The sequence below is a fragment of the Acinetobacter sp. Li1LvA2 genome, from assembly GCF_056156705.1.
In genome coordinates, this window is the sequence record NZ_JBSICF010000001.1 from 346,030 (window position 1) to 461,372 (window position 115,343).

Below are 115,343 nucleotides of genomic sequence, written 5' to 3' on the forward strand. Positions count from 1 at the left end.
TGCTTTGCAAAAAAATGCGCAAGGCTATGTCGACCCAAGTTTATGGGATCGTGGGATTAATGCAGCTTTTTTATCTTATAACGGCAGTGCCTACAAAACATTTACTCAGTCTAATGATCAAAGCGAAACGTCAAATGCTTTTATGGGCGTGACTGCTGGATTAAATTTAGGTGGTTGGCAATTACGTCATAATGGTCAATGGCAATGGCAAGATACCCCTGCCGAAAATCAATCTAAATCAAGTTACGAAGAAACAAGTACTTACTTACAGCGAGCATTCCCTAAATACCGTGGTGTTTTAACACTTGGGGATAGTTTTACAAACGGCGAAGTATTTGACTCATATGGTTATCGTGGTATCGATTTCTCAAGTGATGATCGAATGCTACCAAATAGTATGCTTGGTTATGCTCCGCGTATTCGTGGTAATGCTAAAACCAATGCAAAAATTGAAGTTCGTCAACAAGGTCAACTTATTTATCAAACAACGGTAGCACCAGGTAACTTTGAAATTAATGACCTTTACCCTACTGGTTTTGGTGGCGAGATTGAAGTTACTGTTATTGAAGCAAATGGTGAAATACAAAAGTTTGCTGTGCCTTACGCATCTGTTGTACAGATGCTACGCCCTGGTATGAATCGTTATTCATTAACTGTAGGTCAGTTCCGCGATCAGGATATTGATCTCGATCCTTGGGTAGTTCAAGGTAAATACCAGCAAGGTATTAACAACTACCTAACAGGTTATACGGGCATACAGGCTACAGAAAATTATGCCGCTGTATTGTTGGGTGCTGCTTTTGCTACGCCAATTGGTGCGATTGCACTTGATGTTACACATTCTGAAGCTGAGTTTGAAAAACAGTCTTCACAATCGGGGCAAAGTTTCCGTTTAAGTTATAGCAAGCTAATTACTCCGACCAACACAAACTTAACATTAGCAGCTTATCGTTATTCAACAGAAAACTTCTACAAATTACGTGATGCTCTACTTATTCGTGATTTTGAAGAAAAAGGTATTAATACCTACTCTGCTGGTCGTCAACGTAGTGAATTCCAAATTACCTTAAACCAAGGGTTACCTGAAGGTTGGGGTAACTTCTATGTAGTGGGTTCGTGGGTTGACTATTGGAACCGTAGCGAAAGTACTAAACAATATCAGCTTGGTTATAGTAATAATTTCCATGGCTTAACTTATGGTTTATCTGCAATTAACCGTAAAGTTGAATATGGCTCAACAAATCAAACACACGATACTGAATATTTAATGACATTATCGTTCCCGATTGATTTCAAAAAGAATTCAGTTAACGTCAACGTTACTGCTTCTGAAGACAGTCGTACTGTTGGTGCAAGTGGAATGGTTGGAGATCGCTTTAGTTATGGCGCTTCAATGTCACATCAGGACTATGCGAATCCATCATTTAACGTAAATGGTCGTTATCGTACTAACTATACAACTGTTGGTGGTTCTTATAGTGTGGCTGACTCTTATCAACAAGCTATGGTTAGCTTAACTGGTAGTGTAGTTGCACATTCAGAAGGTATTTTATTTGGACCTGAACAAGGCCAAACGATGGTACTTGTACATGCACCAGAAGCTGCCGGAGCAAAAGTTAATAATGCTGTTGGTTTAAGCGTCAATAAAGCTGGTTATGCGGTAGTTCCTTATGTTACTCCGTACCGTCTTAATGACATTACCCTCGACCCACAAGAAATGTCGAGCGAAGTAGAACTTGAAGAAACAAGTCAACGTATTGCACCTTTTGCTGGCGCAATTGCTAAAGTAGATTTTGCGACTAAAACTGGTTATGCAGTTTACATTAATAGTAAAACTGTAGATGGCAACAGCTTACCGTTTGCAGCTCAAGTCTTTAACCAAAAAGATGAAGCTGTCGGTATTGTTGCACAAGGTAGTATGATTTACTTACGTACTCCACTTGCTCAAGATCGTCTCTATGTGAAATGGGGTGACGAAAGCCATGAACGTTGTTCAGTTGAGTACAATATTAGTAATCAGTTGCAAAATAAGCAACAAAGCATGGTAATGACTGAGGCTGTCTGCAAATGAAAAAAATATTAATAACAGGTTTCTTATTTACGGCTGGTCTTGGTGTATATGGTGAAGCTAATGCTTACTGTACTTTAGCCAGTAACAAAAAAGGAGGCTCATTTAGCACGGTTGACATTTCCATGGCCGTAGGTCGCGTTGTGATCCGACCAAGTGATCCTGTTGGAATGGTTTTGAGAAAAGCAACTTTTCCAATTACCGACAATGGTTCAATAGCAACATGTACCTCTTATAGCGATACTATTACTGCTGCACTTACCCAAGGCTATGCATTAAGTCCACTAGGGAATAATATCTATTCAACGAATATTCCTGGAATTGGTATTCGGTTATACCGTGAAGCAGAAAATGCAACTAACTTTTCTGGTTATTACCCGTATACCCGTAGTTTAACACCAGGAACAACTTATAATCTTGCTTCGGGATATTTTGTTGTCGAAATTGTGAAAACTGCTACACAGACTGGTTCGGGTGCATTAGTGCCTGGTTTATATAGTCGATATTATGTAAGTGGTTATATAAACCGCCCTTTTTTAACCAGTACAGTTAACGGTGATGCAATTACCATCGCTTCTTCTTCATGTGAAATTCAAGGTAATATTAATAAAGTTGTACAGTTGCCTACAGTTACAAAGGCTGGTTTCAAAGGTGTTGGCTCAACTCAAGGCGAACAAACCTTCGATATGAACATCTTATGTAATGGTGGTATCAACCCAACGGGTTACGAAGAGAAAAACCTCATTAGTTTAACTTACGACTTTACACAAGACGGCACAAACAATCAGGTTTTAACAAATACAGCTGCTGCATCTGAAAAAGCCAATGGTGTGGGTGTACAGTTATTGTGGAACTATCAAAATAAAAATCAGGTCATCAAAAAAGGCGATAAGCTCGCTTTAGGTACATTGTCCTCTAACCAGACACTTCAATATAACATACCGATGACTGCTCGCTACTATCAAACAGCCGCAAATGTGACGGCTGGTAAAGTACGTGCAATGGCTACTGTAACTATTGAATATGATTAATCATATTCAATAGTTTATAAACCTAATAATTTCAAATGCTTAAATATTAATAATAAATTTTGTTTTATCACTACTTTCTAAGAATTTTATACTTAACTTAATAGGAATATTTATGAAAAAAATAGGCATAATTGCTGTTAGTGCAGTGACATTATGTTGGGCAATGTATGAAGTATCTTCTGACAATGCAAATACAGCACTGGGTAAAGAAACTAGTCAAAAAATAGCATCTAAAAGCAGTTCATCAACTACAAAGAATGAAAAATTAGCACCTCAAATGCTTTTGGCTCAAACTACCTACCTTAATTCCTCTGCTCCAGTCTGCCAATATAATTTTGATGCGACTCAAGAAGATTACGATCTTTGGAACAATGAACATACTGACTATTGGCCAATTAAAATATTCCCATTAATAATTGGCCAAAAATTTAGTCTTAAAGTAGAGCCTATGCCAGAAAATGAGTATGGTACTGTAGAGTATGTAGCTAGAAGTAAAGCTAGTCTTAATTCTACTAATGACATTAGTGATTTAATAATACCTCACACAGGTATTATTGCATTTGAAATAGAGCTTAAGATCCCAACCTCAGCTCTTGGGAGCTCATCACTTGGTAATTCTGCTTATTACTCCTCTGGCATTGGTTTTAATGGTATAACAAATAATGGCTATACAGTCAGATCTAATTTTAGGTTTGATATGGGTACTTATGATCCAGATTTTGGTGAGAATCCTGCTAGATTAAGCTATTCTGTAGCTTACCGACTTAGTGATGAGACTGGCCCTGACAGTCGATATTCTAAAGGTCAAAACATGACAAATAATGCAAATGGATATCAAAGATTAGGTATTTATATTAATCAAAACACTAAGCAAGTTGGCTTTATTATAAATGGTGTTGATCAAGGATATAAATCTACTTTGCCTGCCCCACTTGAGAATATACGCTTTTTTGTTTCAAGTGATATATCAATATATGCTGAACAATTATTTGGACAAGAGTTGTCGAACGAACTCATTACTGACCGTAATGCGCTACACTTTAACTACCCTCAGGGTACAACAGACATGTGCGGTAATGCCATTTAACATATAAAATCACAAGTTGTAAAAAAGGGCTGAATCACAGCCCTTTTTTATTTCATTTAGAAATGAATAACTGTACGGATTGATTTACCTTCGTGCATTAAATCAAAAGCGGTATTAATGTCTTGTAAAGGCATGGTGTGCGTTACAAAAGGCTCAAGTTGAATTTCACCTTTCATAGCATCTTCGACCATTTTAGGAAGTTGTGAACGGCCTTTTACCCCACCAAACGCAGTACCTAACCACTTACGGCCTGTAACTAGCTGGAATGGACGAGTCGAAATTTCTTGGCCTGCACCAGCAACACCAATAATGACTGATTGTCCCCAACCACGATGTGCACATTCTAAAGCCGAGCGCATAACATTGACGTTACCAATACATTCAAATGAATGATCTACGCCCCATCCTGTCATTTCTACAATAACTTGTTGAATTGGTTTATCGTAATCTTTAGGATTTAAGAAATCTGTAGCACCAAACTGCTTAGCAAGTTCAAACTTATCTGGGTTTGTATCTACGACAATAATGCGTCCTGCTTTCGCTTGACGCGCACCTTGTACAACAGCTAAACCAATACCGCCTAAACCAAATACGGCAACCGAATCACCTTCTTGTACTTTAGCTGTGTTATGCACGGCGCCAATACCGGTCGTTACACCACATCCAAGTAAACAAACTTGTTCGTGATTCGCTTCAGGATTGATTTTTGCTAAAGATACTTCTGCAACTACTGTATATTCACTAAAGGTTGAACAACCCATGTAATGGTAAATCGGCTCACCATTATAAGAAAAACGTGTGGTTCCATCTGGCATGACACCTTTACCTTGAGTAGCACGTACTGCAACACACAAGTTGGTTTTTCCAGATTTACAGAATAAGCATTCTTTACATTCAGCTGTATAAAGTGGAATCACGTGATCACCTGGTTGAACGCTTGTTACGCCCTCACCCACTTCAACTACAATACCTGCTCCTTCATGACCTAAGATAGCAGGAAAAACACCTTCTGGGTCATCGCCAGATAATGTAAAAGCATCAGTATGACATACCCCTGTATGGGTAATTTTTATTAAAACTTCACCCGCTTGAGGTGGTGCAACATCAACTTCAACAATCTCTAAAGGTTTTCCTGGGGCAAAGGCGACAGCTGCACGAGATTTCATCTTTGGGTTTCCTTTAAATCATTCGGTATTTATAGTCGAGCAAAATAGATTATGTAACAGTAATACAAGAGTTTAATTTTGCTTAAATTAAAATTGGCTTTCATGACAATCCATCACAGCATAGCCAGTCAAGTACGTCTAAGCAAGCCCATGTTTCAAAAAGAAGAAAACCTCTTACTTAAAGAGGTTTCATATCAAATTACTTATCTTATAAATGGTTTATGTTTACTTAGAGGTAAATATCTGGTGGATATGGTGTGTTATCGCTAATTGGCGAATACAAAGTATTTTCAACAAAGAAGCCATTGGGTGCCTGAGTAGTATCGATCGTAATTGAATCAAACATAACTTGTGGATATGCCCAGATAAATTGCTTCATTAAACCTAAAGAAACATTGTTTTTCATGTCACCAAAAATTCGTTGCCAAATAGGTGTTCGATAAGGTTTGGTCTTATCAAATCCATAAATATAAGCAATAGATGCATCAGGAACGAATCCGGAGAGATAGATGACTTTATTTGCCGGATAGCCCAGCCCTTGTATAGGTATTTGGGAAACTGCTTGATGTGCCAAGTCTAAGCGAGCTTCCAATAGCCAGTCATAAGCTTCTGTCATCATGTAATCAAAATTAGGATATGAATAATGTTGGCTTGGATAGTTAATATAAGTGGCTAAAGTCTGAATCGGAGATTGAATAGAAGGAAAGAAAATAAGTGGGCTAACTTTAGCAGTGGAGTATTTCGCTTTGATAACGGTGCGAATGTCTTGGCAGGTTTGACCTAATTTATTTCTGAGCCATGTTTTAAACTCATCATATGGCGTTCCTGTCTTATTCATTGCTTCATAAATTGTACCCAAATCTGGTGCATATAAACCTGTATCTGCATTAAAGGCTAGTTTTGTTGGATAGTCATATACACAAGGTAGATTTGTGTCAGTGTTATACCACCACCAAGGTTCACCAATCTGCATGTTTACATCACATCCCCCTACTACCATTGCATCTGCAAATTCAATAAAGACTTTACGTAGATATGCCAAAGCATTCTGATGACTTAAACTAAAAAAATAGCTCGGTGGTTGGTAGCCTGTTTTACCCAAATTACTGTTCCAGTCACGCTGTGCCCAATATTCATTGGCTCCCAAGGAATACATTTCAAAGCTTACCCCAAAGATGGGTTGCAGACTGGCACTATGTAAAGCTTGAGCATATTTCTCATGCCATTTACGCGTACATGAGTTAACGACTGCTTCACCTGTTACCAACGTATCTGGTATTTGCCATTTATTAATATCACTTTTCCATGTCATTTCAGGATAATGTGACATTCCACAATAGTGGTTAACCAAACCGTTATATCCCAAAGTCACCATATTGTTGACTAAGCGCTGAGGGTTTAAATCATAGTGGTCGTCATAGCTCGTACAGATACCATAATTGTGCTGAGGGACAACCACACGACTCAAATTTAACTTCGCATTTGTACCAGTTACGACTGAATTGGTCAGACGAATGTAGCCATCTTCAGGCTGGCTTAAAGGTAGGGCTGATTGGCTATTATAATGACTAGTGAAACCTGAAAATGAAATCCGTTGAATGTTCGTTACCGGGAAGCTATCTGTAGCAGAAAAGCCAGCTTTTACTGTATCCCAGTTAATATGAATATGTGCCGTTCGCGATGATGGATTATTTGCGTAATTAAATAAGACAACATAGGCAACTTTATCTACACCATTTTCATTATAGTACACCGTTAAAGTGGGCGTTAAAGTTGAATTGTTAAGCACTGGCATCGTGGCAGATAACTCAATATCGAAGTCCCAAACCACCCCTGCATAGCTATATTTGGTTTGATACGCTAAAAATTTATGATCTTTAGTGTCAGAAGAATCCCACGTAATTCCTACTAGATCATTTGCCATTCGCGCTCTAAAAGATGCTTCAAAACCATTTCCATAATTCGTAATAGCAAAAGACATTGTTTGTGGGCCGTCTATTCTCCAATAGATAGGACTAAACCGATCAATAAGTGTATTTTGAGTGATTGGATGTGGTGATGAATTAGAATTATTTTGTACATTTTGTGAGTTAGTTATCATGTCTACATTCTCTTAATGTATTAAGAGGTTTTATCTTAAATAATAATTTTTATTTTATTGTTCAGATAAGTAACAATGACGTTTAAATTATTTACAGTTAATATTTTTAATAAAGCTCAAAATATAGTTAAACAATTAAACTTAATATTATCCTAAAATATTTTTGCACTGAGGAGATAATCAATGTCAAATTTAATGCAGCCTATACATTTTAGGGTGTTGTTTGTATTTACTCCTCTTGTTTTTGCACTAACAGGTTGTAGTGACGCTTTATATTCTCAAAAAACCACATCAGTAAAGACTTCTTCGGAAAATATTACATATCCAAAGATCGATCCATTTTTAGGAGAAAAGTTACAGCCTAATGAGGAAGTGCTAGCTCAGAACATAGCTCAAGTCATTGAAAAGTCAATTCGTGAACAATACACGGCGGGAAATGCTTTACGTGATGCACATCCTAAAGCGCATGGGTGTGTTCGAGCCGAGTTTCATGTCTCAAAAAATATACCTACTCAATTGGCTAAAGGGATATTTATTCCAGATCAAACTTATCAAGCATGGATTCGCTTTTCAAACGCCTCAAATGATGCATCGAATGCGGACATTAATAAAGACGCGCGTGGCATAGCCATAAAACTTTTAGGTGTATCTGGAGACAAAATTTTAGAAAGTGAAAAACAAGCAACCACTCAAGATTTTATTATGATTAATCACCCTGTCTTTTTTGCCAACGATGCTAAACGATATCTTTCTTTCATGAATGATGTGAATAGTCACAATATGATCAGAAAACTTCATATTCCGATTGCTTTGGGTTTTAAAGGAACCATGAATGCACTCGGAGCACGTAATTCGCAAATCGCAAATCCTTTATATGCAAGGTACTGGTCTATGGTGCCCTATCAGCTAGGACTAGGTAATAATCGACAAGCAGTTAAATATTCAGTACGTGCTTGTTCGGTAGTATCAAATAATCTACCTAAAAACCCTAGTCATGATTTTTTAAGAGAAGCTTTAAAGAACACTTTGCAAAGTACAGATGCTTGTATGGAATTTCTTATTCAGCCACGGACCTCAAGCCAAATGTTGGTAGAAGATTCAATGACAGAATGGAATGAGAAAGCAGCTCCTTTTTATCAAGTGGCGACTATCCATATTCCAAAGCAAAACTTTGATACAGCTGAACAAAATAAGTTTTGTGAAAATCTATCTTTTACGCCGTGGCACGCCTTACCAGAACATAGACCATTAGGTGCAGTAAATCGAATGCGTAAAGTTATTTATGAAAATATCAGCAGAGTTCGGCATGATATGAATTCAGCACCTAGACAAGAACCTTAAATACCTTATGCATTAATGCCCTTGCTTGTATCTATAGTGATACGATCAATGAAATCTGCCAACCATAAAATAAACTCATCTTCATTTTTATGTCTTGGTATCAAGCTCATGTCTAATCTAATAGGTAATTCATTTTTAAAGCTAACAACTGCACCATCGAAATTCACAAAGTTATATAAAAATTTTAATTCTGTACCTGCAATGGCTTTTTTGATTTCAATGATGAGATTATTTAAGTTTTTAAAATGATTGTTAGAGTATTTATATTTAATATTTTTATTAATTTTTTCTGCTAATAGTAAGTATTTTGGCATTTCTATCTCCTTATTAATTATTTATAAAATATAAGTATAATTTCAAAGTTATAAAAATAAGTTTTTAATTTTTATTAAATTGTTTCTGAGTTTTTAATTTTAAGTGATAAGTTACGCCTAGAGTAACAGTATATTGTTAAAAATGTGATTTAGTTTGACTTATATTCTGATTGAATTAGTAGGTATTTAATATTGACTAAAATACTTAGGTTTTAAGATTTTATTAAATAGGCTCAATATATTTAATCTATCAAGCCTATTTGATTTTTAATATTTACTTGAAACTAAAAATTACTTTTTAAAATCTTAAGTAAGTTCCTGGAAAATTTTCATTTTATGAATTTTCCCACATTTCCTGCATTCTTTGATTTCATTATGAGCAATGTCAAAGTCATATTCCCATATATGAATACAGAAAATTTGTCTAAGATTGTGGAGCATAGACACCTCCTTATAAAAAACTGACTCAGCAGTTAGTTCTTTATCAATGTACTTCGCTTATTTTGATGAATTTTCCTCTTTAGCTTTATCCTCCTTGTGTTTACAGCAGTAACCAAAAACAGCACCAGCACTAAAGAAAAACATAGCTTTGAACATTGGTATCTCCAAAAGATAATTAAGTAAATTAAAAATTAACATTCAAGGTTGTATCTGTTTTTAGGCCAATAGAGCTGATTCTGTGCGTTATGCAAACTTTTGTGAAAAGTTATAACAATATATTTTATAAGAATAAGAGAGCTAAATTAAAAAACCGCCCCAGAAGGCGGTTGCTGAATTTACAGCGACATATAGAAGTGTAGTGGACGATCACTTCTATATTTTTGAACTTATTTTTCTTCTTTTATAATTTTAGTAAAGGCATCTGATTTGAAATAATTAATAATCATCTCCCCATGATCACTTGTCGATGATGACACTTTAGGAGGTTCGTCATAGTTAAACTTAAAGTCTGGAGGAATAAATTTCGAGATTGGTGGAAGCTTGGCCTCTCCTCCCGTTGTAATTCTTTCAATAAAACCCGCGAGCCAAAGTATATATTCATCTTTATTTTTATGGTTGGGCATGAGGCTCATATCCAACTTAATTGCACACTCTTCTAATGGCTTGGTTAAGCACTCTTCAAAATCTATAAAATTATATTTAAGTTTAAACTTAGTTCCTTTAATTTCCTTACGAATTACACCAACCAACTGATTTAAGTTCTCAGCTGAGCTTTCAGAAAATAATTTTTTGTCATTAATTTTTTTATAAACATTCTCAGCAATGATTAAATATTGTGGCATTTTATTTTCTCCCTTTTATTATCAGGCTACTCACTCAGCCTTTTAAGGAAGTATGATAGATATCATGTTTTCTAATGTAATTGTTGTGCTGCCAATTGTAATTAGTGTGTTTTTGTGAAACTTGCAAGCATAACCATCCGAAAAAATTAAAGTTAATGCAAACTGAGTCTCGTTTTTTTTGCTAAGCATTTATTTTAATCAAAAATTATTTTTAGCTCATCTAAAGTTGGAAGCTGATTATAAGATTGATCTGCAATTACGGTATTTGCCCAGTTTGTCTTCGAGAATATACAAAAATTAAGCTTCTTTAGAACCTGAATGTCTTTATCTAAGAGACCTAATGGAATCCACATAAAATGAGTAGCTCCTACCAAATTAGGTACAGGCGATCCACATTTACTACAAAACGAAGAGGTGAAGCCCGTTTCTTTTTTATAGGTACGGATAAACTCGAAACCTGACAACCATTCAAATTTATCTCGACTCACTAAAGTTGCTGCATTGGCTCCTGTTCCGGTTTGTTTACGACAGAGACTACAGTGGCAATGGTACACTGTCTTGATTTCGTTAATGATAGAAAATTTGACTTCACTGCATAGACAAGAACCGACATGACTCATCTCGAGCATCCTTAGAAAATAATATTGAATATAGCATTAGCCTTAAAAAGGTTAAATTTAACTTTATATGTTTAAATGGATATGCTCTCTTTGAAGGGCTTATAAATATAAGGAATTGCTAGAGTTGAGGCTTGGCAGAATGCATTTATACCGTTTAATATGAATTTTGACATATAAATTGAATATAAAGATGCTGTGATGTGCTTATCTTGGATGCGACTTTAAAAGCTTACATGATTAATCAGCTCTATCAGCACTACAGTAGTATGGCATTAAATGCCTGGGGATTCATAAATACACCTTCGTATAGAGATACATACGACCCTGATGAGAATGATACAGTGATTAATAGAGTGAATTGGTTAAATGATGAGCAAGCTATAGAGAAAACGAAACAAGGATTAACCGCTTTTGTGGCATTAGATGATGCTTTTATTAGTATCGCTTCACGTATGTATTTGATTAGAAATGCAAAAGAAAAAATAGATTTACAATATTATATTTGGACCAATGATTTCATTGGGAATTTGATGCTGCATGAGTTGTTAACGGCGGCAGATCGTGGTGTAAAAATCCGCTTACTCATTGATGATCAAAATGGAATAAAGCTTGATGGCGTTCTAAGAAGCCTTCTACACCACCCTAATTTTGAAATTCGATTATTCAATCCTTATAAATTTAGATATTTAAGAATCTTAGACTATATTTTTCGGTTTAAGAAAGTAAACCATCGCATGCATAATAAATTAATTATTGCAGATGGCGTGATTGCAGTAACAGGTGGTAGAAATATTAGTAGTGAATACTTTGATGCGAGTAGCAAGTTCCAATTTACCGATCTAGATATTTTATTTTATGGGCATACGGTACAGCATGCTCAAGAAGTATTTAATGACTTTTGGCAAAGTGAACTAAGTCAAAATGCTACCGAGCTCATAGGTACATGTGCTGTCCATCACTTACAATCATTAAGGCAGCATTATCATGATCTACTTCATGAAAGTGAAAATCATAGTCAAACCGAAGATAAACTTTATGATGCTCAAAGTTATTTGAAAGAGCTTTTAGAACACTATCCTATTCAATGGTCAAAAGCATATTTCGTTGCAGATTCACCAAAAAAACTCTTAGGAACAGCTTCTAAAGAAGAGATGCTTTATGGACAAGTCCTAAAGATTATGGGTGAACCAAAGCAGCACATCGAATTGGCTTCGGCTTATTTTGTTCCTACACAGCAAGGCGCTTACTATTTAAAACAGTTAAAAGTTCAAGGTGTTAAAGTCAGGGTGCTAACTAACTCTTTTGCTGCAAATGATGTGGCAATTGTGCATGCTTTTTATAGTCAATATCGGGTCGAAATGCTTAAAAGCGGTGTGGAGCTATTTGAGTTTAAGCCATTTTTAGAACGCAGACGTAGAACATGGTATGAAGTGGTAACTGGGAGTGTGATTCCAGCAAAAGGTAAAAATAAATCGAGCTTGCATGCCAAATTTTTTGATGTGGACGGTAAAGTATTTATTGGTTCTTTTAACTTTGATCCACGTTCGACTTACTTAAATACTGAGGTTGGTCTTGTTATTGAATCGAGTCAATTACAAGCTCAAATTTCGGTCATGCTCGATCAGCATTTACCTCAAGTCGCTTATCAGCTTAAGTTAAACAGTGAAGGTAAAATTATTTGGTTAGATTATCAGTCGAATGGACAAGTTGTTGAATATGAAAAAGACCCAGATACGAGCCTTTTCCAACGTACAATGATTAAAGCCGTTTCATATTTGCCAGTTGAATGGATGATGTAAGAAGACTTCAACTTGACTTATAAAATCCCAATCTCTTGAAAAAATTTCTGATAAGCCTCAGCTTTTTTCTCTAGCGCTAATGGATAAGCTCGAGAAGAAGATGGTAAGCGATATAAATTAATATCTCTTCCTGCAAAGTAAGTCGAGGTAGATGTCCCTATAAGGGGTTTTTCAGTGTTCTCGGGTAAAACTGAAATTAAGGTATCAGTTGCTTTATCGCCTGTGGTCATGATGGTCTGACAAAGAGGAATCTGCTGAAGCAAAACTGTAAGATCTGTTGGCGTTACGATTTCAAGAAATTTATCTGCGGCATTTCCCTTCAACCGCTTAATTTGATAAGCCGTGTCAAAGATTGCAATACCTGTTTCAATTAAGAAATTTCGGATACGTTCTTCATTAAAATTTTTTTGGTTCTCACTTAAAAAGTAAGTTTTGTCTTGGAAAAAAATTAAACCAAAAATTCGCCACATATCATTTTGGAAATTTGGATAGTAAAAATCCATCTTCCATTTATTACGCGGTGGTGGAAAGCTACCTAACATGAGTAAACGCGCATTTTCAGGTAAAAAGGGTTCTAGTGGATGTGTTTCTATCTCAATTATCATAAAAAATCAGTGTTTACTTAAAAACTTTATAAACAAATTAACCTATTTTTTAGTTAATCACGAGTCATGAAATGCAATTTCTCTTAATTAAAGCGTTAATGGGAAAAATCAGCTCTCACTGAAAAACATTGAGGTGACAACTCTGTAGGAATCACCTCAATAATTTATAACGTTAAGTGATCTGGTGAACTCAAGCTTATTAAGAGTTCAAGACTTTAAAAACCTTACCTGTTCTTGGATGAGCAAAACTGTTATCCGGATCTAAATTAATGACTTTATCCGAAATCACAATTTTAGAAAGTGGCAACCAGCTTTGCTCTTGTTCAGCTTGGACAAAGTTTTTTTCATAAATATTTTCATAAATTTGTTCAACTACAATTTCCATACCACACATACTTTTGGCATTTACTTCTTTTAAAATATGGCGCTTTGACATTCTAGTCTCCTTTTTTATTATCCGCATCGCTAATAATAAAGACTCCACTGATACAATATGTAAATTTTAATAATGAAAGTGTTTTTTTTGTTTTAATCATACTTTTGTAATAATTAAATGAATAGTTGAGTAATTATTTAATTTAAATATTATCTTTAAGTTAAGCTATTTAAAATAATTATGAGTTTTAATAAAATTAAAGGGTTCATTATCTGAACCCCTTCTTTATTTAATTTTAAACTTGTACAGCGTTATCAATTGAGCCGTCATCTTGGTTTTGGACCCTATCTTTACTAGTCACTGAGTCGCTATCGTGATCTGTGTTAAAACTCTTACTGTTCTTTTGCTTCTTCTTGTAGACACACATCCCAATCGCAATACCTGTTCCTATCACTAAAATTGACTTTAACATTTTGCACCTCTTCGATTGACGGAGTAACTTTTGAAAAATCAGCTTTAATTAATAGCACATAATTTGTTATTTAACGGCTTTCATTTGCTCCGCTTTTGTAAGGTATTTAATTTTTATGTTAATTGAATAGTGTAATAGTTAAAAAATAAATTTTGATACAAAGTAAAAAGCCTATTCTATATTTTGAATAGGCTTTTTACTGTATTTCAGGATTAAGCAGTATTATGAATTGCTTTAAGCAATCTTATTATCTTTGAATACACTACAAATGTATTTAATGCTGAACTTTTAGTCAAGATAGGATTGAGGAGTTTTACTAATAATTAGTAATTATTGTGATGACTATCACGTTTATTTTATTGAGATAAGAAAAAACCCATTTCTACTTCTCATGAAGAAATGGGTAATGTGAAAACCACAAAAGACCTGAAATACCAAATGTTCTTACATTCAGTAGGGTTGAGTGTAGTGAATATACCGAATGGTTGACAATTAAACTATTTGTATTTTTTTAGTCATTTCGGCCAATAAAAAAACAGTTATGATTCTGTAGATTAATTCTGTTTAGTCACTCATTATTGACCAAAAATTCTATCAAGCACTCTCATCCAATTATTCATACATATATTTTCAATTAGCGTTTTAGAATAACCACGCTGTTGCATACCTTCAATTAAACGATGTAGGCCAGTTACATCTTCAAGTTCAGTACCAATAAGTGCACCGTCAAAATCCGATCCAAAACCTACGTGTTCTTCGCCTAAATGATCCATTAAATATTCTAGATGTTCCAAAATTACATCTATGGATGTATTCGCATTGCGTTGCCCGTCCGTCCGTAAAAAAGCAACATCGAAGTTTACCCCAACCATACCTTTACTTTCCCGAATTGCTTTGAGCTGTGGGTCAGTTAAATTACGGGCTTGAGGACATAAAGTATGTGCATTAGAGTGCGTTGCTACAATTGGCTGCTGCAATATATCTACAGTATTCCAAAAAGCTTTCTCATTCATATGAGAAACATCAATCACCATTTTTTTATCTGCGCAGCGTTTTATAAAATCTTTGCCATCACTCGTGAGACCTGCTCCTGTGTCGGGTGAGTGAGGAAACTTAGCATTTAAACCATGCCCAAAACGACTAGGTCTATTCCAGAGTGGGCCAATACTACGCAGGCCTTTTTCATAAAATATATCGAGTAAATCAGGATTTTCTTGTAAAGCTTCAGCTCCTTCCATATGCAATATAATTGCTAGCTTTTGTTCTACTAAGCAATCCTGAATATTTTGGACCGATGTACAAATTTTAATATTTTTAGAGCGCTGACTAAGTTGATGAGCTAAATCGAGTTGTTCCAAGCAAATTTGTTCAATTTGCTGTTGGGTAAAATCAGAAGCATTTTGATCAAATAGTTTATTGGCATGATGCTGTTGAACATAGCTATATGGAGGTAAAAAAATTGCAAACATTCCCCCCATAAAACCAGCTTGTTGACAGCGTTTTAGATCAAGATGGCCCGCTAGGCGTTCATGAATAAAAGCATGTACTGGATCTGAATGATCACTTAGCCATAAACGTGTTAGAGCATCATTATGCCCATCGAAAGCTGGAATATGGCTAGGCTTCATAAGTATTCCTATTACTTGCTATATGTCTGTAATCGTGTGGACTGGAATATTTTGTGTGGCGCTTAAAGACTTAGAGTTTCGACTATTACGGAAAACTAACTGTTGTAGAGGTGCAGCCAACTGACTTTCTGCGCGTGCTTGTTCAATCATTTGATGATACGGCGATTTTCCGCATACAGGATCGGCATTAGCCGCGTCTCCGGTCAGCATATAGGCCTGACAACGACATCCACCAAAATCACGATCTTTATCTGGGCAACTACGGCACCCTTCTGGCATCCATGCATCGCCACGGAAATGATTAAACCCCGTTGATTTGTACCAGATATCTGACAATTTATGTTCACGGACGTTTGGAAAGGAAATTGGTAATTGTCGTGCTGCGTGGCAAGGCAGTGCCATACCGTCTGGAGCAACTGTAAAGAAGATTTTACCCCAGCCATTCATACAGGCTTTTGGTCGTTCTTCATAATAATCAGGCACTACAAAAATGAGTTTGCAAGGATGATTTTGCGCTTTTAATTTTTCTCGATATTCATTGGTAATCCGTTCTGCACGTACCAGTTGCTCTTGGGTGGGTAATAAACCTTGGCGGTTTAAAAAAGCCCAACCGTAAAACTGACAAATTGCTAACTCAACTGTATCTGCATTAAGTTCTAGGCAAAGTTCAATGATTTGTTCTATCTGGTCAATGTTATGTCGATGAATAACAAAGTTAAGTACCATTGGGTAATCATACTTCTTAACTAGTCGGCACATTTCATACTTTTGTTCAAAAGCATGCTTTGAACCTGCTAAGGCATCATTTACCACTGGGTCACTCGCTTGGAAGCTCACTTGAATGTGATCTAACCCCGCTTGCTTTAAATCAGCAATGCGTTGTTCGGTAAGGCCCATACCCGAAGTAATTAAGTTAGTATAAAAGCCTTGTTGATGAGCATGTGCAACGAGTTGTTCTAAGTCCTGACGTACCAGTGGTTCACCGCCAGAAAAACCAAGTTGAACAGCACCCATCTGACGTGCCTGATTAAAAACATCAAACCACTCTTGAGTGGTTAGTTCATTTTTATGCTGAGCGTAGTCTAATGGGTTTGAGCAATATGGGCATTGTAGCGGACAACGATAAGTTAACTCCGCTAATAACCATAAAGGTAGACCAACACCTTCTGTCATACCAAGTCGATCCAGTGTTGTTGCTTTGCGACTAGCATGTAATCCACTACATCCTGATCAATCTCAGCAATATCACCAAATTTTTGCTTTAACTGAGCAATAATTGCGGAAACATTTTGCTGCCCATCAATATATTGCCCAATTGCCCCTGCACTTTCATTTAACTTGATCATGCCTTCAGGATATAAAATCACAAAACCATTTTGAGCTGGCTCGAACTGAAAACGGTAACCTTGTCGCCATGTTGGCACAAGGTTTAAATCAAACTGCTCTTTATTCATTTAAATAGTCCTTTGTGCCAAACTCGTTTGCTCGTCACAGTGTGATAGGGTGCTTCATTGTGAACATGTGCAAGTGTTAGAGCATCTAAAATGCTCCATAAAATATCCAGTTTAAACTGCAATATTTCAAGCATTCGCTCTTGTTGCTCATGAGTTGTAAATGAATCAAGCGTAATTGTTAAACCATGTTCAACATCACGGCGTGCCTGACTTAAACGAGAACGGAAATATTCATAGCCTTTATCATCAATCCATGGATAATGCTGCGGCCATGAATCAAGTCGTGACTGATGAATTTGTGGAGCAAAAAGTTCAGTTAAAGAACTACTCGCTGCTTCACGCCATGTAGCACGCCGTGCAAAATTCACATAGGCATCTACTGCAAAGCGAACACTCGGTAATACCAGTTCTTCAGAAATAACTTGTTCACGACTCAAGCCCACAGCTTCGGCTAAGCGTAGCCATGCTTCTCGACCACCGCCATCTGGATATTCACCATCTTGATCGATCATGCGTTGAATCCATTCTTGACGGACTCGTTGGTCGGGGCAATTTGCCATAATCGCCGCATCTTTAAGCGGAATATTAATTTGATAGTAATAGCGGTTTGCAACCCAAGCCTGAATTTGTTGCTGGGTGGCTTTACCTTCATACATCATCACGTGAAATGGATGATAGATATGATAATACTGACCTTTATCGATAATGGCTTGTTTAAATTGTTCTGTCGTTAAAGCTTCAGGTGTTTGAGTCATATTTCACCTTAGAGTTCAATCTGCATGCCGTCATAGGCAACTTCTACACTATTTGCTTTAAGTTCTGCAAACTGGCTAGAGTTTTCATTTAAAATTGGATTGGTATTGTTAATATGAATCAGCACTTTTTTAGGTGTACTCAGCTGATTTAAATAAGACAGTGAACCACCTTCGCCACTAATATATAAATGCCCCATTTCACGGCCAGTTTTAGTTCCAACCCCTGTTTGTTGCATTTCATCGTCTGTCCAAAGCGTACCATCAATCATGACGCAGTCTGAACTCTGCATAATCTGCATGATTTGATCGTCAATTTTTCCAAGACCGGGTGCATAGAATAACTGCTTTTGTGTCTTATGATCTTTGATAATTAAAGCAATATTATCGCCGTCATGTGGGTCATGTCGATGCGGTGAATATGGCGGTGCAGCACTTTTAATAATTAAAGGTAAAAATTCTAAATTTTCGAAACCATCAATTTTAAAAGCTTGTTTAGGGTTAATCTCATGATATTGAAGACCACCATTCCAGTGTTTGAGCATATTAAATACTGGAAAGCCGCTTGTTAAATCTTGGTGGACCATTTCTGTGCACCATACATTCATTGGACAACCTTCACGTAAGGTTAAAAGCCCAGTCGTATGGTCTAACTGACTATCCATTAAAATAACGCTTGTTATTCCTGTATCACGCAATTTACGCGCTGGTTGAGCTGCTTTAAATTCGAAAAGTTGCTGGCGGATATCAGGTGATGCGTTTAATAAAACCCAGTCTGTTCCATTTTCAGAAACAGCAATTGATGATTGAGTACGAGCTTTGGCTTGGATTGAACCTGTGCGTACACCGTGACAATTCGAGCAATTACAATTCCACTGCGGGAACCCGCCTCCGGCAGCTGAACCTAAAACATAAATATACATAAAATTAATATCTTATTAGAAAGAGATAAGCCCTAGAACAAGACTAGGGCTTATGACATATTTGGATGGAACTGAATTAACGTGCTTCGAAGTACATAGTAACTTCAAAACCAATGCGTAAATCAGTAAAAGCTGGTTTAGTCCATTGCATAAATTATCTCCGGTTCATATTAATCTTGTGAAATGAATCACTTGATTAAATCTTATAAGGTCATTAAAAATTTATTCTAAATAAAAAATTTGGGTTTGTAGACCACCCTTAACCAAGATATTGTTCGATAATTGTGTTTTTTGTCCAAATTTTAATATTTCGAACATATTTGCTCATTGAAGGTTTCATCAAACATTCATACTAAAAGCGTATTTTTTTATCCGTCTTAATTGATCAAATGATAAAAAAATGAAAAATTTAACAACACTTTTTAAAGTAACAACACTTTCTCTGGCAGTAATGTTATTGGCTGGATGTAATGACGATGATAACGATACAACATCACCTGCCCAAAGAAGCAATCAGACTGTAAATATTTTAGCTTTTAATGACTTTCACGGAAATCTTGAGCCACCTAAGCGTTATGTTGAAGCACCCAATCCAAATGATGCTGCTCAATCTGTTCGTATTCCTGTGGGTGGAGTGAGTTACTTTGCAGACGCAATTAAAAAACTTAAAGCAGAAAATCCAAATAATGCTGTGGTTTCGGCGGGCGACTTAATTAGCGCCTCTCCTCTAACCTCTTCTTTATTTTTAGATGAACCGACCATTGAAGTCATGAATGATATTCAAATTGACTTTAATGCTGTCGGTAACCATGAATTTGACCGTGGTACAGATGAATTACGCCGTTTAAAGAACGGTGGATGTCAGCAATATACAAGCACTGCGCCTTGCCAAATAAATAAAAACTTTAGTGGTGCAAAATTTGATTTCCTTGCTGCTAACGTAGCAATGAAAAATGACGCCAGTAAAACGATCTTTCCTGCATATAAAGTCAAAACTTATGGTGGAATTCCAGTCGCATTTATTGGTTTAACCCTTAAAGCAACGCCAAGTATTGTTTCTGCTGCCGGCATTAAAGACGTTGAGTTTCGTGATGAAGCCGATACGGTAAACGCCTTGATTCCTGAGTTACAAAAACAAGGCATTGAAGCAATTGTAGTGGTTGTACATGAAGGTGCAGCGCCAAGTACGAAGTTTAATGAAAAAACATGTGATGGCTTAAGTGGCCCGATTTTAGGAATTTTGGATAAGCTTAATCCGGCAGTTGATATTGTTGTTTCAGGTCACACGCATCAATCTTATATTTGTGACTATTCTACAAAAAATCCGGCAAAACCGTTCTTGCTTACCTCAGCTGGACAATATGGCACGCTCATTACTGACATCAAGGTTGAGTTAGATGGTAAAACTGGTGATGTGATTAAGAAGGATGCTAAACAAGTTCCTATACAAAGTGAGGCCTATACGTCTGGCACAACCACGGTAAGCCTTACGGATCTCTATCAAAAATTTAGTAAAACCCCAAGCATTGAAGCCATTTTAGATAAGTACCGCCAAGCAGTGACCACCATTTCAAGCCGAGTGGTTGGAACTGCGACAGCTGTGGTAAGCCGTACTCAAGTTGAAAGTGGTGAAAGTCCGCTCGGTATTATGATTGCCGATGCTCAACAAGCCTTTGCCTTAAAGGCAAGTAATCAAGGCTCTGACTTTACCTTAATGAACCCAGGTGGTGTGCGTGCCGATCTCCTCATTAATAGCAGTAACCAGATTACCTTTGGTGATGTTTTTGCGGTGCAACCTTTTGGTAACTCTATTGTGACTTTGAGCTTAACTGGTAAACAAATTAGAGATGTAATTGAACAGCAGTGGTCTGGTGCAAATGCAAACTCAGCTAGAATTTTACAACCATCTAAAGAATTAAGTTATCAATATGCGGCAAATGCGTCTGTTTCGCCAAGAGCAAGTAACATCATGGTTGCTGGTTCACCATTGGTTGACACTAAGGTATACCGAGTAACAGTCAATAGCTTCTTAGCAGATGGTGGTGACAATTTTACGGTATTAAAAGAAGGTCAAAACCGTGTAGGTGGTGGTCAAGATATTGATGCCCTTGAAAGCTATGTCGCTAAGAATTCACCTTTAATTATTCCAGCGACTACTCGAATTAAAGTCATCAAATAGCAAATTTAATAAAAAAGGACAGTTTAGGCTGTCCTTTTTTCTATCTGAACTTTTTATTCTGTATAAAGATTAAGTTCAATACTACTGATATTAGTTCCTGTATTCGCAAAAATAACATCTATGACCTCATGCAGTAGCTCTTTCACTTTTTCATGTTCATAAGTAGTTGCTTCTGCGGTTTTTAGACAAATCAAGTTACAGCTCATCTTATCTTTTCTAAGCTTATAGATACTCTTACTTTTTCCTAAGAACACTCTTTTGATGAGTTTGCGATTTTCAAATTCAGACAAGATTCGATAAATTGTTCCAAGCGTGATTTTATGTTCATTTTTAATTTGCGCATAAATACTTACCGCGCTTAAGCCTTGTGGATTTTGATTTAAAATTTCAAAAACCTGTATTCTCGATTTTTTTATGGGTAGTCCATTTAATAATGATTTTGAAGTTGCCGTCATGATTAATTAGCCTTAATGTTGAGAAGTATAGAAATTTTTAAAATTATTTTGTCTATACTTACTTGAAAATTATGGATATTTGTACGTTAAAAAGCAAAGCCTATTCCCCTATGAATAGGCTTTGCCCTTCGTTTTACCTTAGAAACTATAAGTCGCTTTTACAAAATAGTTACGTCCATAGAGTTTGGTATTAAAGGTTTTGTTTTTATCTTCCAAATCAACATCGGTCAGGTTTTTTACGCCATAGTCCAATGTTAAGCGTGGCGAAAGTGGTGAAGTAAATGTCACATCATAAGTGGTATAGGCTGGTAACTCTTTAGTTGCGGAGTACATTTGCTTACCAACGTAGCTTACCCCTGCATTTACACGGAAGTCTTCAACGGGTGCCCAAGAAATTGAACCATTAGCCAGCCATTCTGGTCGTTCAGTTAAATCTTGACCTGTCGTTTTATTTTTTGCATCAAGGTAAGTGGCATTTGCTTTAACACCTAAATTATCCGTGAAGTCATAACCACCTGTAAGCTCAACTCCTTTAAGTTCTGCACGGCTTACATTGGTCCAGATTTTTCTAAAATCACCCACTAAACGCGGGTCTCCATCACTTAAGGTAATGGCTTCAATGAGATTTTTCACATCGTTTTGGAAAACTGTAACTGCAGCATTCCAGTTTGGACGGGTTACAATTAATGATGCTTCGTAGTTGGTACTTTCTTCTGGTTCTAGGTCTGGATTACCTCGAATGTGACAACTACCGCCACATGAAATCATTGAGTAATTGATATCTAACTGTGCTGGAGACGGAACTTTATAAGCTTGACCAACACCACCTTTTAAGACAACACCTTCAGCAAGTTCATAGGACAAATAGGCTTTACCGGTCGATTTACCATCAAAGTCATCAAAGTCGTCGTAACGGCCACCTAGAGTTAAGGTCAGTGCATCATTAATATGGGTATCATTTTGAACAAATACACCGTAACTTTTTTGCTGGTTTTTCCCTGTACCGATATAACTCACAACATCTGTAATTTTTTGGTCTTTATAATCAAAACCTGCTGTAGTGTTATTCATCAGCCAATCAAAGTTAGCGAAGGCACGACCAATTAAATTTTCTTGCTTATATTGACGGTTTTGTGGCGCGTCATATTCGCTATCGTAGTCAGAAATTTTAGCTGTTTCTTTACCAATGTAAGCTTCTGTTTTACCCCAACCCCATTTTCCACGGTGAGCAATTCCCACATTGGTTCGTTTCATTTCTGATTCTTGAATTGAAGTTGCCGCATCTTGGGTCAGTGGGCGTTTATCGTTGTTATAACCCAAATCTAGGTCTAAAGTTTGTTGGTCATTAATATTCCAACTTAATGTACCGTTTACGTTTTTAGTATCTTTTTCTACAAAGTAAGCTCCATCTGGATCTGGTTTGCCATTTCGGTACCATGCATCACGGTTATAGGCATCTCCAGCCAAAGTAAAACTTAGATTGTCGGTTAAACCGCCGTATAAGTTAAATCCGTAACGGAATTGATCTTTTCCATTTCCGCGGTCTGCTCGATTATATTGGCCAAAGACCGAACCATGCAGCTGCCCATCCTCGGCTTTCTTGGTAATAATATTGATGACTCCGCCCATGGCATCTGCTCCATAGAGCGATGACATTGGTCCTCGAATCACTTCTACTCGTTCAATACTATTTAAAGGAATTGCACTCCAGTCAAAGTCATTACCTCGCCACATGGCACCATTAGATGACATGCGTTTTCCATTAAGTAGAATGAGTGTGTAGTTACCTGATGTATTTAGCATTCCCCGTATAACGATTTTATCTTGACCGCTGTTATAGTTATAAACCCCAGCTTGTTTTTGTAAAACATCAGCAAGACTGAGCGCTGCACTACGTTCAATCTCTTCACTCGTGATCACACTAATGGATGCAGGTGCTTTATCTACATCTTGTTCTTTTAATGCAGCGGAAACCACAATCGTTTTAAGTTTTTGAACTGATTCATTATTACTCGGCTGTTCACTATCTGTATTTGCTTGAACTGCAAACGGAAGCAGTGTTGAGATGGCGACCACCAGCGCCTTTTTAGTTAACGTCATTTCTCGGTCCTTATTCTGGATAATAATTACCATATGATAATTGTTATCATTTATGATGTGCCGAGCATCATATACTTATGACTTTTCCTGATCAAGATAAAAATAATTATTAGTTATATAATGATAATCATTATTGTTTGTGATTTAAAAAAGCGTTACCATGGCACTTTCGTGTGCCTAAAAACCTATTTAAAACAATCTTAAAGTAGACATAACAATGCTCTCTCGATTTTTTATCTACCACCCTATCTTTGTTTCTGTCATTGCAATTACTATTCTTATTTTTGGTTTTTTTGCCACTTTAGCCATGCCGGTCGAACGCTATCCGAACCTTGCACCACCCGGTGTTACGGTCGTGGCGAACTACCGTGGTGCAGCTGCTGACACTGTAGAAGAAAGTGTGACCCAAATTTTAGAACAACAAATAAAGGGTCTGGATAATTTGCTGTACTTTACATCCCATAGTGAATCGTCCGGAACGAGCAGCATTGATATTCATTTTAAAATTGGCACAGATATCGATCAAGCACAGCTCCAAGTGCAAAACCGAATTAATAGTGCCTTAAACCGTTTACCTGAGGAAGTTCAAAGACAAGGCGTAAACATATGGAAGACCACGGGCGATATGCTGCTGATTGTGGGGCTATATGATGAAACTGGTAAAACCAGCAATATTGATTTGTCTGATTATATGGTGAATCACTTTGAACAACCTTTAAGTCAATTACAAGGGATTGGTGAAGTTGATGTTTTTGGTTCAAGTTATGCCATGCGCATTTGGTTAAACCCAAATCAGCTTAGAAATTACCAACTTGTGCCGAGTGATATTGAAAAGGCCCTCGAAGATTATAATACCCAAATTGCTGCTGGTTCGATTGGTGCAATGCCCTATGCTTCTGATCAAAATATTTATGCAAAAGTAAAAGCAGGTTCGCGCTTAAAAACAATTGATGACTTTAAATCGGTGGTGGTTAAAGCAAATGTTGACGGTAGTCTTGTTTATTTAAAAGATGTCGCGAGAGTTGAATTAGGGGCAGAAAATTACGAAAGCATTAATACACTTAATGGCTATCCGTCGGCAGGTTTAGGAATTTCTCTAAGCCCCGATGCCAATGCAATTGAGACTTCTGCTCTTATTAAAGAAAAAATGGCTCAGCTTAGCCAACATTTACCAGCGGGATATAAAGTTGTTTATCCACGAGACAATACGCCATTTATCGAAGAATCTATTAAGCAGGTCATGATCACTTTGCTTGAAGCAATCGTGCTTGTCGTTATTGTCATGTATCTCTTTTTGCAAAATTGGCGTGCAACTCTTATTCCAACCATTACCGTTCCGATCGTCATTAGTGGCACATTTGTAGTGTTATATCTCTTTGGGATGAGCATTAACACGCTTACGCTATTTGCACTGGTTTTAGCGATTGGATTATTGGTTGATGACACGATTGTAGTCGTAGAAAACGTTGAACGTCTCATGCACGAACAACAGCTAAGTGTACGTGAAGCTTGTTTAATGTCGATGCAAGAGATTAGCGGTGCATTGGTAGGTATTACGCTGGTCTTAACCGCGGTATTTATTCCAATGGCTTTTTTTAGTGGTTCGACCGGTATGATTTACCGTCAGTTTTCTATTACATTAGCAGCAGCGATGTTGTTATCGCTATTTGTAGCCATGACCATTACGCCAGCAATGTGCGCAGTTCTATTAAAAAAACATCATAAAAAACCAAAATGGGGACAGGTACTTGAGTTTGCTCTTCAAAAAATCAGATCAGCTTTTAGTTTTTTATCTGTTCGTTTAATCCAGTTTAAAATATTTTCCAGTCTATTGGTTGTGGGCATCGCGGTTATTCTATTTATGATTTACCGCAGTTTGCCTACAAGCTTTATTCCAAATGAAGATCAAGGATTACTTGCAGTTCCCTATAGTTTGCATAACAGTGCTTCAATGAGCCAAACCGAAGAAAGTGGAAGACTCGTCAATAATTATTTCTTTGAACATGAAGGTAAAAATATTAATACCGTACTGGTCGTAAATGGACAAAACTTTTCAGGGAGCGGTCCAAATTTAGGTATGGCCTTTGTTTCGCTTAAACATTGGAATGAGCGTAAAGGAGAAGCAAATACGGCGAGTGCTATTCGTGAACGTGCCCAAGCATATTTACAAAAAAACTTGCCAGCTAAAGTCATGGTAGGAATGCCACCAAGTGTATCTGGTTTAGGTCAATCTGATGCTTTAGAACTTTGGCTTAGAGATGTAAATGGTCAAGGGCGCGATGAATTAATTAAACAATATAAAGCCTTAGAAAAAGAATCTCACAATTATTCGGCCTTTAAAAATCTAAGCCCTCTTGTGAGTGAAGATAAAGCCGAAGTATTTATTCAACTCGACCAAAATAAAGCCAAAATGTTAGGAATTGACCAACAAGCAATTCGTTCAACTCTATCGACGGCTTGGGGTGGAAACTATGTGGGTGATTTTGTTGAACGAGGTCGAATTAAGAGAATCATTATGCAAGGCGATGCAGAATTCCGTTCTAAACCCGAAGATTTAGCATATTGGCATGTACGAAATAATACAGGTGGCATGCTTTCTCTCGCCCATTTTGCGCAAAGTCAGTGGACAGGTGGCCCAGAAGCACTTACTCGATTTATGGGACTAACTGCCATTCAACTTGAAGCCAATGTAAGTCCAGGCTTTAGCTCAGGTCAGGCAATGCAACAGTTAAGTGATATGGTCGGTAAACAGTCTGGTATAGATGTCGCATGGAGCGGTCTTTCTTTACAAGAGCAACAATCTAGCCGCCAAGCGATCTATTTATATCTCATTTCTATTTTGTTTATTTTCTTATGTTTGGCTGCCTTGTATGAAAGCTGGAAAGTTCCTTTTATTATTTTACTAGGGCTTCCTTTAGGCATTACAGGCACTATTATTTTTGCTTGGGTTTTTAAGTTACCTAACGATGTTTACTTTCAAATTGCCCTATTAACAGGTATTGGTTTATCTTGTAAAAATGCGATTCTCATTGTTGAGTTTGCGACTCACGCACTCAAACAAGGAAAAAGTAAAATCGATGCGGCAAGTGAGGCTTTGAAACTGCGTTTACGTCCGATTTTGATGACATCTCTTGCCTTTGGTGCGGGTGTGGTTCCTTTAATTTTTGCAACTGGTGCAGGCGCTGCGAGTAGATATGAAATTGGAATGAGCGTATTCGGTAGTGTTGTGTTTGGTACATTACTAGTACCGCTATTTACTGTGTTCTTCTTTGTTGTGGTTCATAGTTTACCGAGTTTTCAGTGGTCAATGAGCAAACTATGGTTGAGCCGAACTTTGAGATTTAACAGCCGTATAAAAAAGGATAATACCTCCTTTTAAAGATTAAAATAAAAAATGGCAGATATTAAATCTGCCATTTTTTATTCTTTAAATTTAAGCGACTAGCTTATCAATCCAAACTTCTAAGGTAGGTTGTTCAGCCAAATCTTCAAAACTCACCTGTGCGCCGTAAGCTTGCCATTTACCCACTAATGTCATGAGTCGTACCGAATCAAGCCCAAGCATGAGCAAATCATCATTTAACTGAATGTCTGATGCAGGAATCTGAAGCTGTTCGCTCACCGCCAAAACAATACCTTCTTGAGTGAGGGGTGATGCCGCTTGTTCAAGAGCCCAAGCTCGTGTGACCTGTTGAGTTGTCATCACTTGCCCACAACGTGTACTTGCGTATTTTAAAGCCATATCGTGTTCTTCACGGCTAAAATCAGCGAGCGCATCTCCACATAAAAACGGCTGGATATTTAGCATAAAGGCTTCCGCTGCACTCATAAGGCAGCCAATATGAGCATAAACTCCACAAATGATGAGCTGGTCACGGTTTGACTCACGCATGAGTTGTTCAAGTGGAGAAAACTTAAATGCGCTATAACGCCATTTTGTTAAGACAGTATCATTTTTTTGAGGAGAAATTTCCGGCAAAATTTGAGTGATTTTCGGATCATCTTTTAGGCCAGTTCCCCAAAAGTCAGTTAATAACTGGCGATGTTCCGGTGTCTGGTTACCGGGCTGTGCCGTATAGACCACAGGAATATTAAACTTACGCGCAGTTTCAATTAGTTCTTTGGTATTTTTAATAAGCTCTGGAATAGGGGCTTGAGTTTGATCATAAAAATCTAAAAAATATTGCTGCATATCATGTACTAATAAAACAGCGCGATTGGTATGCAACTGCCAAGATGTTTTATTCGCCGTAAATTCGTGGGCTTGTGGCATGCTGTAACTAGCAATTTTAGGAATACTCATCAAATTTTTCCTTTTTTATCTTTAAGCAAGAACATTGGTGTTAGTTTCAAGTTGTTGACGTAATCTTTTTTTGTCGATTTTTCCAAAGGCTGTATATGGAAATTGCTCGATAAATTCGACCCGATCGGGAATTTTGTAGGTAGCAAGTCCATAGTCTTTCAGATGTTGACGAACTGACATTGCAAGGCGAATTTGGCTTGGGTCATCATTTTGTGCTTGCCATGCAATAAAGGCACAGCTTTTTTCCCCCATAATCTCATCAGGCATAGCAACTAGTGCTGCTAAGCGAATTTGTGGGTGAGTTAATAAAGCTTGTTCAACCTCTTCAGTCGCAATTTTTTCACCAGCGCGATTGATTTGTTCTTTTGAACGCCCTTCTACCACAATGCAGCCATCTTCGCGAATACGCACTAAATCGCCTGTTCGATAAAAACCATCCAGTGTAAAAGAGCGTGCATTGTGCTCAGGTGCTTGATAATAGCCGCGAATGGTATAAGGCCCACGAGTCAGCAAATGCCCTACTTCTCCAGCGTCTACTGGCTGATCGTTATCATCCAGCACCAAGATTTCATCATCTTGTGAGATTTTTAAACCTTGGGTATGAATAACCTGCTCTTTCGTCATGTCAAAACGGGTGTAGTTCACCAATCCTTCAGCCATGCCAAAGACTTGTTGTAGATTGACTTGGAACTCATCAATTAAGCGTGAGGCAACCGCATCGGGTAAACGTGCTCCTCCTACTTGCAAACAACGTAAAGTCGATAATATTGAATCTTGTTCTTTTGCCGCTTTATCCATCCATGGTCGGACTAAAGCAGGAACCAAGCAAGCATCAGTCACACCGTGTTTTTTGATTAATGAAAAAGCAGTTTCAGGACTTGCATCAGTTCCTAAAACCACAGCTCCGCCCGAATAAAAAATGCCTAAAGAACCGGCCGAGCTCATTGAAAAGTTATGTGCCGCGGGTAAAACCATGAGTAAGCGTGATGACTGATTGAGACGGCAGATTTTTGCGCTTTCACGTACGCTATATAAGTAGTCGTCATGGGTACGTGGAATGAGTTTAGGAACACCGGTACTTCCACCTGAAAGTTGTAAGAAAGCAACCTGATCTGCCGTAGTTGGCGAAATCGCCTCATCTGAAATATGGGTTTCTTTTAATAGATCTTGAATGGCTATAAATTTGCCGGCATTTCCAAGGACAAATACATGTTGTAAGCAAGGAGCAGTTTGCTGAAGCTTTTCGGCAAGCTCTCGGTAGTCAAATTTTTGTGCTCCAAAATCAGCACAGAAATAAGCTTTTGCTTGAGTTTGTTTAAAAAAACTGCTGAGTTCTGCATAGCGATGTGCAGGTAAAGACATCACAGGTAAAGCACCAAGCCGAATCAGTGCAAAAAATAAAACATAGAACTGATAGTGATTCGGCATCTGTACAACCGCTTTATCACCCGCTCTTAGTCCATGTTGATATAAGTGGCTGGTACAGTAATCAACTAAATGATCAAATTGAGCGTAACTGACGGCTTTATCCCCATCATATACAGCAATATTTTCTGGGTATTTTTGAGCACTTTCACGCAAGAAATCACTCATGTTTTGCCCAAGCCAATAGCCTTTTTTACGGTAAATCTCAGCAAACTCTGCTGGATATGGCACGGCGCCATCCAGATAAACCTGTGTTGTCATGTGTTTGGTCCTTGTATTGGCAATTGATTGGGTGAAATCTGGAATCCATCCAGTACAGTACGAAATTTAGCGGCAGTTTCAGCATGTTCAGCTTGCGGACGAGATGCTTCCACAATCCCTGCACCAGCAAATAAACGGGCAATATTTTGATAAATTCGGGCACAGCGAACAGTCACCGACCATTCACCATTACCTTGTTCATCTGCCCAGCCCATAGTTCCTGCAAATAATTCACGGTTAAATGGTTCAAGTTGTTGAATTAATTCTTTAGCAATTGGACTAGGCTCCCCACATATTGCGGGTGTTGGGTGTAAGCGTTCAATTAAGTCAAAAACATGGGTATCGGCTTTCTTAAGTTCGCCGGTGATATAGGATGCCAAGTGCCAGAGGCGTTTGGTACGAATGAGGGATGGTTGTTTAGGTATTTGTAATTGCTTGCAAAAAGGTGTGAGCTCATCGGCAATCATTTCGATGACGAGAGCATGTTCACGTTGATCTTTTTGTGAAGCCAGTAATGCTCTGGCATTGTTTTGGTCTACGGTTGGGTCATCATCACGAGCCAATGTACCGGCAACCGGTTTACTCCAGATTTTTGTATTTTGCTTTGCAATTAAGAGTTCGGGGCTTGCACCGACAAACCACCCTTCACTTTGAGGATGCCTCGCAACTGCATAGTTATAACCTTCTGGATTATGCTTAGCTAAGTTATAAAATAAGTCTGAGACAGGAATATTTTGTTCAAATTCAAGTTGTAAAATACGAGCTAGTACAGCTTTATCGAGTTTTTTCGCCTGCATTTGTTGAACTAAATACTCAACTTGATGTTGGTAATGTTCACCTAAAGGGAAATAATCCGCCTTTTCTAAAGATAAAAAACCAAAATCAATATCAGATTGTGCATAGAGTACTTTCTGATAGATTTTTGCATTTTGCATGAGCATTAAATTGACATCGGCTGCAGAGCAAAATGGTAGTCCACCCATAATTTTGACGTCTTTATAACCGTCATTTATTGCATGCTGTAATTGAGTTCGCGCTTCATCTAACCAATCTTTTAAAAAGCTATTTTTAGCGACTTGAATATCTCGTAATTTTTGATGACTATTGATGGTGTATTCTGGCGTGGTAAAAATAAAACCTGCGTCATTTCCACAATTTAAAATTTCTTGCGCTAGTGCAACGCGGCTTTCAGTAAAATTTTCTCGTTGGATAAAATACGGATGCTGTGCCGACATCTCGCAACTCCTTATCAGTTATTTTGTTGTAATGAATGGATGTTTAAACGCCTAAAGTGGCTCCTCCATCAACCACAATTTCTTGCATGGTAATTTGTGCGGCCTGATCAGAAAGTAAAAAACTCACCGTATTGGCAATATCTTCAGGTTGGGCTAATTTCCTTAAGGGAATGCCTGTACGGTATTGGCTTAAATCTCCATCGAGTACCGCAGACGGAGGCGAATTATCTGTCCAAAGCTGCTGCTGCATTTGGGTTAGCGTAGAGCCCGGTGAAACAATATTAAGTCTGACTTGATGAGGTGCAATTTCAAGCGCAAGATTACGGCAGTAATGGCTCAATGCAGCTTTTGTAGTTGCGTACATGCCAAGTTGTATACGTGGCATCCGTGAACTATTCGAGCTAATCGTGACAATACTTCCCTGCTTTTTTTCACAAAAGTGCTTGGCAAGTTGTTGACTAATTGCGATGGGTGCCATGACATTTACTGCGAAAAGTGTTTGCCAGTCTTCTGTTTTTGCTTCAAGCATAGAACGCATAATCAAAACGCCCGCCGCATTCACTAAACCCGTCACGCTATATTTGTTTAAAATATTGTTAATGAGCTTTGCTGTTGTTTCTTGATCAGTAATATCTTGCTGGAAGCCTTGCCAACGTGAAATGTCACCTTCTTCTAGCTTTTGAGTAATTTCCCATTGTTCTGGGTTTTCCTGTCGGTCGATGCCGATGACTTGATACCCTTGCTGCAATAATTTTTTTGCAATAGCAGCTCCAATACCTCTTGCAGCACCTGTGACTACGATGGTAGAGCTCATGTTTTACTCCAGTTTAAAACGAATAGTAAATTTCGCCACATAATTGCAAATAATTATCATTATTATCAAGTGCGATAAATATCAAACATAAGATTACAATCTAAATCAAGTTATTTATTAACCAATAACCCTCCTTATTTAATTGATTTTTAATAATTTAAAGAAAACACATCTTTTTTTATTGATTATAATGATAATTGTTTTCATTTACTAATGAGAATCATTCTGATAATTTGACCGCGCTTTCTTGTCGAGATGGACTCAAAATGAAGCCATTTTCTCAACCCTTACATCCCCTATTTCAACAACTCAATGTTGGGAATGAAGTCTGGTGGAATACCGTAAAAAAACTAGGTAGCCCGCTGGTCAACCTACAAAAAAATAAAGCGCTATGTACCTTTATTTGGCGTAGTTCTGAACTCAAAGAAAACCTTTTTGTTTATATCGATATCTATTCACAAAGCCCTTCTATCTATCAAAAGTGGAATCGTTTTAGCCGCGTAGCTGGGACAGATGTGTACTTTTTTGAAATAGAGTTGCCTCTAGCTTGGGCGGGTAGTTATGTGGTCGTGACATCTAGTGAGGAGGCCCCAGAAACAGATTGTGCAGCAACACGACGCGCATGGTGGCAAACCCAGCTTAAACAGAATGCTCAAATTGATCCATTCAATCAACATCGATTTTACACGGGACATCTGGCTCGATATATCAATCAAATTCAACTTGAAAACACAAAATCTTTAATAGCCGATTGCCCAATTACAAACATATTTCAATGGTCAAGTCGCTTATGCCAGCAGGACTATTTAGTCGACGTTTTTATTAGTCATCAATCAACTCAAGAAGACTTGTCACTCATCATTTTGCTTGATGGCCAAATCTGGAGCCGAGAGCTTTCGATTATTCCCGATCTTCAGCATTTAACTGTTGCAGATAAGATTCGCCCAGCAGTTTATATTTTTGTTCATAGTTTAAATAGTCAACAACGCCAACGAGATTATGGTTGTCATGATGCGTTTAGTCAGGCGTTGGTTTATGAACTTATTGAAACGCTTCTAAAAGAATATTCCTTTATTTCTAAAACAGACATTACCTTATGTGGTCAAAGTTTAGGTGGATTATGCGCTTTACATAGCGCCTTGTTGTTCCCGACCATTTTTACTTCTCTGATTTTACAGTCTGGATCTTATTGGTGGTCAGATTTTTCGAACAGTACGTTAGGTCCAAAAAATAAAGAGAATATTTTAGAACTGCTTCAAAACCTATCTCATCCATTATCAAAAACAACTCAAATTTATATCAGTGCCGGCACGTATGAAACCGATATGCGGGACGATGCCCTACAACTTTATCAACAATTGCAATCATTCAATCAAGTGAGCTTTCACAGTTTTTCAGGCGGACATGATGCCGTGAACTGGCGTACCGACTTGCTGAAGGCATTGCAAAAAATTCTTTCACTATAACCATTTGTTTCATCAAGGATAACAATATCATGAGCAACTTACAGGAAAACTATATTAATCCTTTCGATAACGAAAGTTTGTCTTTTCAGGTTTTAAAAAATCAACAAGGTGAGTTCAGTTTATGGCCTGCTCAACATCAGGTGCCGTCGGGTTGGGATGTTCAGCATGGACCGGATACACGGGCTTCGTGTATTGCATATGTGAAAAAGCACTGGGTTGCGATTAACCCCTTTCAACAAGCGTAAAGGAGTATTGTCATGAATCAGGCATTAAACAATGAATTTACTCCAGACCTTTCACAACCCGTTCATTTTGAATTGGCCTCTACTCAGCTCGGCATTTTCCTTGCCGATCATTTAAGTTCAATTGAAGATTTATATACTATTGCGCATTGTTTGGAACTACCAAAAACTGTCGACATCCCCACATTTAAAAAAGCAATTCAAATCGGCTTAAATGAAGCCGACACGGTCATTGCTTCATATTCATCTGACCCGTCTCAACCATTTATTGAGCTTAATAATCAAGTTCAGTTTCAAATCGAAGAATTTGATTTTTGTCATTTAACGCCTAAAAAAGCTCAACAACGCTTATGGGACTGGATGCCATCAGATCGTCAATGTGCTAAATCACTTAAAGCTGGTGAATCTCAACTGTTCCGTCAGGTGCTATTTACAACACACGACAAAGTGTATTGGTATCAACGTTATCACCACATCATGCTTGATGGCTTTAGCATGATTAACCTAACCAAACGTATTGTTGAGCTATATCAACAATTACAAGAAGGAAAAGATCTTTCGGTTTCCCCGTTCATTGGCGTGAATGAAGTTATTTCAGAACGTCAGGCTTATGAAAATAGCCATCAATTTAAAATAGACCAAGCTTTCTGGAAAGCTTATTGTGAAGATTTACCGAGTCCAATGAGTTTAAGTACTCATCATTTAGCGGCAAAAACTACAGCAACATTTGTTAAGCATCAGCTGCGTTTTTCGCAAGGAATTTTAGAGAAAATTCAGGCTTTAGCTGCGCAAACCAAGTTGGCTTTAAATGACATGATGATGTCATTGTCATTACATTATATTTACAAAATGACCGATAAAGCCGAGTTGGTTAACGGTATTCCATTTATGCGCCGTTTAGGTTCAAAAGCGATTCGCTCAAGCTTACCTACGGTAAATGTTCTACCTGTGAAGTTTAAAGTTGCTGAAAAAGACAGTTGGGTGAGCTTGGCTCAACACGTACAAGAGCAATTACGAGAAATTCGTTCGCATCAAAAATACGATGCAGAACAAATTTTAAGAGATTTAAATAGTATCGATATTCATGAACGAATGTACGGCCCTATTTTAAATTATAAAGCTTTTGATCAAGACTTGGTTTTAGACGGTGAAAAGGTCAAAACACACCATATTTCTACAGGACCAATTGATGATTTTGAGTTTTCCTTTATTGTTCAAGATCATGAACTCATTATCGAATTACGTGCAGATTCGCAGCGTTATACACAAGATGAGCTATTTAACCACGGTCAACGCCTAACGTTATTGCTCGAACAAGCCTTGATTCGTCCAGAACAGCCATGTAGCAATTTTAATATTACAACACCACAAGAGCTTACTGCCCTGACCCAAAGTGGTATTGGTCCACGTATTAGTCACCCTGAACAATATAATAATGTTTTAGATATTTTTTATGAGCAAGTGAAAAAATATCCTGAACGTACCGCAATTGTGAGTGGTGAACGTCTAGACCTTCAGCATCTCAGTTTTGCTGAGCTTGCAGTACAAGTGAATCAACTGACTCGTTTTTTACAAGAAAATGGGGCCAAAAAGCAAACTGTGATTGCGGGAGCTATTCCTCGTTCGATTGACTCAGTTGTGGTGATGTTATCTGTACTCAATTCTGGTGCGAGTTTCTTACCTCTCGATTTAGATTATCCAATCGATCGTATGCAAATGATGTGTGAAGATGCCAATCCATTATTTGTATTAACGACACAAGCTCTTGCACAGCAACTACCACAAAATATTCAGCAGTTACATCTTGATCAGGAAGGTGTTCAAACACAAATTCGAAAGCAAGACGCGAGTGATATTCCTGCCGAAAATCGTAAATTTGATTTCCAAGATGTTGCATATGTAATTTTTACCTCAGGAAGTACGGGTCGCCCTAAAGGAGTAATGAACACACATGGCTCTTTACTCAACCTCATTTTGTCGCATAAACCAACCATTTACTGGCCTGTATTAGAAGCGGTAAATGAGCGTTTCCCTGACCGTCCGTTACGTGCAGCGCATACCCACTCTTTCTCGTTTGATTCATCTTGGTTGCAAGTTTTCTGGATGTTATGGGGCCAAGAGCTACATATTTTTGATGAAAACATGCGTCGTGATGCATTTGGCTTAGTGCAAGAAATTCAACAACGACAAATCGATACACTGGATTTACCGCCATCTTTTTGTGCGCAAATGATGACAAACGGCTTATTTGCTGAGAATCAGCATCATCCAAGTCTTATTTTGATTGGTGGTGAAGCTGCTCCGTTAGCCTTATGGCAACAGCTCAATGCTCAGCCAGCGCTTTTTGCTCATAACTTATATGGCCCAACAGAATATACAGTTGATACTTTCCGGGCAGAATTAAAACAGACCGCTCGCCCTGTTATTGGTAACCCTATTGGTAATACACAGGCCTATGTATTAGATCGCCATTTACAACGATGCCCGACTGGCGTCATTGGTGAGCTGTATATTTCTGGTTTTGGGATCGCCAATGGTTATTTAGGTCGCGCTGATTTAAGTGCTGCCCGCTTTGTAGCGAATCCATTTGAACATGGACAGCGCATGTACCGTACAGGTGATTTAGTCCGTTGGAATAGTGCGGGTAAACTTGAGTTTATGGGCCGCTGTGATGATCAGATTAAAATTCGTGGTTATCGAGTCGAGATTGGCGAAGTCGAAAATGCACTTTCGATTTTAACCAATGTTGAAAGCGCAGTCGTGATTGCAGAACCGCTTAACAACAGTCATCGTTTACTCGGTTATTGTGTAGTCAAAGATATTGAACTTGATGAAAAAAATAGTGAGCAATTAAGCCAGCAATATTTAAGTCAGTTACGTCAAAACTTACCTGAATATATGGTGCCTTCTGCCCTGACTGTTATGTCCGAATTTCCACGAAATGTAAGTGGTAAAGTTGATAAAAAAGCACTGCCAAAGCCTCAAATTCGTATACATAGCCGAATGGCTAAAACGCCTGAACAACAGCTTTTATGCCATATTACTGCATCTGTTCTTAAGCTTGACGCTATTGGGATTGATGACGACTTCTTTATGACAGGTGGCGATAGTATTTCGGCTATTATGCTTTGTACTCAATTGCGCCAACGTGGTTACGGCCTAAGACCAAGTGATGTATTCCAATTTAAAACAGTCGCTGCTATAGCGCCGCAACTTACCCGTTTAGATGAGCAACAAGCGGCCGTTTCAAAACCGTTATTTTCAGCGGATCTAGAACAAAAAGTTCAAGAAAAATATGGAAAAAACAGCACGATTTTGCCTTTGCTTCCTTTGCAAAAAGGCATGCTGTTCTTATCTCAAGTAGAAAACCAATCAAATTATAATGCCTTTACCCGTCTTAGTTTAAATGGAGACATTGATCCGGTACGTTTACAGCAAGCGTTGATTACCGTATTAAAACATCACCCTCAATTAGGTGGGCATTTTGATAGCGAATTAGCTGAAGAGCCTGTTTTTATCTATTCATTACACCCTACTCAAGCTTGGCCAGTTCAGTTTTGTTCAGTTACTTCCGATTTACTTGAGCAAACCATTCAAGAAGCATTACAGCAACCGATTCACCTTGACCAACCCTATGGCTTAATTCGGGCAACCTTAATTCAACATGCTCCTGAACAGTCAGAATTATTGATTATGGTGCATCATCTTTTAACAGATGGTTGGTCAACTCCACTATTTTTACAAGACTTTATTAAAGCCTATCAGCAAACCAACCAACCACTGCCAGTGCTTGAACATAGTTATGAAACGGTGATTAAAGCTTTATCTGGGCGTGATCATGAAACGTCAAAAGCGATATGGCAACGTGATTTAGCTGATTTACAACCACTTATTTTATTTAATCAACCCCAGCAAGCTGTACAGGAAACGTCATATCGTTTAAGTGCCGAGTTGGGTGCAAAACTTCAACATAAATTACGCCAACAAGGCATCACGCTCAATGTCTTCATGCAAATGATTTGGGCAATGACTTTAAATATTTATGCTCATCGTGAAGATATTGTGTTTGGTACTCCTGTTTCGGGGCGTTCAGCACCTATCAATGGCTTAGATCAGCAGATCGGATTGTTTTTAAATACGATTCCAGTGCGTGTAAAGCTCAACATGCAACAAACACTTTGGGAACAATTGACTCAGTTACAGCAATTGCATGTTGAACATTTAGAACATGATGGTTTAGGACTGGGTGCAATTCAGCAATTAGTGGGACAAGGCAATCTTTTCGATAGTTTGTTAGTCGTAGAAAACTATCCTGATAATCAGTATTTACAGCAAAAACTTGGTGATGCTGCGATTTCAAAACTCACAAATCGTGGTTATAGCCATTACCCGCTTGCTTTGTTAGTTATTCCTGATCATCAAATTGAACTATTACTCGAACAGCGTGGTGTAATTGATCAGCCAGAACATTTCTTAGAGCGAATGGTTCAATTGATTGAAATTGCATTAAATGAACCAGAGACTTCTCTAGCTCATTATCGCTTACAACTGGCCGAAGAACGCGATTTAATCCAGAAAACGAATCAAACTCAATACTATGTTCGCCAGAGCACATTACAGCAATTACTCAGAGAACAAGCTCGAATTACGCCTGAACAAACGGCGTTATCTGATGAAAATCATCAGCTCAGTTTCAGTGAAGTGCGTTTGCAAGTTTGTGCGTTAGCGCAGCAATTACAAAGTGCAGGTGTACAGGCTGGAGATATTGTTGCGGTTGCCCTACCAAGATCAGTCAAACTAAGTATTGCTGTTTTAGCGGTGATTGAAGCAGGTGCAGCTTATTTACCTATTGATTTACAACATCCGTCTGAACGCATCAAATTTATGTTGCAGGATGCCAAATCTAAACTTGTTATTGGTGAACAAAAAGATCTAGCTGCTATTGCCCCTCAATCAATAGCCACCTTTGCTTTTAATGAATTGTTTGATGAAACAAAGGTTGATTTAAGTAGCTATAAAACGACAGTGATTACCCCACAGCATCCAGCATATTTAATCTATACATCCGGTACAACAGGTCAGCCAAAAGGCGTTATGGTTTCTCACCAAGCCATTGTGAACCGTATTTTATGGATGCAATCAGAGTATCCACTATCAGCCAACGATACGATTTTGCAAAAAACGCCATGCACTTTCGATGTTTCAGTATGGGAGTTTTTCTGGTCATATTTAGTAGGTGCACGATTGGTTATGGCACCTGTAGATGCACACCGTGACCCATTGGCATTATTAAGCCTCATTCAAAAATATCAGGTAACAACATTACATTTTGTACCGTCAATGTTGGCTGTTTTTGAAAATGCTGCTACCGAAATTTTATCATCTGCTCAGCGTCAAAGTTTACCAATTCGCCGAGTGTTCTGTAGTGGTGAGGCATTACCAACAGCTTTAGCAAAATCATTTACCGAGCACTTTAGCTGTGAGCTACATAACTTATATGGTCCAACGGAAGCTGCGGTAGATGTGAGTTATATGGATGCAACACTGGGATTACACCCGGAAGAAAGTAGCGTTGCAATTGGATATCCGGTCTGGAATACCCAGCTTTATATTTTAGATCAATACTTACGCCCTGTTCCAGTTGGAGTGGACGGTGAGCTTTATTTAGCAGGTCATCAATTGGCCATGGGTTATTTACATCGAGCGGACTTAACCGCATCACGGTTTGTGGCAAACCCATTTGCAGCAGGTCAACGCATGTACCGTACTGGTGATATTGCCCGATGGCATGCAGACGGCAGTATCCAATATATAGGCCGTGCTGATGATCAGCTAAAAATACGAGGTCAACGTATAGAACTGGGTGAAATTGAACAGCAATTACGCTTAATCAGTGGTCTAGATGTGGTGGTACACCCGGTTCCTTCTGAACAAAATAAAGCTGATGTTCAGTTGGTTGCTTACTTGCAAACAACAGCACCTGTGGATATTGAGCGGATAAAGAAACAATTGGCGAAACAGCTTCCTGTATATATGGTGCCTACACACTATGTATTAGTCGAGCAATTCCCATTAAGTCATAATGGTAAGCTGGACCGTAAAGCGCTGCCACAACCACAGCTAGAGTCTTCAAATACAGAAAAACAGTACGCCACTAGTGCTTTTGAGCATGAACTGACACGTATTTTCCAGCAAGTTTTAAATACAGATCAAAATGTTGGTGTAAACGAAGATTTCTTTGCGATTGGTGGACATTCCATTTTGGTGATGAAGCTTGCAATTGAAATCCGAAAAGTATTTAAGCGGACCATTCCAATTGGCCAGTTGATGAGTCATGTCACGATTCAACGTTTAGCAGCTTTACTGCTTACACAAGAACGTTTAGCAGAAGTTGAACAAACTGGCATGCAACCTATCTTACCAATCCGTTCTGGTTCAGGGCATCCATTGTTCTGTTTCTTCCCTGGTTCTGGTTCGGCATGGCAATATACGGTTCTGAATCGTTATTTGCATTCTGATTTGCCTATTATCGGTTTGCAGTCTCCTCGACCAGATGGCTTATTGGCAAATAGTACTGATATGGCCGAATTGGTTGAAAAACAACTTGAGATTATGCGAAAGCAACAACCAACAGGACCTTATACTTTATTAGGTTATTCACTTGGCGGTACTGTGGCTTATGCAGTTGCAGCAAAGTTAACTGAACAAGGTGAAAAAGTCGATTATCTCGGCTTGTTAGACACTTACCCTGCTGAAATTCATCAATGGTTAGATTTGTCTGTAGAGGAAATGAATGCTGAAGCTGAACAAGAACAGCTTCAATTCTTCAATGATATTTTAGCCGATGCAGATACGGCATTAAGTGAAGAAACCCGTCGTTTACAAGAAGATATTTTCGCAAACTATCGCGATGCAGTCCGTTTATTAAAACCTTATAAAATGCCAAACTTTGATGGTGAACTACACTTAGTTGTCGCTGAAAAAGACTTGCTGCCGTATATCCAACCAGAACAACAATGGTCACCTTTAGTTAAAAAACTCAATATTGTTCGACTCAGCGAAGCGGACCATACCAATATATTGTCTCCCGAGCAGCTTGAAACACTTGGTCCGATTTTAAACCGCATGATTTGTCAGGCGCGCGGTTTAGAGGAGCACACGCCATGAGTTTCAAATCTGTATTGACCGATTTTAGTCTTTTAAAACGTAATGCCCATTTCAGACATGTATTTATTGCCCGCACATTGTCATTGTTAACCATTGGTATGTTGGTCGTAGCTATTCCCAAACAAGTCTATGATATTACGGGTAACTCGCTTAACGTTGCAGTTGCAATGGCTTTTGAAGGCATTGCCATGTTTATTGGCTTGTTACTTGGTGGTTTGCTGTCAGATCGCAAAGACCGAAAATGGCTAATTTTATTGGCACGTGGTGTATGTGGCTTAGGCTTTGCTGGCCTCGCCATCAACGCCATGTTTGAGCATCCTTCGCTTTATGCCATTTACTTTCTTTCAGCATGGGATGGTTTCTTTGGTGCACTCGGTGTAACGGCAATGATGGCGATTATGCCTGTAATTGTAGGGCGCGAAAATATTGTACAAGCCCGTGCAATCAGCATGGTATCCGTACGTCTTGCAACCGTTATTTCACCTGCAATCGGCGGTATTTTAATTGCTGCTAGCGGTGTTGCGACCGTGTATTGGGTCTCAACCGTAGGTACTTTACTCACTGTGTTTTTATTAATGGGACTACCTGCGCTTAAACCGCAACATGTATCAAATGGCGAGAGCCCTCTTCGCCAATTAGTTCAAGGTTTTAAATTCGTCTTTAAAAATAAAGTAGTCGGTAGCACGATTTTAATTGGCACATTGCTTAGTTTTAGCAGTGCTATTCGTATTATTTTTCCGCAAATGGCAGATGAAATTTTTCACGGCGGTGCATTCGAACTCGGGCTTATGTATACGGCAGTGCCTTTAGGCTCGACTTTAGGAGCTTTACTCAGTGGCTGGACAACACGTTTACTCAGACCCGGCTTGGTCATGCTCTATACTTGTTTAGGGGTTTTTAGCTGCATGATTATGATTGGACTTTCACCGTGGTTAATCGTGACTTTGCCCATTTTATGTGTATTTGGATATTTGATGTCGATTGCCAACTTGCTTCAATACAGCATTGTGCAAGGACATACACCTGATGAATATTTAGGGCGTATTAATTCAATCTGGCTTGCACAAGATGCATTAGGCGATTCGATTGCCACCACAACTTTAGGTCTTTTAACTCGGTTCTTACCAATATCCGGAAGTATCCTCTTCTTTGGCATATTAAGCTTTGCAGTCGGTTTTATGTTCTTATTCAACTCTCAAGATATGCGGGAAACAGGATTCCAAGATCCTAAATTACAAGAAAATTAATCTCTAAATAAAAAAGAAGGCAATTCGTTGCCTTCTTTTGTTTTAAGTAGAATGATGTGCCTGAAAAACCCAAGTCATAATATGGTCTTGCTCTACGGCCCAGCCACCTTGATATTGTTCTAAGAGTTGATGGCGCTGTTGAATTTCTGGCAAAAAATTTAGCGTTAATGTTTGATTTTCAAAATTAATATCAACTATAGATGCTTCTAAGAAATCGATATATTGCTTTGCAGTGGGATAAACCGCTTTATATAGGCTTTCTTTTATAGAAAAAATTAAGCTCACATAACGGGCAAAATCAAAAAATTCAGCTGCTTTACTTTTCCATAAATCAAACTCAGACGGCGTTAAAACAAGATGTGCGCTCTCTTTAGCAAATTCTGAGGTCACCCAGTGCTCAATATCAGTTCCCAAATAAACCGCATTGTTAGATAGCGCAACAATTAACTTATTTTGTGAATGACTAATGCTCCCCAAAACATGAGTTGGCCAAATGGGCAAAGGTTCATGCATAGAGGTTATTGACTGATCTAAACCGAAATGATGATTTAAAACAGCCTGAGCTAAGACCCTGCCACATAAATACTCATTTTTACGTTTGACACACGCTTGAGCAATTTTTAGGGGGTGCTCTAATTGTTGGTCTAGATGCAAATGCGTTGTTTGCGATAAATCTAGCCCATAACAAAATAGCTCTGATGTAAGAAAAATAGGACTCGATATTTCATAAATTGATGTACTGATTTGTTCAGGAATGTATAGATAATGACTCACTGTATTCGACTTCAAAATAAATATTTTTAATGAGTTATCTCCTATCTTAACTTACTCACCATAAATAGATAAATAATTATACTTATCATTTGATAATAATTATTATTTACTTATACTGTTGGGTAAATTTTGACTTTAATTTACTTATAAACATCGATTATGAAACTTATAGGACTTTTTTTGACCCTGTTGGGAGCGGTCAGTATCTATTGTAGTCATAGCAACCAAAATCTGTTGTCTCAACATCTTCCTACTTTCTTTAAGTATTTGGGTCTAGTGCTATTAGGCATTGGATTCATTGCACTTTTTGCAAGCTTACCGAAAGTGGTTGCCGCTTTTTGTTGGTTCATGCTCATCATTTTTGTGTGGTCTTTCCTCCCTTTTATGGCACTTTTTAAACGGAAACTGATTTCATGAAAGCTAAAATTCAGTCTCCGATCCAGCCAGACTGGTGGAGTAAAACCTTTGCTGGTGGTGTTTTTGGTCTAAGTCTTTCTATCGCTATTGGTAATTTGATTGTTTTATTAGGCCAACCTTATGTTGCCATGGATTTATTGATGCAAGTGGGTATGTGGAGTGTTCCTTGGCTTTGGATGCCGATTATGTTTGGCAGTTATTTTTTTACGACTGGACGAAAAGCGCTTATCTATTTATTCATTGCTAATGCCCTAGCGTATAGCTGTATTTTTGTCTTACGGGGTTAAACATGAAAGTACGTTCAGACATCATGAAATTAGCAAAAAGCATGCATACTTGGGTGGGTGTATGTGCTGGGATTTTGCTTTTTATCTGTTTCTTTGCTGGTGGGCTCAGCATGTTTCAGCACCATATTAGTAAGTGGGCTACGCCAACACAGCAAGTTTTACCGAAAGTCTCACCCGACCAATATAATGAACTCATTCAAAAAGTACAGACCACCTATCCTGCTGCGCAAAAGAACTTCACACTAAATTTATCGTCCAATGAATTTCACTATGCGCCCATTACGTGGAGCGAACATGAACGTGGAGATGGCTTTAATGCTGCTCAGACTACGTGGATGGCAAGCTTAGATGAAAAAGGTCAGTTAATCGTTGCTCAAGAAAACTTATCTAAGGCAGGTTGGCTAATTGAACAGTTGCATGAAACGGCAGGTATACCGGGCATGGCAGGCCATCACGGACTAGGCCTTTATGTGATGGGGGTTGTTTCGATTTTATATTTTCTTGCCCTGCTTTCAGGGGTAATCATTCTATTACCCACCTTGGTAAAGGATTATTTTGTCATTCGTCCTGGTAAAAATAAAAAGCGCTTTTGGTTAGATGCGCATAACGTGATTGGAATTACCAGCTTACCGTTCCACATCATTATTAGTATTAGCGTTATTGTCTTTGCTTTTCATGACTTTTTTTATGATGCTATTGGACAACTTGCACTCAAAGGACAGCCTGTTTTCCAGCGTTCTCCCCCTGCACTTATTCAACCAAAACAAACACAAATCGATGTTCAGCAAATATTAGCTCAAGCCAAAAAAGTAGCGCCTGAATATTCAGTCGACTATATCCAGTTCAGTGGTCTGGATAAGCCTGAAAAAGCCAATGCACGTATTGCCCTCTATAGTTCAGATCAGATGTTGCGTGGTGCGAATCATGACTTTATGCGTATGAACCCATATGCAGTAGAGCATTTTAATCACAAAGGCATCAACACACAGACTGATGCCGGTAATAAGCTAATCAACGCTATGTTCAGCTTACATTTTGGAAGTTTTGGTGGTACGGGCGTACGTTGGATTTATTTTGTGTTAGGTGTCGGTGGCGCTTTCTTATTTTATACGGGCAACATTCTTTGGGTTGAAACTCGTGCACGTAAACAAAAGCGTGCTGAAGATCCAGTTCCTGTTCAACGTAAAGATGTAGTGTTCCTTGCGAACTTAACGATAGGTGCATGTTTAGGGTGTGTTTTAGCAGTCGTGGGCACAATGTTGGCCAGTCGTTGGCTTTTCGCTGCTTTCAATATTGAAAGTATGAATCACCTATTTATGTACGGTTATTATGTGATATTCCTACTGACTTTGATTTATACCTTTGTGATTGGCTATGCAAAAGCTCTACCACAACTGCTGTTAACTTTGGTTTTAGTTTTATTTGCGATTCCGCTTACATCCGTTTTAGTTTACTTTATTCCTCAAAGTGGCTTATGGGTACATGGTGGAGAAATCTTAGTGGTTGATTTCTTAGCTATCATTTTTGCTTTCGCTTTCTGGCGTTTTTATCAACAAGCCCAAGATCGTCGAAAATCTGCTCCAACAGGCAGTTTATGGGCTAGCTAACAACCATAAATCAACATGGCTGAAATAATGTGTGAAAAATGAAAAATTATAAAATCCACATTGTTTCGGTCAGTTGTTTAATTTCCTGAATATCATGACTCACATAAATCATCGGAATTTTTATTTCTTCTTTTACTTTCTGAAAAAAAGGAAGAATTTCAGCTTTATGATTCGCATCTAGTGCCGATAAAGGTTCATCAAGTAGTAACAGCTTAGGTGAATATAACAATGCTCGACCCAGTGCCACGCGCTGTTTTTCACCACCTGAAAGTTTGATGGGCATACGTTGTAATAAGTGCCCTAACTTTAATAACTCAATAATATAATCTGCTTCGAAGTGACGTTCTTGTTGGGAAAGATGCTTAAGACCAAATAATAAATTTTGCTTTACAGTTTTATGCGGAAAAAGCTGAGCATCTTGAAAAACCAATCCAACATGCCGCTTTTGGGTACTCAAGTTAATGTTTTGATCTGAATCAAACCATGTTTGGTCCTGTATCTTAATGAGTCCACTATGCGGTGTGTTCAACCCTGCAATGGCATGTAAAATCGATGTTTTACCTGACCCAGAGGCACCAAATAATCCAATAACAGTAGCATCTGACTGGAAACTAGGTTCAATATGAAATTGACCCATTTGTAGCTGAAAACGGCATTCAATCAACATAATCTCACCGTCCTAAACGCTTCTTTTGATAACGATGAAACCACTGTGCAAACCATAGCGCTAAAAAAGCCACGCTTAACGATAAAACGATAAGCCGTTGAATAGCGGCTTCTGTATCGGGTTGTTGCATTAGGCTATACATGGCTAGAGGCAAAGTTCGTGTTTCATTTGAAATATTACCCACAAAGGTAATGGTGGCCCCAAACTCACCTAAACTGCGGCAAAAACATAAAATAGCACCAATTAAAATACCACTGCTGGCAAGAGGCAAAGTGACATGAAAAAATGCCCCTAAAGATGAGGCACCTAATGTCTTTGCGGCCATTTCTAAACGCTGATCGACCAGTTCAATCGCTAGCCGAATAGATTGTACCAATAGCGGGAAACCCATCACTGCCGAGGCAAGAACAGCGCCTTTCCAGTTAAATGCAAAATCAATTCCGAGCGGTGCCAAATATTGCCCAATAATACCGCGGCTCCCAAAAACTTGTAAAAGCAAATAACCAGGTATAACTGGCGGTAACACCAAAGGTAAAAACACCAATGTTTCAATGAATGACTTACCCCAGAACTCTTTACGTGCCAAAAACCATCCCACACAAATTGCAGGAATAATGCTGACCACAAGACAACTTGCTGCAACCTTACAAGAAAGTTGAAGAACGCTGAGTTCTTCTGGGGTTAAAGAAAACATCATGGCTTGACTGGAGCCAACACGTTAAAGCCATATTTTTTAAAAACAGCTTTGGCTTGATTGCTTTGTAAAAACTGATAGAACTTTGCTGAGTTTGAGTTCTTTTTAATCAACCCTACAGGATAAATAATTGGCGAATGTGTATTTATCGGAAATACACCAGCTACATTCACGTCTTTGCTAATCGCTGCATCGGTTGCATAAACAATTCCAACCTGACATTCGCCACGTGCAACGAAATTTAATGCAGCTCGAACATCTTCTGTTTCAACTAACTTTGGCTCAATATGGCTCCACCAACCTAAATTGGTAAAAGCTTGTTTGGCATATTTGCCGACAGGCACACTTTTGGTATCCCCTGTACAAATCTTTCCTGTAAATACTTTATTTGGATCGGTTGTTTTATCTAGTTTTACGTTTAGTGACCGCCCTTTTGGAGTAATTAGCACCAAACGGTTGCCTAATAAATTTATACGGTCATTTGCTGCAACTAATTTTTTACTCTGTAGATAATCCATCCACTGCGTATCAGCAGAGATAAATACATCGGCTGGTGCTCCAGCTTCAATTTGTTTCGCTAATGTCGATGAGCCTGCATACGACGTTTTAACTTCTACTTTATTCTGTTTTTCGTAAATTTTTTCTAAATCGTTAATGGCATTGGTTAAGCTCGCTGCCGCATAAACAGTGACCGATTCAGCCTTGGCTGGAATATTAAAGGCTAATCCCATAGTTAAGATTGATGAGACCAAAGCCATTTTTTTTATCTTCGTATCACTTACCATTATGTTTTACCTTTTTGTCGTTTTTTGCAGCGATATATACCCAAGAATATAGCGATAAGCATAGACGATGAAAAGTAGAAATTATTTATAAAGCTAGATATTTTTTCTGAGCAACTGAAAACTATATAGGTAGATAAAATTGATTCGCGCCTAAATTCTTTGATTTATAAAATATTTCTCATCTTATTTCTTTAAATAACTACTCATAATTTGATAGTCATTTTCTAAGGCTTGTCGAGCACTAACTTCCATTTGACGATAGTGTTGTAAGACTTTCTGGCCCAAAGCTGTAACGGCTGCCCCACCACCATGTGTTCCACCTGTTTGAGTTTCTACTAGAGCTGTTTCGAAGCATTGATTCATGATGTCTACCAACTGCCATGCACGGCGATAGCTCATATTCATAGATTTTGCGGCTTGTGAGATCGAACCAGTTTTTTCAATTGCTTCAAGTAAGTCTGCCTTTCCAGGGCCGAATGCTATGTCCTGCTCTAAAAGAATTCTAATCTGTAATTTTAAGTTTTGTTCTTTCATCGGCTTAATTCACAAGATTTGATTTTGTTCTGGTTAAGATTATATGGAAATTAAAAAAGATAGGACATATACATTTTTAAAATGTGATTACATCTTAAAGATAGTCTTATTAAAAAATCAAAACTGCACAAAGTGGATAAAGTTCTGGAAAAAACGGATAGAGGCTAAAGCCTAATCGCGGTTCAATCAGTTAAAAGCTGAATGAATAGGATTGAGCAAATGACCTCATCTAATTTAAAACAATGGAATGATTTTGTAGATGGATGTATCGACTTCCGTCCTAACGATGGCGTGTTTCGTATCGCACGCAACATGTTTACTGAGCCTGAGCTGTTTGACTTGGAAATGGAATTCATTTTTGAAAAGGTTTGGATTTATGCATGTCACGAAAGTGAAATTCCAAACAATCATGATTTCCTAACAGTTCAAATTGGTCGTCAACCGATTATTGTGAGTCGTGATGGTAAAGGCGAACTACACGCCATGGTCAATGCCTGTGAGCATCGTGGTGCGACTTTAACACGCGTTGCTAAAGGCAACCAATCTACATTTACTTGTCCATTCCACGCATGGTGCTATAAGTCAGATGGTCGTTTGGTGAAAGTCAAAGCACCTGGCGAATATTGTGAAGATTTTGATAAATCAAGCCGTGGCTTAAAACAAGGCCGTATTGCCAGCTATCGTGGTTTCGTATTTGTAAGTCTTGATACTCAAGCAACAGATTCTCTAGAAGACTTTTTGGGCGATGCAAAACTGTTTCTTGATTTAATGGTTAACCAGTCGCCTACGGGTGAACTCGAAGTGCTTCAAGGCAAATCATCTTATACCTTTGCAGGTAACTGGAAGCTACAAAATGAAAATGGCTTAGATGGCTACCATGTAAGTACCGTTCACTATAACTATGTCTCTACAGTCCAACACCGTCAGCAAGTCAATGCATCAAAAGGTGAAGAACTCGATACGCTTGACTATAGCAAGTTAGGTGCGGGTGACTCAGAAACTGACGATGGCTGGTTCAGCTTCAAAAATGGCCATAGTGTTTTATTCAGTGATATGCCGAATCCAACAGTTCGTCCAGGTTACAGCACAGTTATGCCATATATGGTTGAAAAATACGGCGACAAATATGCTGAGTGGGCAATGCACCGTTTAAGAAACTTGAACTTGTACCCTAGCCTATTTTTTATGGACCAGATTAGCTCACAGCTTCGTATTGTTCGCCCTCTGGCTTGGAATAAAACTGAAGTCATTAGTCAATGTATTGGGGTTAAAGGTGAATCTGCTGAAGCACGCCGTAACCGTATTCGCCAGTTCGAAGATTTCTTTAATGTGTCGGGTCTTGGTACGCCGGATGATCTAGTTGAATTCCGTGAACAACAAAAAGGTTTTCAGGCGCGACTTGAACGTTGGAGCGATATTTCTCGTGGCTGTCAGTCTTGGGAATATGGTGCGACCAAAAACTCACAAGATTTAGGCATTCAACCTGTCATTACTGGCCGTGAGTTTACCCACGAAGGACTCTATGTAAACCAGCATGGACATTGGCAACGCCTAATGCTCGACGGATTAAACAAGAAAGCATTGAAAATGCAAGATATTACTTTTGAAAACAATGCCCTAATGGATGAGGTGTAACCATGTCACAAGAACTACATTTTGCTGTATCTCAGTTTTTGTACAAAAAAGCAGAACTTTGTGATGCTTATGACTGGCATGCCTATCTAGAGCTTTACGATGAAGATAGTGAATATCATATTCCACAGTGGATTGATGACCATAACTATGTTCAAGATCCAAATCAGGGTTTGTCTTATATTTATTATGCGGACCGTACTGGACTCGAAGACCGTGTATTCCGTATTCGTACCGGAAAAGCAGCATCTGCAACACCATTACCACGTACTTTGCACAGCATAAACAACATTCGAGTTAAAACACTAGATGATGGATTAATTGAAGCAAAAGTTGCATGGCAAACGCTTTATAACCGTCAAGGCTTAGAAGGCTGTTTTTACGGACACGCCACTTATCTTTTACGTCAAACCGCAAATGGTTTCCGTATTCGTCGTCAACACAGCATTTTGCTGAATGACAAAATTGATTCCGTTTTAGACTTCTATCACGTTTAAGGGGAATGAAAATGGGACATTCAGTTGCACTTAACTTTGCCGATGGCAAAACCTTTTTCATTTCGGTAAATAAGGACGAATTGCTGCTGGATGCAGCAGTTCGCCAAGGAATTAACCTGCCGCTAGATTGCCGTGAAGGTGTTTGTGGTACCTGTCAGGGACAATGTGAAACTGGTCTTTATGAACAAGAATATGTTGATGAAGATGCATTAAGTGAGCGTGATTTGGCTGAGCGTAAAATGTTAGCTTGCCAGACGCGTGTGAAATCAGATGCAGCTTTTTATTTTGATCATGATTCTGCTATTTGTAACGCTGGTGATACTTTAAAAATTGAAACCAAAGTGACTGCGGTTGAGTTGGTTTCTGAAACAACAGCAATTTTGCATCTTGATGCGAGCAGTCATACTGAACAACTTCAGTTTTTACCGGGTCAATATGCTCGTTTGCAAATTCCAGATACTGAAGACTGGCGCTCTTATTCTTTTGCAAATAGACCAAATGCAACCAATCAATTACAGTTTTTAATTCGTCTTTTGCCAGACGGTGTGATGAGCAATTACTTGCGTGATCGCTGTAAAGTTGGACAAACCCTGCTCATTGAAGCACCTCTGGGTAGTTTCTATTTACGCGAAGTACAGCGACCACTCGTTTTTGTAGCTGGTGGAACAGGGTTATCGGCTTTCTTGGGAATGTTAGATAACTTGGTTGAGCAGCCTAACTCACCTCCTGTTCAGTTGTATTACGGCGTAAATAATGAAACCGACTTGTGCGAACAACAGCGTTTACATGCCTATGCAGAACAGCTACCAAACTTTAGTTATCACCCGATTGTGACTAAAGCAACAGAAACTTGGCAAGGTAAAGCGGGTTATATTCATGAGCACTTAAATAAAGATCAACTGGCTGAACAAGCTTTTGATATGTATTTATGTGGCCCACCGCCGATGATTGAAGCCGTGAAAAATTGGTTAGATGAACAAGCTCTGCAAAACTACCGTATTTACAGCGAAAAGTTTTTACAAAGTAATACCTCACGTTGAAAGTAAAATAGCTTTGTACAAATAATTTAAAAAACCACTAAACCTGAAATGATTCAATATACTCTTATAAGGGGTATATTGAATTTTCGTTTTTAAATTAAAAACCATTATATATCAATAGTATAAAATAAAAGATTCCGATAAAATAAATTGACCAATTCGCTCGGATTTGCTATAAATTTTGATAGATCTTAAGGAATAAGATCATGATGAGATTAACTTATAGCACCTTTTATATTCCCCTATTCTATTTCTCAAATGTATTAAATTGATGGACAAAATCCGACTTAAAATTTGAGAAAATCACATTAATTAGCGGTTAAATTGGTCTGTATTTTGCTTATATCTCATTGTAATTTGCGAGTAACTTAATTTTTTAAGTGCCGTATTTACTTGCTGTGCAGCGAAGTTTTAAAGCTTTTATAACACAAGTAAATACAGGAGTGAGCCAAAAGGGATATATATGAACCAAGCCAACTCCCCCGAACTCAGTGGGCGTCATTTTCAAAATGAGTCTATCTTTACCAATCATAATTTGGTGTTTGATCATCACGATTTAAATGAAACCTGCCGAAATGTAGGTCAAATTTTTAAACCGCATGATCTTAAAATCTCTCAGCAGAAGCGAGATTTCAGTGCAACCATGCACCATGTTAAAACAGGTGCATTGTCTATTAGTCGTTTGGAATATGGCGCGGATGTCATTATTGAACCAGATCACCTTGATAACTTTTACTTAATTCAGATTCCAACTCAAGGCTATGCAGAAATCGAGTTTGGTTCACAAAAGTTTATTTCTTATTCTCAAGTCGCTTCTCTTATTTCTCCTCAGCAATCTTTACGTATGCGCTGGCACGCGAACTCACCACAGCTCATTCTAAAAGTTTCAAAGGATGATTTTACTTACCATTGCCGTCAGCACATTGCTGATTCTGAAAATAACTTACTCGTTTTTGATCCTAAATTAGACTTTGCTACACAAAGTGGAGCCTACTTTTTACAGCTCGTAAGAACATTGATGGACGCGTTAGCATGTGATCAACATCCACTCCATCATCCTTTAGCCTTTAAACAATTTGAGTCAAATCTATTTAATGCACTTATTTATGGTCAACCCAATAATGCATTACATAAGCTTGATCATTATAAAGAAAAAACCGTCTCACCTTATTTCGTGAAGCGCACAGAAGCCTATATTAAAGAACACTTACATGAGCCGCTGAATGTCGAAATTTTGGCTGAACATGCGGGTGTGAGTGTGAGAACACTATTTACTGGCTTTAAAAATTATTTGGGGACTACCCCAATGTCTTATCTTAAAGAATTACGCTTTGAACAAGCTCATTTAGAGCTCATGCACAATGAAAATCTATCGGTCACAGACGTTGCATTTAAATGGGGATTTAGCCATTTAGGCCGTTTTTCTCAAGAGTACAAACGTCGTTATGGTGAGTTACCCTCTTCTACTCGCCGCTCTGGTCACAGTGAAGGCTTAATTACTTCAATTTTTTCTTAAACTAAAAATAGATAAAAGCCTTTTATATTTATTGATATAAAAGGCTTTATTTATGACTCAGAAATGATGGACATAGCGAACTTGTAGTCGTGTGCCCTCTGGACGGTTTTCAGCATCTTGCTCAAAATAAGCATTTGCAACAAGGTGATCATTTTTAGAAAAGCTATACATTGCACCTGGGCCAATTGCCCAGACTTGTTCACGTCGGCCTTTTACTTTTTCACCATCAACTTCAGTATCTGTGATTTGTTTTAGCCAATAGCCATTTAGTCCTAAACGGAACTGTTCGGTAATGGCATAGTCCGTTGCAAAGTTTGCATGAAGAGCTTGTCCTGCCTGCATATCATTTGCTCCAGCAAACGCATAGCTTGGGTCATCATTTTTAAAGTTATAGAGATAATGAATACGCGTTGAAGCTGTCCATTTGGGGTTAAACCAATATGTTGCAGCCCAATAAGGATCAAATGAAACGGCGTTATTACTGGGGTTAATGTCTTTTTGCTGATCATATTCGCCAGTAGGTAAATTGACCTGAAACTCAAAACGATGTACAAACTTCGGCCCTTGCGCGCCCATGACTGGATCAAACTGAATAAAAGGTCCAATCATAATGTCCCCAAAGCCACTTTGGGCTTTAATAGCAGCATTATTTAAGCCATCATCCATGTCCATTTTGCTGACAAAAGGAATTAAAAAATTCATACCTAGGCTAGCTTTATCTTTTACTCGGACATTCGATAAGTAACTAATCTGCTCAACCAATACTTGATAATTTAAATCTGTTTTAGGTAAACCTAATTTTTGTCCATTGGCATCGACCAGTTTATTGCTATCGTAATTTTGAAAGTAAGTTTGAGCATACCAGCCAGGCCCTGCGGGTAAACCGCCATCGAGAAAGCTGGTCATACCTAAGTTTACGGTCGGTAAATCATAGGCATGAGAAACTAATGGCAAACCCAACAATGTCCCTGCTAAAAAGCCATGTTTAATTAAAGTGCTTTTCATCTTCTTATTTCCTATAAAAAAAATCACGACCGGATTGATCGTGATTGTGGTGAATTAATGTGCTAATTCTGGATGCTCAGCGGCAATCCGATACTTTCCTGCGTGAAATACCAATGGTTCACCTTGGCGTTGTTGGTATTGTTCAATTTGGCCAATAAAAATCAGGTGATCTCCCCCTTCATACTGATTTACATTGCGGCAAACCAAGGTTGCGAGTGCATCGGTCAAAATTGGAACACCTGCCTTGCATTGCTGATGGGCAACGCCGGCAAACTTGTCTTCAGCACCTCGAGCGAAATGCCCCGAAAGCTGGTGATGCTCCTGCGCCAACATATGAATGGCAAAATATTCAGCTTCTACAAAATCAGATAAACTTGGTGCCGTTTTTGAAAGGCTCCACAAAATTAATGGCGGATCTAAAGACAGTGATGAAAATGAGTTGGCTGTCATTCCTATTTTCCGACCGTCTTTACCACGGGTTGTAATCACAGTAACGCCAGTTGCAAACTGACCAAGTAAATTACGAATTTCTCTTGGGTTTTCAGCATTAATCGCTTGTAAAGCTAAAGTTTCAATTGTATCCATTTTTAATTCTCCCTTTGATATTATGTCCTTAAGCCACTTTTGCTGCGGTTTTTGAGGCCATGAATGCCTGAGCCTGAGCTGCATCAAACCACCAAGGAGCAAAAGAGCGTGGGTCATCAAAGTTATTGGCCATAATTGAAGCAATGCTCTGGTTTTGGCTTGCGGCTGCTAATAGTTCAACCACATGTGGTTGTGGTGGTACTAATAGGCTATTGGTCCAAGCCACGACTTTTTCTGCATAGGCCCAATAACGCTCAAAGGTTTGAACCATCCATTGTTCATTAAAACCTTGATTATCATTGGCTAAAATGGCATCGAAATAGATTTTGCTACATTTGGCAGCATTGTTTGAGCCCTGACCTGTAATCGGATCATTCACCACCAAGGCATCTGCCATCCCAAAAATTTTCTTGCCAGAAGGTAATGTTAAAACGGGTTTACGTACGGTCGGTGGGAAACGTCCAGCCAAATAACCCCCAGCATCGGTCAACTCAACATTTGTGCAGCGTTCATATTCCCAAGGCACAAATTTCTTGAGTAAGTCCAAACTGCATTGCAGATGTTGTTCTGGTGTTTTCACATCTTGCCAGCAGTCCATTGGTCCATTTGGAATACCTTCAAATACCATGATGTCGCAAGGACCATTCACGGTAAGTGCCGGAAAAGAAAAGTATTCGCCAACTTCTGGAATAATATTAAAAGTCACACGTGAATAAGGTGAAATTGGTTTCATGTTTTTGACATAGGTCAATGCCAAAGCGCGCTGTGGTTTATCAAAAACACTACGTGCATCATCACGCTCAAATTGTTTAACGACTTCACCTTTACCAGCCGCGAGTAATACAAGCTCATAATTGTTTGCGAGTTGTTCTAACTCTTCTATTCCTACATCTTGAATCACTAATCGACCACCACGACGTTCAAATTCTTCCATCCAATGTGGCATTTTGACGCGTTGATCGACCGATTGTGCGTAGCGCTCAAGACGAGCACTCCATTCAAATGCTTTACCACCATTTTCAGGATTGACTAAAGCCAGCCCAATGCCTTCTACCGCTGGACATTCTTCTTCCCAAAAATTTAGTCCCAAGTCACGTTCAGTTTGTAAAGCGGTATGAAACATACACTGGCTTGACATGACTTTACCTTGACGAATTTCATCAGCAGTTCGGTTGGTGATCATGGTCACGTCGTAACCTGTTTCGAGTAACCCCAAACCAAGCTGTAAACCAGACTGTCCTGCTCCAACAATTGCAATACGGCGCATAATCTTCTCCATAATTTTCTAAATGTGCTTTTAAAACGCTGTGCTATTCGGCTAAACGTGGAATAGCGGGCTGTGATCCTTCAGGGCCCATTACTGAATATCCACCGTCGACTGCGTAATCTGCTCCGGTGACAAAACTCGCGGCGGGTGACAATAAAAACAAAACCACGTTGGCGACTTCTTCGGGATGACCCAATCTACCTAGCAAGTGATAATCGGCTGCCACGCTATCGGCCTTTTCAGGGTTATTACCACTGACTTCTGCAATGACACGAGACCATGTCCAACCTGGTGAGACAGAGTTAACGCGAATACCATCGACAGCAAAATCCATTGCCATGCTTTGTGTAAGTTGACGTATTGCGGCTTTAGAAACCGGATATAACCACCGCCCTGTTTGTGCCACTTTGGCCGAGATTGAAGTAAAATTAACGATTGAACCTTGCTGCTTTTTTAGGTCATTGTATAAAGCACGGCTCAGCTCAACTGTAGAGACCAAATTAATATCGAGTGCTTGTAACCAGTCCTGACGTGAAGATTTAAAACCATCATCTAAATATGTACATGCCAAATTCACCAAGTAACTCACTTCACCTAAATGTTGGTGAATATCTGCTACAGCTTGTTGAATAGCCGCATCACTGGTTAAATCGGTTTGAATAAACATCACGTCATGGTTAAAGCTTTCTGCAATTGCCTTGCCTTTGGCATCAATATCTAAGATAGCGACATGAGCACCTGCACTGACCAAAGCTTGTACAACAGCTTTACCAATCAGTGTTGCGCCGCCGCTTACCACAGCGACTTTTCCTTTTAAATCTATATTCATTACAGATACTCCTTAATTGACTGGCTTGCCTTCACTACTTGACCAAGATGGCATCAACGTATTTGAAGGAAGATCTTCATCAAGAAGTTTTCGTGCTGTCTCGACACCTGCAACTGGTAAGCCTGTTGGGTCTAATAAACCAATTTGAACAAGCACCGATGCTTGATCCCAGTAAATATGCTCATGACACAGCTTTGAACCTCTGAACTGAATTACACCTAACATTGGAATTTCGACGTATTTACCAGTCGGTTTTACACCCGGTAATAACCAGTCAATTTCAGCATCGTGGGTAAAGCTCATAATGAATTCGTCGACCACTTGCGTTGAACCAACCGTACGAGAGATCGAAGTGATCTTCATATCTTTCGGGTTTTGATGAACAAAGTGATATTGATAAAAACGAGCGAGCTGGCTTTGACCTACACCGCCAGTTAAGGTTGGAATATGATTGACATAAGGTTCTGCGACCATTGTTGCCATGGTTGCTGGTACGTCACGCGTATCGAACTCATGACGAATATGCTCTTCCCATAGTGCGACTAGGTTATACTTCGGTCCAATCGTTTCATGTAGAGCTGTTACTGTACGTTCGTGAGCAAAGCGTGCTGAAGGTTTGTGATAATGATTGCTTTTTGGGCGTGCAAAAGCATGATCAACACCTTCATAAACATAAGCTTGTACATTTGAATATTGGTTAGCCGCATCAACAATTGCTTGCCTCGCATCTGGCGGTGTAAATTGGTCCAGTTCTGCAATATGTAAAACCAAGCGCCCTTTTACGTTAGCTAACTCATCTAAGGCTTTTTCAATGCCTACACCGTAATAACCTACGGCACATGCCACGTCAGAAAGTCGACAACCTGCCAGATACGCAAGCTTTCCACCCAAACAATAGCCCACCACGCCGAGACCTGTAGAAGTGTCACATTCTGGTCGTGTCTTTAAAAAAGCTAAGCTGTCCTGAATATCTTCAACCCCAAGATTTTCATCATATTGCTGATAAAGCTCGAAAGCCTTTTGAAAATCTTCTGGTGTATAACCCAGTTCTATATTAGGTGCTACACGCCAAAATAAATCAGGAACTAAAACGGTATAGCCTTCTTCTGCAAGAAATTCTGCTTTTTCTCGCATGGCTGCATTCACCCCAAAGATTTCCTGACAAAGCACCACACCGGGTCCTTTTCCTGTTTCTGGCGTCACTAGATATGCACTGAACTGCTTTCCAGATGCTGTTTTAATTTGAATGGTTTGACCAGCCATAGTGTCAACTCCTGACATTGTTATGGCTTTATCTTCTATCCGAAATTTTTTTTAGACTGTCCAAAAGCTGCAAGCACTATCCAATCTCTGCGCAATTATCAAAACTCATCAAACTGGATAAAAACTAAAAAAACAAGAAACACCTATATTTCAAAAGCTTAAATTAAAAAATTAAATTAATACTTTTTATCTCATTTGGAAAAAATGGATGAAGATTAGGACTTATTGGATAGTGACGATTGGCTAAAAATAGTTCAATCGAGTCATGTAATTCGTTTGATTACATAAAAAAGCCCAGTCATTTTCTAAATTAAGGCGTTTTATTTATGCATCGACCATGGCCAATTTATGGACAACAAAAAACGTTAATGCTCATCAATATTTTATGTTGCAGTGCATTTTCTACTCAGGCTTATTCAGCGGATGAAGAATGGAAATTTACATCAAAAAATGCATATATAGACAGAAACTATGACAATCCAGATGTAAAAGATACAGGTAGCTGGTCACAATCAGTTTCTCTATTTTACAACTCAAATATGCATGATACGCCGTTAGAAATTGGTGGAACCCCAATTCAAATTGGCGCAAATGCTTCAGCACAATATGCGGTTCGTTTAAGCCAAGATAAACATGTTGCAGATACGGTATTACCTTTTGATAAAGCCACGCAGTCCCAAGCACCTGATTATCTAAAATATGGCGCGACCTTAAAGTTAGGCTATAACAAGACGCTACTCAGCATGGGTGAATTATGGCTGGATTTACCCGTAACCACTGTAGATGCAAGTCGACAACTCCTGACATCTTATTGGGGAACTAATCTTAAGAGCCAGCTAAACGATAAGCTTTTTGCAGAAATTGGCCGCATTGAAAAAGTATCTCCGCGAAATGAAGAAGACTTTCACAGATTTTCATTTACTTCAAAAGGTGTGACTGGCTACTCTGATGGCCTTAACTACATAGATCTTCGCTATCAATTTACGCCTACATTGAAGGGTGAATATTACTTTGGAAATATGGAGGATTTATATAACAAACATTATGTCGGCGTTGATCACCTATGGAAAAACTCTAATTTTTCATTTAATTCAAAGTTCAAATATTTCAATGCCAAAGATAATGGAAATCTTTTTGACATCGATGCACAAAATGTAGGGTTACTAGAAACGCTTAAAGTAAAAAATCATAGTTTTGGTGTGGGTTATCAGCAAATTATTGGTGAGTCTGCTTACCCGTTACCAGATGGTTTCTTGCCTGAAACTTATTTCATTAACTGGAACACGACTGGTTTCTTCAAACAAGATGAAAAGTCCTATCACTTTATTTATGGCTATGACTTTAAAGATTATGTGCCTGGCTTAAATACCACTTTCAAATATGTATATGGCGATCACTTTAAGACAGCAGATGGCTTAAAAAATAAAGAAAGTGAAGCAAACGTTATTGTCAATTATGCCCTTCAACAGCCTTTTCTCAAAGGTCTAGCTCTTCAATACATCTTCATCAATTATGACGTTAAGCATGGAAATGATTTCTCTGAAAACCGTTTCTTCGTCAATTACAGCAAAAAATTTTAATGAATAAGGAATACGTATGAAAACGATAGATGCAAACACGATTATCAACCGTGAGAAACTGTCTCCACTACAGTGGATAGTTTTTATCCTGGGCTTTTTTGTCTTCTTCTGTGATGGTCTAGACACAGGAATTATTGGTTTTGTTGCCCCTGCATTGCTAGATGATTGGGGAATTACCAAGCCGCAACTTGCTCCGGTTTTAAGTGCTGCCTTAGTCGGTATGTCGATCGGTGCAATCATTTCGGGGCCTTTGTCCGATAAATTTGGACGTAAAGGCGTCATTGTTTTTACAAGTCTTTTATTTTCAATATTTACAATTTTGTGCGGATTTGCTAATTCAACTCAAGACTTAATGATTTATCGCTTTATTACAGGTGTAGGTTTAGGCGCAGCCATGCCAAACATCAGTACCATTGTCTCGGAATATATGCCTGTAAAACGTAAAGCATTCCTTACAGGTCTTGCTGGCTGTGGTTTTATGCTCGGTATTTCTTGCGGCGGTGTGCTATCAGCTTATCTATTAGAAAGTTATGGCTGGGCAAAAGTGATTATTATTGGCGGAAGTATTCCCCTAATTTTAGTAGTTGCTTTATTGCTTAAATTACCAGAATCAACTCAATACTTAATTACACGCCATCAACAAGACAAAGCTCAGCGTATTTTAGAAAATATTCAAGGCCATTCTTTTCAAGAGCCGGTAAAACTTGTTTTAACTCAAGCAGAAAATGCCTCTGATGAAAATCCAGTTAAAGTGGTTTTAGGAAAATATCTGTGGGGTTCAAGCATGCTTTGGCTCTGCTGCTTTACCAGTTTATTGGTGTTTTATCTTTTAACAAGCTGGATGCCAACAATTTTAAAAACAGCAGGTTTTAGTACTCAGCAGTTTAGTTTAATTGCAGCGATTTTCCCTTTTGGTGGTGTGATTGGCGCAACCATTATGGGATGGTACATGGATAAACTGAACCCAACTACAGTGATTAAATATTCATATCTCATCGCTTTTGGACTATTCATTGTTGCAGGTCTGGTGAGCACAAATATTTTCTTATTAGGCCTTACTATCTTCTTAATTGGTGCATTACTCGCAGGTGCTCAGTCTTCATTACTGCCACTTGCAGCTATGTTCTATCCAGCAGTTTGCCGCGCGGTTGGTGTTTCATGGATGCATGGTATTGGTCGTATCGGTGCAATTTTAGGTGCTTTCTTTGGCTCGCTCATTTTCACTTTTAACCTAAGCTTAAGCGGTATTTTCTTTATTCTTGCACTACCAACCTTCATCTCATTTATTGCACTTAGCCTGAAAGTGATTTATGAGAAATCTAAAAACAAACAAGTGTTAAAGCTTGAAGAAAGTCTATAAATATTAATCAATAAATAAAAAAACTGATTTAGTCACCTAAATCAGTTTTTTATTTGGAAAAATTAAATATTAGAAAATTTTGCCTTTGGTCTCACTTGGATTTTCGCCGAACTCTTCACGATATTCTTGAGAAAAACGACTTAAATGGTTAAAGCCCCAGTCATAGGCAAGCTTTGAAATAGAAACCTTTCTATTTGCTCCTGTGGTGCTCAAGATTTTATAAATTTGTTGGAGACGATATTTTTTTAAATACGACATAGGGCTTGTGCCGTAGTATTGTTGAAATTCGTCATACAATTTTGATTTTGAAACCCCAGCGAGACGTTGCAAATCTTCTGCACAGATTTCTTCGTGCGCATGTTCAATAATAAAATTACGAACCTTACGGATATAAGCTGGCTCATCCTGATGTGAAAGTGACTTTAAGGCTTCAGAGTAGTTGTTTTCTTGAGACAACAATAACGCTTTAATTACAAAATTTTCATAGTCTTCAGACAACATCTGCAAACCATAGAAATTGCTATATTGCGATTTTAACTGTACAAAATTTTGAATATTCTTCCACCATGCACCAATCAATTGCTCCGAGTCCAGATGCATCTCAGGGTTAAAAATAATCGGAGCTTCTATGGGTTTATTGAGTAGATCTGCAAGGACAATTTGCATACTTCGCTCAGGAATAACCACCTGAAATTTTCTGCAATCTTTATCGATAATCAGATCTTGTTGATCGTTATTTGAAACAATAAGGCCTCTGCTTTCATCAGATTGATAATGAGCGCCACGAATGTTGAGAGCTTGTCGACCTTGTATAGGCAAACTAATGCTATACGCTTTTAAATTTGAGATATTAATGGCAACGTTTGCACCATAACTGATTGTACCGATCGCCATTTTTTTATTAGGCAAACGCATTCCATCATAGTGAAAATCGAGAGTGTCTTTGTAAATTGTGTCTAGACGGTGTTCACCACAAATCGTGGACATTAAATTCTGCGCAAATTCAGCTTTGCGAGAATAATGATTGAGTTCCGTCTGTTGGCTGAGTGATATCATATCCTTTTCACCTAGCTAAATAACTTATTGCTTAAAAAGCAACTTGTATGCCAATTAATATCCTTTAATTGACGCATTTTCCTGAAAAAATATCGAATCAAGAAAGAGAGTAAAGATTACTTTCTCATACTCTATTAGATTTTAAAAATGAAAATAAGTTAAATACCTTTAAAGTATAATTTCATACTTTAACAAACTTATTTTATTAGATTTTTTATAAACAAATACAGTAGAGATAAATCATTATTTTGAACAGTAGACTATCGTAAATTTCAACAAATAAAAAAACCGCCTATTTTAAATAAGCGGCTTTTATAAAACACTTAAATTATTGTGATGTGTAGCCACCATCCATAACGACAGCTTGGCCTGTTACCCCACCAGCTTTACTACTCGCAAGGAAAATTGCATAGTCAGCAATTTCTTCAACAGATAGCAAACGCTTTTGAGGAACCATGGCCAAAATTACGTCTTCAAGTGCGCTGTCTAAACTCACATTACGCGTTTTAGCCAAATCTGCAATTTGACCACGAACCAATGGTGTATCTACATAACCTGGACATAAAGCATTTACCGTAATACCGTCACGTGCACATTCTAATGCCGCAACTTTTGTTAGGCCAATCACGCCATGTTTCGCGCTGTTATAACCAGCTTTTCCAGCGAAACCAATTAGGCCATTAATTGAAGCCATATTAATAATACGGCCATATTTTTGAGCTTTCATGATTGGAAAAACGTGTTTAATACCAATAAATGCCCCTGTTAACATGACCTGAACTAGCTTTTGAAAAACAGCCGTTTGAAACTCTTCAATCGGTGCAACATGTTGGAAACCAGCATTATTAATTAGGATATCAACTGTACCAAAGGTCTTTTGAGTCAGCTCAATTGCTTGTTTATAAGCATCTTCATCAGTTACATCACATGGTGCAGATAATGCCTCAAAACCTTGCTCTTTAAGTGAGTTCGCCGTTTCTTGGCACTTTTCGGAATTCATATCAGAAATAACAACTTTGGCACCTTCTTGAGCAAATTTCTTGGCAATCTCTAGACCGATACCACTTGCAGAACCCGTAATAAAAGCAACTTTACCGTCTAAAAGTTTAGTCATCTATTTACTCCTTAATGTTTATAACGTGCTGATTTAAACAATACCCGTTACGGTAAAGACCGTAATGACCACAAATACCGCTAACGTTTTAATTACCGTGACTGCAAAAATATCTTTATACGATTGTTTATGGGTTAAGCCTGTAACAGCGAGTAAAGTAATAACAGCACCATTATGCGGAAGTGTATCCATACCACCCGATGCCATTGCAACCACACGGTGCATGACTTCTGGCGGAATGCCTGCGGCTAATATCGCGGCGTTATAATGTTCAGCCATTGCACTTAAAGCGATACTCATACCACCAGAAGCTGAACCGGTAATACCTGCTAAAACGGTTGTGGTCACAGCCCCATTCACTAAAGGGTTTGTGAAGGTACTGCTCATTGCATGGCTAATCAGAGCAAAGCCTGGTAATGACGCAATAATTGCCCCGAAACCATACTCAGAAGCTGTATTCATCACCGCTAAAAGTGAGCCACCAATACTGGCATTAATGCCCTCTTTGAAATTTGTCACTACACGCTGATAATCAAATAAAATTGCAGAAATAATCCCGACAATGAGCGCAAGACCAACCGCCCAGATCGCACCAGTTTTTGCAACATCTACGGTGTAATCAGCAAGACCAACTGAGGCAAAATCAAAACCATTTGGATACCACTCTTTGATTGCTTTAGACAAATATTTGTTCATTACAGCAACAAGAATAAGCGGTACAAAAGCTAAGAACTGACGCGCCGTACTTCCATTATTTTGCAAGTTCATATCGGCTTCAATTTCTTGAGACGAGGTATTGTCTACTCCAAAGCCAGAGTAGCCTTCACCTGCTTTCGCAGCAGCGCGGCGACGCCATTCTAAGTAAGCCAAACCCATGCATAGAACAAAAATTGCACCAATAATTCCTAGAAATGGTGCGGCATAGATATTGGTGCCAAAGAATGTAGTTGGAATTACGTTTTGAATTTGTGGCGTACCCGGCAATGCATCCATGGTAAATGTAAATGCACCGAGCGCGATGGTTCCCGGAATTAAACGTTTTGGAATATTCGCTTGTCTAAATAGCTGGTTTGCAAAAGGATAAATGGCAAATACAGCAACAAATAAACTTACACCGCTATAGGTTAAAATTGCACCTAACAATACGACGGTTAAAATTGCTTTTTTTGCTCCAATCCATCTTACAATGGTTCTAGCAATAGACTCAGCGATTCCTGACATTTCAACGACTTTACCAAAAATTGCCCCGAGTAAAAATACAAGAAAGTAATCTTTAATAAAGTTCACCATTTTGGGCATAAAGACGCCCGAATAAAACGGTAAAACATTGGCTGGGTTAATGAGTAAAACTGCAAGTAAGGCACAAATTGGTGCCATTAGAATGACTGAAAAACCCTTGTAAGCTGTATACATCAACAGCCCAAGTGAAAGTAGAATTACAAATAATTCCCACATATATTCTTTCTCCCTAAAGAATAAATATTAGGTTCAATAAAATTACCAAAAGATATTTAGGTTATCCCGAACCTAAAATGACAAAAATCACAATATCTTTGCTTGGTAATAGGTAAATGAGCTTAAAAATAAAATATCACTAAAATATTTAAAAACAATGTAATTTATTTAAATTTTAAAATAACAATAAAATACAAACACTTATATTGATAAATTGGTAAAATCTAACTATTTAAAAATCATTATTATTTTATAAAACTTATTAATTGTTGAGAAAATTAAATTAATATTTCTATATTATTTAATAAAGACAATTAAATAATATATTTTTTAAAATAATTTAATTGCATCCTTAAATTAACTTAATAAATATTAAGGAGGTTAAGTTCTCATTACTAAATACATTCCATCCCTTACATTAACAATTAAGCAGAAAAAATTTTACCCGAATAATCAAGTTTTTTATGAGTAGATTAGGGCCTAATCATGGCAAAGGCGTTAAAATATAAAACTTTAATTACTACGATCAACCTACGAGTCCAATTAAGATGAAGAAAAAGATGTTGTTTATAGGAAGTATATTACTGACTTCTCTATCTACCTCAGCTGCACCATTAAAGTTACCCGACGACTGGACTCAAAATACTCAGCCATTCCAAATTACTGAAAATATATATTATGTAGGTACTCACGGTCTTGCAGCTTATTTGTTAGCTTCTGGCCATCAAGCTCTATTGATAGATACGGGCCTTCCAGAAAATACAGAGCAAATAGAGCAGAACATTAAACAATTAGGTTTTAAGTTATCAGATGTAAAAATTATGGTTACAAGCCATGCTCATTGGGACCATGTAGGTGCGCTTGCACGCATTAAACAAGATACTGGTGCTAAATTAATTGCAATGCAGCAGGATGTTCAGGCTTTAGAAATAGGAAAACCTATAGGTGAAAACACCTTCCAAACTATTCCTTTTACTCCAGTTAAAGTTGATAAAGTCATTCACGATGGAGAAGTAGTTAAACTAGGTAAATTTAGACTAAAAGCCACGCTTACGCCAGGTCACACTCCTGGTTGTACAACTTGGTCAACTGAAGTTAAGTCTAATGGGGAAAACTTAAATGTAGTTTTCCCTTGCAGTCTCTCCCTAGCTGGCAATGTTTTACAAAATAATCATCAGTATCCAAATATTGTTGAAGATTATCGTAAGAGCTTTGAGCGTTTGAAAAACATGAAGGCAGATATTGTGCTTACTAGCCATACAGAAGTTGCAGATGTCTTGGGCAATAAGGCGCGTAAAGATGCTGGTCAACCCAATGCATTTATTCAGCCAGAAAAACTTTTTAGTATTGTAAAAGATGCGGAAATGGCGTTTGAAAAATCACTAGTTAGTAGTCATCCATAAATATTAAGTTGTAATATCTATATTTTATTCAAATTTAAAAGCCCTGATTATGTAGGGCTTTTTTAGAAGCTCTAATATAGTCGCCCTTTACTATTTTTCTGTTCGAGTTATATTTAATCAAAAATTATAATATTGATTAAACTTGATATTGATCCACTTTCAAATTAGGTTGATCTACAAGTAATTCAATAAAACATGGAATTGATGTAGTGTTAAGTAAATAGGGATTAAACTCATCAACATGATGATGAAAAAAGAAATCTTTTATTTTCGTATTTATAGGAGCAAATTTCATACTCCAATGTTTAAATAATCGCTGCTCGCATGGTTCCGAAAAGATAATTTCACAGTTCTGATGTCGCGAATCTTTCAAAATTGAATTATAAAATAGTGATTCAACTTGTTCTTTGTCACCCTCTAAGTACTGCAAGAAATACCCATTACCATAGTAAAGCACTCCTGTAATATCATTATAAGAGTTGAATTTGACTGCTTCTGTAAGGATATCAATTAAATCTTGTTTTACTTGATTATGTTCACTATTGGTTTTACTTGCATACATAAAGCCTATTAAACTCATAGCGATAACTCGAAGATAAATGTCAATGGTGCATTCTGACACTTACATACTATCCTTACAATGTGGCCTACTTAAAACCTTGTATTTCAAGAGTAAAGATTATTATCTTTTTTGAAAATGACAAACTTTAACAACTCGAAATCTTTTGTAAATTAAAGCCAACTAACAAACTCACTAAAAAGTATTAATTTCAGTAAAATTAAAAATTATCTTTAATTTGTGGATGTCTAATGGAGAACCATGAAATTATTCTTCAAGACGAACATCATAAACAACTTAAGATTGTCAAAGTTCAGGATGTACGTTTTGATGTAAATACGCTTAACAATAGTTATCAATGGTTATGGGTATTTGATCATAGTTCAGAGTTTTTCCCATTTGAGTTGTGGGATCAGCTCGACAATGCAACTGTTCATCAAAAGATAAAGCTAGATAATCAAGTTTTTAAAATTATCAAAATTTTGACAAAGAAAACTAAAGTTAGGCCCTCTTAAGATATAGCTGTATAAATAAAATAGAAGCTTAGGAAATAGGCATTCCTTAAAGTTTTTAAATCACTACTGGCGTAGCAAGCCAATCATATAGAAATTGTTCTTGGCAATGAGTTTGTTAAATTTGTTCAGCTATAAAAAAACCACTCATTGAGTGGTTTTTTCAATTAAATTCTGAGACTAAATAGCCTCTATGACAATATATTTTCCTTCATAGAAAACACCATCGGCACTTGTTTCTTTTAATTTGCAATAAATCGCAATTGGATGTGTCAGTTTTTTATTTTCTTCACTAGGGACATGAGTAATCCCAGATAAAAAATTTGAATTATCATTTTCTAAACTCCAAGAGGTACCTTCATCTTTATGCCATTTATTATTTGGATATTTAGAATCTAACCATTCAATACATTGCTTCATAGTTGAGAATTTTTTTGTTTCCTCTTTTTCAATTTTTGATGCTGCACTTACCGAGGCTCCAAACATCAAGAATAAAGCTCCAATTAAAGTTTTCTTCATGAAATTACCCTTTATTATTAATAATTAAAATTTAAGAGCTTAAGATATAAAAAAAACATCCTTAGGTAGATTAGTTTTTAGGAAGAGTTTTGTTAATTTCACTACTGGCAGTTTCATGAAGTTTTAATAAGTTGAAACTTTCATAGTTAGCTAAAATACAAAAAAGAAGAGCGGCTAGCAAAACTAGGGTTATCTTATTCATTTCATTTTACCTTTGAGATTTTATTTTTTTAATTCCAAAATGCTACACGAAAATATTATCAAAACCTTAATTGTTAATAATCTACCACAATTTATTACAAAAACTATTTGGAAGAATTAATTACCTTTTATAAAGCTGGTAATAGTCAGATAACTGATGAATGAACAACAATGACCAGACAGGATTTTTATGCCAACTTTGTTTTTCTCATGGCCATAAAAAACTATTGCGGTTTTATAAAGATGGTTATCTATAATTCTTTGACACACTTTAATGAAGCTGCCTTTAAATCATTATCAGCTTTGTAGATCATATTTGAATTAGAAGCACTTAAAATTGCTCTAGCTTCAAGTATATCTTTGTTTAGATGCTTCACTTCTAGAGTCATACCATTTTGAATATAAATCATATTATTTGCATACTTAATTTTGTTGAAGACAACGTGTCCACTCGTATCGTCACAAAGTATTCCATTGCCATCTGCTTCTAATTTTATGGTTGATATGCTTGAGCTGATCGAAATCGTCCATATGCCTGATATTGAAGGTGTTGAAGGCTGCAGTTCGCTAAAATTATTATTAGTCATTTGAGTAGTTGGGCTTACACACCCACTTAATAAAAAAATTAAGCTTAATGCAACTATCTTTTTCATGAAATTATCCATTTTAATTATGAGTAAAATTTAACAGTTCAGAAAATAAAAAACCACCTGAAGGTGGTTTGAGTAATTTATTAATCCTACATTTCAGTTTTTAAAGTAGGCATTGGCGGTAAAAAGTCTGATTTTATCAGTTGATCTGTATCATACAGTTCTAAACTCACAGGACCTGCGGCATATGGAGCCAATTCGTAAAGCTGATAATCAAAAGTAACACCACCCGATTGATTGATATAGAAATTTTCACTTACTTTAAAGTCTTCTTTGCTAATAGAGGGTTCCATATCATTTTCTTGGCACCAATATTCGTACTGTTTCCATAAAGCATCTTTAAGTGCATCCATTTTTCCATTGACTACAATATCTTTTAGCCCAATGCGCTTTTTGCTTTTTAAGTCAAAGATATAATCTTCAAAAGTTGATATACCATGAGCTCCGCCAGAATATTCCGAGCTAACTTTCGAAATTTGAACATATTGACCAAATTGTCCATTAAAGCGATAAACTACACTTTCTGACCAGTTATTAAGCCCCTCAGCTTGGGTTTGATTTAATTGCTTTTGCTTTTCTGATGCGGGAGTAAGTGCATCTGCATAATCTTTACGGATTTCTTTATCAACGACTTGATCAATCCAACCAATATTACTTTTAAGTGCAATTGCTTCTTTAGAAGTACATACAACACCCTCAACATCTGGATTAGGTCCACAAATTTTGGGTTGTTCAAATTTCACAAGAAAACTACTCGCTATCATTGCAGGAATTTGATTTTCTTCTTTTTGAGAGTCTTCATTAGCTTTTATATTGGACGTTTTTTCTGCTTTTTCTACAGGTTTCTCCTCAGCTTTTTTAACACAGCCACTTAATATAAGTGGTATTACGACCAAGCCAAGCATAGTTTTATTCATTAATATTACCCTTACACAATTTCATTTATCTTTTAAATTAAGTTTTAAAGAATTTAAAATTCACAAATATTTTAATTGAATTAATACTGTCTTTATATTGAGATATAGTTTTTTTTGATAAACCGCATTTATTTAATCATAATTATTCAATAGAATGCCAATGTAAAATCTTGATAAGAAAATAAAATATGATGTGGATTAAATTTATATTGTACCCTGTGGGCATGTTTGTACTGTGGCAAATCATTTTCATCAGCGAACAGCTTTCTTTAGAATTTTTAAATGCACCAGAAATACTTGTAGCTATAATAGCCCTGATCATAAATTGTGGTATGCAAATTTGGATTGGCTATAAAGTTCCTCAATTAGCACCGAAATATAAATTTGTAGCGAGTACTACATACATTATCTTATTCACTTTTTTAGTAGCAATTTATTCAACAACTATTTTATTAGAAGGCTTAAAAGTTGCCCCTCAAGCAATTTGGCTAGGTTATTTATTTTTTCATGTCGTTGGAATGGCTCTATATTTTGCAAATAATACCGATGAATTCTGCTTGGAAAATTTACTAAAATAATTCAGCACATTGTTCTCTACTTTCTTTTTCATAATTTTTTGTCAAAAAACATCATATTAGACAAATTTTCGTATAAATTACCCTTCTAGGTGAGCTGAGCAATCTAAAGGAATGAAATGACGCTTAAACAATTAAAAGCTTTTTTAGCACTTGCGCGTACACTCAACTATGCCAATGCATCTTTAGAGCTACATCTAAGCCAGTCTGCTTTAAGTCTTACCATCAAGAGTTTAGAAGAAGAGTTAGGCGGTAAATTGTTTAACCGTAACACACGTCGTGTTGAGCTTACCCAAGAAGGTAAATCCCTCATTCCCTATGCTAAAAAATTACTCGCCAATTGGGATGAAATGGAGAACGATGTCAAACAACGTTTTAAGCTTAATCGTGGAACCTTAAGTATTGCCTCAATGCCCTTTGTAACTCATGCAATTCTACCTGAGGTGATTCATCAATTTTTAGAACTTCATCCAAACCTAAACTTTTCAATTCACGATATTCCAAATGAGACCATTATAGAAAAAGTACAGGATGGTATTTTTGAGCTTGGTATTTGTTTTGAACCAGATCTCACCGAAGGCTTAGAGTTTAAACCTCTATTTGAAGAAGATTTCTTGGCTCTATTGCCAAAGACTCACCCACTTGCTCAATCGTCTTCTATTACATGGCATGAGCTTTGTTCAAATCCATTCGTAACTTTACAGAAACCTTCAATTGTTCGATATTTAGTTGAGCAAAATTGTTTGCGAAATAATATAACGCTCGATTTGAAAGTTGAATGTCATCAAATTTCATCACTTTCAAGTTTTGTAGCTTATGGAATTGGAGTAAGTGCGATTCCAAGGCACTTTGCTAAACACATTGATAAAGAACATAACGTATTGATTGAATTAAAGGATGAATCTATTCATAAGACTGTAGGAATTGTTTATAAAAAGAACTTTGAAATTTCAAATATTTCGACTCAATTTATTGAGGCTTTAGTTCAATATAAATTTTAAAAAATTAAAGACTGCATTTTAGGATGAGCTAAGCAGACGCTTAAGCTAAATTTATTAATTACTATAATTTTCAATACCATGAGATGATTTTTTAAAGTATTTTGCTTTATGTTCTTCTCATCTTTTGTAGGTAACTTGATAGTATTCATTGATTATACTTATTAATCCTTTAAAAAAATTAACTTCTATAACACGAAATGAGATGCTAAAACTAAGATTACTAAGGGATATAGGATAACAATAGAATGAATAAAGTTTATGCCAATGCAGAGGCAGCACTGAAAGACGTTATTGCAGATAATCAAACACTTGCTGTTGGCGGTTTTGGTTTATGCGGAATTCCTGAAAAACTAATTGTTGCAGTTAAGCAAAGTGGTGTGACTGGTCTTACTTGTATTTCGAATAACGCAGGTGTAGATGATTTTGGTTTAGGTATTTTGCTTCAAACCAAACAGATCAAAAAAATGATTTCTTCTTATGTTGGTGAAAACAAAGAATTTGAGCGCCAATATTTAAATGGTGAACTCGATGTTGAACTTACACCACAAGGTACTTTAGCTGAAAAGTTACGTGCTGGCGGTGCAGGAATTCCAGCATTTTATACTCAGACTGGCGTCGGTACACTCATTGCCGAAGGTAAAGAAGAACGTACTTTTCATGGCAAAAACTACATCTTAGAAGAATCTTTAACAGCAGATGTTGCTCTTGTTAAGGCCTATAAAGCAGACAAAGCGGGTAATTTAGTATTCCGTAAAACTGCTCAAAATTTTAATCCTGAATGTGCGATGGCTGGAAAAATTACTATCGCAGAAGTTGAACAGGTTGTTGAAATTGGTGAATTGGATCCGGATGAAATCCATTTAGCAGGTATTTACGTAAACCGCATTGTACTTAATGCCACGCCAGAAAAGCGCATTGAACAAAAAACCATACGCACGGAGGCAGTATAAAATGGCTTGGTCACGTAATGAAATGGCACAACGTGCTGCAAAAGAACTTGAAGACGGTTTTTATGTCAATTTAGGTATTGGCTTACCTACTCTAGTTGCCAACTATATTCCTGAAAATATTAATGTTTGGCTTCAATCTGAAAACGGTTTATTAGGTATTGGCGAGTTTCCAACTGAAGAAACGGTTGATGCTGATTTGATTAATGCGGGTAAACAAACAGTTACTGCTCGCCCTGGCGCTGCTTTTTTCTCAAGCTCAGAATCTTTTGCCATGATCCGTGGTGGCCATGTAAACATTGCCATTTTAGGTGCAATGGAAGTTTCTGAAAATGGTGACTTGGCTAACTGGATGATTCCGGGTAAGAAAGTCAAAGGTATGGGCGGCGCAATGGACTTGGTTGTTGGTGTCCAAAAAGTTGTAGTGCTTATGGAACACTGCGCAAAAGATGGTACGCCAAAAATTGTGAAAAACTGTAGTTTGCCTTTAACAGGTAAAGGTGTGGTTCATCGCGTAATTACTGACCTAGGTGTAATGGACATTACTCCACAAGGTGTTGAGCTGATTGAACTTGCTAAAGATGTCACGCTTGAACAAATTCAAGCTGTTACAGGCGTCGAATTTTACAAAACCTTAGTCGCATAAATTTTAATTTTTAGTAAGAAATATAAGACTTAAGTTAGAAAGTGAGCTTAAGTCTTAACCCTTTTAAGCACCGGATGTGCTGTTTATAAATAAGAACGAGAAGGATTTTTCAGCTATGGAAAAACAGCAAGGAATTTTTGAAAGATTTGCTCTTCGGATTAGTGACTGGTCTGAAAAATGGTTTCCTGATTCATATATTTTTGCATTACTAGGCGTCATTATTGTGTCTGTTGCCGCCTTAGGTATCGGTGCGCCAATTCACGATGTCGCGACTTCTTTCGGTAACGGTTTCTGGAGTCTTATTCCCTTTACCCTGCAAATGACGATGCTCATTATTGTAGGTTATGTCGTTTCTGTTTCTAAGCCCGTAAAATTTCTTATTCAAAAAATGGCGCGTATTCCAAATTCTGGACGTGGTGCTATTGTTTTGGTTGCAACGGTTAGTTTGTTAATTTCACTGGTCAATTGGGCAGTAAGTACGATTCTTACTGCACTTTTAGTGATCGCATTAGCGAAACGTAAAGAGCTGAACATGGATTACCGCGCAGCAGCTGCGGCAGCAATCATTGGTATGGGTGCAACTTGGGCACTAGGAATCAGTTCTTCAGCAGCACAGCTTCAAGCAAATAAAACTAGTTTACCTGAGTCAATTTATAACCTGACAGGTGTTATTCCATTTACTGAAACGATTTTCCTTTGGCAATCTATTGCGATGACTATTATTTTAGTGATTGTTTCAATTGCGATCGCGTATTGGTCAGCTCCAAAAGGTAATAATGTTAAAACGATTGATAGTTTTGACGTTCAATTTGAAGAAGACAAACCACATGAGGAGAAATCAACGCGTCCGGGTGACTGGTTAGAAAACTCGCCGATTTTAACGATTATTGTGGTTGCTTTAGGCTTAATCTGGATGTTTTTTGAATTTTCAAAAAGTAATCCAATCATCGCTATTTCAAGCTTAAACACATACAACTTTGTTTTCTTAATGCTGGGTCTAGCGTTGCATGGAACACCACGAAACTTTTTAAATGCTGTTTCAAAGGCAGTTCCAGCCGTATCAGGCATCTTAATTCAGTTTCCACTTTACGGAAGCATCGCCTTTATTATGACGCAAGCTTTAAACAGCCAAGATTTATCGCTTTCGCACTATGTTGCTGAATTTTTCGTTTCAATCGCATCAAAAGAAACCTTCGCAATTGTGATGGGAATTTACTCTGCCATCCTTGGGTTCTTCGTACCATCTGGCGGTGGAAAATGGATTATCGAAGCCCCATATGTCATGCAAGCAGCAAATGATTTAAAAGTTCATTTAGGCTGGTCTGTACAAATTTATAATGCAGCTGAAGCTTTACCAAATTTGATCAATCCATTCTTTATGCTTCCAATGTTAGGTATTTTAAAACTAAAAGCAAAAGATGTGATTGGTTTTACAGTCACTCAGCTCATTGTGCATTTTCCGTTAGTTTTATTTTTATTGTGGTTCTTTGGAAGAACGCTTAGCTACACCCCACCCACTTTTTAATTTACTGGAGCTTTTAGTTTCGGCTAAAGGCAAATTTAACAAATACATCAATAAGAGATATTAAGATGAGTTCAATTGTTATAGTTTCAGGTAGCCGCACTGCAATGGGCGGTTTTCAAGGCAGCCTATCCGCTTTAACTGCACCAGAACTTGGCGCGGCTGTAATTCGTGAATCTATTCAACGTGCAGGTGTTGCACCTGACCAAGTAGATGAAGTTATTTTTGGTTGCGTATTGAGTGCAGCCATAGGTCAAGGTCCTGCTCGTCAGGCGATGCGTAAAGCTGGTGTACCAGATCATGTGGGTGCAGTCACCATCAATAAACTGTGTGGTTCTGCTATGAAAGCGGTGTTAATGGCTTCAGACACCTTAAAAGCTGGTAGTGCCAATATTATTGTTGCAGGTGGCATGGAATCTATGACCAATGCGCCTTATATTTTGCCGAAAGCTCGCGGTGGTTACCGTATGGGACATGGTGAAATTAAGGACCATATGTTTTTAGATGGTCTTGAAGATGCTGAAACAGGCCGCTTAATGGGTTCTTTTGCTCAAGACATGGCAAACACCAAAGGTTTTACACGTGAGCAAATGGATAATTTTGCGATTTCTTCTTTGAAAAAAGCGCAAACTGCCATTACCGAAGGTTATTTCAAAGAAGAAATTGTTCCTGTTGAAGTAAAGACACGTAAAGGTGTTGAAGTTATCGATCAAGATGAACAACCATTAAAAGCCAATCTTGAGAAGATCCCAACATTACGCCCAGCTTTTAGTAAAGATGGGACAATTACAGCTGCAAACTCAAGCTCAATTTCTGACGGTGCTGCTGCGTTAGTACTTACCACAGAAGAATATGCTCAAAACCATGGCTTAAATACTTTGGCAAAAATTGTTGCAACTTCAACTCATTCGCAGCATCCAAGCGAGTTTACCATTGCCCCGATTAGTGCGATTCAAAAAGTACTTGAGCGTGCTGGTTGGTCAGTTGACGAAGTAGATGCTTGGGAAATTAATGAAGCTTTTGCAATGGTAGCAATGGCACCAATTCATGATTTAGGTATCGATGAAGCAAAAGTCAACGTACATGGCGGTGCTTGTGCTTTAGGCCATCCTATTGGTGCAACTGGCTCAAGAATTATTCTTTCTCTTGTCTATGCTTTAAAACGACTAGGTAAAAAGAAAGGTGTTGCCGCATTATGTATTGGTGGTGGTGAAGCTACAGCTGTCGCAATTGAAATCTAAAAATCAAACCGCGCAGAAGGTGTAAGCGTTTTTCTTACACCTTCTTTTTTAGACTTTAAAAAGTTCATAACAGGTTTGGCGGAACCATTTATGGCTACTTTTATGATGGCAAGACATATGCCAATGTTGTTTAACATCATAAGTTGGGAAGTCTAGAGGTGCTGGTAAAATCTGTAAATTTTCTCTAACCAATAAAACTTGGCTTAAATAGTACGGCACCGTTGCGATTGCATCTGTTTCTTGAACAACTAATCCCACTCCAAGATAACTTGGTAATCGAATTAAAATATTTCGATCCAATCCTTTGTTCTGTAATTCATTTTTAATATGGTAGTGCCCGATTCCTGCATCAATATCAATATGATATTCACGCATATAATCATCTAAAGTGAAATTGTTTGGGTCTAAACGAGGATGGCTTTTTGAGCTAATCACCACATAATGCTGTTTAAAAAACTTTTGTTGATAAAAGCCTTCTTCTAACTGGGGTAAAAAGCCAATTGCGAGGTCAATTTCACCATTTGCCATTTGGTAGCTGGTTTCTGGCGTAATCGGCCTAATATTTAAGCGAATTAAAGGCGCTTTCTCTTTCAAATAGTTGGTTAATTGCGGTAATAAAACCAGATGAGAGACATCTGTCATCGCAATTGTAAAAAGCTGATCTGAAGTTAGCGGGTCAAAGTTCACACTAAAGTTATTAATGCTTTCAACTTTATCAATCACTTCACTAATGAGTGGAAAGATTTCTTTAGCCAATTCGGTTGGAATCATTTCATTTCCAACACGAATAAAAAGTGGATCATTAAAATGCTGACGGATTTTGTTCAGTCCATTACTAACGCTCGGTTGTGTAAGGCCAATAGCATCGGCAGCCATTGAAACGCTTTTAAACCGATAAATATGATAAAAAATATTTAGTAATCTACTATCTAGATCAAACAAAATTGTCTCCGTCTGGATCAAATAATCCATTCAAAAGGAATGAAATCAGGTATAGCATATATAAGAATGCCCACTAAATTTCTGAATTATTGATATATGGTCTAAATTAACAAAGAATCTAGACCATGAGCAATGCTTTATAAAGCCTTTCATCACAAAGACAAAGGTATGAGCTCTTTAATTGATTACTTTGTATGTAAATATGTTGAACACATCACATATCATTATAAATTTTAATCATGCTGAGTTTGGAAGCCCTTCCAGATTTGCTGAACTGATTTGTTATCACTCAAGTTATTTTTAAAAATATAAATATCTTGTGGCAGACAATACTCATTATGATCCAACATGACCAATTTTCCGGTAGCGAGATCTTCTTCTACATTAATTTTTGGAATCCATGCGACACCTAGACCTTGTAGCACAAGTTCTTTCAAATTGGTGGCATTGTCAGTCTCATATAAGGTTTTATAAATCAATTTACCTTCGATCAGTTGATCTACCAATTTTCGTAAATATGCATGCTTACTATAAGCAAGTAATGAAAAATTACTCTGAATTGTATGCTTAGGCGTATGGTCGGCCTCGGTAGCTGATACTGGAACAATCTCTGTTTCAGCAATCTTGATGCCACTTAAAATATCATCACCAACCCGATTAATATTAGATCGATCTGCATAACAAATCATAAAATCACAGGCGCCTTCTTTTAAAAGAGATAAGCCTTCACCACTATTCGTCGCGACAATTTCAATTTTTAAATCACGCATAAACGTTGGGAATTTTTTTAAAAAAGTAGTCAAAAAACCTGATGCTAATGAATGGACAACACAGAAACGAATCGTTGATTCGGTTTCATTTTTGATATTTTTAATCAGCTTGGCTGTTTCTTCTACCTGCTTCTCAATATTTTTAGACATGACCAACATAATTCGCCCAATGTCGGTAAATTCAATATTATTTTTATTATTTCGAATAATAACTTCAGCACCAATCATCTCTTCTATTTGCTGAATTCTACGCGTAAAAGCAGATTGACTAATAAATCGTTTTTCGGCTGCTTTTGAAATAGAACGCTCTCGTTCAAGTGTCAAAAGGTCTTCTACCCAACGTACTTCTAAGTTCATTTTTGCATTCCCTTTTTATAGTTATGTCCTTAATTTGTCTGGTTGGGAAGCTGAATAAATAGCTGAATAGATGAATGAAAAATATAAAACATGGGAGTACCTGCAAAAATGCGATGGAAGGATGGCAAAGCCAAACGATAAAAGTAAGTATTTAATAATTCTGACATAGAAAAGAGTGTAAGAGAATAAAAGACTTTCATTTAGCGCAACAACTCATACAAATATAAAATTATTATTCTAAAAATTATTTTAAATCAAAAAGTAAGGTTGATATAAATCAAGTAAATAACCATTTAAGCTTTAATAAAAACTAAAAATACCCTCATCGTTTTATCAAGTCTTAATTTTTATAAAAAAAGTCCGCACCTTGGGGAAGAATACGGACTGTAAAACTAAAATTTTGCTAATTTGATTATTTCAGGATTTAAGCTTTCTGACCTAATCAACTAGTTCAAATCAGAAGATATATTTGCAGTATAGTTCAACTAAATAAACCTGACTATTCTACTAAAGTATCTACCTGAGATTGACCTGAAACAAATTTTTAATATTCACCAATTAGATAATATAGCTTTCTTGAAATTTCAACCATCATATTCGCTGTATATTGAGTAATTTCAAAAACTTGCTTTTTCTGCGGATTGAATACCATATTATCTTTTTCATCACTAAAAAAGATATAAGTGGTGTATTTATCCATGTGATGGATATGCTCTTTTAAGCTTACTTTTTCCCCAGAATTGGGATCATAGGCGATAAACTTCATTCTCATGAATTTTGTCTCTATACTTACAGTCTTTTATCAAAATTTCAATAAAATTTAGATAAAACAATATTTTGATGGATAATATAAAATGGTTAAACTAAGAACTGATACTACTTGTAAGATAGGGGCACAATACTATTGGCCTTGTTTACAGAACTTTCGGCAGAAGCAATTGATTGCTCTGAGTCTTTAAGTAAACGGGAAGTTTTAGACTCACTTTTCTCTTCACCATGAAAAAGTACATAGTATGTAAAGCTACCCAAAATGATTAATGCGGCTGTGACTTTTAACATAAACTTAAAAACTAAGATTTTTTCGTATTATAGTGCCTTTTATGTGAAATGCATCACATTTTTATATAAATTTGTTAGACAAACTACATTTCTGGTTTAATTATCCTCATTAATTTAGTTGATATTTCACTTAAATTAACAAGTCTAAAATTTTGCATGCAGCTCTTTTTCAAATTACATCTTCATTTAGTTAATCATAGAACTTTTTATTTTTAATTTATCTAAAAAGTAAACTATTAATTTATAAAATAAAATTTAGATGTAATGTGTGAAGAAAAAAGTTTTTCTATTTTTAGGTTTAGAAAAGGAAAAAATTGATATGCAAAAAATGCATAATTAACTTGATAAATGCATTAGAAGTGAAGCATTTCGAAATCTAATATGAATTATCTACTCTACTAATTCGAAGTTTAATGATGAACGCTGAAATTACCACCCGTATTGAGAAGGATCTTATTGGTTATAGAGAAATCAATAATAATGATTATTACGGAGTTCAAACATTACGTGCTCTAGAAAACTTTAACTTAACGCAAAGCAAAGTTGGAAACTTCCCTCATTTAATTAAAGCATTAGCAATGGTAAAACTTGCTTGTGCTGAAGCGAACTATAATCTTAAAAGCTTAGATCAAACTAAATTTGAAGCGATTGAATACAGCTGTAATCAACTTATTCGCGGTAATTTTCACGACCAATTCCCGATTGATATGATGCAAGGCGGTGCTGGTACTTCAACCAATATGAATGCAAATGAAGTATTGGCGAATGTTGCTTTAGAATATATGGGACATTCTAAAGGTCAATATCAGTATCTACATCCTAATAACGACATTAACATGTCACAGTCAACAAATGACGTTTACCCTACTGCGATTCGCTTAGGTTTGTTATTGAGCTTAGATGAACTAAATCTTCCTTTTAATAACTTAATTTTAAGTTTCCGTAATAAATCTCAAGAGTTTGCTCACATCTTAAAAATGGGCCGTACTCAGTTACAAGATGCTGTGCCTATGACCTTAGGTCAAGAGTTTGGTGCTTTTGCAGTAACTCTACAAAAAGATCTGGAACAAATTAATACGCTTATTCCAAATGTTTTAGCTTATATGAACCTTGGTGGTACGGCGATTGGTACGGGAATTACCACTGAATATAGTTACCGTGAACTTGCGATTCAAGCGCTTGGAAAAATTTCTGGTAAGAAAATTAAGTCTGCTCCTGACTTAATCGAAGCAACTTCAGATATGGGTGACTTTGTTCTTTTATCTGGTTTATTAAAACGTACTGCTACTAAACTTTCAAAAATTGCCAATGACTTGCGTTTACTTTCAAGTGGCCCACGTACTGGTATTAATGAAATTAACTTAGAAGCTCGTCAACCGGGTAGTTCGATCATGCCGGGTAAAGTAAACCCAGTTATTCCTGAAGCGATGAACCTTGCTTGCTTCCAAATTATTGCAAATGATTTGGCTGTAACTTTAGCTGCTGAAGCTGGTCAATTACAGTTAAATGCAATGGAACCACTTATTGCATTCAAACTATTTGAATCTATGGATTTGCTTGGTAACGCGATGGCAATGTTCCAAAGTAAATGTATTGATACGATTACGGCAAACCCTGAGCATTGTAAAGCTTTAGTTGAAAACTCAATTGGTATTGTGACTGCACTTAACCCATATTTGGGTTATGAAACTACAACTCGTATTGCTAAAACTGCAAATGAAACTGGACAAAGTGTATTGGCACTCGTTCAGAACGAAGGCTTATTATCAGCACAAGTGCTTGATGATATCTTGTCGATTAATAATATGGTTAAACCAAAAATGTCGGCTTAATTCCTGAAAATAAAAAAGGAGCTTTTATAAGCTCCTTTTTTATTTATTCTATATTTTAAAAACTGAAAGTTGTAGAGAACTGAGCTGTACGTGGGTTACCTAAAAATAGGTAGTCATCACCCATAAATGCCCCTACATCACGCCAATATTTCTTATTAAATAAGTTATCAATATTGAATCTGAAGGTCGTGTCATGCCCAGCAAAATTTGTTTTATAGGCAGCACCAATATTAAAGACGCTATAGCCACCTACTTTTGCCGTTCCCTCTTTGTTTGCATATTTACTGCTACTGTATTGTATACCACTGAGTAATCTTAACCCTTCAACTGAAGGTACTTTATAAGATAACTGCGCAGTTGCGCGTACTTTCGGTACATTCTGAGTTTGATGACCTTTGTAGCTGTCATTATCAATGTCAACAAGACGAGATTTGGTGTATGTAATGCCAGAGCTTACGTCAACTGTATCGGTTAGGGCACCAGTTAAACCTAACTCAATACCTTGATTGTGCTGTTCACCTTGCTCAACAAATTCTAATTTTCCTGCAGAATTTGTAGTCGTATATTGATTGTCTTGTTTTAAATCAAAAATAGCTGCTGTTACCAAAAAGTTGCGAATTTGTTGCTTAACACCAAGTTCATATTGTTCAGAATTTCTAGGTGATAGGACTTGATAAGCATTCGCTTCTGCATACCATGGAGCTTCGCCACCATCCGATAAACCTTTGGCATATGAAGCATAAAGATTAGTCGTAGCAGTTGGGCTATACATAAGCGCCAATTGCGGTAAAAACTTATTTAAATCTGTATCTCGGCTTTGCTGACCATCTGGATCATAAGCTTGTTCATCAAGGTGAATAAGTTTTCCACCGAGTTGAGTTGACCATTGATCGTTAAATTGAACTCGGTCAGATATGGTGAAAGCAGTCTGATCACTTTCTAGAGCTTTATAGTAATTTCTTAAGTCAATCTCAGCTGGTGCATAATCCTTTGTTTCTTCATAGATATTACCTACTCCGATAGGGTCAAGCTCCATTGAATTGGAATTATAGCGTTTTAAGGTTTTATAAGTTCTTTGCAGTTCCAAAGCAACTTGATGCTGAATATTGCCAGTGTTGAATTGACCATTTAACCCAGCAGAAAACTGGTTAGTAATGCGTGTATCATCTGGACTACGAAAATCGTAAATACCGTAATTACCATCTTTATCAAAAGTATTATTTTGGCAAACCTCATTGCTATAACAAGCCCATGGAAAAGCGCTGTAATCATCAATCACAACACGACTTTGTGATGCACTTAAGCTACCATTCCATTGATCGTTAAATGCATATTGATATTTCAAACTCGCATTTACAGTGTTATTTACAACCGGTTTACTCCAAGACTGATAACCCAACAAACGGTCTTGATCTACATTTGTTGGTACTTCTTGCCCATCTAGCAGTTGATAACCCGGTACGGAGCGTTGGCTTTGATGCTGAGCCTCAATATCAAATAATAATTTAGAACGCTCATTAATTTTCCAGTCTAAAGCTACTGAACCAAACTCACGCTTACCATTTGCATGATCAACATTTGGATGAATACTTTCATGCGCTAAATTGACTCGATAGCCAAAATTATCATTAATAAAGCCGCCTACATCCGTTGCTAGTGTATAACCACCTTCCGAATTTGCATCTACAGTAATGTTTTTAACATCGGCTGGTCTTTTGGTTACATAGTTAATAACACCACCTGGTGTCGACATGCCACTTTGAATTGCAGAAATGCCTTTTAAAATTTCAACTTGCTCTTTATTTTCTAAAGCTACATTTTGCTCGCCACGTAAGGTGTGACCGTTAATGAGATAACTAGAGCCTAAATCGAGGGCAAAACCACGCGCTACAAAGTTTGGATAATAGCCAATAGCAGCGTAGCCATCTCCTAAAGATGAGTCATTTTTAATAACATCAGTTAGTGTTTTTGCATGTTGATCTGCTATGCGCTCAGAGGTAATGGTGGTAATAGATGCAGGAACTTTCTTTACTTCGCCTGTTTGAAAACCAGATAAATTAACTTTCTTTGATGTGTATAGCGCATCATTATTTTGGGTGGCGTTCACAGTAATGGTTGGGAGCTGAGAAACCTCCGCTTCATTTGCATAGACCACAGATGTCATCAGTGCAATAGATGAAGCCAATGCTGTTTTAGAGCATGTCATGAAGTGAAGATTTAGCGTGTGTCTGTCCATTGAATAACTACCTGCCCATACCGTGCATAAGATAAGTGTGTTAAAAATCGGAAGTATTCCATATTTTTAGCCACGCAAGAATACAGCTACAAATAGCCATAAACAACAAATTATATATTTTTTAGATTAAGTAAATTCTGTGTAATAAAGCATCATCATTATATAAATTTCATTTATTTTCTTTGAAATTGGGACTATAACTTTTTAAGTATTACCAAATAGTCAAAATAAAACTAAGCTCAGAAATGGGTCTAGACCGAGGAGGAATACTATAAGGAATATGCTTGATAAATTAGATTTTGATTTTAAATAAATTTTTGGTGGATTGATCAACTCACTAAATTAAGGAATTGTTCGATAATCGGTAAAAATACCTTTAAATCGAACAAAAGATCAAAGAATCACTAGAATGGGAGTTTAAAATTATAAAAAATAAATGGAGAGGAATTCTAAGAAAGTACTCAGGATTGAGTGATATCTAAAGATTCATTCTATTTCCTGTTCAATACATCTGAAAATTTCTATTTTTTTCTGCTAACTGACGGAATATCTATGACATATACTAAGGAAGAAAAAAGCAGCAGAATACGAGGGATTGTAGGCGCAGCTTCAGGTAATTTGGTCGAATGGTTCGACTTTTATATCTATGCAGTATTTGCTGCTTATTTTACTCAGGCTCTGACTGCACCAGACATGGATAGTACGACCAAATCGATTTATGTTTGGGGTGTATTTGCAGCAAGCTTTTTTATGCGCCCTATTGGTAGCTGGATATTTGGGCGTATTGCAGACCGACACGGTCGAAAAAAATCAATGATTGTCTCAATTTGCTTAATGGCTTTAAGCTCTTTTCTATTTGCAGCCCTACCCACTTATGAACAAATTGGCTTATTTGCCCCTTTCCTTTTACTAGTCGTACGCTTACTTCAAGGTCTATCGGTAGGTGGTGAATATGGTGCTGTAGCAACATATATGAGTGAATTAGGCTTAAAGGGTCAACGTGGTTTTTATTCCTCTTTCCAATATGTCACCCTTTCTGGTGGCCAGTTACTTGCCAGCCTACTTGGCGTAATCTTATTAACGTTTTTAAGTGAACAACAATTACTTGATGGCGGTTGGCGTATTCCATTTGTTATTGGTGGTATTGCTGCCATTCTATCTTTACTGGCACGGAGTCGTTTAGAAGAGACCCTTTCTCATCAAGATAGTGAACGCAAAGAATCTGGTAGCTTAAGAGAACTCTTTAAAAAGCATTGGAAAACCTTTTTATTGGTGGTCGGATACACTTCGGCTGGTTCATTAACGTTTTATGTAGAAACTGTTTATTCAAAAACCTATTTAACCAACTTAGGTATGGATGGGAAAACCGTTGGTTATATCATGACCTTTGCCCTATTTGTCTATATGTGTGCTCAACCTGTATTTGGTTCAATTTCAGACCGTATTGGGCGACGTTCTTCAATGCTGGCATTTAGCTTATTATCTGCGATTTTTATCTATCCAGTAATGGCAATTGGAATGCCTAATTATATAGATTCTCCCATCATTATTACCTTGCTACTCATTTTTATGATGATGATTTTGAGTTTCTATACATCTATTAGTGGCTTAGTAAAAGCTGAGATGTTTCCACCTCACGTACGTGCACTCGGGGTAGGATTTTCATATGCGGTAGGTAATGCCATTTTTGGTGGTTCTGCACCTTCGGTTGCTTTGCAATTCAAAGCTGCCGGAATCGAAAACACCTTCTTTATTTATGTCATTGTTATGCTCATTATCTGTTTCTTGTGTAGCCTTGCGCTTCCGAAAAAACCAGATTATTTAGAACATGATCATTAAAAAGTAAAAGATAGATATTCTTCTAGAGATTTTTTAGAAGAATATCTTTTTAAAATAATAAGAAAGTCATTTTTGTTCTGTATTCTATAACTGCATAGTACATCTAACTTATTTAATTGACTAAAAGTTACTAGTTTTTGATGTTCTTGGTCCTTATGAATCAATTTTTTGATGGGATAAAAATGGAAAACGAAAAATCCCCTTCACCTGAAAATATTATTCAAGTCAGCTTTTGGCAAGCCTTCTTATTTTGGCTCAAACTTGGTTTTATTAGTTTTGGTGGGCCAGCTGGACAAATCGCTGTCATGCATCAAGAACTCGTTGAACAAAAGCGCTGGATATCTGAAAAAAGATTTTTGCATGCCCTCAACTACTGCATGTTGTTACCCGGTCCTGAAGCACAGCAATTAGCAACCTACATTGGTTGGCTTATGCACAGAACTGCTGGAGGATTAGTTGCAGGTATTCTATTTGTATTGCCCTCCTTATTTATTTTAATTGGGCTGTCTTGGGTTTACATAAAATTTGGAGATGTTCCTGTGATTGCAGGCATTTTCTACGGGATTAAGCCTGCCGTTACCGCAATTGTATTTCATGCAACCTACCGAATAGGTAGCCGTTCGCTTAAAAATAAATTTTTATGGTTCGTCGCAATTGCGGCGTTTCTTGCCATTTTTGTCTTAAAGCTTCCTTTCCCTCTTATTGTGCTATCAGCTGGTATTGCTGGCTATTTAGGCAGTAAAAGGTACCCAGAACTATTTTCCTCAGTCGCTGGGCATAAAGCCAGTCAAAAGGATTATGGTCCGGCATTTATTGATGATGATACCCCGACACCAGAGCATGCTAAATTCCATTGGTTGCGGTTAGCTAAACTTATTTTTGTGGCAATAATTTTATGGTTATTACCAATTTTAGCTTTAGGCGCATATTTTGGATGGCATCATTCTTATACTCAAATGGCATGGTTTTTTACTAAAGCTGCATTACTCACTTTTGGTGGGGCTTACGCGGTTTTACCTTATGTCTATCAAGGGGCTGTGAATCATTTTGGTTGGCTTTCACCTACGCAAATGATTGATGGTTTAGCGTTAGGTGAAACTACACCTGGTCCACTGATTATGGTGGTTGCCTTTGTAGGTTTTTTAGGAGGTGTTAATCATTCATTACTTGGGCCCGAGCATCTATTTTTTGCTGGAGCACTCGGCGCTGTCATTGTGACTTGGTTTACCTTTCTCTTTTCATTTGTATTTATTTTTGCAGGTGGCCCTTTTATTGAATCTACTCATAATGAAATAAAGTTTACGGCACCACTCACTGCGATTACCGCGGCTGTGGTCGGTGTCATTTTAAATTTAGCATTATTTTTTAGTTATCACGTGCTATGGCCACACGGTTTTTCCGGTCACTTTGATGTTATCTCGGCGATCATTACTGTGGCTGCATTTATTGCCTTATTCCGCTTTAACATTAATGTACTCTATGTCATTTTTGCATCAGCACTAATTGGTTTAGGTATTTATCTTTTATAAAAATGAGTCATGGGTCTTTTAACGTAATTGTGAAGGACTCATGCCATAAAACTGTTTAAAGCGATGGCTTAAATGACTCGCTGAACTAAACCCACAAACTAGGGCAACATCTTGTAAAGAAAGCTGAGATGACTGAATTAAACCTTTTGCCTTAGTTAAGCGTCTTTGCATGACATATTGGTGAGGTGCCATATTCATGGACTGTTTAAACATATGGGCAAAATGATATTCACTTAAATTCACAACATTTGCCAAATCAGACAGAGTGAGTGCTTGGTCTAGATGCCCTTCAATCCAGTCTTGAATATATTTTAGTTTATGAGGAGCAAGGCCTCCTTTAATGACAGGCTGCTGCCACTTAACGTTGCTATATCTCCGAATTAAATGATTGAGCAATAAGCTGGCAGTGGTACTCATTTGTAAATGGTTTGCTGAATCATTCCAGTCACAATCTAGTAGGAAAAATTGATATAGCGCACGAATCTTTTCGTCATCATTAAAAACAACTTCATTCAGTTCAATTTGATTCGGTTCTTTGTCCCATATTTTTTCAGCAACATCACGCAAATGTTGATCGGTATAATACAAGTGAACGAATTTAAGCCCACCTCGAATATCCCAGGTCGATTCCTGATGTTCAGGCAATAAGCAAAAACGACCCGGCCCACCGCCATTTTTCCAGCCCGCAGGGGTTTTTTGATAGCTTTCATAGCCATCTTGAATATAAAGACTTAAAGTGTGGTGATCGCTACAGACGCTTACACGATCTTGCTGATTAGACCAAAATGCAAGTTGCATATTTTCATCAAGCACCACCGTTTCGTGAAGCTTGGCTTTAGATTGCTGTAGCTGTTCTAAAGTTTGATAGGCCATGCAAAATTAAAATGAATCTCATTGAGCTTAAGTTAACCATATTCAGCAAAATTGAGCTAGTTTAGTTCTATAAAAAACGCAAGATCTTGCATGTAGAACACAAGAATATATACGTGAAAAATTATGCATTCCTAGATACTTAAGCTTGGTAATCGAGGATGAACTTATGAATATTTTACTCTATGTTGCGGTGGTGTTGATTTGGGGAACAACATGGATTGGAATTGCCGTTCAGAGCCATTATGCAACACCTGTCGTCGCAATTTTATGGCGTTTTGCTATTTCAGCCTTATTACTTTGGGTTGTTTTACTATTTTCTGGAAAATTACAGCGAATTGCTTTAAAAGATCATTTGTTTTGTATGCTACAAGGCCTTTGTGTTTTCGGCCTAAACTTTATTTGTTTTTATACCGCCGTTAAATATGTAAATAGCGGTTTAGAGTCCGTTATTTTTTCGATGGCTGTTTTCTTTAATGCCATTAATGCGCTTATATTTTTTAAGCAAAAACCTTCACCAAACTTTGGTCCAGCTGCACTTTTAGGTCTAGGTGGTATTGTTCTACTCTTTTGGCATGATCTCATAAATAGCCAATTTAATGCTCAGTTATTATTAGGTATTGGGCTATGTGCTGTAGGCACTTACGGTTTTTCTTTAGGAAATATGATCAGTGTTAGACATCAAAAACGTGGTCTAAATATCTTTTCAACAAACTGTTATGCCATGACTTATGGGTCGTTAGTGATGTTAAGTTTAGCTTTATTTACTGGCCAAGATTTAATGCCGCCGATGAATTTTCCATTTTTAAGTTCGGTACTTTACTTGGCTGTATTTGGTACGGTTATTGGGTTTTCTGCTTATTTTTCTTTGGTTGGGCGAATTGGTGCAGCCAAAGCAGCCTATAGCACATTACTTTTCCCTTTAGTGGCTCTAACTGTTTCTACCTTCTTTGAAGGATATCAGTGGACCTTAAATGCTGTAATTGGAATTTTATTAATCTTACTTGGTAACTACCTAATGTTTAGTAAGTTTGAAATTGGAAAAAAGTTATTTAATAGTCAAAAAAATTGTGAGAAGCAGGCATAAAAGCCTGCTTTTTTATAAATCGTAATTAATTTTAGCAGCTCATTTTTAGCATTAACTCAAAATCTTTTAAAGCAGCGGCTGCTGTAGCTAAGGGTGCAGATGCTCCTCCACTTACAACAAGCTCACCCATTTCTTGAGTTAACACCCGAATGCATTTATTAGAACCTTGTAGATGAGCAAAAGGATGAGGTGTTGGAACTAGCCTTAACTCAACACCTGTTTGAACTTGCTGATTTTTATTATGAATAAAACCCACCAAACGAGGAATTAGATTTTCTTTTTTCCAATCACGAATATGATCGGCAGTCACATGACTGATTCCTTGTCTTGGAATATCTTGAATTTTTACATCAGCTCCCAAAACAGTATTTGCCAATATCGTAATTTTGGCAGTAGTATCCCATCCATCTACATCGAAAGAACTGTCAGGTTCCGCAATGCCTTTTGCTTGAGCTTTTCCAAGAGATTCAGCAAATGCGCATTCATGTTGCAACATATCATTTAAAATAAAATTTGTGGTGCCCGTAAAAACACCTTCTATCTCTAAAATCTGACAACCTGCTAAGTTATATTCAAACAAATCAACAGTCGGTAAAGCTGCAGCCGTCGCTCCACTAAAAAATAATTTTTTATTGTGCTGATGTGCCAAGTTAATTAATTTTTTACCATCTACGACTAGAGCACCTTTAGATACTGCAATCGCATTCATGTTATGTGTTAAAGCATAGTTTAAATAAAATAGGCCTTTTCCACCGGTAACATAATCACTTGGGCCAGTTTCAATAATGACATCGGCTTGAACCTGTTCTAAAAACTGCTGTTCAGTTAAGCCTACTTGGTATTTTGACTTATCTAGCCACTCAGCAGCGTGTAAACCTTCTTGATCAATTAAACCTGAAGATGAGTTACAGGCACCCACTAAACGGGCATCAATTTGATATTTTTGTTGATAGTATGCCGATCGATTTAAAAGAAGCTCTGCAATTTGTTGCCCAATCCGTCCAAAACCACAAATTGCCACGTTAACTCGCTTCATTTCGCTTTCTCAAAAATTTAAATGGTTTAAATCAATTTTCCCAAGATAACTTTAACATCTCATCTTTAGAAAATTGCTAACTATAGAGATAGTTAAAATACTATATTACTTAGATACTTGTTAGATTAACTATCTTAATGACCATATAAATTGCGACAGCAAAAACCATTAAAGCAAAGACTTTTTGCACAATTGCAGACGGAATAAAACGAATAGCTCGGCGTCCTAACAACATACCGAATGCACATGCAAGTGCGAACGCACTGGTAATACCTACTGGATAATGAAAACCCTCTGCAATATGCATCAAAATGCTTATCCCACTAATGAGAAAAATAATCATAAGTGAGGTTGCAACAATGCTATGCATATCCAAATTTGTGACTTTTCTAAGCGCTGGCACAATTACAAAGCCGCCACCAACCCCTAGCATGCCTGTTAAAAGCCCAGCAATAATTCCGATACTAGCAAGAACGCTTCCCGTTTTAAAATTCCAGATAAAGCGTCCCGTACTTGGGTTAACCTGACACGGCGGATTATGAAAGTCTGATACTCGGTTACTAATAAGTCGATAACCTACTGTAAACATGACCAAGCTAAACATTAACATGAGCCAAACAGGCGAAATCGCGTTGGCTATTAAAATTCCGATATGTGCCATAGGGGCACCAATTAAGGCAATCCAAATAGCAGCACGATAACGAACTATCTTTTTAAATAAGCCTTCAATTGTTCCAATGAGTGTAGATAGCGCAACAGCGAGCAAACCAATCGGTGCAGCTTGAGCCACGCTCCAGCCTTGACTAGTCATTAGCGCAGGTACAGCAAGAATGCCACCACCTGCACCAGTCAAACCGAGTAAAAAGCCAATCACGATGCCTTCAACGACAAGTAATAACATATCAAAAGCCTAAAATTGCATATACATCATTTGCAGTAGACTGCTGGTTAATGAGTGAATAAATCTGCGAAGCTTTAGTCGCTTCTCAGGATAAAGCGTTGCTTTGTTTATCCTCTTCCGCTCAAGCACAGCTTTCGCCTTGCGCTCGGGTAAAGATTATTAATCTTTACTTATCCTCGCTCAGGTTTGACCATCCATTCGCGGCCTTTGAGCATGCCTTGCCAGTAAATCGGAGGTAAAATCTGCTCTTTAAGCAGCCATGCCAAACGAGATGGTTTTTGCCCATCAATTACCCATTTTGGAAAACTTGGAAGAAGCTTACCGCCGTAACCAAACTCAGCCAGAACAATTTTTCCACGTTCTACAGTAAGTGGACATGAGCCGTATCCATTGTATTCACAGAAGTTCTGCTCACCTTTGAGCTGCGTTATCACATTCACAGCGACGATCGGAGCTTGTGCGCGTGCAGCAGCAGCCGTTTTGGTATTAGGCGCATTCATCACGTCGCCTAAAGCGAAAATATTGGCATGCTGTGTGTGTTGTAAGGTTTGAGGATTCACACTCACCCAGCCGGCTTCATCAGTGAGTGTACTAGCACGAATAAAGTCTGGGGCCTGTTGCGGTGGAACAACATGCAACATATCAAAATCAGTTTCGACCAATGCTGCATTTTCATCGTTCACTACCTTAAACCATGCTTTTTTTGCAGGTCCATCTACTTTGACAAGTTGATGGTTAAAGTACAGTTCAGAGCCATATTTTTCGACATATTGCATTAGTGCAGGTACATATTCCTTCACACCAAATAAAACACCGCCGGTGTTATAAAAATGGATAGAGATATCTTTGAGTTTGCCTTGCTTTAACCAATAGTCGGCTGAAAGGTACATCGCTTTTTGAGGAGCACCGGCACATTTAATCGGCATAGGCGGTTGGGTAAAAATTGCCTTACCACCGTTTAGCTGTTGCACAAGTTCCCATGTATACGGTGCTAAATCATAACGATAGTTAGACGTCACCCCATTTTTACCTAAGGTTTCGGCTAAACCATCAATTCCATGCCAGTTGAGTTTTAAACCAGGACAGACGACCAAAGCTTTATATTGAATCGGCTGACATCCTTCCAAAATAACATGATTGTGCTCAGGGTCGAATCCAGCAACGGCTGCTTTCATCCATTTAACTTTTGAAGGAATCACGCTTGCCATAGAGCGTGCAGTTACTTGTGGTTTAAAAATACCAGCCCCTACCATGGTCCAGCCGGGTTGATAATAATGAGTATCGGCTGGATCAATAATGACAATATCTAAATGAGGTTCACGAGACAGTAAGCTCGATGCTACAGAAATTCCAGCTGCCCCAGCACCAACAATCACAACGCTATAACAAGGAATTGTGGCTGGTTCATGATCACGTTTTAAAATACGTGGAACCAGGCCTTTTAAGTTAAAACCAAGTTTGTTACCTGTTTCCACTAACAAAGTCACATCTTTTGAGTCTACTTCGGTCAAAGCCCATAAACTGATTGCACGCATACCAGAACGGCAATACGCTAAAACAGGTTTTTGGGCATTCTGATAAAGCTGTTTAAATTCGGCAACTTGCTCATCGGTAATTTTGCCACTGCTAACAGGCTGATAAATTACCTTTAGGCCATGTCGCAGAGCTGCTTCTTCAATTTCAATTATATTGGGTTGATCTGCACCTTCTCCATCTGGACGATTACATATCAGAGTTTTTATGCCCTGATCTACAATTTTCGCAATATCGTCGGCAGTAATCTGGCCAGCAACATAAAATTCTTGATTAACTCGTTTAAGTTTCATATTGCCACCTTATGATTGTGAAGTTGAACCACAGGCCTGATTGGCAGGTAGTGCTTTATCGATCTGCTTTGGATATGGCAGATTTAAATTATTCATCAATTGAATAAAATCTTCTCGTGAACGATTCTGGCCTAAACGTGAGTTATTTAAACGTTCATAACCAATGGTTGAAGACAAACGACTTTTATAGTCATGTCCTGGATATACAATAGTATCGTCAGGCAGACTGAAAAGTTGTTTATGAATACTGTCATAAAGTGTGCCTGCATTACCTTGCTGGAAGTCAGTTCGACCGCAGCCATCAATTAACAATGCATCGCCGGTAAAAACCATGTCTTCAACCAAATAACTCGTACAAGCATTGGTATGACCTGGTGTATAACGCGCTTCAATACTGAGATTGCCAACTTTAAGCATGCAACCATCTGTAATTAAAATATCTCCGCAACTTACATCTGAGTTTCTATGTAAAACCGATTTGCAATGGAAACGTTCACGAAGCAAATTCGCGGCAGTAATATGGTCTGCATGAACATGTGTATCTAAGGTATAGATGAGCGTAAATTGATGCTGCTCCAATTCTTTTGCATAAATCTCTATATCTGATGCAACTGGGTCAATTAAAACAGCCTCTCGTGTTTCTTCACACCCAAGCATATATGTATAAGTCGAACTTTCCTGCTCAAAAAACTGCTTAAAGAACATGATTTATACCCCAATAATTTATTTCTTTCCTATATTTTGCAAATAAGATGCCAATTATTTAAAATTAAATAATAAACATAAAAATCAGTTGTTTAATTAAGAAATTAAAATTGAGATGAGAATATAAACTTTGCTTGATGTTTCTATGCAACTCAAGTATGTTTCAATGAAACGATATTGAAACATATGAAATGGCAAAGCTAAATTTTAAGTCAGAACAAGATTTTTTTATTTTATTTGAGCAATTAAAAGCTTTATTCCCAAATGCGAGTCTGTTTTTAGCAGACACAACGACTCAAGCAATTCACTATAAATTTAATACAGATGACATTTCTGTTGAGAGCATGGCAGCGCTTACTCAAGATCATCACAATCAATATCTCGAAATCAATACTCCTAAAATGAGAAAGCGATTTATCTATCAGGAAAATGATATTTACATCGCAGAGCATCGCATTATCGGGAAATTACATGTTCTACAGCCCGTTAGCATAGAGAATGACCTCGCTGAAACAGAGCTAACAGACCAATTGCAAGACTTGGCTAAAGTTTTCAATAGTTGCTCACCAGAAATGGCCCGTATGTTTTCAATTATTCAAAGGGTGGCAATTACTGAGTTTCCTGTGCTCGTCCGCGGCGAATCTGGTAGCGGTAAAGAACTTGTGGCAAAAGCAATTCATGATTATAGCCAACGTAAAAATAAGATTTTTGTAGCGATTAACTGTGCAGCTTTAAATTCTAATATTTTAGAAAGTGAACTCTTTGGGCATGTGAAAGGTGCTTTTACTGGAGCAATTCGTGACCATAAAGGTGTGTTTGAACGTGCCGCTGGTGGAACGCTGTTTTTAGATGAAATTGCCGAGATTCCTTTAGAGCTTCAAGCTAAATTATTACGGGTTTTAGAAACAGGTGAATTTACTCCTGTCGGTGGTGAAAAACCGATTCAAGCCAATGTCCGAATTATTACAGCAACACATAAAGCTTTACGCGAAGAAGCTAAGGCTGGACGTTTCCGTCACGATCTACTCTATCGTTTACGCGTAATTCCAATTTTTATACCACCGCTCAGAGAGCGAAAAGTCGATATACCTCTCATTGTCGATCAGATTTTAAAAGAAAGCTCCACTCAACTCGACACAATGCCACGTCATGTCAATCAAAAAGCCATGCAAGTGTTATTGAACTATGACTGGCCGGGAAATGTTCGTGAGCTTAAAAACACTCTGCTTTATGCCTTAACCATGGCAAATGGTAAGGATGAAATTGAAGTTGAAGACTTACCAAATGAGCTCTTAAATGCTGAAGATTACGTTAAATTGCCTGAGACAAATACAGAACTTACCCCCGAAAATGTGCAAGCTGCTTTAGAAAAATATAACCATAACTTGAATATGGTTGCGAATATTTTTGGAATTAGCCGTACTACCCTTTGGCGATACAGACAAAAGCATAAGCTTTAGCTAGGTATTTAGCTCATCTAAGGCGTATCATACTGCACTTGGTTAGGTCCGTTAGTTCAAAGGCTTTCTATGATTGTTCGCGATAAAAGCAGCGTTTTTAAACTCTTATTTGCATGGAAAGGAACTGTTCTACCCAAGGTTTTGCCAGCACTAAGTTTTGTTGTACTTATTTCAGCATGTGTGGTCTGGCTCTCTTATTATCATTGGATTCAAATTCCTACCGTACCCGCGATTGGATTTACTATTTTTGGCGTGATTCTTTCGATTTGTACGGGTTTTCGAAATAATGCCTGTTATGATCGATGGTGGGAAGGTCGCAAACTTTGGGGAGCTTTAATTGCCAATGCCAGACATATTGTTAGAGACAGCCACGTTCTCACCAATGAACAACGTGAACATTTAATTCATCAGGTCTTAATTTTTAGCAATTTATTACGTGATCGACTGCGCCAACAAACTGCTGAACCAACCAAATTTCTTGAACATGCGTATTTAAATAACTCTTCACTCGATTATTTAAATGAGCATATTAATGCACCACAATTTGTACTCGAAAATATTCAAAAAGATTTAGTCAAAGCTCTAAAAGACGGCGAAATTAGTGACATTATCTATAGCACTCTGACACGCCATATTGTTGAGCTAGGCAATATTCAAGCGGGTTGTGACCGTATTGCCGGTACACCTTTACCCTACTCATATTCAGTACTTTTACATCGTGCTGTTTACTGTTTTTGTTTCATATTACCTTTTAGCCTTGAAGCAGCTTTAGGTATTTGGACACCGCTTATTGTGGGTTTAATTGCTTATATGTTTTTAGGCTTAGATGCCTTAAGCGCTCAAATTGAAGAACCTTTCGGTTTGCAAGAAAATGATTTACCGCTCGATTCAATTGTGCGTTTGATTGAGCGAGAGTCTCTAAGCTCTTTAGGACAGCCATTACCGCCTATTATTGAAGCCCAAGACAACAATTTACTTTAATAAAAAAAGAGCGAATCATCGCTCTTTTTTATAGGTTTAAGTATCTATTTAGGGCTGTACGATAATCTTAACTGCTGACTCATTATTATGAATTAAGGTTTCAAAACCTTGTGAAATCAAATCATCAAGTTGAATACGCTGGGTAATAAAAGGTTCAAGATTTATTTTTCCTTCTTCGACCAGTTTAATTGTTTCTTGATGGTCATTTACGTAGGCAATTGTGCCTCGTACATCAAGCTCTTTCATCACCACACTATGCACATTAATTGATGCTGGGTGGCTCCAAATCGAAACAATAACAATAACGCCTGTTGGTTTGACTGCTGCAACCAAAGTATCTAACACTTTGTTAACACTACTACATTCAAACGCGACATCGACGCCATCACCATTGGTAATTTTCATGACCTCAGAAACAACATCAACTTCTGACGGGTCTAAAATATAATCTGCGACTCCCGACTCTTTAGCTTTTTCTTTACGTTTTGTACTCAGCTCGGTAATGATGACCTTAAGACCTTTCGCTTTTAAAATTGCTGAAAGCAGCAAACCAATTGGGCCCGCACCACCAACCAGAGCAATATCTCCAGCTTTTGCACCACTACGCACATAGGCATGATGACCCACTGATAACGGCTCAATTAAGGCTGCTTGATCCAGTGGAATTTTATTGGAAATTGGATGCACCCAACGGCGTTTAACCGCAATTTTTTCCGATAAACCACCACCACGCCCACCTAAACCAATAAAGTTCATATTTTTGGAAAGATGATAATTGTCACCTGGTCCAGTCGGCACATCATCGGCCACAATATAAGGCTCTACTACGACATGTTGACCAATTTCAATATCATCAACGCCTTCACCTACAGCATAGACGACACCTGAAAACTCATGTCCCATGGTGATCGGCGCAGATTCGCCTGAAATAGGATGCGGATGTCCACACGGTGGAATAAAAATCGGTCCTTCCATAAACTCATGTAAATCTGTACCACAAATTCCACACCAAGCCACCTGAATACCGACAGTGCCGGCAGTGACTTCTGGTTCAGGGATATCTTCAATACGAATATCGCCTCTGTCATAAAAACGCGCTGCTTTCATTATTATCTACCTCAAATCAGGATGTTGTTTTAGCGATAGACTATTCCGCCGTCCGTTAAAATGGATTGACCCGTAATATAGTCTGAATCTTCACTTGCCAGAAAAGCAACTAATGCAGCTACATCATCTGGTGTTTGGGCTCTACCTAAAGCAATGCCTTCCACATATTTTTTATAAGTTTCACCGATTGCGGCACCCGTAATTTCAGCAAAACGTTTATCGATTTCAACCCACATATCTGTTCCGACAATTCCGGGACAATATCCATTTACGGTAATACCTTGACTAGCATATTCTTTTGCAGCAGCTTGGGTAAGTGCTCGTACTGCAAATTTGGTTGCCGAGTAAATACCGAGTAAAGCAAACCCATCATGCCCAGCAATTGAACAGGCATTAATAATTTTACCTTTATGTTGGCGTTGCTTAAATTTTGCAGCAGCAGCCTGTATGCCCCACAGTACTCCACCAATATTGATATCAACAATTTTTTGAAATTCATCAGGTGTGATATCCGCAATCGCTTGAACTTGTGCAATTCCAGCATTATTAATCATGACATCAAATCCACCAAGGGCCTGCTCAGCATGATTTATAGCAGCGTACACTTGCTCGCAGTCACTGACATCAGCAATAAATGTGCTCGCATTTACACCTAAAGCCTGAATTTCCTGCTTCACATCATTCAATCGATCTTGTTTCATATCGACTAATGCAATATGTGCCCCTTCTTGCGCCAAGCGCAGGGCAATCCCACGGCCAATGCCTTGAGCTGCCCCTGTGACTAAAGCGACTTTATTTTTTAATCCCTTAACCATGTTCAACTCCTGTAAATGCAGAATTTCTACATATGAATCGCTCGTTGCATTGAAGCCAAAATAGACTCATGCATGGCTTCTGATAATGTTGGATGCGGGAAAATCACTTGAGCTAAGCTTTCATCAGTTGCTTCTAGATATTTAGCAATTGCAAAGCCTTGAATGTGCTCAGTCACTTCATGGCCTACCATATGTGCACCAAGTAGTTCGCCCGTCTCTGCATGTATCACCGTTTTAACGAAACCTGACGCATCTCCAATTGCCAAAGCTTTACCATTTGCAGTTAAAGAAAACTTGCCGATTCGTATAGGTAGGTTCTGAGCTTTTGCTGCATTTTCTGTTAAACCAATACTCGCCACTTGTGGATGCGTGAAAATACAACCGGGTATCTGGCTACGATCCAGTGAATGGACGTTTGCCACACCAGCAATTTTCTCAACACATATCATGGCTTCATGGCTTGCTTTATGGGCAAGACACGGTGCTCCAGCAACATCTCCAATGGCATAAAGCCCTGCTACGTTGGTTTTACAATAGTCATTAATTGCCACAAAACCTTGCGGATTGAGTTCCACACCTAAATGTTCTAGTCCTAGCCCTGTGGTATTAGGCTGTACACCAATTGCCGAAAGGACACGGTCAAAAACAAGCGTTTCAACATCATTTGCCGTTTCGATTACACAGTGGACTTGATCATTTTCAATTTGAATGCTTTGAACAACAGCATCGGTTAAGACTTTCATACCCTTTTGTTCAAATTGTTTTCTGACAAATTGGGCAACTTCTGCATCTTCAGTTGGTAAAATCTGCTTGGCTAAATCAATAAGCGTGACCTGACAACCCAAGTCTTGATAAAGGCTAGCAAACTCGCTACCAATTGCACCCGAACCCACAACAAGTAAGCTTTTTGGTAACTGCTCTGGCACAAGCGCTTCTTTATAGCTCCAGACATATGTTCCATCGACAGGAAGCTGAGGAATATGTCGAGCTTTAGCTCCAGTTGCCAAAATAATATGGGGTGCACTCAAAGCCTGACTTTTACCTTGAGCATCGGTCACTTCAATTTTTTCTTTAGCCATAAGCTGAGCACGACCATTAAACACAGTCACCTGATTCTTTTTAAGCAAGTAATCAATGCCTTGTACTAACTGAGCTGATACTTGGCGGCTATGTTGCACAAGCTTTTGAATATCAAAATCGAGTTGGGATACCTGAAACCCGAACTGTCCGGCATGTTTAAACTGAGTTGCAAGCTCTGCCCCTGCAAGCAAAGCTTTAGTTGGAATACAGCCCCAGTTTAGGCAAATTCCGCCTAAATGTTGTTCTTCTACAATTGCGGTTTTTAACCCGAGCTGGGCTGCACGAATTGCAGCCACATACCCACCCGGTCCCGCGCCAATCACAATTAAATCAAATTGAGCTTCTGACATGGGGGTTCTCCTACACCAAAATTAAAGCAGGGTTTTCAACAAACTGCTTAAAGCTGGCCAAGAATTTCGCCCCAACTGCACCATCAATGACTCGGTGATCGCATGACAAAGTCGCTGTGACAATCTCACGAACCACTACATTGCCATTTTCAACAACAGCGCGAGATTCAGAAGCACCTAATGCCATAATTGCACCTTGCGGTGGGTTAATAATGGCATCAAACTGTTTAATGCCTAACATTCCTAAATTTGAAATGCTAAAACTGCCGCCTTGAAACTCATCAGGTTGTAATTTGCCAGTCTTGGCACGCGTTGCCAAATCACGCATGTCATCAGAAATTTGTGCCAACGATTTTTGATTTGCAGCTTTCACAATGGGTGTAATTAAACCGTTTGGAATCGCTACAGCCACTGAAATATCTGCTTGAGAGAACTGTAAAATTGATTGAGTCGCCTCATCAAATTGAACATTCACCTCAGGTACTTTAATGAGTGCCGCTGCAGCTGCCTTAATTAACATGTCATTAATAGAAAGCTTCACCTGTGGCACAGTTTCATTAATTTGCTTACGTAGTTTTTGCATAGCTTCTACGTTTAGATCGACTACTAGGCGGAAATGCGGTGCATTACGTTTTGCAGCCTGTAACCGTGAAGCAATCGCTTTACGCATACCATTCATCGCCACAGTTGTAACGGTCGACTGTGGCTGAGCAACAGCACATTGAGCAGATTGTTCATTTACCGACGTTGGGTTGTTACGATAATAAACTGCTTCAACATCTTCTTTACAAACTCGGCCACGAGTACCTGAAACACGGCAGTCATTTAAGTTAATGCCCCATTGTTTTGCTAAACGACGTGCTACAGGCGTCGCTGAAACTCGGCTATCGTCGGCAGTAGATTTAACTACTTTAGCTTGAGTTTGCTGTTTAATATCAGGCCACTGACCTCCAGCAGCCTGCACAGCTTTCTGGATGTCTTGAACACTAATACGTCCTTCACGGCCAGAACCTGTGACTTTAGCTAAGTTCACATTATGCTTTTCAGCAAGTTTTAACGCATGCGGTGTTGTAAACAACTCATCAGATGTTTGATAACCTTGTAATGACTCGGGTACAGCGTAGTCACCTTTAGCAGCCTTTACTGGAACTGGAGCACTTGCAGCTATAGACTGTGGTTGTTCTGCTTTTTCAGCAACAGGTGCAGATGTTTCTGCTTTACTCTGTTCCGAAGATGCTTCAGGGGCTTTAGCTGCTGAACTACCTAGTGATGCAATAAATGTTTCAATTTCTGCATCAGAAACTTCACTTTCAGCACATACCGCAATAAGCCCACCGACCGGTAAAGTCTCACCATCTTTTGCTAAAATTTTACGGAGCGTTCCTGCAAAAGGCGCTTCTAATACATTGACGATTTTTGTGGTTTCAATTTCACAAATTTCATCGCCTTTATTAAAGCTATCGCCTTCTTTAATCAACCATTGGGCAATCGTGCCTTCTTCCATGGATAATCCCCATTTCGGGATCTCCAGCGTTTTAATTTCGCTCATCCTAAGCCTCCAATGTTTTTCGTACAGCTTGCTCAATACGCTCTACACTTGGAATCCATTCTTTTTCTAAAACTGGAGAGAATGGAACAGGCGTATGTGGTGGCGTTACGAGTTCAACAGGTGCTTTCAAATAGTGGAAACCTTTTTGTGCAACGAGTGCAGCAACATCATGCCCAAAGCCACAGCGTGCCGCTGACTCGTCCACAATAACCACACGTCCAGTCGATGCAACAGACTCTAAAATTCCTTCTTCATCCAGAGGTGAAATTGTACGAGGGTCTACCACTTCAACTGAAATGCCATCTTTTGCCAATTTATCCGCTACTTCATTGGCACGGTGTACCATCAACCCTAAAGCAATAATGGTCACATCTGTCCCTTCACGGGTGTAATTTGCTACGCCAAAAGGAATGGTATAGGCATCATCTGGAACTTCACCTTTAATGTCATAAAGCATTTTATGCTCACAGAACACCACAGGGTCGTCATCTCGAATAGCCTGAATTAATAGCCCTTTCACATCATATGGGCTAGATGGAACTACAACTTTTAAACCCGGAACCGCAGCAAATACGTTGTATGGTGACTGAGAATGCTGAGCTGCAGCAGAAAAACCTGCACCAATCATGCCACGTACAACCATTGGCGCTTTTGCTTTTCCGCCGAACATATAACGGAACTTAGCGGCTTGGTTATAAAGCATGTCATGACACACGCCATAGAAATCCATAAACATTAAGTCAGCAACAGGACGTAAACCTGTAGCCGCAGCACCAGCGGCCATACCAATAATCGCTGATTCGGTAATTGGGGTATCAATCACACGTTCTGAACCAAATTCTGTCCATAAGCCTTTGGTTACACCAAGTACTCCACCGAAGCCTTCAAGCTCGTTATCTTCGGTATTCTTACCACCATGTCCACCACGAACATCTTCACCAACTACAAAAACCGTTGGGTCACGGCGCATTTCTGATTCAATGGCTTCTTTAATCGCATTACGAAAACTTTTATTTGGCATCTTTACTATTCCTTTAGTAAGAGACATAGACGTCGGTAAGGAGTTGTTCTGGTTGTGGGTATGCCGCAGCACGAGCTTTAGCAACAGCATCATCAACATTTGCCTTAGATACTGCATCAATCTCGTCTAGTTTGGTTTCATCAATTTTGCCTTTGACTTTCTCGCGGAAAATTTTCAAAGGATCTTTATTTTCTTTGATGAACTCGACCTCTTCTTTAGAGCGAATTAAGCCCGGGTCACCTTCAAAGTGGCCATAAAAGCGGTTCGTAATGGTTTCAATCACACTTGGACCTTCACCACGGCGTGCACGATCAATAGCAGCTTGGGCCGCTTCATAAACTGCAAAGAAATCGGTACCATCAACTTTAACTGCTGGTAAACCAAAACCAGCTGCACGACCAGCAATATCCTTACTTCCTACCGCGTAATCATGGCCCGTTCCTTCACCAAAACCGTTATTTTCGAAAACAAAAATTACTGGAAGTTTAAGAACAACAGCCATGTTCATTGCTTCAAAGGTCAGGCCTTGGTTTGAACCGCCATCACCTGTAAAAGACAGTCCAACGCCACCAGTTTTTAAGGTTTTTGCTGTCAACGCTGCACCAATTGCTAAAGGAGGCCCGCCGCCCACAATTCCGTTGGCACCGAGCATACCTTTATCCAAATCGGCAATATGCATAGAACCGCCTTTTCCACGGCACAGTCCGTCATCTTTACCGAAAATTTCCAGCATCATGGCGTGAATGTCACAACCTTTTGCAATACAGTGCCCATGTCCACGATGGGTTGAAGTGATATAGTCTTTGTCGGTTAGATTTTCACAAATCCCGACTGCTACAGCTTCTTCTCCACTGTATAAGTGAATAAAACCTGGAATATCACCATTGGTATTTTCTTCGTGAAGTCGATCCTCAAATTCACGAATATCACGCATGCGTTTATATGCTGCGAGTAATTGCTCTTCCGTTAATTGCATATCCTTTTCCTTTATTATCTTGATTTTAAAAGTTCAACCAAGTTTCAAGCGAAAATCTAATTCGCTATAAATACTTAAATCTAAAATCAAGAATTAATCTATTAGACTAAAAAGTTTTTATTTAAAATAAAATTAATTAATTTTTTAATTTCAAAAACTTAACCCATAAAAATAATTTAAAAAAATTTTTATAATTTTCATTGAGTTAAAAAACAAACCTTTAACCAACCTTTCTTATTTTATAATACTCGCCACACCCTGTGTATTTAATTAATTGCGACTTATTAATATGATTTAAATAAGTTGTTAAATTAAAAAAACAGGAGTTTAAATAATTTTTAAACAAAATGGAATTATTAATATGGATTTTAAAAGACAAGCAGAAACTGGTATTAAATTAAGAGGAGCAGATAAAGTCGCTCGCATTCCTATTAAAATTTTACCTACAGAAGAGTTACTCACTAAACCGGATTGGATTAGAGCAAAAATAACCGATTTTGAAGAAATCAAACGGATAAAAAATTTGCTGCGCCAACAAAAGTTGCATAGCGTTTGCGAAGAAGCAGCCTGTCCAAACTTACCCGAATGTTTTGGTGGCGGTACGGCTACATTTATGATTATGGGAGACATCTGTACTCGTCGCTGCCCTTTTTGTGATGTTGCTCATGGTCGCCCAAAACCTTTAGATGAAGATGAACCTAAACATTTGGCAGAAACGGTCGCAAACCTAAACTTAAAATATGTCGTGATTACCTCTGTTGACCGCGACGATCTACACGATGGCGGCGCTGCACATTTTGTAAAGTGCATTGAAGAAATCCGAAAACGTTGCCCAGAAACTTTGATTGAGATTTTGGTACCAGATTTTCGCGGTCGTTTAGAGACAGCGCTTACAACTTTGAGTTTATCTCCACCAGATGTGTTTAATCATAATATTGAGACAGTTCCTCGTTTATATAAAGCGATGCGTCCGGGCTCAGACTATCAACACTCACTAGAGCTACTAAAACGCTTTAAAGCATATTGTCCCGATATCAAAACCAAGTCTGGTTTAATGGTTGGGTTAGGAGAAATTGAGGCAGAAGTACTTGCTCTACTTAATGACTTAAAAGATTATCAAGTAGATCTTGTCACGATTGGTCAATATCTTCAGCCTTCAAAATCACATGCACCTATTCATCGGTTTGTAAATTTACAAGAATTTGAACGATATACTCGACATGGTAAACGATTAGGTTTTAAAAATATTTGGAGTGCACCGATGGTTCGTTCTAGCTATTTTGCTGATCGACAATATTTTGGAGAAGCAGTACCAAAACCTTTCAACCGACAAGATGTCTTATCGTAAGGATTAGACAATTAACAAAACTTATCCAATAGGATAATGGTCAAGACCTATAAATTTATTTAAGGTAAGCAGATAACGAGGAAATAGTCACAATAAAAAAGTTATAACTGTTGAGCGGCTACGGATACGCCATTTCAATGATAAAGGAATTTCGATATGGATATGTCAAAACAATTATCATCACCTTCTTTAGATACTACGCCGTCATTATTCCGGCCAGAAAAGTTATCTCATTCTCAACAATTAGGAAAAAAACCACCAGTTGACCTCGATGCGGCTCCATTATTTGATCTAACCGAAGAATGGGAACATTCATTGTTTGGTCGTTCGATTCACGAGTGTCATCGGAATTTAATGCATATTGCCGAAGATGCCGATATGGCAATTGGTGTGACCGACCCACATGGCACTCTACTTTGGACATGGAGTAGTACACCGATGCGCTCATCGGCAGAGCAAGTTCATTTTGTTGAAGGTGGTCAGTGGTCAACTCAGGCAGTGGGACAAAATGCAATTGGTTTAGCATTGAATACTCACTCACCGAACTGCGTTTACTCACACGAAAACCAAATGAATAGTGTAAGAGACTGGGTCTGTTATGCAGCACCAATTACAGACACTCAGACTGGCCAGTTTTATGGAATTATGAATTTATCAACTAAATATCAAAAGCATAATTCTCTTGGTCTTTTAGCTGTTGAAAGATGTGCTGATATTGTGAAGCAAGCAATTCAGCTTCATCAGAAAAATATTTTATATATTAAAGCCTTCGGCACACCTAAAGTTCAATATAACCAACACAGCCTTACATTGACTCAACGCCAAATTGAGATTCTTTGCATTCTAACCCTTTGTCCTGAAGGAATTAATCTTGAAGAACTTCACTATGCTCTATATGGTGATCGACCAGTTAGTACCACCACCTTAAAAGCAGAACTTTCTCAACTTAGAAATTTAATTCCAGGTGTCATTGAGTCACGGCCTTATCGACTTAACTGTGAAATTCAATGTGATTTTTTAATGGCAGAACAAGCATTAAACCTTGGTTTCACATCGACCACCCTTACACTCTATAGAGGAAGCTTTTTATCTAAATCAGAAAGCCCATTTTTGTGTGCATGGAGAGATTGTTTTGATGCTCGCTTGAGTCATGTGATTTATCAAATTGAAGATATTGATCAACTATTACGAGTAGTCAGTCGTGTGCCAGATCGTGTAGATGCTGTTGAACGTTTACTTGAATTATTACCTGAAGAAATACCTTATCGAACTAAACTTTTAAAATTACTCGAATAAAATAAAAGGGAGAATATCGTATAGATATTCTCCCTTTTATTGAGATGAGATCAAGCAGAAGCTTGAAGCTGCACCCTATAACAATCATCTAAGGCTAATTCATAATAACGCAGCCCTTCTTCAGCAGCATGAAATGCTTTTTGCTGCCAGTCAGGACGATCATTACATAAACGTTTAATCAGTTCCATGGCTTCATAAGGATGAAGATCATCATAATGCGCATGCGCACGTAACCAAGCCAAAGAACGTTTATCAATCGTTACTTCAGGATGATCAGTATAGGCATGAATACCCTTATAGACTTGAATAGACCAGTCTCCAGTTGCCCATTCAATTGCCAGATTTGTTGCAGCAAGGCACTCTGCCAAATTACCGCGATGACTCATATTCCATAAGAAATGGTTTACTGCATTCATCGCAGCTGGTGGCCGCACACTATCAAGCTTATCTACAGTTAAACCAAAACCTCCAGCCCAATCGCGATACCATTTTAAGTGCCGCTCTTCGACCTTAATATTTTGGATTAACCAATCTCGTGCTTCTGTAACGCCAGGTTCAGAAAAACCCGTTGCTTTGCCTAACGCCCCAGCCATATATGACGGGAAATGCGCGACTAATGGATAGAAATTAAGTAACGCATATCGGAAACTATCTAGGCTCAATCCCCCATTGGCCATTTCCGTAAAAAACGGATGTTTACTTACCCGTTCTTTTGCTGGTAACAGGTCATCCCAGAACCGTTGTGACCATTCATTATGCGGCGTAATTTCTAAATTCATTCCATATTGATTTAGAGCAGTCATTGCTAATTTTCCTATTTATATGACAGCAATCATCTGTATTTCACGCTACAAGTCTATCCGAAAACGATAAAGATACAATCGTTAATCGACCATTTGTAACTTTTTTCGATGGATTGCGATACTTTAGATAATTGTTACGCTAATCATTGAAATGTCGTGATTTTTATCACATTTAACTCAGATAAAAATCATTACTTTTTTAAAAAATCTGTATTATTATTTTAAATAAATCACACATTATATAATCAATATTTTTAGATGGAACTTTACTAAAAATAAGTCTCATTTTATGACAACTTCCAATATAGAGAGCATTAATTATGAAGTTGCAAGGTTCCAATATATTGGGACAGGAACAAATAGATTTATTAACCACACGAGGATTAAATTTCGTATGGTTTCCAAAGCAGCTTGAAACGATTTATCGTTTTCAATACCAAAACGGTGCTGCCTATGAGTTCCGCTATAGAGCGCCTATTATTTTAATATTATATATATTTTTAAGCTTTGGTATATATCAAGTATTGCCAACTGAACAAGTTTTACCCTGGTTTAGTTATTATTCTTGGGTGGGTGTAATTATTTTTCTTGCCTGGATTTTATCGTTTATTAAAAAATTAAATCAGTATTTTGATTATTATGTAGGAATTGGCTCAGCTTTAGCAGTCGCAATTACTTTTATTTTAATTAACGTTATAGAAAATGGCCAAGAGAACGTTCTTTTTCATGCGGCGATGATGTATGCGATTGTGATTATCTATGGTGCAGTAGGTATGCGTTTTTACACAGCCATATTTGCTGGATGGGTTGGAGGACTTGTTGGAATTTTGGTAAGTAACTACTTAAATGGGGTGATCGACTGGACTTTCTTGAACCGGACTTACACCTTCAGTAGTTTCTTGGGCATGACCCTTGCCTATGCAACTGACCGCCAACATCGAGAAAACTACTTACAAAACTGCATGATCGAGCTGAATCGCATTGAACTGATGCAGCAAGCACAGCAATTATCTTTGCTTTCCCAGCAAGATGCACTTACTGGTTTAGCCAATCGACGCTATCTAGATGAAACACTGGATAACGAATGGCGCCGTGCTTTACGACATGAAACACCCCTTACCATCATGATGGTCGATATCGACTATTTTAAAGCTTACAACGATACTTTAGGACATCTAAAAGGTGATGAATGCTTAAAAGAAATCGCAATTGCTATTTCCTCTATTGCCGCACGCAGTGGTGATTTGGTTGCTCGTTATGGTGGCGAAGAATTTTTACTGTTATTTCCAATGACAAATTCTCAGCAAGCTTTAATCCAAGTTGAACGTTTAATGAATGCTATTGATAAAATTGCAATTAAACACCCATGTAGTGATGTTTCACCACAAGTCACTATTAGTGTTGGTGTGGCAACCACGATTCCACGTCTAAATGATTCAATTTCTGCTTTCGTTGCTCGCGCTGACCATGCTTTGTACAAGGCAAAAACGAATGGGCGTAATCAATTTAAGATCGCTGTAAATGAAGAACAAATTGTAGATTTAACTTAAAAAGTCTGACTTACATTTGAAATGACTCAATATAAATAATTAGCTTTTCCATCCATGGTAAAGCTAAAAATAATTTAGAATCAGTACATACGAAAACCTCTTTTATTTAAATTTAAACCATCTGTTAAAAATAGCTTATATAAACTTAATAAATTTAGCGACTTTCAATTAATCAACTTTTGTATTAGATAATAAAAATTATAGGCTCCAATCCATATAATGTAGAAAATTCCACTTCATTAGAACCCTCTCTTCAGTTTCTTCCAAAATTTAATTAAAAAATAAAAAAAAGAATTTTGTTCTATTCTCTGCGGCACAGTAGAAATGGTTTCAGCCGAAAATGGTAAGATCGAAACAATATTTTCATGTATTGTTTCATAATTTGGATAAGCTTCTTTTTTTATTATTTCTATAATTTTTTGTATTTCATCAAGGGATAAATTCAAAAACCTCTTAATTTCTTGAGCTGTTTTTGACTCAATAGATAATAAAGCACAAACTCTAGTAACATTAACAATCTGCTCTGCATGAATATTTTTAAAGTTTGGATAACACACAAGTTTATAAAGTATCTTTGTCTCTAAATGATTTTTAGAGACTATATTCTCATTATTTGTTATACGTTCTTGATGACTAATTTTAAAATATTCATTCTTCTCAATATCTTGTAAAATATTAAGAAGCTCCTGATACCTTATTGGCCTCTTCAAACCATATTGGTAGCCTTTTAAAAGTTCAGGATTATTACTCAATACGATCTTAATTTTTTTTGGAATAAGTATATTGGTATAGCCACTATCTAAATCAATAATATGTATGTCTGGATTGTCTTCGCTGTATATCCAATTTCCTAAAAGATGAGATGACAAAGATAAGTCATGAATAACTTTTATCATTGCCTCTAAATTTTTAGGCAATAGCCTATCCTTTGACATACAGCCAATTCTATATGTGCATTGATTCATTGATATTTCCCCAATTTCAATGATGACTTTGAAAATTCTTTGTTTAAAGTATTAAAAATTTAAATATGTGTAGTAAGCTGATATAAAAGCAATTTGATTAAATTAACTTTATTTGATAAATATAAAAATCTGGTGTAGCAAAAATTAACAATATTTAATTGCTGATTTTTACAGATGAATATATCCAAAAATAAATTGCAGAATATTATATTTATATAAACATTATAAGACAAGATAATAATTTAAAATTTAATCAAACTTCGGTGTAATAAAAAATTAAAACCCCATATTTAAATTAAATACGGGGTTTTAAGTAGTATAATCAAAAAATATGATTAAGGTTCAATTGGCGCAAATGGCGGAATAACATCTGCATTTTGAGCACGATGGCGTAGGAAGTGATCCATTAAAACAATCGCTAGCATTGCTTCTGCAATTGGTGTTGCACGTACACCTACGCATGGATCATGACGGCCTTTAGTCAACACATCGGTATCTTCACGATTTAAATTAATCGTTTTACCTGGGGTCGTAATGCTTGCTGTTGGTTTTAGTGCAATAGCAACTCGAATGGATTGACCACTTGAGATACCACCCAAAATCCCACCAGCATGATTCGCTAAAAAGCCATTACTGGTCAATTCGTCACGTGTTTCATGACCAAACTGTCCCGCAACTGCAAAACCATCACCAATTTCTACCCCTTTAACCGCATTAATACTCATCATCGCATGAGCAATATCAGCATCTAAACGGTCAAAAACAGGTTCACCCCAGCCTACAGGAACTTTTTCAGCCAAAATTTCTAGCTTCGCTCCACAGCTTGTTCCCTGTTCACGCAAAGAAGTCACCAAAGCTTCAAAACGTGGAACAGCGTCTACATCGCCACAGAAAAATGGATTATTTGGAACTTCATTCCAATCTAGTTTTTCGGCAACTTCATTGCCGATTTGAGTAACGTGACCACGAATCAAGACGCCAAATTTTTCCGCCAAATATTTTTTAGCAATTGCACCCGCTGCAACACGCATAGCAGTTTCACGAGCACTAGAACGTCCGCCGCCACGATAGTCACGGAAACCGTATTTTTGCGTATATGTATAGTCGGCATGGCCAGGTCTAAAAGTTTGGGCAATATTGCCATAATCTTTTGATTTCTGATCAGTATTCTCAATCAATAAACCAATTGGTGTTCCTGTCGTTTTACCTTCAAAAACACCTGAAATGATTTTAACTTGATCAGGCTCTTTACGTTGAGTCGCAAATTTAGAAGTTCCCGGTTTACGACGGTCAAGATCTTTTTGCAAGTCTTCTTCAGTAAGCTCAAGGCCTGGTGGCACACCATCAACAATTGCCATTAAGCCAACGCCATGAGACTCACCACAAGTGGTTACACGAAAGAGTTGTCCAATACTATTCCCTGCCATATGCCCAACTCCTTATATTTGCTCTTCAAATAGTTTTCTATAACGGCGACATTGTTCAGCAGTCAAAGCAAAAATACCTGAACCACCTTTTTGGAAAGTGAGCCAGTTGAAATCAATCGTATTAAAGTTCTGACGCATCGACCATTCAGAATTACCTACTTCAATGACAATAAGACCATCTTCAGTTAAGTAATCTGCCGCTTGTGCAAGCATTTTACGAACTAAATCTAAACCATCTTGGCCTGCTGCCAATGCAAGTTCTGGTTCATGTAAAAATTCTTCTGGTAAGTCAGCCATATCTTCAGCATCAACGTACGGTGGATTACTTACAATCAAATCATACTGATTTTCAGCTGGAATCTTGGCAAACAAGTCAGATTCAAGTAATGCAACTTGATATTGCTTATTGTGGTGTTCAGTATTAATTGAAGCAACTTCTAAAGCTTCTTTAGAAATGTCAGTTGCATCTATTTCAGCGTCTGGATATGCATAAGCCAAAGCAACCGCAATACATCCAGAACCTGTACACATATCTAATATACGTTGTGGAGTTTTAGGTTTTGCATTTTCTGGCAAATTATTGAGAGCTTCACGCATTTGACCATTTTCATCTAAACAATATGGTGCAAAACGTTGTTCAATTAATTCTGCAATTGGTGAACGTGGAATGAGGACACGCTCATCTACATAAAATGGCTTATTAAAGAAATAAGCAAGATTTAGTAAATAAGATGTTGGAATACGGTCATTGATACGGCGTTCCAATAAGCTTAAAAATTCTGCTTTTTCGCTTGGTAATAACTTCGCATCTAGAATTTCTGCGTCTGCTGACCATTCAAGAGATAAGGTTTGTAAAACTAGTGCAGAACTTTCTGCAAAATAATCTTCAGTACCTTGTCCTAAATGTGCATCATGTTGACGTAATGCTGATACCCCAAAACGAATAAAATCTCGAATTGTTGATAAATTTTCAGCAGCTTCCTGTAAATGTTCAGGGCTAATCGTCGGTCGCTCCACTTAGGCGTCTCCAAAGGTAAATTTTGCAAAGTGACTATTCTACTGAGTGAGGTACAGCAAAGCAACGCTTTGCCTTGTGAACAGGAGTTTTACATGCCGATCTCTAACAATCACATATTAAAATCAGAATACTTTGTTTTAATTAAGAAATAATGAACTTTTAACTAGAGATTGATTTAAATTTTTAAAATAAAAAAGCGGCCTTTAAATACTGACCGCTTTTCGAGTTTAGTCGGCTTAAAGCTTAAGCTTTTCGGCAACATAATCAGAGTCTTTATCCCCGCGCCCCGATAGATTCACTACGATCATCGTTTCTTTCGGCAGTTTTGGTGCTTCACGAATTGCCCATGCGACAGCGTGTGAGCTTTCAAGTGCAGGAACAATGCCTTCAACACGAGAAAGTGTCATAAAAGCATCTAAACATTCTTGATCAGTTGCAGTGCTATATTCAACACGACCTAAATCTTTTAAAAAACTGTGTTGTGGCCCAACACCCGGATAGTCTAGTCCTGAAGCAATAGAATGCACGGGTAAAGGTTCTCCCGCCTCATTTTCAAGCACATAACACGCCATACCATGAATTTGACTTGGCTTACCTAAAGTTAGCGTTGCTGAATGCATATTGGTTTCTAAGCCATGTCCAGCCGGCTCAACACCTACTAGTTTTACATCTGAGTCGTTTAAAAATGCAGTAAATGCACCTATTGCATTTGAACCACCCCCTACACATGCCACAACATAATCTGGACTTTTTCCAAATCGTTGATGCGTTTGATCTTTAATTTCATTGCCAATAATAGATTGAAAATCACGAACCATTTTAGGAAATGGATGTGGACCCACAACAGAGCCAATGGCATATATAAAGTTTTTAGGATCTTTTAAATATTCTTCAAACGCACTATCTACAGCATCTTTTAATGTTGCTGTACCACGTGTAACTGCCACCAAATGAGCACCCAAAATTTTCATTTTGACCACATTTGGATGTTCTTTTTCAATATCGACTTGACCCATGTGAATTTCACAGGGAATGCCTACTAATGCGCAAGCGGTTGCCAAAGCAACGCCATGCTGACCAGCACCTGTTTCAGCAATAACTTTCTTTTTGCCCATATATTTAGCAAGTAAAGCTTCACCTAAGCAGTGATTAATTTTGTGAGCACCAGTGTGGTTCAAATCTTCACGTTTTAAGTAAATTTGTGCGCCACCTAACTGTTCAGACAGACGCTTCGCATGAAATAAGGGACTTGGACGGCCTACATAATTTGTAAAGAGGTCTGATAGTTCATTTTGAAATTCAGATGTATGGCGAATTTCTTCATAGGCAACATTAATTTCATCCATTGCTTCTTTTAAATGTGGAGGAATAAATTGTCCACCATATTCACCAAAAAATCCTTGTTCATTCGGCAAAGCAATACCGTTAATTTGATGTTGCATATCATCCCTCTTTTTTAAATTATTAAAGTTATTAAGCTTATCGAGAAAGGTAACGCGTTAAATCCTCAATGCCTTTTAGCGTCATTGGATACATATGATTTTCAAAAATCTCTTTAATCCAACCAATGGTTTGAGTGTAATGCCAATACCCTTCTGTTTCAGGGTTTAACCACGCTGTTTTATCAAAATGTTGGCGTAGGCGACGTAACCAAACTTCACCTGTTTCATCATTCATATATTCAACCGAGCCGCCCACCGATTTCAACTCATACGGTGCCATACTGGCATCACCCACTACAATTACACGATAGTCGCGTCCATAGGTGTGAAACAGATCCCATGTGTTCATGCGGGTTGCTGTTCTTCGGTAGTTATCTTTCCAGACATAGTCATAGAGACAATTATGGAAATAGAAGTATTCGAGTGTCTTAAACTCACTTTTAGCAGCACTAAACAGTTTTTCGCATTGAGCAATATGAGCATCCATCGAACCGCCCACATCAAACAACATCAGTACTTTTATTCGGTTTCGACGCTCAGGTACCATTTGAACATCAAGAATACCTTGTTTGGCTGTTTCACGGATTGTACCGTCAACGTCTAATTCTTCAGCTGCACCTTGACGGGCAAATTTACGTAACCGACGTAAAGCAATTTGCATCTGGCGAGTACCAAGAACTTGGTCGTCATCCAGATTTTGATATTTACGTTGTTCCCAGACTTTAACCGCCGAACGTTTACGCCCTGGTCCACCGATTCTGACGCCTTCTGGATGATCCCCAAAGGCCCCAAAAGGTGAAGTACCGCCAGTACCCACCATGCGGTTACCACCCTGATGTTTTTTATGCTGTTCGCGTAAACGCTCTTCCAGCATTTTCATCAGTTCTTCTAAGGAACCGGCTTTTTGGAGTTCTGCTCGTTGTTCAGGGGTCAAATGCTTTTCTAGAAGTTCTAAATCAAACCAGTCTTTTGGTAACTTGTGAACTTGCTTGAGTAACTCATCCAGATCAAAGGTTTCAATGCCGTCAAAGTAATCTTTCATGGCACGATCGAACTTGTCAAAAAAGCGCTCATCTTTGACTAAAATTGTTTTAGCAAGTTGATAAAACTCTTCTTGATCGGCAAAAACTAAACCTTCACTCACAGCACGGTTTAAGTCAATAAGTTCACGAGTTGTAACTGGAACACCGTATTTACGTAAGGTGTAAAATAACCGCACAAACATGGGTTATTCCCTCCTTTAACGTCGAGACATGAAAGCCAAACGTTCGAGGAGTTGCACATCCTGCTCGTTTTTGATCAGCGCACCATATAAAGGTGGAATCGCTTTTGATGTATCTCGATTGCGTAATACATCTTCTGGCATATCGTCTGCCATGAGTAAGCTTAACCAATCAATTAACTCAGAGGTTGATGGTGGTTTCTTCAAATTAGGAATTTCACGTAGTTTAAAGAAAACCTGTAAAGCTTCGTTTACTAGTGTTGCAGAGATATTTGGGAAATGAACCGCAATGATTTCTCGCATTGTAGCTTCATCTGGAAACTCAATGTAATGAAAGAAACAACGACGCAAAAAAGCATCTGGTAATTCTTTTTCATTATTCGAAGTAATAATTACAATCGGGCGTTGTGTTGCCGTAATTGTTTCATTGGTTTCATAAACATAAAAAGACATTTTATCGAGTTCATGCAGCAAGTCATTTGGAAACTCGATATCGGCTTTGTCAATTTCATCAATTAACAAAACACAACGCTCTTCACTCGTGAAAGCTTCCCACAGTTTACCGGGTTTAATATAGTTCTTAATATCGTAAACTCGATCATCACCTAACTGGCTGTCTCGTAAACGAGAAACCGCATCATATTCATACAACCCTTGCTGCGCTTTGGTTGTCGATTTGATATGCCAAGTGATCAGTTTTAAACCCAAACTTTGTGCTACTTGTTCAGCAAGCAAAGTTTTACCCGTGCCAGGTTCACCCTTAATTAGTAAAGGCTTTTGTAAAGCACGAGCTGCTTTTACAGCGAGCTTAAGACTATCAGTCGCGATATATTGATCTGTACCGGTAAAATGTTGGGTATCAGCAGACATGTAAAGACCTTATTTTTCTATTTCAATGGTTAGATGGAACGCATGCTTTTGTTTGTTGAATATTTTGACCAACAATAGCCAACAACCAAACCTAGACCAACTACAAACAGAATTAAAGATAAATTTGACCAAATTAGAGGGCTATCTTTAGTTAAAACACCAAAAAGAAGTCCAAAAATAGCAGGTGCTACAGATGCATTCGGTCCTTCAGACACTGTTGGGGTAACTAAAATAGCAAATACAATAAGCCAGCTAATTGCACCAAAAGTTGTAGGAAGGCGACGCATTAATCGCCACCAACACCATAAAGCAATAATAGCGCCTATTCCATAAGCTGTTAAAGCAATAACACCTTCAGGAACAACATCCAAAAAAGAGAATAATTGATTCATTATTCCAGTTTGATCTTCACGCACCACGTAAGCCCTCTGGTTCAACCGCATTCGGATTAATTAATCCTTCTGGCGGCATCTGAATAAAGAAACCTTTTGTTTGTAATGAGTCTAAAACATGTAAAACATTAACACGCGCCAATTTACGTGTTGGAGCTAATTCTAAATGCATGACAAACGTTGTACGACCAAACGCTTGTAAAACAGCTTCAGGAACATTTTCAAACGGATCAGCTTGTTCCGCATCGTCAGGATAGTTTGGACGAGCAATATACATGTACATTTCATCTTTTTTGCTCGATCTATAAATATCACAGTGCATTTCAAATCAACTCTTGAACTAAGGACAGCATACATGAAAAAAAACGACTCACACACGCAGGTTTGTTTACGCATCAGTCGTTTTTTTAATTCTTGAGAAATATTAACCTACAACATTGATTAAGGTCGATAATAACTTTGTTCCAGATAAAAGCTGGCTTTTACAATAAATTAATAAATATTTGATTTTAAAGATTAAACATAATTTTTCACTTTAATAAAATAAAAACAATTTTTAGGAAAAAAGAAAAAATGTTCGTTACTGAGTACTTTTTGTGATCTATCCTTAATACATTCCCCCATTAATACTATGAAATTTATGATATTAAAGGGGGTTATTACATTTTCAAATTCACATTTAAGTAAAACTTCTAACCACTTAATACACATTGGGAGACATTACTTAACTGGTTTAAATTCTCAGCATGTTTAAATATTAAGTATCTTAATATAAATAGGGAGGATGAACCTATGCCTCGAGGTGATAAAACAGCCTACACAGCAAAGCAAAAACGTCAGGCTAAACATATTGTTGAGAGTGAAGTAGATAGAGGTCATTCTCAAGAAGAAGCTGAACGAATTGCATGGTCTACTGTCAATAAACAAGATGGTGGCGGTAAGAAAAAGTCTCACTAAAACAAACTTTAAATACTTCTTTAGCTTGGGCTAAAGAAGTATTTTCATCAAAAATAAATTAATGGTGTTTAGAAAACTCGCGAGCTCTTTATATAGTCATCGCTTACTTGATTTAAGGCATCCAAAATAGCACTATCATTTTGATTTAATAGAGCTTCATTTAAACATTCCATGTAGTCTATAAGCTTAGACTTAGAGGTATTGGCAAATTCAGAGGTAACAGCTTCATCTTCATAGAGGATTACGTAAGTACGTGCAAAGCCATAGATTAAATAGACGGCTGCTTTTTCTTTTGTATTTTGAGATTCTTTAAGAGACTGTTCACAAGCATTCTTTAAATCTTTAAATGCGTCTGTACCAGTAGATTGATTTTGGAAAGATAAAAGTATTGTTTGGAAGTTCATATCCATATTCCACTCAAAAAGTAAAGCTACAGAAGAAGATCAACTCTGTCAAATAATATCCTGATTAATATAAGTTTAATTGTAAATAAATTTATATTTACTTTCCCTGGATTACGAAAAATCATGCAAGAAAAAACCACCCTTGTTTTAAGGGTGGTTTAGTTAAAATGCAGTAATAGTTAGAAGCTTATTTCAATTGTGATCGTGGTACCGGAATGCTCAATATCAGTTGAGACATTAAATCCTCTGTTTTTAAGCTCCTCTTCAACCAGAGTAAGATGATCAGGGCTTATAGCATCAACAGGAAAGCAGAAAGTTGCTTTTCTCTTCCCTTCCTTAGATTCAGACTCAGTACCAGTTAAAATTTTTTCCAATATGACGTCTTGGTTTATTTTAAAGTTTTTAGCATTTTGACGAGCTTGTTCAGCATTAAAGTTGTTAAGCATATTTATCTCTCTAATTATTAATTTATCTAAGTTTATAGCATAAAAAGGCTATATGAGTTTTAGTGTTGTGTAGTTAAAACCAATCAAAGATATAACTTTATTGGTTGAATAAACTTTCTACCCATTCAATAAATTTTCTCGCATTTCTATTTTTAAAATCTTCCTTATTTGGAATGTAGTAGCACAGCTCTGATTGAATGGGTTTAGTTTTAAACTCCTGTAAAAGGTTCGCCTTAACGAACCTATGGGTAAGTGTATCAGAACAAAATACTAATCCATTGGCAGATAAAGCCTCATGTATGCC

The 115,343-nt window shown here is 37.8% G+C and carries 101 protein-coding genes and 2 pseudogenes (2 of these 103 only partly in view); 37 read left to right on the top strand and 66 right to left on the bottom strand.

Going from position 1 to position 115,343, the window contains the following annotated elements; genetic code table 11:
- The 3 genes from ACS604_RS01565 to ACS604_RS01575 all read left to right on the top strand — a co-directional run.
- Nucleotides 1–2,071: the 3' portion of a fimbria/pilus outer membrane usher protein gene (locus ACS604_RS01565; RefSeq protein ID WP_474769633.1), read on the top strand. It extends 485 nt beyond the left edge of the window; 2,071 of the gene's 2,556 nt are visible here — the last part of the coding sequence; its start codon lies off the left edge, out of view; it ends in the stop codon at nt 2,069–2,071.
- Nucleotides 2,068–3,099, top strand: coding sequence for a fimbrial protein (locus tag ACS604_RS01570; RefSeq protein WP_474769635.1), 1,032 nt, complete (start codon nt 2,068–2,070; stop codon nt 3,097–3,099). Before ACS604_RS01565 ends, ACS604_RS01570 begins: the two co-directional genes overlap by 4 nt.
- A 112-nt stretch (nt 3,100–3,211) precedes the next feature.
- Complete coding sequence (locus ACS604_RS01575; protein WP_474769637.1) at nt 3,212–4,186, top strand: DUF4882 family protein; 975 nt, start codon at nt 3,212–3,214, stop codon at nt 4,184–4,186.
- 56 nt (nt 4,187–4,242) lie between these two features.
- Here ACS604_RS01575 and ACS604_RS01580 read toward each other — a convergent pair whose 3' ends face one another.
- Nucleotides 4,243–5,352, bottom strand: coding sequence for an S-(hydroxymethyl)glutathione dehydrogenase/class III alcohol dehydrogenase (locus tag ACS604_RS01580; protein ID WP_474769639.1), 1,110 nt, complete (start codon nt 5,350–5,352; stop codon nt 4,243–4,245).
- A 229-nt stretch (nt 5,353–5,581) separates the two neighbouring features.
- Nucleotides 5,582–7,453: a non-contractile tail sheath protein gene (locus tag ACS604_RS01585; RefSeq protein ID WP_474769640.1), complete on the bottom strand. Its 1,872-nt coding sequence runs from the start codon at nt 7,451–7,453 to the stop codon at nt 5,582–5,584.
- A 183-nt stretch (nt 7,454–7,636) separates the two neighbouring features.
- On the opposite strand from ACS604_RS01585, the gene ACS604_RS01590 reads away from it, so the two are divergent.
- Complete coding sequence (locus tag ACS604_RS01590) at nt 7,637–8,794, top strand: catalase family protein (protein WP_474769642.1); 1,158 nt, start codon at nt 7,637–7,639, stop codon at nt 8,792–8,794.
- Between the two features lie 5 nt (nt 8,795–8,799).
- Here ACS604_RS01590 and ACS604_RS01595 read toward each other — a convergent pair whose 3' ends face one another.
- From ACS604_RS01595 to ACS604_RS01605, 3 genes are all read right to left on the bottom strand, one after another.
- Nucleotides 8,800–9,108: a hypothetical protein gene (locus ACS604_RS01595; RefSeq protein WP_004792391.1), complete on the bottom strand. Its 309-nt coding sequence runs from the start codon at nt 9,106–9,108 to the stop codon at nt 8,800–8,802.
- An 827-nt stretch (nt 9,109–9,935) separates the two neighbouring features.
- Nucleotides 9,936–10,391, bottom strand: coding sequence for a hypothetical protein (locus ACS604_RS01600; protein ID WP_474769645.1), 456 nt, complete (start codon nt 10,389–10,391; stop codon nt 9,936–9,938).
- Nucleotides 10,392–10,585: 194 nt separating this feature from the next.
- On the bottom strand, nt 10,586–11,020 hold the full coding sequence (locus ACS604_RS01605) for a GFA family protein (protein WP_081399510.1): 435 nt from the start codon (nt 11,018–11,020) through the stop codon (nt 10,586–10,588).
- Nucleotides 11,021–11,220: 200 nt separating this feature from the next.
- On the opposite strand from ACS604_RS01605, the gene ACS604_RS01610 reads away from it, so the two are divergent.
- Nucleotides 11,221–12,810 carry a phospholipase D family protein gene (locus ACS604_RS01610; RefSeq protein ID WP_474769646.1) on the top strand — a complete coding sequence of 530 codons (1,590 nt, stop codon included), beginning with the start codon at nt 11,221–11,223 and terminating at the stop codon, nt 12,808–12,810.
- A gap of 17 nt (nt 12,811–12,827) precedes the next feature.
- Here the strand turns inward: ACS604_RS01610 and ACS604_RS01615 are convergent, their stop codons facing one another.
- The 9 genes from ACS604_RS01615 to pqqA form a co-directional block, all read right to left on the bottom strand.
- Nucleotides 12,828–13,415: a uracil-DNA glycosylase family protein gene (locus ACS604_RS01615; protein ID WP_440202502.1), complete on the bottom strand. Its 588-nt coding sequence runs from the start codon at nt 13,413–13,415 to the stop codon at nt 12,828–12,830.
- Between the two features lie 199 nt (nt 13,416–13,614).
- Nucleotides 13,615–13,851 (bottom strand): hypothetical protein, encoded by a 237-nt coding sequence (locus tag ACS604_RS01620; protein ID WP_004792401.1) that lies wholly within the window; start codon nt 13,849–13,851, stop codon nt 13,615–13,617.
- Between the two features lie 235 nt (nt 13,852–14,086).
- Nucleotides 14,087–14,263, bottom strand: a complete 177-nt coding sequence (locus ACS604_RS01625; RefSeq protein WP_004792403.1) for a hypothetical protein — start codon at nt 14,261–14,263, stop codon at nt 14,087–14,089.
- 575 nt (nt 14,264–14,838) lie between these two features.
- Nucleotides 14,839–15,891, bottom strand: coding sequence for a dipeptidase (locus ACS604_RS01630; protein ID WP_474769648.1), 1,053 nt, complete (start codon nt 15,889–15,891; stop codon nt 14,839–14,841).
- 18 nt (nt 15,892–15,909) lie between these two features.
- Nucleotides 15,910–17,064 (bottom strand): pyrroloquinoline quinone biosynthesis protein PqqE, encoded by a 1,155-nt coding sequence (gene pqqE / locus ACS604_RS01635; RefSeq protein WP_474769650.1) that lies wholly within the window; start codon nt 17,062–17,064, stop codon nt 15,910–15,912.
- A complete protein-coding gene (gene pqqD, locus ACS604_RS01640) occupies nt 17,061–17,345 on the bottom strand; it encodes a pyrroloquinoline quinone biosynthesis peptide chaperone PqqD (RefSeq protein WP_004792407.1) in 285 nt (94 codons plus the stop codon). The genes pqqE and pqqD overlap by 4 nt, the downstream gene beginning before the upstream one ends.
- Nucleotides 17,342–18,100 (bottom strand): pyrroloquinoline-quinone synthase PqqC, encoded by a 759-nt coding sequence (gene pqqC / locus ACS604_RS01645; protein ID WP_312823260.1) that lies wholly within the window; start codon nt 18,098–18,100, stop codon nt 17,342–17,344. The genes pqqD and pqqC overlap by 4 nt, the downstream gene beginning before the upstream one ends.
- An 8-nt stretch (nt 18,101–18,108) precedes the next feature.
- Nucleotides 18,109–19,020 carry a pyrroloquinoline quinone biosynthesis protein PqqB gene (gene pqqB, locus ACS604_RS01650; RefSeq protein WP_474769654.1) on the bottom strand — a complete coding sequence of 304 codons (912 nt, stop codon included), beginning with the start codon at nt 19,018–19,020 and terminating at the stop codon, nt 18,109–18,111.
- A gap of 76 nt (nt 19,021–19,096) precedes the next feature.
- Nucleotides 19,097–19,171, bottom strand: coding sequence for a pyrroloquinoline quinone precursor peptide PqqA (gene pqqA / locus ACS604_RS01655; RefSeq protein ID WP_001982218.1), 75 nt, complete (start codon nt 19,169–19,171; stop codon nt 19,097–19,099).
- A 249-nt stretch (nt 19,172–19,420) separates the two neighbouring features.
- Between pqqA and ACS604_RS01660 the strand changes: the two genes are divergently transcribed.
- Entirely contained in the window at nt 19,421–21,199 is a 1,779-nt protein-coding gene (locus tag ACS604_RS01660; RefSeq protein ID WP_474769655.1) for a bifunctional metallophosphatase/5'-nucleotidase, read from the top strand.
- 53 nt (nt 21,200–21,252) lie between these two features.
- Here ACS604_RS01660 and ACS604_RS01665 read toward each other — a convergent pair whose 3' ends face one another.
- Nucleotides 21,253–21,654: a transcriptional repressor gene (locus ACS604_RS01665; protein ID WP_474769657.1), complete on the bottom strand. Its 402-nt coding sequence runs from the start codon at nt 21,652–21,654 to the stop codon at nt 21,253–21,255.
- Between the two features lie 138 nt (nt 21,655–21,792).
- Complete coding sequence (locus tag ACS604_RS01670) at nt 21,793–23,754, bottom strand: TonB-dependent receptor plug domain-containing protein (RefSeq protein ID WP_474769658.1); 1,962 nt, start codon at nt 23,752–23,754, stop codon at nt 21,793–21,795.
- 217 nt (nt 23,755–23,971) lie between these two features.
- Here ACS604_RS01670 and ACS604_RS01675 point away from each other — a divergent pair, with 217 nt between their 5' ends.
- Entirely contained in the window at nt 23,972–27,133 is a 3,162-nt protein-coding gene (locus ACS604_RS01675; protein ID WP_474769660.1) for a multidrug efflux RND transporter permease subunit, read from the top strand.
- A gap of 54 nt (nt 27,134–27,187) precedes the next feature.
- On the opposite strand, the gene ACS604_RS01680 is transcribed toward ACS604_RS01675, so the two are convergent.
- The 5 genes and pseudogenes from ACS604_RS01680 to ACS604_RS01700 form a co-directional block, all read right to left on the bottom strand.
- On the bottom strand, nt 27,188–27,376 hold the full coding sequence (locus ACS604_RS01680; RefSeq protein WP_235823111.1) for a phosphopantetheine-binding protein: 189 nt from the start codon (nt 27,374–27,376) through the stop codon (nt 27,188–27,190).
- Nucleotides 27,377–27,406: 30 nt separating this feature from the next.
- Nucleotides 27,407–28,057 (bottom strand): annotated as a pseudogene (locus tag ACS604_RS01685) (isochorismatase family protein); the annotation flags it as partial.
- 21 nt (nt 28,058–28,078) lie between these two features.
- Nucleotides 28,079–29,743: a (2,3-dihydroxybenzoyl)adenylate synthase gene (locus ACS604_RS01690; protein WP_474769661.1), complete on the bottom strand. Its 1,665-nt coding sequence runs from the start codon at nt 29,741–29,743 to the stop codon at nt 28,079–28,081.
- On the bottom strand, nt 29,740–30,978 hold the full coding sequence (locus ACS604_RS01695) for an isochorismate synthase (RefSeq protein ID WP_474769662.1): 1,239 nt from the start codon (nt 30,976–30,978) through the stop codon (nt 29,740–29,742). Before ACS604_RS01695 ends, ACS604_RS01690 begins: the two co-directional genes overlap by 4 nt.
- Nucleotides 30,979–31,021: 43 nt before the next feature.
- Nucleotides 31,022–31,792 carry an SDR family oxidoreductase gene (locus ACS604_RS01700; RefSeq protein WP_474769664.1) on the bottom strand — a complete coding sequence of 257 codons (771 nt, stop codon included), beginning with the start codon at nt 31,790–31,792 and terminating at the stop codon, nt 31,022–31,024.
- Between the two features lie 266 nt (nt 31,793–32,058).
- Between ACS604_RS01700 and fes the strand changes: the two genes are divergently transcribed.
- From fes to entS, 4 genes are read left to right on the top strand one after another with little or no spacing between them, the layout of a single operon-like run.
- On the top strand, nt 32,059–33,258 hold the full coding sequence (gene fes, locus ACS604_RS01705; RefSeq protein WP_474769666.1) for an enterochelin esterase: 1,200 nt from the start codon (nt 32,059–32,061) through the stop codon (nt 33,256–33,258).
- Between the two features lie 29 nt (nt 33,259–33,287).
- On the top strand, nt 33,288–33,503 hold the full coding sequence (locus ACS604_RS01710; protein WP_474769667.1) for an MbtH family protein: 216 nt from the start codon (nt 33,288–33,290) through the stop codon (nt 33,501–33,503).
- Between the two features lie 12 nt (nt 33,504–33,515).
- Nucleotides 33,516–40,667 (top strand): amino acid adenylation domain-containing protein, encoded by a 7,152-nt coding sequence (locus tag ACS604_RS01715; protein WP_474769669.1) that lies wholly within the window; start codon nt 33,516–33,518, stop codon nt 40,665–40,667.
- Nucleotides 40,664–41,914, top strand: coding sequence for an enterobactin transporter EntS (gene entS / locus ACS604_RS01720; protein ID WP_474769671.1), 1,251 nt, complete (start codon nt 40,664–40,666; stop codon nt 41,912–41,914). Before ACS604_RS01715 ends, entS begins: the two co-directional genes overlap by 4 nt.
- 42 nt (nt 41,915–41,956) lie before the next feature.
- On the opposite strand, the gene ACS604_RS01725 is transcribed toward entS, so the two are convergent.
- Nucleotides 41,957–42,688, bottom strand: coding sequence for a 4'-phosphopantetheinyl transferase family protein (locus tag ACS604_RS01725; RefSeq protein WP_474769673.1), 732 nt, complete (start codon nt 42,686–42,688; stop codon nt 41,957–41,959).
- A 413-nt stretch (nt 42,689–43,101) separates the two neighbouring features.
- Here ACS604_RS01725 and ACS604_RS01730 point away from each other — a divergent pair, with 413 nt between their 5' ends.
- The gene (locus tag ACS604_RS01730) at nt 43,102–43,392 is read left to right on the top strand and encodes a hypothetical protein (protein ID WP_474769674.1); all 291 of its coding nucleotides are present in this window, start codon (nt 43,102–43,104) and stop codon (nt 43,390–43,392) included.
- Between the two features lie 2 nt (nt 43,393–43,394).
- Nucleotides 43,395–44,999 (top strand): PepSY-associated TM helix domain-containing protein, encoded by a 1,605-nt coding sequence (locus ACS604_RS01735; protein WP_474769675.1) that lies wholly within the window; start codon nt 43,395–43,397, stop codon nt 44,997–44,999.
- Nucleotides 45,000–45,045: 46 nt separating this feature from the next.
- Here ACS604_RS01735 and ACS604_RS01740 read toward each other — a convergent pair whose 3' ends face one another.
- The 4 genes from ACS604_RS01740 to ACS604_RS01755 all read right to left on the bottom strand — a co-directional run bounded on the left by ACS604_RS01740 (nt 45,046) and on the right by ACS604_RS01755 (nt 47,679).
- A complete protein-coding gene (locus ACS604_RS01740) occupies nt 45,046–45,666 on the bottom strand; it encodes an ATP-binding cassette domain-containing protein (RefSeq protein WP_474769677.1) in 621 nt (206 codons plus the stop codon).
- A gap of 4 nt (nt 45,667–45,670) precedes the next feature.
- The gene (modB, locus tag ACS604_RS01745; RefSeq protein ID WP_474769678.1) at nt 45,671–46,363 is read right to left on the bottom strand and encodes a molybdate ABC transporter permease subunit; all 693 of its coding nucleotides are present in this window, start codon (nt 46,361–46,363) and stop codon (nt 45,671–45,673) included.
- Nucleotides 46,360–47,145 carry a molybdate ABC transporter substrate-binding protein gene (gene modA / locus ACS604_RS01750; RefSeq protein ID WP_474769679.1) on the bottom strand — a complete coding sequence of 262 codons (786 nt, stop codon included), beginning with the start codon at nt 47,143–47,145 and terminating at the stop codon, nt 46,360–46,362. The genes modB and modA overlap by 4 nt, the downstream gene beginning before the upstream one ends.
- Before the next feature lie 183 nt (nt 47,146–47,328).
- Nucleotides 47,329–47,679 carry a winged helix-turn-helix domain-containing protein gene (locus ACS604_RS01755; RefSeq protein WP_474769681.1) on the bottom strand — a complete coding sequence of 117 codons (351 nt, stop codon included), beginning with the start codon at nt 47,677–47,679 and terminating at the stop codon, nt 47,329–47,331.
- Nucleotides 47,680–47,898: 219 nt separating this feature from the next.
- Here ACS604_RS01755 and antA point away from each other — a divergent pair, with 219 nt between their 5' ends.
- The 4 genes from antA (at nt 47,899) to ACS604_RS01775 (ending at nt 52,364) form a co-directional block, all read left to right on the top strand.
- Entirely contained in the window at nt 47,899–49,314 is a 1,416-nt protein-coding gene (gene antA / locus ACS604_RS01760; protein ID WP_474769683.1) for an anthranilate 1,2-dioxygenase large subunit, read from the top strand.
- Between the two features lie 2 nt (nt 49,315–49,316).
- On the top strand, nt 49,317–49,808 hold the full coding sequence (antB, locus tag ACS604_RS01765; protein ID WP_474769684.1) for an anthranilate 1,2-dioxygenase small subunit: 492 nt from the start codon (nt 49,317–49,319) through the stop codon (nt 49,806–49,808).
- 5 nt (nt 49,809–49,813) lie between these two features.
- Nucleotides 49,814–50,848 (top strand): anthranilate 1,2-dioxygenase electron transfer component AntC, encoded by a 1,035-nt coding sequence (gene antC / locus ACS604_RS01770; RefSeq protein ID WP_474769686.1) that lies wholly within the window; start codon nt 49,814–49,816, stop codon nt 50,846–50,848.
- Nucleotides 50,849–51,311: 463 nt separating this feature from the next.
- On the top strand, nt 51,312–52,364 hold the full coding sequence (locus tag ACS604_RS01775) for an AraC family transcriptional regulator (RefSeq protein WP_474769687.1): 1,053 nt from the start codon (nt 51,312–51,314) through the stop codon (nt 52,362–52,364).
- A gap of 57 nt (nt 52,365–52,421) precedes the next feature.
- On the opposite strand, the gene ACS604_RS01780 is transcribed toward ACS604_RS01775, so the two are convergent.
- Genes ACS604_RS01780 through ACS604_RS01800 form a run of 5 tightly spaced genes read right to left on the bottom strand, consistent with a single transcriptional unit; the run spans nt 52,422 to nt 57,313 of the window.
- On the bottom strand, nt 52,422–53,369 hold the full coding sequence (locus tag ACS604_RS01780; RefSeq protein ID WP_474769689.1) for a SphA family protein: 948 nt from the start codon (nt 53,367–53,369) through the stop codon (nt 52,422–52,424).
- A gap of 54 nt (nt 53,370–53,423) precedes the next feature.
- Nucleotides 53,424–53,954 (bottom strand): flavin reductase family protein, encoded by a 531-nt coding sequence (locus tag ACS604_RS01785; RefSeq protein WP_474769690.1) that lies wholly within the window; start codon nt 53,952–53,954, stop codon nt 53,424–53,426.
- Between the two features lie 28 nt (nt 53,955–53,982).
- Nucleotides 53,983–55,221 carry a styrene monooxygenase/indole monooxygenase family protein gene (locus ACS604_RS01790; RefSeq protein WP_474769692.1) on the bottom strand — a complete coding sequence of 413 codons (1,239 nt, stop codon included), beginning with the start codon at nt 55,219–55,221 and terminating at the stop codon, nt 53,983–53,985.
- A 43-nt stretch (nt 55,222–55,264) separates the two neighbouring features.
- Nucleotides 55,265–56,050 carry an SDR family oxidoreductase gene (locus ACS604_RS01795; protein ID WP_474769693.1) on the bottom strand — a complete coding sequence of 262 codons (786 nt, stop codon included), beginning with the start codon at nt 56,048–56,050 and terminating at the stop codon, nt 55,265–55,267.
- Nucleotides 56,051–56,062: 12 nt separating this feature from the next.
- Nucleotides 56,063–57,313: a dienelactone hydrolase family protein gene (locus tag ACS604_RS01800; protein ID WP_474769694.1), complete on the bottom strand. Its 1,251-nt coding sequence runs from the start codon at nt 57,311–57,313 to the stop codon at nt 56,063–56,065.
- Between the two features lie 368 nt (nt 57,314–57,681).
- Here ACS604_RS01800 and ACS604_RS01805 point away from each other — a divergent pair, with 368 nt between their 5' ends.
- Both ACS604_RS01805 and ACS604_RS01810 read left to right on the top strand, forming a co-directional pair.
- Nucleotides 57,682–58,893, top strand: a complete 1,212-nt coding sequence (locus ACS604_RS01805; protein WP_474770357.1) for an OprD family outer membrane porin — start codon at nt 57,682–57,684, stop codon at nt 58,891–58,893.
- Between the two features lie 16 nt (nt 58,894–58,909).
- The gene (locus ACS604_RS01810; protein WP_474769695.1) at nt 58,910–60,253 is read left to right on the top strand and encodes an MFS transporter; all 1,344 of its coding nucleotides are present in this window, start codon (nt 58,910–58,912) and stop codon (nt 60,251–60,253) included.
- A 69-nt stretch (nt 60,254–60,322) separates the two neighbouring features.
- On the opposite strand, the gene ACS604_RS01815 is transcribed toward ACS604_RS01810, so the two are convergent.
- The 3 genes from ACS604_RS01815 to ACS604_RS01825 form a co-directional block, all read right to left on the bottom strand.
- Complete coding sequence (locus ACS604_RS01815) at nt 60,323–61,309, bottom strand: AraC family transcriptional regulator (RefSeq protein WP_474769697.1); 987 nt, start codon at nt 61,307–61,309, stop codon at nt 60,323–60,325.
- 328 nt (nt 61,310–61,637) lie between these two features.
- Nucleotides 61,638–62,423: a 3-hydroxybutyrate dehydrogenase gene (locus tag ACS604_RS01820; RefSeq protein WP_474769698.1), complete on the bottom strand. Its 786-nt coding sequence runs from the start codon at nt 62,421–62,423 to the stop codon at nt 61,638–61,640.
- Nucleotides 62,424–62,456: 33 nt separating this feature from the next.
- Nucleotides 62,457–63,878: a GntP family permease gene (locus tag ACS604_RS01825; RefSeq protein WP_440202523.1), complete on the bottom strand. Its 1,422-nt coding sequence runs from the start codon at nt 63,876–63,878 to the stop codon at nt 62,457–62,459.
- A 548-nt stretch (nt 63,879–64,426) separates the two neighbouring features.
- Between ACS604_RS01825 and bla the strand changes: the two genes are divergently transcribed.
- Nucleotides 64,427–65,281 (top strand): putative subclass B3 metallo-beta-lactamase, encoded by an 855-nt coding sequence (bla, locus tag ACS604_RS01830; protein WP_474769700.1) that lies wholly within the window; start codon nt 64,427–64,429, stop codon nt 65,279–65,281.
- Between the two features lie 136 nt (nt 65,282–65,417).
- Here bla and ACS604_RS01835 read toward each other — a convergent pair whose 3' ends face one another.
- On the bottom strand, nt 65,418–65,861 hold the full coding sequence (locus ACS604_RS01835; RefSeq protein WP_474770359.1) for a BLUF domain-containing protein: 444 nt from the start codon (nt 65,859–65,861) through the stop codon (nt 65,418–65,420).
- 230 nt (nt 65,862–66,091) lie between these two features.
- On the opposite strand from ACS604_RS01835, the gene ACS604_RS01840 reads away from it, so the two are divergent.
- On the top strand, nt 66,092–66,355 hold the full coding sequence (locus tag ACS604_RS01840; protein WP_004792482.1) for a hypothetical protein: 264 nt from the start codon (nt 66,092–66,094) through the stop codon (nt 66,353–66,355).
- 177 nt (nt 66,356–66,532) lie between these two features.
- Here ACS604_RS01840 and ACS604_RS01845 read toward each other — a convergent pair whose 3' ends face one another.
- The 3 genes from ACS604_RS01845 to ACS604_RS01855 form a co-directional block, all read right to left on the bottom strand.
- A complete protein-coding gene (locus ACS604_RS01845) occupies nt 66,533–66,871 on the bottom strand; it encodes a hypothetical protein (RefSeq protein WP_151962770.1) in 339 nt (112 codons plus the stop codon).
- Nucleotides 66,872–67,323: 452 nt separating this feature from the next.
- A complete protein-coding gene (locus ACS604_RS01850) occupies nt 67,324–67,725 on the bottom strand; it encodes a J517_1871 family lipoprotein (protein WP_474769702.1) in 402 nt (133 codons plus the stop codon).
- A gap of 86 nt (nt 67,726–67,811) precedes the next feature.
- Nucleotides 67,812–68,639: an RsiV family protein gene (locus ACS604_RS01855; RefSeq protein ID WP_151962769.1), complete on the bottom strand. Its 828-nt coding sequence runs from the start codon at nt 68,637–68,639 to the stop codon at nt 67,812–67,814.
- Between the two features lie 188 nt (nt 68,640–68,827).
- On the opposite strand from ACS604_RS01855, the gene ACS604_RS01860 reads away from it, so the two are divergent.
- From ACS604_RS01860 to ACS604_RS01885, 6 genes are all read left to right on the top strand, one after another.
- The gene (locus tag ACS604_RS01860; protein WP_474769705.1) at nt 68,828–69,217 is read left to right on the top strand and encodes a hypothetical protein; all 390 of its coding nucleotides are present in this window, start codon (nt 68,828–68,830) and stop codon (nt 69,215–69,217) included.
- Nucleotides 69,218–69,333: 116 nt separating this feature from the next.
- Nucleotides 69,334–70,215, top strand: a complete 882-nt coding sequence (locus ACS604_RS01865) for a LysR family transcriptional regulator (protein WP_474769706.1) — start codon at nt 69,334–69,336, stop codon at nt 70,213–70,215.
- A 245-nt stretch (nt 70,216–70,460) separates the two neighbouring features.
- Nucleotides 70,461–71,165, top strand: a complete 705-nt coding sequence (locus ACS604_RS01870) for a CoA transferase subunit A (protein WP_474769708.1) — start codon at nt 70,461–70,463, stop codon at nt 71,163–71,165.
- A 1-nt stretch (nt 71,166) separates the two neighbouring features.
- Nucleotides 71,167–71,808, top strand: a complete 642-nt coding sequence (locus ACS604_RS01875; protein WP_004792490.1) for a 3-oxoacid CoA-transferase subunit B — start codon at nt 71,167–71,169, stop codon at nt 71,806–71,808.
- A gap of 115 nt (nt 71,809–71,923) precedes the next feature.
- Nucleotides 71,924–73,333 carry a short-chain fatty acid transporter gene (locus ACS604_RS01880; protein WP_474769710.1) on the top strand — a complete coding sequence of 470 codons (1,410 nt, stop codon included), beginning with the start codon at nt 71,924–71,926 and terminating at the stop codon, nt 73,331–73,333.
- 65 nt (nt 73,334–73,398) lie between these two features.
- On the top strand, nt 73,399–74,571 hold the full coding sequence (locus ACS604_RS01885) for a thiolase family protein (RefSeq protein WP_474769712.1): 1,173 nt from the start codon (nt 73,399–73,401) through the stop codon (nt 74,569–74,571).
- A gap of 48 nt (nt 74,572–74,619) precedes the next feature.
- Here ACS604_RS01885 and ACS604_RS01890 read toward each other — a convergent pair whose 3' ends face one another.
- The 4 genes from ACS604_RS01890 to ACS604_RS01905 form a co-directional block, all read right to left on the bottom strand.
- On the bottom strand, nt 74,620–75,513 hold the full coding sequence (locus tag ACS604_RS01890) for a LysR family transcriptional regulator (protein ID WP_003651675.1): 894 nt from the start codon (nt 75,511–75,513) through the stop codon (nt 74,620–74,622).
- Between the two features lie 233 nt (nt 75,514–75,746).
- A complete protein-coding gene (locus ACS604_RS01895; protein WP_002113716.1) occupies nt 75,747–76,640 on the bottom strand; it encodes a LysR substrate-binding domain-containing protein in 894 nt (297 codons plus the stop codon).
- A gap of 544 nt (nt 76,641–77,184) precedes the next feature.
- Nucleotides 77,185–77,406: a hypothetical protein gene (locus ACS604_RS01900; RefSeq protein ID WP_080645707.1), complete on the bottom strand. Its 222-nt coding sequence runs from the start codon at nt 77,404–77,406 to the stop codon at nt 77,185–77,187.
- A gap of 110 nt (nt 77,407–77,516) precedes the next feature.
- The gene (locus ACS604_RS01905) at nt 77,517–77,699 is read right to left on the bottom strand and encodes a hypothetical protein (protein ID WP_474769717.1); all 183 of its coding nucleotides are present in this window, start codon (nt 77,697–77,699) and stop codon (nt 77,517–77,519) included.
- 413 nt (nt 77,700–78,112) lie between these two features.
- Here ACS604_RS01905 and ACS604_RS01910 point away from each other — a divergent pair, with 413 nt between their 5' ends.
- A complete protein-coding gene (locus ACS604_RS01910; RefSeq protein WP_004792497.1) occupies nt 78,113–79,531 on the top strand; it encodes an aspartate ammonia-lyase in 1,419 nt (472 codons plus the stop codon).
- A 55-nt stretch (nt 79,532–79,586) separates the two neighbouring features.
- Here the strand turns inward: ACS604_RS01910 and ACS604_RS01915 are convergent.
- Nucleotides 79,587–81,795: pseudogene (locus ACS604_RS01915) on the bottom strand (TonB-dependent siderophore receptor).
- Between the two features lie 524 nt (nt 81,796–82,319).
- Between ACS604_RS01915 and ACS604_RS01920 the strand changes: the two are divergent.
- Nucleotides 82,320–83,606, top strand: a complete 1,287-nt coding sequence (locus ACS604_RS01920; protein WP_474769718.1) for an MFS transporter — start codon at nt 82,320–82,322, stop codon at nt 83,604–83,606.
- 182 nt (nt 83,607–83,788) lie between these two features.
- The gene (chrA, locus tag ACS604_RS01925; RefSeq protein ID WP_474769720.1) at nt 83,789–85,135 is read left to right on the top strand and encodes a chromate efflux transporter; all 1,347 of its coding nucleotides are present in this window, start codon (nt 83,789–83,791) and stop codon (nt 85,133–85,135) included.
- Between the two features lie 18 nt (nt 85,136–85,153).
- On the opposite strand, the gene ACS604_RS01930 is transcribed toward chrA, so the two are convergent.
- Nucleotides 85,154–86,008 carry a helix-turn-helix domain-containing protein gene (locus ACS604_RS01930; protein ID WP_474769722.1) on the bottom strand — a complete coding sequence of 285 codons (855 nt, stop codon included), beginning with the start codon at nt 86,006–86,008 and terminating at the stop codon, nt 85,154–85,156.
- 166 nt (nt 86,009–86,174) lie between these two features.
- Between ACS604_RS01930 and ACS604_RS01935 the strand changes: the two genes are divergently transcribed.
- Nucleotides 86,175–87,092, top strand: a complete 918-nt coding sequence (locus ACS604_RS01935; protein ID WP_174729700.1) for a DMT family transporter — start codon at nt 86,175–86,177, stop codon at nt 87,090–87,092.
- Between the two features lie 31 nt (nt 87,093–87,123).
- Here ACS604_RS01935 and ACS604_RS01940 read toward each other — a convergent pair whose 3' ends face one another.
- From ACS604_RS01940 to ACS604_RS01955, 4 genes are all read right to left on the bottom strand, one after another.
- A complete protein-coding gene (locus ACS604_RS01940; RefSeq protein ID WP_474769723.1) occupies nt 87,124–88,128 on the bottom strand; it encodes a homoserine dehydrogenase in 1,005 nt (334 codons plus the stop codon).
- Nucleotides 88,129–88,237: 109 nt separating this feature from the next.
- Nucleotides 88,238–89,029 (bottom strand): sulfite exporter TauE/SafE family protein, encoded by a 792-nt coding sequence (locus ACS604_RS01945; protein ID WP_474769725.1) that lies wholly within the window; start codon nt 89,027–89,029, stop codon nt 88,238–88,240.
- 170 nt (nt 89,030–89,199) lie between these two features.
- Complete coding sequence (locus ACS604_RS01950) at nt 89,200–90,855, bottom strand: bifunctional protein tyrosine phosphatase family protein/NAD(P)/FAD-dependent oxidoreductase (protein WP_474769727.1); 1,656 nt, start codon at nt 90,853–90,855, stop codon at nt 89,200–89,202.
- A gap of 9 nt (nt 90,856–90,864) precedes the next feature.
- The gene (locus ACS604_RS01955) at nt 90,865–91,560 is read right to left on the bottom strand and encodes an MBL fold metallo-hydrolase (protein WP_474769729.1); all 696 of its coding nucleotides are present in this window, start codon (nt 91,558–91,560) and stop codon (nt 90,865–90,867) included.
- 191 nt (nt 91,561–91,751) lie between these two features.
- On the opposite strand from ACS604_RS01955, the gene ACS604_RS01960 reads away from it, so the two are divergent.
- Nucleotides 91,752–93,020 (top strand): sigma-54 interaction domain-containing protein, encoded by a 1,269-nt coding sequence (locus ACS604_RS01960; RefSeq protein WP_474769731.1) that lies wholly within the window; start codon nt 91,752–91,754, stop codon nt 93,018–93,020.
- Nucleotides 93,021–93,089: 69 nt separating this feature from the next.
- Entirely contained in the window at nt 93,090–94,001 is a 912-nt protein-coding gene (locus tag ACS604_RS01965) for a bestrophin family protein (RefSeq protein WP_004792511.1), read from the top strand.
- A 48-nt stretch (nt 94,002–94,049) separates the two neighbouring features.
- Here ACS604_RS01965 and ACS604_RS01970 read toward each other — a convergent pair whose 3' ends face one another.
- From ACS604_RS01970 to ACS604_RS01995, 6 genes are read right to left on the bottom strand one after another with little or no spacing between them, the layout of a single operon-like run.
- Nucleotides 94,050–95,108 carry a 2,3-butanediol dehydrogenase gene (locus ACS604_RS01970; RefSeq protein WP_174740607.1) on the bottom strand — a complete coding sequence of 353 codons (1,059 nt, stop codon included), beginning with the start codon at nt 95,106–95,108 and terminating at the stop codon, nt 94,050–94,052.
- Between the two features lie 29 nt (nt 95,109–95,137).
- Complete coding sequence (locus ACS604_RS01975; protein WP_474769733.1) at nt 95,138–95,923, bottom strand: acetoin reductase; 786 nt, start codon at nt 95,921–95,923, stop codon at nt 95,138–95,140.
- 26 nt (nt 95,924–95,949) lie between these two features.
- Nucleotides 95,950–97,353 (bottom strand): dihydrolipoyl dehydrogenase, encoded by a 1,404-nt coding sequence (gene lpdA / locus ACS604_RS01980; protein ID WP_474769735.1) that lies wholly within the window; start codon nt 97,351–97,353, stop codon nt 95,950–95,952.
- Nucleotides 97,354–97,363: 10 nt separating this feature from the next.
- Nucleotides 97,364–98,902 carry a 2-oxo acid dehydrogenase subunit E2 gene (locus ACS604_RS01985; RefSeq protein ID WP_474769737.1) on the bottom strand — a complete coding sequence of 513 codons (1,539 nt, stop codon included), beginning with the start codon at nt 98,900–98,902 and terminating at the stop codon, nt 97,364–97,366.
- 1 nt (nt 98,903) lies between these two features.
- A complete protein-coding gene (locus ACS604_RS01990) occupies nt 98,904–99,923 on the bottom strand; it encodes an alpha-ketoacid dehydrogenase subunit beta (RefSeq protein ID WP_005304999.1) in 1,020 nt (339 codons plus the stop codon).
- A 13-nt stretch (nt 99,924–99,936) separates the two neighbouring features.
- Nucleotides 99,937–100,899 (bottom strand): thiamine pyrophosphate-dependent dehydrogenase E1 component subunit alpha, encoded by a 963-nt coding sequence (locus tag ACS604_RS01995; protein WP_353153618.1) that lies wholly within the window; start codon nt 100,897–100,899, stop codon nt 99,937–99,939.
- A gap of 361 nt (nt 100,900–101,260) precedes the next feature.
- Here ACS604_RS01995 and lipA point away from each other — a divergent pair, with 361 nt between their 5' ends.
- Both lipA and ACS604_RS02005 read left to right on the top strand, forming a co-directional pair.
- Nucleotides 101,261–102,247: a lipoyl synthase gene (gene lipA, locus ACS604_RS02000; RefSeq protein ID WP_474769738.1), complete on the top strand. Its 987-nt coding sequence runs from the start codon at nt 101,261–101,263 to the stop codon at nt 102,245–102,247.
- A 156-nt stretch (nt 102,248–102,403) separates the two neighbouring features.
- Nucleotides 102,404–103,543, top strand: coding sequence for a transcriptional regulator (locus ACS604_RS02005; RefSeq protein ID WP_474769740.1), 1,140 nt, complete (start codon nt 102,404–102,406; stop codon nt 103,541–103,543).
- Nucleotides 103,544–103,593: 50 nt separating this feature from the next.
- Here the strand turns inward: ACS604_RS02005 and ACS604_RS02010 are convergent, their stop codons facing one another.
- Entirely contained in the window at nt 103,594–104,346 is a 753-nt protein-coding gene (locus ACS604_RS02010; protein WP_474769742.1) for a TenA family transcriptional regulator, read from the bottom strand.
- A 320-nt stretch (nt 104,347–104,666) separates the two neighbouring features.
- Between ACS604_RS02010 and ACS604_RS02015 the strand changes: the two genes are divergently transcribed.
- Nucleotides 104,667–105,896, top strand: coding sequence for a GGDEF domain-containing protein (locus ACS604_RS02015; protein WP_174732745.1), 1,230 nt, complete (start codon nt 104,667–104,669; stop codon nt 105,894–105,896).
- Nucleotides 105,897–106,135: 239 nt separating this feature from the next.
- On the opposite strand, the gene ACS604_RS02020 is transcribed toward ACS604_RS02015, so the two are convergent.
- From ACS604_RS02020 to ACS604_RS02055, 8 genes are all read right to left on the bottom strand, one after another.
- The gene (locus ACS604_RS02020) at nt 106,136–106,861 is read right to left on the bottom strand and encodes a hypothetical protein (protein ID WP_474769743.1); all 726 of its coding nucleotides are present in this window, start codon (nt 106,859–106,861) and stop codon (nt 106,136–106,138) included.
- A 335-nt stretch (nt 106,862–107,196) separates the two neighbouring features.
- Nucleotides 107,197–108,288, bottom strand: coding sequence for a chorismate synthase (gene aroC, locus ACS604_RS02025; RefSeq protein ID WP_013198002.1), 1,092 nt, complete (start codon nt 108,286–108,288; stop codon nt 107,197–107,199).
- Between the two features lie 12 nt (nt 108,289–108,300).
- A complete protein-coding gene (prmB, locus tag ACS604_RS02030) occupies nt 108,301–109,305 on the bottom strand; it encodes a 50S ribosomal protein L3 N(5)-glutamine methyltransferase (RefSeq protein ID WP_111853831.1) in 1,005 nt (334 codons plus the stop codon).
- 237 nt (nt 109,306–109,542) lie between these two features.
- The gene (gene trpB, locus ACS604_RS02035) at nt 109,543–110,748 is read right to left on the bottom strand and encodes a tryptophan synthase subunit beta (RefSeq protein WP_144730438.1); all 1,206 of its coding nucleotides are present in this window, start codon (nt 110,746–110,748) and stop codon (nt 109,543–109,545) included.
- Between the two features lie 37 nt (nt 110,749–110,785).
- Nucleotides 110,786–111,973 (bottom strand): vWA domain-containing protein, encoded by a 1,188-nt coding sequence (locus tag ACS604_RS02040; protein WP_004792541.1) that lies wholly within the window; start codon nt 111,971–111,973, stop codon nt 110,786–110,788.
- Between the two features lie 15 nt (nt 111,974–111,988).
- On the bottom strand, nt 111,989–112,840 hold the full coding sequence (locus ACS604_RS02045) for an AAA family ATPase (RefSeq protein ID WP_002113662.1): 852 nt from the start codon (nt 112,838–112,840) through the stop codon (nt 111,989–111,991).
- A gap of 29 nt (nt 112,841–112,869) precedes the next feature.
- Nucleotides 112,870–113,256: a hypothetical protein gene (locus tag ACS604_RS02050; RefSeq protein ID WP_013198006.1), complete on the bottom strand. Its 387-nt coding sequence runs from the start codon at nt 113,254–113,256 to the stop codon at nt 112,870–112,872.
- A complete protein-coding gene (locus ACS604_RS02055; RefSeq protein WP_004792546.1) occupies nt 113,249–113,554 on the bottom strand; it encodes a YcgL domain-containing protein in 306 nt (101 codons plus the stop codon). The genes ACS604_RS02050 and ACS604_RS02055 overlap by 8 nt, the downstream gene beginning before the upstream one ends.
- Before the next feature lie 470 nt (nt 113,555–114,024).
- On the opposite strand from ACS604_RS02055, the gene ACS604_RS02060 reads away from it, so the two are divergent.
- Entirely contained in the window at nt 114,025–114,189 is a 165-nt protein-coding gene (locus ACS604_RS02060) for a hypothetical protein (protein ID WP_002113596.1), read from the top strand.
- 68 nt (nt 114,190–114,257) lie between these two features.
- Here ACS604_RS02060 and ACS604_RS02065 read toward each other — a convergent pair whose 3' ends face one another.
- The 3 genes from ACS604_RS02065 to ACS604_RS02075 all read right to left on the bottom strand — a co-directional run.
- Nucleotides 114,258–114,593 (bottom strand): hypothetical protein, encoded by a 336-nt coding sequence (locus ACS604_RS02065; protein ID WP_174759700.1) that lies wholly within the window; start codon nt 114,591–114,593, stop codon nt 114,258–114,260.
- A gap of 179 nt (nt 114,594–114,772) precedes the next feature.
- Entirely contained in the window at nt 114,773–115,039 is a 267-nt protein-coding gene (locus ACS604_RS02070) for a hypothetical protein (protein WP_004792549.1), read from the bottom strand.
- 97 nt (nt 115,040–115,136) lie between these two features.
- Nucleotides 115,137–115,343 carry the final stretch of a LysR family transcriptional regulator gene (locus tag ACS604_RS02075; RefSeq protein WP_004792551.1) on the bottom strand. 645 nt of this gene lie beyond the right edge of the window, so only the last 207 of its 852 coding nucleotides appear in the window; its start codon lies beyond the right edge, outside the window; the stop codon is at nt 115,137–115,139.

What these genes read in the sequence shown, in the direction of transcription:
- ACS604_RS01570 (WP_474769635.1), top strand. Translation starts at nt 2,068, where the DNA reads ATGAAAAAAATATTAATAACAGGTTTCTTATTTACGGCTGGTCTTGGT.
- ACS604_RS01575 (WP_474769637.1), top strand. Translation starts at nt 3,212, where the DNA reads ATGAAAAAAATAGGCATAATTGCTGTTAGTGCAGTGACATTATGTTGG.
- ACS604_RS01580 (WP_474769639.1), bottom strand. Translation starts at nt 5,352, where the DNA reads ATGAAATCTCGTGCAGCTGTCGCCTTTGCCCCAGGAAAACCTTTAGAG.
- ACS604_RS01585 (WP_474769640.1), bottom strand. Translation starts at nt 7,453, where the DNA reads ATGATAACTAACTCACAAAATGTACAAAATAATTCTAATTCATCACCA.
- ACS604_RS01590 (WP_474769642.1), top strand. Translation starts at nt 7,637, where the DNA reads ATGTCAAATTTAATGCAGCCTATACATTTTAGGGTGTTGTTTGTATTT.
- ACS604_RS01595 (WP_004792391.1), bottom strand. Translation starts at nt 9,108, where the DNA reads ATGCCAAAATACTTACTATTAGCAGAAAAAATTAATAAAAATATTAAA.
- ACS604_RS01600 (WP_474769645.1), bottom strand. Translation starts at nt 10,391, where the DNA reads ATGCCACAATATTTAATCATTGCTGAGAATGTTTATAAAAAAATTAAT.
- ACS604_RS01605 (WP_081399510.1), bottom strand. Translation starts at nt 11,020, where the DNA reads ATGCTCGAGATGAGTCATGTCGGTTCTTGTCTATGCAGTGAAGTCAAA.
- ACS604_RS01615 (WP_440202502.1), bottom strand. Translation starts at nt 13,415, where the DNA reads ATGATAATTGAGATAGAAACACATCCACTAGAACCCTTTTTACCTGAA.
- ACS604_RS01620 (WP_004792401.1), bottom strand. Translation starts at nt 13,851, where the DNA reads ATGTCAAAGCGCCATATTTTAAAAGAAGTAAATGCCAAAAGTATGTGT.
- ACS604_RS01625 (WP_004792403.1), bottom strand. Translation starts at nt 14,263, where the DNA reads ATGTTAAAGTCAATTTTAGTGATAGGAACAGGTATTGCGATTGGGATG.
- ACS604_RS01630 (WP_474769648.1), bottom strand. Translation starts at nt 15,891, where the DNA reads ATGAAGCCTAGCCATATTCCAGCTTTCGATGGGCATAATGATGCTCTA.
- pqqE (WP_474769650.1), bottom strand. Translation starts at nt 17,064, where the DNA reads ATGACAGAAGGTGTTGGTCTACCTTTATGGTTATTAGCGGAGTTAACT.
- pqqD (WP_004792407.1), bottom strand. Translation starts at nt 17,345, where the DNA reads ATGAATAAAGAGCAGTTTGATTTAAACCTTGTGCCAACATGGCGACAA.
- pqqC (WP_312823260.1), bottom strand. Translation starts at nt 18,100, where the DNA reads ATGACTCAAACACCTGAAGCTTTAACGACAGAACAATTTAAACAAGCC.
- pqqB (WP_474769654.1), bottom strand. Translation starts at nt 19,020, where the DNA reads ATGTATATTTATGTTTTAGGTTCAGCTGCCGGAGGCGGGTTCCCGCAG.
- ACS604_RS01660 (WP_474769655.1), top strand. Translation starts at nt 19,421, where the DNA reads ATGAAAAATTTAACAACACTTTTTAAAGTAACAACACTTTCTCTGGCA.
- ACS604_RS01665 (WP_474769657.1), bottom strand. Translation starts at nt 21,654, where the DNA reads ATGACGGCAACTTCAAAATCATTATTAAATGGACTACCCATAAAAAAA.
- ACS604_RS01670 (WP_474769658.1), bottom strand. Translation starts at nt 23,754, where the DNA reads ATGACGTTAACTAAAAAGGCGCTGGTGGTCGCCATCTCAACACTGCTT.
- ACS604_RS01675 (WP_474769660.1), top strand. Translation starts at nt 23,972, where the DNA reads ATGCTCTCTCGATTTTTTATCTACCACCCTATCTTTGTTTCTGTCATT.
- ACS604_RS01690 (WP_474769661.1), bottom strand. Translation starts at nt 29,743, where the DNA reads ATGACAACACAGGTTTATCTGGATGGCGCCGTGCCATATCCAGCAGAG.
- ACS604_RS01695 (WP_474769662.1), bottom strand. Translation starts at nt 30,978, where the DNA reads ATGTCGGCACAGCATCCGTATTTTATCCAACGAGAAAATTTTACTGAA.
- ACS604_RS01700 (WP_474769664.1), bottom strand. Translation starts at nt 31,792, where the DNA reads ATGAGCTCTACCATCGTAGTCACAGGTGCTGCAAGAGGTATTGGAGCT.
- fes (WP_474769666.1), top strand. Translation starts at nt 32,059, where the DNA reads ATGAAGCCATTTTCTCAACCCTTACATCCCCTATTTCAACAACTCAAT.
- ACS604_RS01710 (WP_474769667.1), top strand. Translation starts at nt 33,288, where the DNA reads ATGAGCAACTTACAGGAAAACTATATTAATCCTTTCGATAACGAAAGT.
- ACS604_RS01715 (WP_474769669.1), top strand. Translation starts at nt 33,516, where the DNA reads ATGAATCAGGCATTAAACAATGAATTTACTCCAGACCTTTCACAACCC.
- entS (WP_474769671.1), top strand. Translation starts at nt 40,664, where the DNA reads ATGAGTTTCAAATCTGTATTGACCGATTTTAGTCTTTTAAAACGTAAT.
- ACS604_RS01730 (WP_474769674.1), top strand. Translation starts at nt 43,102, where the DNA reads ATGAAAGCTAAAATTCAGTCTCCGATCCAGCCAGACTGGTGGAGTAAA.
- ACS604_RS01735 (WP_474769675.1), top strand. Translation starts at nt 43,395, where the DNA reads ATGAAAGTACGTTCAGACATCATGAAATTAGCAAAAAGCATGCATACT.
- ACS604_RS01740 (WP_474769677.1), bottom strand. Translation starts at nt 45,666, where the DNA reads ATGTTGATTGAATGCCGTTTTCAGCTACAAATGGGTCAATTTCATATT.
- modB (WP_474769678.1), bottom strand. Translation starts at nt 46,363, where the DNA reads ATGATGTTTTCTTTAACCCCAGAAGAACTCAGCGTTCTTCAACTTTCT.
- modA (WP_474769679.1), bottom strand. Translation starts at nt 47,145, where the DNA reads ATGGTAAGTGATACGAAGATAAAAAAAATGGCTTTGGTCTCATCAATC.
- ACS604_RS01755 (WP_474769681.1), bottom strand. Translation starts at nt 47,679, where the DNA reads ATGAAAGAACAAAACTTAAAATTACAGATTAGAATTCTTTTAGAGCAG.
- antA (WP_474769683.1), top strand. Translation starts at nt 47,899, where the DNA reads ATGACCTCATCTAATTTAAAACAATGGAATGATTTTGTAGATGGATGT.
- antB (WP_474769684.1), top strand. Translation starts at nt 49,317, where the DNA reads ATGTCACAAGAACTACATTTTGCTGTATCTCAGTTTTTGTACAAAAAA.
- antC (WP_474769686.1), top strand. Translation starts at nt 49,814, where the DNA reads ATGAAAATGGGACATTCAGTTGCACTTAACTTTGCCGATGGCAAAACC.
- ACS604_RS01775 (WP_474769687.1), top strand. Translation starts at nt 51,312, where the DNA reads ATGAACCAAGCCAACTCCCCCGAACTCAGTGGGCGTCATTTTCAAAAT.
- ACS604_RS01780 (WP_474769689.1), bottom strand. Translation starts at nt 53,369, where the DNA reads ATGAAAAGCACTTTAATTAAACATGGCTTTTTAGCAGGGACATTGTTG.
- ACS604_RS01785 (WP_474769690.1), bottom strand. Translation starts at nt 53,954, where the DNA reads ATGGATACAATTGAAACTTTAGCTTTACAAGCGATTAATGCTGAAAAC.
- ACS604_RS01790 (WP_474769692.1), bottom strand. Translation starts at nt 55,221, where the DNA reads ATGCGCCGTATTGCAATTGTTGGAGCAGGACAGTCTGGTTTACAGCTT.
- ACS604_RS01795 (WP_474769693.1), bottom strand. Translation starts at nt 56,050, where the DNA reads ATGAATATAGATTTAAAAGGAAAAGTCGCTGTGGTAAGCGGCGGCGCA.
- ACS604_RS01800 (WP_474769694.1), bottom strand. Translation starts at nt 57,313, where the DNA reads ATGGCTGGTCAAACCATTCAAATTAAAACAGCATCTGGAAAGCAGTTC.
- ACS604_RS01805 (WP_474770357.1), top strand. Translation starts at nt 57,682, where the DNA reads ATGCTCATCAATATTTTATGTTGCAGTGCATTTTCTACTCAGGCTTAT.
- ACS604_RS01810 (WP_474769695.1), top strand. Translation starts at nt 58,910, where the DNA reads ATGAAAACGATAGATGCAAACACGATTATCAACCGTGAGAAACTGTCT.
- ACS604_RS01815 (WP_474769697.1), bottom strand. Translation starts at nt 61,309, where the DNA reads ATGATATCACTCAGCCAACAGACGGAACTCAATCATTATTCTCGCAAA.
- ACS604_RS01820 (WP_474769698.1), bottom strand. Translation starts at nt 62,423, where the DNA reads ATGACTAAACTTTTAGACGGTAAAGTTGCTTTTATTACGGGTTCTGCA.
- ACS604_RS01825 (WP_440202523.1), bottom strand. Translation starts at nt 63,878, where the DNA reads ATGTGGGAATTATTTGTAATTCTACTTTCACTTGGGCTGTTGATGTAT.
- bla (WP_474769700.1), top strand. Translation starts at nt 64,427, where the DNA reads ATGAAGAAAAAGATGTTGTTTATAGGAAGTATATTACTGACTTCTCTA.
- ACS604_RS01835 (WP_474770359.1), bottom strand. Translation starts at nt 65,861, where the DNA reads ATGAGTTTAATAGGCTTTATGTATGCAAGTAAAACCAATAGTGAACAT.
- ACS604_RS01840 (WP_004792482.1), top strand. Translation starts at nt 66,092, where the DNA reads ATGGAGAACCATGAAATTATTCTTCAAGACGAACATCATAAACAACTT.
- ACS604_RS01845 (WP_151962770.1), bottom strand. Translation starts at nt 66,871, where the DNA reads ATGAAGAAAACTTTAATTGGAGCTTTATTCTTGATGTTTGGAGCCTCG.
- ACS604_RS01850 (WP_474769702.1), bottom strand. Translation starts at nt 67,725, where the DNA reads ATGAAAAAGATAGTTGCATTAAGCTTAATTTTTTTATTAAGTGGGTGT.
- ACS604_RS01855 (WP_151962769.1), bottom strand. Translation starts at nt 68,639, where the DNA reads ATGAATAAAACTATGCTTGGCTTGGTCGTAATACCACTTATATTAAGT.
- ACS604_RS01860 (WP_474769705.1), top strand. Translation starts at nt 68,828, where the DNA reads ATGATGTGGATTAAATTTATATTGTACCCTGTGGGCATGTTTGTACTG.
- ACS604_RS01865 (WP_474769706.1), top strand. Translation starts at nt 69,334, where the DNA reads ATGACGCTTAAACAATTAAAAGCTTTTTTAGCACTTGCGCGTACACTC.
- ACS604_RS01870 (WP_474769708.1), top strand. Translation starts at nt 70,461, where the DNA reads ATGAATAAAGTTTATGCCAATGCAGAGGCAGCACTGAAAGACGTTATT.
- ACS604_RS01875 (WP_004792490.1), top strand. Translation starts at nt 71,167, where the DNA reads ATGGCTTGGTCACGTAATGAAATGGCACAACGTGCTGCAAAAGAACTT.
- ACS604_RS01880 (WP_474769710.1), top strand. Translation starts at nt 71,924, where the DNA reads ATGGAAAAACAGCAAGGAATTTTTGAAAGATTTGCTCTTCGGATTAGT.
- ACS604_RS01885 (WP_474769712.1), top strand. Translation starts at nt 73,399, where the DNA reads ATGAGTTCAATTGTTATAGTTTCAGGTAGCCGCACTGCAATGGGCGGT.
- ACS604_RS01895 (WP_002113716.1), bottom strand. Translation starts at nt 76,640, where the DNA reads ATGAACTTAGAAGTACGTTGGGTAGAAGACCTTTTGACACTTGAACGA.
- ACS604_RS01900 (WP_080645707.1), bottom strand. Translation starts at nt 77,406, where the DNA reads ATGAAGTTTATCGCCTATGATCCCAATTCTGGGGAAAAAGTAAGCTTA.
- ACS604_RS01905 (WP_474769717.1), bottom strand. Translation starts at nt 77,699, where the DNA reads ATGTTAAAAGTCACAGCCGCATTAATCATTTTGGGTAGCTTTACATAC.
- ACS604_RS01910 (WP_004792497.1), top strand. Translation starts at nt 78,113, where the DNA reads ATGATGAACGCTGAAATTACCACCCGTATTGAGAAGGATCTTATTGGT.
- ACS604_RS01920 (WP_474769718.1), top strand. Translation starts at nt 82,320, where the DNA reads ATGACATATACTAAGGAAGAAAAAAGCAGCAGAATACGAGGGATTGTA.
- chrA (WP_474769720.1), top strand. Translation starts at nt 83,789, where the DNA reads ATGGAAAACGAAAAATCCCCTTCACCTGAAAATATTATTCAAGTCAGC.
- ACS604_RS01930 (WP_474769722.1), bottom strand. Translation starts at nt 86,008, where the DNA reads ATGGCCTATCAAACTTTAGAACAGCTACAGCAATCTAAAGCCAAGCTT.
- ACS604_RS01935 (WP_174729700.1), top strand. Translation starts at nt 86,175, where the DNA reads ATGAATATTTTACTCTATGTTGCGGTGGTGTTGATTTGGGGAACAACA.
- ACS604_RS01940 (WP_474769723.1), bottom strand. Translation starts at nt 88,128, where the DNA reads ATGAAGCGAGTTAACGTGGCAATTTGTGGTTTTGGACGGATTGGGCAA.
- ACS604_RS01945 (WP_474769725.1), bottom strand. Translation starts at nt 89,029, where the DNA reads ATGTTATTACTTGTCGTTGAAGGCATCGTGATTGGCTTTTTACTCGGT.
- ACS604_RS01950 (WP_474769727.1), bottom strand. Translation starts at nt 90,855, where the DNA reads ATGAAACTTAAACGAGTTAATCAAGAATTTTATGTTGCTGGCCAGATT.
- ACS604_RS01955 (WP_474769729.1), bottom strand. Translation starts at nt 91,560, where the DNA reads ATGTTCTTTAAGCAGTTTTTTGAGCAGGAAAGTTCGACTTATACATAT.
- ACS604_RS01960 (WP_474769731.1), top strand. Translation starts at nt 91,752, where the DNA reads ATGGCAAAGCTAAATTTTAAGTCAGAACAAGATTTTTTTATTTTATTT.
- ACS604_RS01965 (WP_004792511.1), top strand. Translation starts at nt 93,090, where the DNA reads ATGATTGTTCGCGATAAAAGCAGCGTTTTTAAACTCTTATTTGCATGG.
- ACS604_RS01970 (WP_174740607.1), bottom strand. Translation starts at nt 95,108, where the DNA reads ATGAAAGCAGCGCGTTTTTATGACAGAGGCGATATTCGTATTGAAGAT.
- ACS604_RS01975 (WP_474769733.1), bottom strand. Translation starts at nt 95,923, where the DNA reads ATGGTTAAGGGATTAAAAAATAAAGTCGCTTTAGTCACAGGGGCAGCT.
- lpdA (WP_474769735.1), bottom strand. Translation starts at nt 97,353, where the DNA reads ATGTCAGAAGCTCAATTTGATTTAATTGTGATTGGCGCGGGACCGGGT.
- ACS604_RS01985 (WP_474769737.1), bottom strand. Translation starts at nt 98,902, where the DNA reads ATGAGCGAAATTAAAACGCTGGAGATCCCGAAATGGGGATTATCCATG.
- ACS604_RS01990 (WP_005304999.1), bottom strand. Translation starts at nt 99,923, where the DNA reads ATGCCAAATAAAAGTTTTCGTAATGCGATTAAAGAAGCCATTGAATCA.
- ACS604_RS01995 (WP_353153618.1), bottom strand. Translation starts at nt 100,899, where the DNA reads ATGCAATTAACGGAAGAGCAATTACTCGCAGCATATAAACGCATGCGT.
- lipA (WP_474769738.1), top strand. Translation starts at nt 101,261, where the DNA reads ATGGATTTTAAAAGACAAGCAGAAACTGGTATTAAATTAAGAGGAGCA.
- ACS604_RS02005 (WP_474769740.1), top strand. Translation starts at nt 102,404, where the DNA reads ATGGATATGTCAAAACAATTATCATCACCTTCTTTAGATACTACGCCG.
- ACS604_RS02010 (WP_474769742.1), bottom strand. Translation starts at nt 104,346, where the DNA reads ATGACTGCTCTAAATCAATATGGAATGAATTTAGAAATTACGCCGCAT.
- ACS604_RS02015 (WP_174732745.1), top strand. Translation starts at nt 104,667, where the DNA reads ATGAAGTTGCAAGGTTCCAATATATTGGGACAGGAACAAATAGATTTA.
- ACS604_RS02020 (WP_474769743.1), bottom strand. Translation starts at nt 106,861, where the DNA reads ATGAATCAATGCACATATAGAATTGGCTGTATGTCAAAGGATAGGCTA.
- aroC (WP_013198002.1), bottom strand. Translation starts at nt 108,288, where the DNA reads ATGGCAGGGAATAGTATTGGACAACTCTTTCGTGTAACCACTTGTGGT.
- trpB (WP_144730438.1), bottom strand. Translation starts at nt 110,748, where the DNA reads ATGCAACATCAAATTAACGGTATTGCTTTGCCGAATGAACAAGGATTT.
- ACS604_RS02040 (WP_004792541.1), bottom strand. Translation starts at nt 111,973, where the DNA reads ATGTTTGTGCGGTTATTTTACACCTTACGTAAATACGGTGTTCCAGTT.
- ACS604_RS02045 (WP_002113662.1), bottom strand. Translation starts at nt 112,840, where the DNA reads ATGTCTGCTGATACCCAACATTTTACCGGTACAGATCAATATATCGCG.
- ACS604_RS02055 (WP_004792546.1), bottom strand. Translation starts at nt 113,554, where the DNA reads ATGCACTGTGATATTTATAGATCGAGCAAAAAAGATGAAATGTACATG.
- ACS604_RS02060 (WP_002113596.1), top strand. Translation starts at nt 114,025, where the DNA reads ATGCCTCGAGGTGATAAAACAGCCTACACAGCAAAGCAAAAACGTCAG.
- ACS604_RS02065 (WP_174759700.1), bottom strand. Translation starts at nt 114,593, where the DNA reads ATGAACTTCCAAACAATACTTTTATCTTTCCAAAATCAATCTACTGGT.
- ACS604_RS02070 (WP_004792549.1), bottom strand. Translation starts at nt 115,039, where the DNA reads ATGCTTAACAACTTTAATGCTGAACAAGCTCGTCAAAATGCTAAAAAC.